Source organism: Pigmentiphaga litoralis (assembly GCF_048632615.1).
Lineage (GTDB): Bacteria > Pseudomonadota > Gammaproteobacteria > Burkholderiales > Burkholderiaceae_B > Pigmentiphaga > Pigmentiphaga litoralis_B.
In genome coordinates, this window is sequence record NZ_CP184479.1 from 1324648 (window position 1) to 1439990 (window position 115343).

A 115343-nucleotide genomic window follows, 5' to 3' on the forward strand; every position below is an offset into this window, starting at 1 on the left:
CATCGCCACACACCCCAGCGACATGGCCATTGCCATGCGCGCGCTGGACGCCGTGGTGGACACCGTCAAGCCCGACGGTTCGCAACGCCGCATCCCTATCGTTGACTTCCACAAGCTTCCGGGCAACACGCCGCACATCGAAAACGCGCTGGAAGCCGGCGAGTTCATTACGTCGGTCACCCTGCCCCAGCCCGTGGGCGGCGTGCAGGTCTATCGCAAGGTGCGCGACCGCGCTTCCTATGCGTTTGCACTGATTTCGGTGGGCGCCATCGTGCAGCGTGACGGCTCCGGCCGCGTTGCCGTGGGCGGCGTGGCCCCCAAGCCCTGGCGCGTGGACGCCGCCGATGCGCAGATGCCGCAAGGCGCGCAAGCCGTGGCCGCGCAACTGTTCGCCAATGCGCGCCCGACGCAAGACAACACTTTCAAACTGAAGCTGGTCGAACGCACGCTGCAATCCGTGCTGACGGAAGCGAGGGTCTGACCATGAAATTCGATACTCCCGCGACTATCAACCCCATCGACCAATTGAAGGTCGTGGGCAAACCCACCGACCGCATCGACGGCCCTTTCAAGACCACCGGCAGCGCCCCGTACGCCTACGAGTGGCACGACAGCATGCGCAACCAGGCCTATGGCTACGTGGTGGGCGCCGGCATCGCGAAAGGCCGCATCACGCGCATGGACCTGGCCGCTGCCAAGGCGGCGCCGGGCGTGCTGACGATCATTACCGCCGACAACGCGGGCAAGCTGGAAAAGGGCGACTACAACGTCGCCAAGCTGCTGGGCGGACCTGAAGTCGATCACTACCACCAGGCAATTGCCCTGGTGGTAGCCGAGACCTTCGAACAAGCCCGCGCCGCGGCCTACCTGATCCAGGTCGACTACGCCGCGTCAGCCGGCAAGTTCGACCTGGAAGCCGAAAAGGCGTCGGCGACCAAGCCCTCGCCCAAACAAAGCGAGAAGCCTGACACGGCGGTCGGCAACTTTGCGTCGGCCTTCGATGCGGCGCCCGTCAAGCTCGACGCCACGTATCACACGCCCGATCACTCGCACGCGATGATGGAACCGCATGCGTCGATCGCCGTCTGGCAAGGCAGCAAGCTGACCGTGTACACGTCCAACCAGATGATCGCGTGGGGCGCCGGCGACGTGGCCAAGACCCTGGGCCTGAAAAAGGAAGACGTGCGCCTGATCTCGCCCTACATTGGCGGCGGCTTTGGCGGCAAGCTGTTCGTGCGCGCCGATGCCATCCTGGCCGCACTGGGCGCGCGTGCCGTCAAGCGTCCGGTCAAGGTCGCCCTGACGCGCCCCTTGATGGGCAACAACACGACGCATCGCCCCGCCACCATCCAGCGCATCCGCATCGGCACGACGCCGGACGGCAAGATCACCGCCATCGGTCATGAGACCTGGTCGGGCAACCTGGAAGGCGGATCGCCCGAAGAAGCCGTGCAACAGACACGCCTGCTGTATGCCGGCGCCGACCGCATGACGCAGACGCGCCTGGCCTTGCTGGACCTGCCCGAAGGCAACGCCATGCGCGCCCCAGGCGAAGCGCCCGGCCTGATGGCCCTGGAAATCGCGATCGATGAAATGGCCGAAAAGGTCGGCATGGACCCGGTGGCCTTCCGTGTCCTGAACGATACGCAGGTCGATCCCGAAGACCCGAAGCGGCCGTTCTCGCAACGGCAGTTCAAGGAATGCATGCGCATCGGCGCCGAGCAGTTCGGCTGGAGCAAACGCAGCGCCAAACCCGCCACGCTGCGTGATGGCCGCTGGCTGGTCGGCATGGGCGTGGCGTCGGCCTTCCGCAACAACCTGACGATGACATCGGGCGCACGCGTTCGGCTGGACAAGCGCGGCATCGTCACCGTTGAAACCGACATGACCGACATCGGCACGGGCTCCTACACCATCATCGCGCAGACGGCGGCCGAAATGATGGGCTTGCCGCTCGACAAGGTCATGGTGCGGCTGGGGGACTCCAGCTTTCCGGTGTCCGCCGGCTCGGGCGGCCAGTGGGGCGCCAACAGCTCGACCGCAGGCGTGTACGCCGCGTGCGTCAAGCTGCGCGAAGCCGTGGCGCGCAAGCTGGGCCTGGACCCGGCCACGGCCGAGTTCACCGATGGCCAGGTCCGCGCCGGCGGCCGCAGCCAGTCGCTGGCCGCCGCGGCCCGCAGCGCGGACATCGTTGCCGAAGACAAGATCGAATTCGGCGACCTGAGCAAGAAGATGCAGCAGTCCACGTTCGGTGCGCACTACGTCGAAGTGGGTGTGGATATGGCCACCGCCGAAGTCCGCATCCGGCGCATGCTGGCCGTGTGCGCGGCGGGCCGCATCATCAACCCCAAGTCGGCGCGCAGCCAGGTGATCGGTGCGATGACGATGGGTGCCGGCGCGGCGCTGATGGAAGAGCTGGCCGTGGACACGCGCCGCGGCTTCTTCGTGAATCACGACCTGGCTGGCTATGAAGTGCCGGTGCACGCCGACATTCCGCATCAGGACGTGATTTTCCTGGACGAGACCGATCCCATGTCGTCCCCCATGAAGGCCAAGGGCGTGGGCGAGCTGGGCATCTGCGGTGTCGGCGCCGCGGTGGCCAACGCGATCTATAACGCGACGGGCATCCGGGTGCGCGAGTATCCGATCACGCTGGACAAGTTGCTGGATCGGATGCCGGCAATGGCGTGATGACGTTCGGGTGATGCTCGGGAGTCGCTGAGCATGCATGGGGCCGCGGTGGAAACACCGCGGCCTTTTTTGTTGCGGACCGGAACGCCGGTGTCAGGACGCCTGCAGGTGGCCTGTGTCGTCCTATGTCGTTTTCAATTGACCGGCAGCAACCAGCACGCCGGCTGCGTCGAAGCCGGACCTCCGCACTGCCGGTACTTGACCGCGTACCAGGCCTTGCCGGCCGTGCGGTAGCGATTGGAACTGTTGGTGTCGGCGCGCCATACCTCTTCTTCCAGCAGGTCGTTCCAGGCGCCCGCGGTGGCGGGCTGGCCTAGCTTGCCGAGCTGCACGGCCGTGCGGTTGGGTCCGATCGGTGCCGTACCGTCGAGGGCGATCATCCGCAAGGCCGTGTCCCTGACGGCGGCGACATAGCTGGTGGTGCTGTCGCCCGAGCGCGCGGCGGCAATGCCATTGGTGACCGTGATGCGGCTGCGTTCCAGGTTGCGCAGGTTGTAGGCTGCGAGGTCGACGCCATTGTTGCGCAGCCAGTTGCCCCAATAGAACTCCGCGAACTCGGACACATTGGCGTTGGTGTAGCCCAGGTCGCGCGTCAGGTAGACCAGCGAACGGTAGCGGTCGTCCTGGAAGCCCGACAAGGCGACACGCGAAGGCAGCGCGGCAGGTTCGATGACTTTGTCATTCGCATCCCGCAGCCAGGCGTAGCCGGCATCGGCCATGCGTTTCCAGAAGGCCGACGTGTCGGTCGTGTCGCTGAAGTTGGCGGCGACACGGACCCACACGGGCAGCTTGGGGCCGCCATCGGCCAGTTCGTTCAGGGTCGTGAATGTGTGATGACCGTCCGTCAGGTAGAGCGTGCCCTGTGGACCGATCACGACGGTTTTCAATGCCGTGGCGGCAGCCGAGCCCGCGACCGGTGCGGGGCCAGTACAGCGGTAGGTGGCAGGGTCGATCAACCGGACCGTCTGCGGCTTGTAGGCGGCCGGATCCGCGCCGGTCTGGCCGTTGTCCGCGCAGTAATCGTCCACGCGTTTGAATTCGCTGCGGTACAGGTAGCGGGAATAGTTGTCGGTGTCATCGTCGCCCAGGTAACCGGCGGCGGAAGGCGCATAGCGCGTGAAGTCGGGCTGCTTGCGGCCCAGGTGGTAGTAGATCTGGTCGTAGCCGACCACGGCCTGGGTGGGGTGCAGTTGTTCGATGCCGACCTTGAGGACATCTCCGGTCTTGGCGGCCAAGTAAGGCGATGGCGGGGTGCCGGGGGCTGCCGTGCTGTCGTCACCGCCGCCGCAGGCGGCCAGCGTGCTTGCCGTCACGGCGATGGCCAGCCAGGTGGAAGAGTGCCGCATGCCGGTCTGGATCGCTGAAACAAAAGGGGATGGTCGCATGAATCGTGTCCTGTCGGAATCCTGGCGCGCGGCGCAAGGCCGTCGCGCATTGAGGTCTGCTCAAGGACACGGAGTGTGACGGCTTCACAAGTCTGTCATATGACAGGACACGGCAACTTGCCAAACCGTAATGATCCAGGCGGCCGGGCGGGAGGTGTCTACTGGCGGACTTCAAGCGGCCATCACGTTGTCGTCAGCCCGCTTTGACCTCGCGCAGCAAGCCTTTGGTCATGAGCGAGTCGTAGCCCGGCACCACCCGCACATCGACGACACACACCTTGCCGGCCTGCACGTCGGCAATGGCTTGCGTCATGACCCGCGCCAGTTCGTCGGCATCGTGCACCGGGCCGTAGCCGACCGCGCCCTGTGCGCGCGCGATGCCCGCGATATCGATGTCGGGGTCGCCAATGTGCTGGGCGACAGCCTTGTTTTCGGTCGTGCGCGAGCGGGTGCGGGCAACCTTTTCCTGGTGCAGTTCGTCGTTGAAGTAGCCCAGGTTGTTGGCGACGACGAACAGCACCGGCACCTTGTACCGGGCGGCGGTCCAGATCGCGCTGACGCCCATCATGTAGTCGCCGTCACCGATCACGGCCAGCGGCAGCCGGCCAGTGCCTTGCAGGGCGAGGGCGCAACCGACCGACATGCCCGGACCCGAACCCAGGCCTGCGCCGCCGTCCTTGCCAAGGAAGTCCAGCGGATGCCGGAAGTGCCAGGCGTTGCCGGGCCAGCCCAGGGGGTGCGCAGCAGGGACACGTCGTGATCCAGCGTCGATGCCCGAAGCACCGAGGCCAGGATGTGCAGGCTGATCGGAACCCCGCCCGGGCTGGCGGGCGGGGCCACCGGCACCGGTGCGTAGGCGGCACGCGTCTTCGCTTTGAAGCACCCTTCCGCATCATCCAGCCGCAGCAAGGCATCGACCAGGGCATCGGGCTCGCACAGCACATGCGCTTCCACGGGGGCAAGGACTGGTGATCCATGCTCCAGCCCTTATGCGAGTATTGATCGGGCGAACAATGCACCACGCGCGCCGTAACGGCGCCTTTGGCCGAGGCCACCTTCAACGCACCGCCCAGGTCCAGCCAGTCCAGGCTAAGCACGACGTCGGCATCGCGCAGCAGGGCTATGCCGTCATCCCCCATGAAGAACGCGGGCGGCGCCACATGCAGCGGATGGTCGGTCGGAAAGACGGCCGGCAGTTTGAGGTCGGACATGACCTGGGCGCCAAGACGCTCGCACAGGTCGACGCGCTTTGCCCAGGCGGCTTCGTCGCGGGACGACCGTCCCGCCATCACCACGGGATGCCGTGCCGCAGCCAGCCATGCCGCGATCTGGCGCACGGTGGCCGGATCCGGGTACGGCATGACCGGCTGGCTGTAGCCGGAGATATCGGGCGGGCTCACGCCCTCGTCAAGCCGTGCTTCCTGCAAAGACACGTCGAAGCACACATACACCGGGCCGCGCGGCGCGGTGTTTGCGATCATGGTTGCGCGTGTCAACGATTCGGCCGCGGCCGGCAAGGATGCAGGCTGGTCGTCCCACTTGATGAAGTCGCGCACCAGCCCGCCCTGGTCGCGCGATGTGTGGATCCAGTCGATCCACGGGCGGCGCTGCGCCGCATCGACGGGTCCGGTCGCGCCGATCACCACTATGGGCACGCGGTCGCACCAGGCATTGAAGATTCCCATCGACGCATGCATCAGGCCCACATTGCTGTGGACCACTACCCCCATGGGCTTGCCGGTCACCTTGGCGTAGCCATGCGCAATCGACACCGCATGGTCTTCATGCAGGCAAAGCAGCATCTGCGGGTCATCGTTGCCCAGATAGTTGACGAGGCTGTCATGCAGGCCGCGCAGGCTGGCGCCGGGGTTGATGCTCAGGTACTTCAGATCCAGTTGGCGGATGATGTCGGCCAGGTAGTCACTGCCCCACTCCAGGCCTATCGACTCGTCGATGACGGGTTTTTCCACGTTCATGCTGTTCCTTCGATTCGATGGGACGCCGTCGCGGCGGCCGTCAGGGTGTGTTGCCGCCGACCACTTCCGCCGCCTGCAGGTAGGGCGACCAGTGCGTAATTTCGGCGCCGACGTAGCGGGTGAAGGTGGCGGCATCCCAGTCTTCAGTCACCATGTTCTGCTGGCGCAGTTCGCGCTGGATCTCGGGCGTGCGCATGGCCTGCCGAACCGCCGCATTGAGCCGGGCCGTCACGACGGGGTCCATGCCCGCCGGTCCGGACAACGAGAACCAGGTGGTACCCGTCAGCTTGGGATAGCCCTGCTCGGTAAAGGTTGGCACGTCGGGGAAATCATCCAGCCGCTTGTCGGCCGTCAATGCGATCGCTCGGATGCGGCCGGACTTGATACCCGCGGTGGCGCTGCTCAAGGTGATGAACGCCGCCTGGATCTGGTTGGCGATCAGATCGGTCACGGCCGCGTTGGCGCCCTTGTAGGCAACGTGCACCATCTTGAGTCGGCTCGCGTCCTTGAAGGCATCGCCGATCAACGAGCCATGCGTGCCCTGCCCCGGCGATCCCCAGCTCACACCGTTGGGCAGGCTGCGTGCATAGGTGATGAAGCCGGCCAGATCCTTGACCGGGCTGTCGGCGTTGACGATCAGCGCGGCGGGCGGACCGCCCAGAAACGCAATATGGGTGAAGTCCTTGATGGGGTCGAACGCATTGGGGTTCTGGAGCGGCGCGATCACATGCGAGCCGATGCCGGACACCACCAGCGTGTAGCCGTCCGGCTCGGCCCGCGCCACCGCCTGCGATCCGATAAAGCCGGCTGCGCCCGCCCGATTTTCGACCACCACGGTCTGATTCAAGGAACCGGTCAGGGACTGCGCCAAGGCGCGCCCAAGCGTATCGGCGCTGCCGCCGGGTGGGTAAGGCACGATCAGGCGGATCGGCTTGCGCGGCCATGCCGCGTCGGCCGCATGGGCGCTTGCCGTTGCAGCCATGGACAGCACGCCTGCCATCAACAGGCTGGCAACACAGGAGACGAATCGCATCATGGACACCTTATTCGGGGCTTGGGTCAGGACTCGTAACCCGGCAGGACCTGGGCGTCGATCACACACAGGGCGCCGGCTTCGACACGGGCAATGGCGTCCTGCATGGCCGCTTTCAGTTCCGCCGCGGTGCGTACAGTGGGGCCGGCATGCGCCCCCTGCGCGCGGGCAATTGCCGGAATGTCGATGGCCGGGTCCGTCATGGTCTGCGCGATGCCTTTGTTTTCGGTCGTGCGGCCACGCTGACGAGCGATGCGTTCCTGATGGATCTCATCGTTGAAATAGGTACTGTTGTTGGCGACAACGACCAACAGCGGCAGGCGGTAGCGCGCCGCGGTCCAGAACGCGCTGGCGCTGAACATGAAATCGCCGTCGCCGATCACGGCCAGCGGCAGCCGGCCGCTGCCCTGCAGCGCCAGCGCCGCACCGATCGCCATGCCCGGCCCGGAGCCGATACCCGCGCCGCCATCCTTGCCCAGGAAGTCAAGCGGGGCATCGTAGTCCCACACTTCGTTGGACCAGCCCAGTGGCACTTTGATGAGCGAGGTAAGCCTGTCTTTGGTGCTGTCGCGTAACACCTGGGCCAGCACGCGGATGCTCAATGCGGCGTCGCCGGCCGGTTCCGGATCCGCCTTGCGGACGCGTACGGGCGGGATGGACCGCGCGCGCCCGGCGAATCGGGGCGACGTATCGTCGGCCATCAACAGCGCATCGACCAGTGCTTCCGGCTCACACAGGAAGTGCAGGTCTGCCTTGAGCAAGGCCTGATGGTCCATGCTCCAGCCTCGATGCGAATACTGCTCGGGCGAACAATTCACGACGGCCGCTGTGACCGCCGCCCCGCGCTCGCCCACTACCTTGATCGTGCCCGCCGGATCGAGCCAATCCAATGCAAGGATGACATCGGCGTCCCGCAAGGCCTGCGCGCCGTCCTGGCCTACCGTGAACGGAATGTGCAAGGGGTGACGCGTGGGAAACGCGGCCGCCTGCTTCAAGTCGGTGATGACGGTCGCGCCGAGCCGTTCAGCCAATGCCACGCGTCTGTTCCATGCATCGGGGTCGCGGGACAGGCGCCCCGCCAGGATCACGGGGTGTCTGGCATTAGCCAGCAGGTCGATGAGTCGCTGCACGGCGCCGGGTTCGGGATAGGCCGCCACGGGCTGCGCGAACCGGGCCGGGTCTGGCAACGCCAGCGCGGGATCGCAGGCCTGCTCCTGCAGCGACACGTCGAAGCACAGATACACCGGACCTTGCGGCGAGGTAGTCGCGATCCGCCGGGCGCGCAAAGCGGATTCGCCGGCCGCCTGCAGGGACGCGGGCTGGTCGTCCCACTTGATGAAGTCCCGCACCAGCTTGCCCTGATCTCGCGCCGTGTGCAGCCAGTCGATCCACGGCCGGCGCTGGGCGGCATCGACCGGGCCGGTCGCACCCACGATCACCATCGGCACCCGGTCGCACCACGCGTTGTAGATCGCCATCGACGCATGCATCAAGCCAACATTGCTGTGTACGGCCACAGCCATGGGCGTGCCGGTGACCTTGGCATAGCCATGCGCGATGGCAATGGCGTGCTCTTCATGCAGGCACAGCAGCAATTGCGGATTGTCATTGCCCAGGTAGTTGACCAGGCTGTCGTGCAGACCCCGCAGGCTGGCGCCCGGATTGATGGCCAGGTACTTGAGGTCGAGCTGGCGGATCAGGTCGGCCAGATAGTCGCTGCCCCACTGCCTGTCGGCCGCCAGTGCGCCGACCGGTCGTTCAATGTTCATGCATGCTCCAGAAAGGGGGTGACGCCGCGGCGCGGGTCGCGTGGCGACACGTCATCCGGTCACGGCTTGGCATCCGCCTGGGCCGGCGACACATACGGCTTCCAGTGCTGGATCTCGGACCGCACGTAGGCGTTGAACGCCGGCACGTCCATGTCCCGCGTTTCCATGTTCTGCCGCCGCATCTCGGCCACGATCTCGGGCGACCGCAAGGCGCGACGCACTTCGACGTTCAGGCGGTCGACGATCGCAGGCGGCAGGTTGGCCGGCCCCGACAGCGAAAACCAGGTCGTGCCGGTCAGCGCCGGATAGCCCTGTTCGGTAAAGGTGGGCAGTTGCGGGAAGTCGTCCGCGCGCTTGTCGGACGTGATCGCCAGCGCGCGCAACTTTCCCGACTGGATGTAGGGCGTGGTCGTGCCGAAGGACATGAACGCCGCGGTAATGTGGCCCGCCAGCAAATCGGTCATGGCGGGGTTGCCGCCCTTGTAGTTGATGGTGACCATCTTGATGCCGGCCGTGGCCGCGAAGGCGTCGCCGATCATGTAGCCGTGCGTGCCCTGCCCTGGCGAGCCCCAGCTGATCTTGCCGGGATTGGCCTTGGCATAGTCGACGAAACCTTTGAGATCCTTGTAGGGCGAGTCCGGCGCCACCACCAGCACCGTGGGCGGCCCGCCCAGAAACGCAATGTGCGTGAAGTCCTTGATGGGGTCGAAGGTGTTCTCGTTCACCATCGGCGCGACCACGTGCGAGCCGATGCCCGACACCACCAGCGTGTAGCCGTCGGGGTCTGCCTTGGCAACCATCTGCGAGCCGATCACCCCGGCTACACCCGACCGGTTTTCCACCACGAAAGTCTGCTTGAACACCTCGGACAGGCGGCGTGACACGATGCGCCCCAGCGTGTCCGACCCGCCCCCGGGGCGTAGGGAACGATCACGCGAACCGGCTTCGTTGGCCAGGGCGGGGACGACGGACTGGACTGCGACGATGTCGATGGCGATGTCAATGGCGATGGCGACTGCGCCGTTGCCACGACGGCCATGCTACAGGCGGCTACGGCAGTTGCCAGCCTCGCGAGCAAAGCAAGGGCCCTAGGTTTCATCAAGTCGTCTCCTGAGCCTGACACCCGCCCTGAAAGGCAGTGCGCCGGCCGTCTGATCAACCGTTCCTTTATGCGGAACGGCGTTCCTTTTATGAGTTCAGCTTAGACGGCTAATCAAGTGACTGTCAATGCACGCAATCGAGCGCAACTACGGTATCGTCCAAGTCTCGCAGATGCTCACGATTGCTGAGCAGGATGCGATATTCGCAGTCATCGAGACGACAGGAGTCTTCGTGAATCGGTCCCGTATCATCGCGACGGCGCTGCTGCTGGCAGCCCTTGGGGCGCTGCTGCCGCTTGCCGTTGCCGCCTATGCGTCCTGGGTACGAGCGGTGTCGCAAGAGCAACGCCTGCTGGACGGCTATGCGGCCCGCGCGCTGCGCAATGTGACCAATACCCTCGATCAGGGCAGGCAGGCGATCGCCGACATGGCAAGCTGGCGCGGCACGCCCTGTTCCGTCGAGCACGTGGAGCACATGCGCCGCACCGCGATCAACTCGCGGTACATCGAACAGGTGGGCTACCTGGAAGACGGGAGGCTGCGCTGCACATCCTGGGGTCCTGTCCCGGCAGACAGCGCCGAAGCCAACCCGGCGGCCCCGCCAGACGCCGAACTGGCCGACGGTTTCCGCCTGACCCTGCGCACGTCACCCGGCTTCGCGGGCGGCGCCCCGGTCACGGTGCTGCAGCAAGGTCCCTACAACGCCTTCATCAACACCAGCCGGTTGTCGGATGTGATCGTCGATGACCGCGTGCAGCTGGGCGTCGCGTTCAACGGCAAGGTCGTCAGTACACTGCGCGCCGCCGATACCGGCTTCATCGCCCGCACCGCTTCATCCACCGCCCCCGCCGACGACAGCCGCTACCTGCACGCCGTCGCCCGGCAAGACGCGTGGGCCGCCGTCGTTCTCGAACCCTACGGCAATCTGCGCACCAGCCTGCTCAAGGAACTGCTGTGGCTACTGCCCATCGGCGTCATCATCAGCTGCGTGATCGTGGCGCTTGTCATCCGCCTGCTGCGCAAACGCCTGTCGCCGCTTGCCGAGCTGAGCATCGCCGTCCAGCAGCGCGAATTCGTCGTCTTTTATCAGCCGATCATCAACCTGAGGACAGGCGCGTGCATCGGCGCCGAAGCCCTGGTGCGCTGGCGCCGCCCCGATGGCACCATGGTCCGGCCCGACCTGTTCATCCCGCTGGCCGAAGAAAGCGGCTTGATCCTGCCGATCACCGACCAGGTCGTCCAGACCTGCGTGCGCGATCTGCGCGAGTTGCTGGTGGTCGACCGGTCGTTGCATGTCGCCATCAACTTGAGTGCGAACGACATTACGACCGGACGTTTTCTGGGCGTGGTGCGGAACGCGCTGGAAGGCACGGGCATCAGAAATGACCAGATCTGGCTCGAGGCCACCGAACGCGGCTTTATCGATGTCGATGCCGCCAGCGTGAACCTGGCCAAGGCGCGCGCTGGGCTTCGGCATCGCCATCGACGACTTTGGAACGGGCTATTCGAGCCTGCAGTATCTGGAGCGGCTGCCCACGGATGCGCTGAAGATCGACAGGTGTTTCATCGCAGCGATCGGCCGGACCGTTGCGACGAGTTCGGTCATTTCGCACATTATCGACATGGCAAAGACGGTGGGGCTGGCAGTGGTCGCGGAAGGCGTGGAGACCGAGGCGCAGGCCGCGTACCTGAGAGCGCATGGCGTCGAGTTCGCGCAGGGGTGGCTGTTCGCTAAGGCAATGCCGATCGAGGATTTTCTGGCGTTGGTCAGGACGCAGGCGTGGCGGGAGGCGAAGGGGCGACAAGACGCGGCCGCCCAGGCTGCCCGAAGGCCAGACCCGGCTCCCGGTTCGGCAGCGCACGGCCTGTCCACGCCGTAATTTCCGGGATCATCGCAGGGGCGCTACCTATCGCCCGCGCCCAGCGCGATCCCGTCAAAAAACAGCCCGATCAGACGCGTCACCTGTGTCGTAGACGCGCCCGCTTGCTTGGCCGGGTCCCTGTCCTGCTCGGTCGCCAGCGACGTCGCCATGGCCACTGCCACCAGGTCGTCGAAGGTGACGTGCTTGCGCACGACCCCTGCCTTCTGCGCCTGCTTCAACAGCCTCTTGCCTTCCTTGCTCGTCGCCTCGCAACCTGGCGTCCCGCTTTCCAGCATCGCACACAGCGATGCGGCCAGCCCGCGATAGACGCTGGTGTGCACCACCAATTCTTCCAGATACCTGCGCAGTGCCATCAACGGGTCGAGCGTCTCGGCGCGCGCGTGGCTTGCCGCGGCCAGCGACAGAAACCGGTCGCTATAGGCCGCCGCAAATAACGCATCGCGCGTCGGAAAGCGCCGATAGAGCGTGCCGATGCCCACGCCCGCCCGCTTGGCCACGTCTTCCATCGACGCCTCGGCGCCCCGTTCCAGAAAGACCGCTTCAGCGGCGGCGAGCAGGCGTTCTCGGTTTCGCTGCGCATCGGCGCGCAAGGGGGAACAGCGGTCAACGGATCATCCTGGCTCTTTGCTTGATAAGTGGAGGTTACCTCCATATACTAAGTGGAGCAAACCTCCACTTATACAGACAAGGAACGATATGACGAAGGGATTCGAGGGAAAGATCGTTGTGGTCACGGGCGGCAGCGAGGGCATCGGGCTGGCGACCGCACAGGCGTTTGCCGCGCAAGGGGCGACGGTATACGTCACAGGACGGCGGCAGGAGCGGCTGGACGAGGCGGTGGCGCTGATCGGATCCGGCGCGGTCGGAATTCAGGGGGACGTAGGCAACCCGGACGACGTGGACCGGCTTTACGCGCGCATCCGGCAGGATCACGGACGGCTGGACATCGTCTTTGCCAATGCAGGGATTTCCGAGTCGGCAGCGCTGGGGGAGATCGATGATGCCCATGTCGACCGCGTGCTGACCACCAACATCAAGGGCACGATCCACACGGTGCAAAAGGCCCTTCCCCTGATGACGGCCGGGGGCAGCGTGATCCTTGCAAGTTCGGTCGCAGGCAGCATGGGCTTTGGCGCGCTGTCCATCTACAGTGCAACGAAGGCGGCCATCCGGTCCTTTGCACGCACCTGGACGACCGACCTGAAGCCGCGCGGCATTCGTGTGAACGTGGTTTCGCCCGGCATGGTAACGACGCCTGCGATGCAGAGCTACCTGACCGCCAACGCAGGCGCCAAGGAAGCCATGACACAGATGATCCCGTTTGGCCACATGGGCGATCCGGAGGACGTTGCGAAGGCCGTGCTGTTCCTGGCATCGGACGCCGCCAGTTACGTGGCGGGGCACGAACTGTTCGTGGATGGCGGGATCATGGCGGTGTAGCAAGGGTGGGCGGCGGGGTGGATCGCATTGTGCTACTAATGGCCATTCGTCAGGTCATTTTCGCCAAGGTTCGATGCATCCCATTCAGGCTTCAGACGCCACCAAACTCATCGTCGGCACCCGCGCGGCCTGGCTGGCGGCCCGGCTGATTGTCGAGTTCAACGACCACTTGTGGATCATGTACGGCTACACCGACGCCTCCAAGCTGGGCGACAGCCGCAAGTTCGCGGCGATGACGCTCAAGGACCGCCGCCAGCATCAACGTGACGCCGCCAAGAAACTGATGCCCGGCTTGCAGGGCGCCCTCGACATCGCCGCTGGCCGCATCCAGGCATTCCTGCGCACGGCCGATGCCGAAGGCTTGCTGCACTTGGCCGACGACGTTGCGGAGCACCTTGCCGAGGGCATCAACCTGCTAGATCTTCCACGCATCCTTGATAGCGCCCTGTCGTCGCTGCGCATCGAAAAGACGCGCGAAGCCATGGGCAGGGCCATTCGCCAGGCAGTGCGGCTCGCCGATTACCCCGAATCCTTCCGCGCGCATTCGCGCAAACGCCGCCTGATCGCCGTCCTGGGCCCGACCAATTCGGGCAAGACCTACGACGCGTTCAAACGCCTGGCGAAGGCGGATACCGGCGTCTACCTTGGCCCGCTTCGGCTTCTGGCGCTGGAAGCGTTCAACCGCCTGAACGACGAGTTCAAGGTGCCGACGTCCCTGCTGACTGGCGAAGACCGGCGCGATGTGGCGCGTTCCCGGGTGACGGCGTCCACCATTGAAATGCTCAACCCCGATCGGCAGGTCGACGTTGCCATCATCGACGAAATCCAGATGCTGCTCGACCCCGATCGCGGCTGGGCCTGGACGCAAGCCGTCGTTGGCGCGAATGCCAGCGAGGTCTGGCTGCTGGGCGCGCTGTCCGCCGAAGCCGCCATCCGGGCACTGGCATCCCGGCTCGATCTGGAACTCGAGGTCCACTACAAGGAACGCAAACACCCCTTGACCGTCGCGCAGAACGCGCTGGCGGGCGACCCCGTCGCCGCGTTGAGACAAGCCCGCAAAGGCGATGCGTGGGTAGTGTTTTCCCGGCGCAATGCCCTGAGCCTGCGCGACGATTTCCTGGCGCGCGGGATGACCGTGGCCTGCGTCTACGGCATGTTGAGCCCCGAAGTGCGCGAGCGCGAGGCTCAGCGATTCGCGGACGGCGACGCGGACATTCTGGTGGCGACCGATGCCATCGGCATGGGCCTGAACCTGCCCATCCAGCGCGTCGTCTTCACGTCCGTCACCAAGTTCAATGGCGAAGCCATGCAGCAGCTGGACATCCCGATGCTGCAGCAGATCGGCGGGCGGGCCGGACGGTATGGCCACCAGCCCGCATCGAAGGGGAAGCGGACGCAAGACGGCATCGTTGTTGGCCTGACCCCTACCGAACATCGCGTTGTGGTCGCACTGATGCAGGCGCACCAGCCCCCCTGCCCGCCCGCGGCTTTCTGATCGCGCCCAGCCAGGCCTATCTGGAACAGCTATCCAGACTGGCCAATACGGAACGCCTGGAAGCGCTGCTTGCCGCCTACGAGCAGCATGCCGACCAGGGCGACGGTTTCTTTCGCGCCCACGTTCCCCAGGAAATGCTGGACCGCGCGTCCACGCTCGACGCGATGCCTAACCTGACCTTGCAGACCAAGCATCTGCTGGCGATGGTGCCTTTGAGTTCGAATAACGAGGTGCTGGACGGCACGTGGATGGATTGGGTGCGCAAGGTGAATCGTGGCGTGCCGGTCGGCCTGGATTTCCTGAGGGGCTATCCGCAGAACGCCGCGCTGGACAAGGCGGAGATGGCGGTGCAGCAGTTGTGGGCGTATCTATGGCTGTCGTATCGGCTGCCGGAAAGCTTTCCGATGGCCGAGGACGCGCGGGGGCTGGTGGAGCCGTGGGTGGAGGCCGTGGATCTGCATTTGCGCGGGCACAAGCGGCAAGGGGCGGCGCGTACGGCGGGGAACGCGGCGTGGTATCGGGCGGGGGCGGTCAGGCGGCGGTTTTGAGGCGTCGCTGCTCTACGAACCGGCATGAAAGGAACGCAATGAAGGAACGGCGATGAAGGAGCGGCCCATTCTTTTCAGCGGCCCCATGGTTCGCGCGCTGTTGGCGGGCATCAAGACCCAGACGCGGCGCGTGGTGAAGCCGCAGCCGACCCGTTTCACCGGCGGATCGGGTGAGCAAATGCCGGACGGATCGCCGGCTTCGGGCACGCCGATCGACGATAGCGCTGGCCCGCCGGGACGAGTGATCGCCTGCCCGTACGGCGTGCCGGGAGATCGCTTAAGAGTGCGAGAAACCTTCTTTGCCTACGGCCGCTGGGAGGCCCGCCATAGCGAGACACTGCAGCGCGCCGAATGGCGCTTTGTCGACATGACGATCGAGAGCGGCCGGACCTACCGCTATGCGGCGAGTGGCAATGATCTTGCGCTATCGACAAGGCACGATGCCGAACCGGGCTGGCATAAGCGATCGGCGCTCTTTATGCCACGCCTGGCGAGCCGGATCCTTCTTGACGTCGTCGATGTCCGCATTGAACGGCTGAATGACTGCAGCGAAAGGGATGCCGTGGCGGAAGGGATCGGCGTGGGCGCCGAGCGGGTGGGCCACAAGGCAGCCGCCGATGCCACTGAAGCGCCAGCCGTGGCCGCTTACCGCGGCATCTGGGAGTCGATCAACGGGGTCGGCAGCTGGGCGGCCAATCCCTGGGTCTGGGTCGTGGAGTTTCGCCAACGAGCGCCATGAACCCTGGTGGGAAGGTGGCACCCGCAAACCTGCGGCTCACTGAAAACCAAAAACAAAAAAGCCCGCGTTAGCGGGCTTCATTGAACGCCAGAAACTGGCGATGGTACTGGCGGAGAGGGTGGGATTCGAACCCACGGTACGTTTGCACGTACGCCTGATTTCGAGTCAGGTACATTCGACCACTCTGCCACCTCTCCGTGCATCTTTCGACGCTCACGATCGCCCGAGTGGTTGGGCAATCGCGACAGTCAAAAAGTATATCAGGAAATTCGTGGCAAGTGTTGGATGTGCCCCTCCGCGCGTGCCGACTACGTGATTTTTTGAAGATCGTGACGCCCAAGACCAGGAAGATCACGAACAGGATCAGCGCGGCGAAGAACAGGAACTTGGCGATGGCGGCGGAACCCGCTGCGATGCCCGTGAAACCGAAAATACCGGCAATGATCGAAATGACTAAAAAGATGATGGCCCACTTCAACATGGCATGCTCCTTCGGGTGATGACGGGGTGTGTAGATGCCAGCAAAGCTTACACGCCCCCCAAAACCGTGTGTAACTTCTACGTTACGCGCGGGGAGCGACCTGAAGGCGTTCCAGGCCGCCCATGTAAGGGCGCAAGGCCTCTGGAATCACGATAGAGCCGTCGGCCTGCTGGTAATTCTCGAGCACGGCCACCAAAGCGCGCCCTACGGCAAGCCCTGAGCCGTTCAGGGTATGCAGCAGCTCGGGCTTGCCCTTGCCGACGCGGAAGCGGGCTTGCAGGCGGCGGGCCTGGAAGGCTTCACAATTGGAGACGGACGAAATCTCGCGATACGTATTTTGGGCGGGAAGCCACACTTCCAGGTCGTAGGTCTTGCTGGAACCGAAGCCCATGTCGCCGGTGCACAGCAGCATGACGCGATAGGGCAAGCCGAGCAGCTGCAGCACCTTTTCGGCGTGGCCGGCCATGGCTTCCAGCGCGTCGTACGACGTGTCGGGGTGGACGATCTGAACCATTTCGACCTTGTCGAACTGGTGTTGACGGATCAGGCCTTTGGTGTCGCGGCCGCTGCTGCCGGCTTCGGAACGGAAGCATGGGGTATGGGCGGTCAGCTTGATCGGCAGGTCTTCGACCGGCACGATGTCGCCGCGCACGGTGTTGGTCAGGGTGATTTCCGACGTGGAGATCAGGTACAGGTCTTCACGCGGGATGGCGTTGCCGTGTTCGTCCAGCGATTCGCCGCCCTTAGTGACCCAGAACATGTCGTCCTTGAATTTGGGCAGCTGGCCGGTGCCGATCAGGGTGGCGGTGTTGACGATGTACGGGGTGTAGCACTCGGTGTAGCCGTGCTGCTCGGTTTGCAGGTCCAGCATGAACTGGGCGAGCGCGCGGTGCAGCTTGGCGATGGGGCCGCGCATCAGCGTGAAGCGCGAGCCGGACAGTTTGACGGCGGTTTCGAAGTCTAGGCCGAGCGGTTCGCCCAGGGCGACGTGATCCTTGGCGTCGAAGCCCAGGGGCGCGGGGTCGGCGCCGGTGGGGCTCCAGCGGCGCACTTCGACGTTGCCTTCTTCGGATTCGCCGGTCGGGACGCTGGCGTGCGGCACGTTGGGCACGGCCAGCAGCAGGTCTTGCAGGTCGCGCTGGATGATGGCGAGTTCGTCTTCCAGCGTCTTGAGGCGGGCCGGCAGCGCCTGCGATTCGGCCAACAGCGCCGACGCGTCTTCGCCTTTGGATTTGGCCATGCCGATCTGCTTGGCAAGCGCGTTGCGGCTGGCCTGCACGGTTTCGGTTTCGGTCTGGACGGCCTTGCGGCGCGACTCCAGCGCATTGAAGCTGTCGACGTCGAGCTGGTAGCCCCGATCGTTGAGACGGGCGGCGACCGCCTGGATGTCTTTGCGCAGCAGGGCGATATCAAGCATGGGAAATGGAGGTTCGCAGTAAAAAGTGGGCGGGTGGCCCGCCAGTGTCACGTGCTGCCGGCGGGCAATCCTGCGATTTTACCGTTCAATCCGCGCCGGGCGCCCTGCTTGGGCCGAATCCGTCCATTCGGGGAAGCCATCGTGGCGGCAGGAAGGGCCCGGATGACTGGGCCCGATGCCGTGAGCATAACGGAAGCGCCCCGCCCCAGCCGTCCCGTTCTTGCGGCCTGCTAGTGCGCGTGGTCAGCCGCAGCCATAGCCTCCAAGATAACCTCCTTGTTACCCGAGGCCGCCCTGCTGCCCTGGCCGGACGACGACGCCACGGCTGCCCGCAAAGGCGTCGACCCATAAACCACCTTGCCGCCCACCAGCGTCATGACTGACCGAATGGCGTGGATGCGATCGGCGGGCACCCGCAAGTACGGCGCATCCAGCACCGCCACGTCCGCCAGCATCCCGGGCTTCAGGCTTCCGCGGCGTTGTTCGTCGAACGAGATCCAGGCGGCATTGGCCGTATAGAGCTTCAAGGCCTCTTCCCGCGACAGTTGCAGATCGGCGCGGCGTTGCACCATGCCACCGACCGATCGGCCCGTGACGTGGTATTCGATGGCGCGCCAGACGTTGATCATGCCGATGCGGGTCGAATCCGTTCCCCCGCGACCATCATGCCCTTGTCCAGGGCGAACCGGGTGGGCGGCGATGCCTGCGCGACCGCCTCGCCATTAGTGTCCTTGATGGCCTGGGCTTCGAAGTACGGCCCCATCTGCACCGAATACGAGATGCCCAGCCGGCGCATGCGGTCCAGCGTGGCCGCGGTGCCGGTATTGAGGTGGGTGAGGGTCCAGCGCAGGTCGTGCAGCGGCGTTTTCTGGGCGACCTTTTCGAATTCATCCAGGATGCGGTTGGCCGCATCGTCGGTGTAGGCGTGGATTTCGAGCGGGTAGCGATTTTCGGCGGCCCAGGTGGCGACCTTGAACAGTTCGTCGCGCGCGGCTTGCGGGGGCGAGAAGCCGGGCGCCTGGCGCACGCCGTCGTTCATGCCCGCAACCAGGGATTCACCCAGGCCGACGAATCGAAGCATGTCGTCGCCCGACCGGGGCGGGATATAGGCGAGCGTGCTCTTGAACCATTCCAGGTCATTGTCGCGCTGGAAGGACGACGCGCGCCACCCGACCCGCACCGTCAGCGCCTTGTCTTGCCACAACGCATACAAAGGGTTGAAGGCGTTGCGGTCACCCGCGGCAGGATCGATCAGCCCCGTCACGCCCAGGTGATTCATCTCAGTGAAGAACGCGCGCAGGCTGTCGCGATAGTCGGTAGCCGGCCGGGCGCCGATGCGGGCGAACAGTGCCGAGAACGGGCCGATGCCGCCCAGCAGCTTGCCGGTCGCCTTGCCTTGGGCATCCCGTTCCACGGTCACGCCTGCGGGCACCTGGCCGTTATTGTCCAACTGGAGGACGTCGATGCCCTTGGCGTTCAGCAGCGCATAGTCATACAGGTACTGCACGTAGGCCGGATTGTCGGGCAGTTGCGCGGTCAGGTCGGCCACGGTGGGCGCGCGGTGTTCGGCGAACTGGTCGGGATGCCACGCGCCGGTCACGGCCACCCACTTGCCGGCGCCGCGCTTGCCGGCTTCCTGCTTCAGGGCGGCGAGTGCATCGGCCAGCGTGGTCTTGTCGTACCAATAGCTTTCGAAGGTGAAGCTCTGGCCGCCGCGGATCGCGTGGATGTGGCTGTCGATCAGCCCTGGCACCACGGTGCGGCCGCCCACGTCGATCACCTCGGTGCGCGGGCCTTTCAGTCTCATGATGTCGGCCCGGCTGCCGACGGCGGTGATGTCGGTGCCGCGAATGGCCAGAGCGGCGGCCGTGGGTTGCGACGGGTCCATGGTCAACACGTCGGCGTTGACCAGGATGCGGTCGGCGGGCGCCTGGGCGGTGGCGGTGGCCGTTGCCGTCCGTGTCGTGGAAGGCCCGGCGGAGGGGGCGGCGGACGGCGTTGCGGCGAATGCCTGCGTGCCGATCAGGCAACATAGCGCGGCAGCGCTGGCATGCGTGCGTAATAACGTAGGGCAAAGGTCCATGTGTCTCGATCTCATGGCAAGCATGGCGCCGGACGGATCGTGAAATGTCCGGATCTCGGCGGCATGCGGGTGGCAGGGCGTCATCCCTATCTTGTCAGCACGCCCCGAACGCCAGAAGATGCCAATATTTGCTCAGCGATCGCTGCCGGGAATCACCTTGAAACTGCATCACCTGCGGGACGTCATTGCCGTGGCCGACGCCGGCAGCCTGCGCGCGGCCTCGCGCAAGTCGGGCTTGTCGCAATCGACGATGACCAAGAGCATTCAATACCTGGAAAAGGAAATCGGCGCGCCCATCTTCGAGCGGCAGCAGCGCGGTACCGTCCTGACCCCATTGGGCGCGCTGTTCGTGCAGCGCGCCCGCGTCGCCACCGGCGAACTGAGCCGCGCCCGCGAAGAGATCCAGCAGCACCTGGGCGGCGGCGACGGCCGCGTCGTGGCCTGCCTGTCCACCGTGCCCCACATGGCCTTGCTACCCGAGGTGCTGCCCCGCTTCCTGGAACGCTATCCGCGCGTGCAGCTGTCGGTGGTGGAAGGCCTGGGCTTCAGCGCCGCAGAGAATGCCCTGCGAGACGGCGAGATCGACTTCTACATCGGCCTGGGGCCGGGCCATTCGCTGCCCGGCGAGTTCGTGCTGGAAAAGCTGTTCGATAACGAACGCTGCGTGGTCTGCCGCAAGGGCCATCCGCAGGCCGAGGCCACGTCCTTGAAAGACCTGATGGAAGCCCGCTGGTCCATGAGCAGCCCGGCCTTCGACGATGAGGAATTCGCCGCCCTGTTCCGGCGCCATGGCTTGCCGGTGCCGTCATCACGCACCTTTGGCGGCAGCATTCTGGGGCAGATCGTGTTCGTGCTGCATGCGGACATCCTGGCGATCGTGCCGCGTCAATGGTTGGCGTTTGCTCCATTGCAAGGGTCGATACAGGAAGTGCCGATCAAGGAAACGATAGGCGCGCCAGCTATCGTGATGGTGCGGCGCGCGTCGTTGCCGTTGACCCCGGCGGCGGAGTATTTTTGTGATCTGGTGCGGCGGGCAAGCCGGCATTTGCCGGAGCTACCCTGCTCCGCATCAATGCGGTGACTGCGCCTTCAGCGCGAGGGCGAACAGTTCGTTTCGAAAGTGGATGCCAAGGCGGCTGAACGCGCGGTTGCGGTAGGTCTTTACCGTAGGCAGGGTCAAGCCAAGATCACAGGCGATACCTTCGTGCGTAAGACCCTGCAGCAGCCGGACGCAGACGTCCAGTTCGCGTGCGGTCAGTCCGGCATGCACACGCAGCAGCCGCTCACGCAGTGCGGCAGGCGGGTACGGCAGCGGCCCGACAGGGCGGTCATCCTGCCCGATGCGGCTCGCCGGCACGGGCGCTGGCCTGCGTGCCGTTAGCGCAATGTGTTTGCGCGCGAGCGCAAGCAGGCCCGGCGCGATCGCTTTGAAAGCGGCGAGCTGTGCATCGCTGAAAGGCCGTTGGTGCCGATGCCGATACACATTGACGGCGAACAGCGTGGCGTCGTCTTCGAACTCCACGATCGACATGCGTTCGACGACCCCGTACGCGTCGTACACGCGCGCCTGATGTTCGCCGCCCACCTGTTGCGCAGTGATGTGGCACAACCGGGTGCGAGCACCCATTCGTGCGGCAGCGTCGCCTGCCGCTCCCCTGCTCCAGCTGCCGTCGTGCAGGTAGGGGCCTGACAGATAGGCCCACCAGCAATCCTGCGTGGTGTCGGGCACCCCCAGACTGGCCGACAGAAACAAGGTGGGCACGCAGCGTCGCCCGGTGCGATACACCGACCACGACGCTGCCGGGACGAGCGGAGACAGCTCGCGCAGCACTGCCGCTTCGAAGCCTTCCTCGCCAACCCACCCGATCAAATGGCCCAGCACCGTGCCGACGCTGACGTCAGCCGGTGGCGAATGTGACGGCGCTGAATGCGCCGGCAGTCTGCCGGCGTCTTGGTGATGCACGGGCATCGGCACCGCTGACTGCATGGCAGGTCCCTTGCGTGCGTAGAGTCCCGTCATCTTCCGAGATGACAACCGTGGCACGCAACGGGACTTACGCTAAGCCTCATCACATCGATCCTTCAGAGGCACGCGTCATGCACGATCCAGCCGGGTTTGCGGAGCCCCGATTCCAGTTCTTTGCCGACCTGCACGTCAGCGTGGGCGCGCCGCAGGACGTTGGCGCGACGGCGCGGGGACGTCGTCGTGTGGTTCCCATCACCGGGGGCACCGCGACGGGAAACGGCTGGCACGCGCGGGTGCTGCCGGGCGGCGCCGATGTCCAGCTTGTGGTGAACGCGCGCATGACGCAGCTCGATGCCCGCTACGTGCTCGAAATGGACGGCGGCGATCTCGTGTATGTGCACAACCGGGCGGTGCGTTCCGGTCCACCCGAACTGATGGCGCAACTGATGCGGGGCGAGCCAGTGGACCCGGCCCAGCTTTATTTCAGATGCTGCCCCAGCTTCGAGACAGCGTCGCATGCGCTCGCTTGGACCGTTGAACGCATGTTTGTTGGTCAAGGCGCACGGCATCCGGACAAGGTCGTCATGCGCTTCCACGAGTTGCTCTGACCCCATGCTTAGTCTGGCTGCCATGACTCATTGCGTTGCCCCCTGGCTTGACCGGCCGCCTTCACCCGCTGCCTTGACGCACGACAGCGAAGCGTGCGCGAGCACTTACCCGCGACAACCCACCTGGAGACCTCGACATGTACCCTTCACCCCTCGACCGCATGGACTCGCCGGGCTTTTTCGCAGGCGCGCGTTACGCGCTGCCAGCTTGGTACTGGCGAGCGCAACGCTGCTTGCGCCCTGCGCAAACGCGGTGGCCCAGGCGGGCTACCCCAGCCGGACAGTGCGCCTGATTGTCGGCTTTGCCGCGGGTACCGGGCCAGACATCGTGGCGCGTGTGTTGGCCCAGAAGCTGTCCGAGAACTGGTCAGGTACGGCGGTCATCGTGGACAACAAACCCGGCGCGGGCGGGCTGATTGCCGCAAGTGAAGCCGCCCGCGCCACGCCCGATGGCTACACGCTGATGTTGGGTGAGACGGGCCAGCTCAGCATCGCGCCCAGCAGCTACAACCGGCTGCCCTACGACCCCGCGAAAGACTTCGTGCCGGTCAGCCAGGTCGTCAGTTCGGATTTCGTACTGCTGGTGAATCCGCAAAAGACCCCTGCCCGCAACGTGCCGGATTTTGTCGAGTGGGCGCGGCGGCAGAATCGCCTGGTGATGGGTACCTTTGGCGCCGGCACGCCGGGACATTTCGGCGCCCATCTGTTTGCCGACGCGGCGAAGCTGGTTTCCGAACCGGTGCACTACCGGACCACCAGCGATGCGCTGGGCGGCGTCTTTGCGGGAGACGTGCACGCGGTATTCGCCAGTGTGGGTCTGGCTGCGCCCAATGTGAAGGCGGGCAAGCTGGCGGCGTTAGGGACGACCGGCGGCAGCCGCACGAGTCTGCCCGGCGTGCCGACGATGAAGGAACAAGGCTACCCAAGCCTGGAATTCACGTCGTGGTTCGGCATCGTTGCGCCCGCAAAGACGCCTGCCGACATTCTGGCGAAACTGAGTCAGGACGTGGTGAAAGCCGTGCAATCCCCTGACAGCAGGGCACGCCTGGAAGAGGCAGGGTTTCGCGTGACGGGCTCCAGCCGCGACACGTTTGCCCGGATCATTGCCGAGGACAAAGAGACCTGGGGCAAGGCCGTTGCGGCGACCGGCTTCAAGGCGGACTAATCCTCGCTGGCGTCTTCATCCAGCTGCCGCAAGTGCGCCAGCTTGTCCGCGATCTTCAGCTCCAATCCGCGCGGCACGGGCTGGTACCACCCTGGTTCCGGCATGCCTTCCGGCAGATAGGTCTCGCCCGCGGCGTAGGCTTCGGGCTCGTCATGCGCGTATCGGTACTCATGCCCGTACCCGAGTTCCTTCATCAACTTGGTCGGCGCGTTCCGCAAGTGGACGGGCACCTCGCGCGATTTGTCTTTCTTGATGAACGCGCGGGCCTGGTTGTAGGCCATGTAGCCGGCGTTGCTCTTGGGCGCGATGGACAGGTAGATCACGGCCTGGGCCAGCGCCAGTTCGCCCTCGGGCGAACCGAGCCGCTCGAAGGTCGACGCCGCATCATTGGCGATCTGCATGGCGCGCGGGTCGGCCAGGCCGATGTCTTCCCAGGCCATCCGCACAATGCGGCGGGACAGGTATTTGGCGTCGGCGCCGCCATCCAGCATCCGGGTCAGCCAATACAAGGCGGCATCGGGATGGGAGCCGCGCACCGACTTGTGCAGGGCCGAGATCTGGTCGTAGAAGTTGTCGCCGCCCTTGTCGAAGCGGCGGGCGTTCAGGGTCAGCGCGTTCTGCAGGAAGTCAGGGGTGACCAGATCCACCCCGGCGGCGCGGGCCGCCGTATCGGTCTGTTCGACCAGATTCAGCAGGCGCCGCGCGTCGCCATCGGCATAGCCGACCAGGGTGTCGATGGCGGCGTCTTCCAGCTTGAGGTGCGTCAGCACCGTGTCTTGCGCACGCCGAACGAGCTGGCGCAGTTCGTCGTCGGTCAGCACTTGCAGCACGTACACCTGCGCGCGCGACAGCAATGCCGAGTTGACTTCGAATGACGGATTTTCGGTGGTGGCGCCGATGAAGGTGACCAGGCCGGATTCGACAAAGGGCAGCAGGCCGTCTTGCTGGCTCTTGTTGAAGCGGTGGATTTCGTCGACGAACAGGATGGTTTTCTTGCCGAGCGCCAGGTTGTGCTCGGCGCGTTCCATGGACGCCCGGATTTCCTTGACGCCGGAAAACACAGCCGACAAGGCAATGAATTCATAACCGAAGGCAGTGGCGGTCAGCCGTGCCAGTGTCGTCTTGCCGACGCCAGGCGGCCCCCACAGGATCATGGAGTGCGGCTTGCCCGATTCGAAGGCCAGGCGTAGCGGCTTGCCGGGGCCGATCAGGTGCGACTGCCCGATCACCTCGTCCAGGGTGGCGGGCCGAAGCGCTTCGGCCAGGGGCGCGGTGGGCGCGGCGTCGAACAGATCAGCCATGGGATTCAACGGTCAAACGATCAACGCTTGGCCGGTTGTCCAGGCTGCTGGTTCATCTGGACCACGTCGACGCCCTTGGGAGCAACGAACCGGAAGCTGTCGGCGGACACGGCCGGATTGCGGACCATGTCGGCAAACGTGACCTGCGTGGTCTGGCCGAAGGCATCGAGCAGTTCGAGCTGGGCCGGCAGTCCATCCCGGAAGCCAATGTCGACGCGCGAGAAACCGGCGTCGGGCGACTTGGGCGTGGCGCGCAGCCATTCGACGCCCTCTTTCGCAGGCAGGGAGGCGACGTTGAACGACTGTTCCAGCGAACCCGAACCGAACAGGATGGACGCGGGCGACGAGCCGATTGCTTCACCCACGGCGCGCACCGTGACCTGCATCAGGTCAGGGTCGTACTGATACAACTGCTTGCCATCCGAGACGATCAACTGCTCGTAGGGCTTTACGACTTGCCACTTGAACTTGCCGGGACGCTGGAACGAAAAGGTGCCGGACTGGCTGGGCGTACCCTGCCCCGTCGTGGCCTTGGTGGTCTGCGTGAAGCTGCCGGTGGCGGACTGGGTGCCGCTGACGAAAGCGCGCAGCTGCTCGGCGGCGGTGGCCGCCCATGCGCCGGCAGGCAGCACCAAGACACTGACCAGCACAGGCAGCGCAGCCTTGCGCAGCGCCGGAAGCCGCGGAAAGGGGAACGTAGCGGTCATGACATCTCCATAAAAAACGGCGCCGTAGCACCGCGTCCAACATCCGAAGGAGTCGTGCGGCCCGCGAAGCGCACCGGGCGCCTGGCAGGCCGGACACGAAGCCGGGCTTATTCGCCCTGCGTGGCGGGCACGAGGATCTCGCGGTTGCCGTTGGACTGCATGGAAGACACGATACCCGACTGTTCCATCTGTTCCAGCAGGCGCGCGGCCCGGTTGTAACCGATACGCAAATGGCGCTGCACCAGCGAGATCGACGCGCGGCGGTGTTTGAGCACCACCTCGCAAGCCTGGTCATACATGGGGTCGGATTCCGCATCCGCCATCCCGGTCACGCTGCTGACGCCGTCGCCGGTGTCGCCTTCGCCCGAACCATCCAGAATGCCGTCTTCGTAGTTCGGTTCGCCCTGCAGCTTGAGCTGTTCGACCACCCGATGGACTTCTTCGTCGGTTACGAACGCACCGTGGACACGCGTGGGCAGGCCCGAGCCTGGCGGCATGTACAGCATGTCCCCCTGTCCCAGCAGGGCCTCAGCCCCCATCTGGTCCAGAATGGTCCGCGAATCGATCTTGGACGACACCTGGAACGAGATCCGGGTCGGAATGTTGGCCTTGATCAGGCCGGTGATCACGTCAACGCTGGGGCGCTGCGTGGCAAGGATCAGGTGGATGCCCGACGCCCGGGCTTTTTGCGCCAGGCGGGCAATCAGTTCTTCGATCTTCTTGCCGACCACCATCATCAGGTCAGCCAGCTCGTCGATGATCACGACGACCATGGGCAGCGGCTTGAGCGGCTCCGGTGCGTCCGGCGTAAGCGAGAAAGGATTCGGAATCGGCGTTTCCTTCTTGATCCCGTCGGCAATCTTGGCGTTGTAGCCCGCCATGTTCCGCACGCCCAGCTTGCTCATCAGGCGGTAGCGCTTGTCCATTTCGCCCACGCACCAGTTGAGCGCGTTGGCCGCCTGGCGCATGTCGGTCACGACCGGCGCCAGCAGATGGGGAATGCCTTCGTAGACGCTCATTTCCAGCATCTTCGGGTCGATCAGGATCATCCGGACCTGGGTCGGATCGGCTTTGTACAGCAGCGACAGGATCATGGCGTTGATCCCGACAGACTTGCCCGAACCGGTCGTGCCGGCCACCAGCAAGTGCGGCATCTTGGCCAGGTCGGCCACCACGGGCTTGCCCGCAATGTCCTTGCCCAGCGCCATCGTCAGATGCGATGCGTTGTCGTGAAAGGCCTGCGAGCCCAGGATTTCCGACAGCTTGACCGTCTGGCGGCGCATGTTCGGCAGTTCCAGGCCCATCAGGTTCTTGCCGGGGATCGTCTCGACGACCCGAACGCTGACCAGGCTGAGCGATCGCGCCAGATCCTTGGCCAGGTTCAAGATCTGGCTGCCCTTCACGCCCACGGCAGGTTCGATTTCGTAGCGGGTCACGACCGGGCCGGCCTGCGCCGCCACGACCGACACCTGCACGCCAAAGTCGGCCAGCTTCTTTTCGATCAGGCGCGACGTGAACTCCAGGGTTTCGCTGGACACCGTTTCCTGCACGGGCGGCGGCGGATCGAGCAGGCTCAAGGCCGGCAGGTCCCCGCTGGCGCTTTCGTTGCGCTGGTCGACGAACAGCGTCTGCTGCTTTTCCTTTTCCACGCGCGGCGATTTTGGCACCACGGTCACGGCGGGTTCGATCCGCACGGGCTGTTCGTGGACCAGCTTTTCCTGCTTGGCCACGACCACTTCGGTACGGGCCTGCAGGGCGACTTCACCCGCGCGGCGGTCTTCGCGCGCCTGGACGGCAACCTTGGTGCGGCGAATGCTGGATTCCAGCAGGAAGCCGACGCGTTCGGCCAGGGCCAGCCACGAAAAGCCGAAGAACAGGCTGGCGCCGATGGCGAAGCACACCAGCAGCAGCAGTGTGGCGCCGGTATAGCCGAACGCGTTCGCGGCGTAGCGGGCAATGCCCTCGCCTATCATGCCGCCGCTGCCGTGCGGCAAGGACGCGCCAAAGGACTTGAGGCGCAGCGCTTCGAGCCCGACCGAGCCGAGCAGCATCGCGCCAAAACCGAAACCCTGTTCCCATTTCACGCGGACCGGGGGATCGCTTTCGTTGGGGGTTTTCAGCAGATGGTTGGCCAGCCGCAGGTGAGCTGGCATAGACGCGTTGCAACAGCAACACGACCATCCACCAGGCGGACACACCCAACAGGAACAGGGACAGGTCAGCCAGCCAGGCGCCAAAACGCCCGCCGCTGTTGAAGACGCGGTCGGTGTTGACCGCGTGGGACCAGCCGGGGTCGGCCGTGTGGTAGGTAGCGAGGACCAGCGTCAGATAGACCGCGAGCGCGGCAAACAGGATCCAGCGCGCCTCACGGAACAATCGAGACAGGCGACCCGGCAGCGCGCCGGTACTGGTGCTGGGGGAGGAGACTTGCGGGAATTCCCGGCAGTTGCGGTACGAGCCATGGCGGTGATTATATGTGCGACGCCGCATGCCCAGCGGCGCGGGCGCTATCGTCGTGATAGATAAACTCAAGCACAGTGCAACAAACCGCTACTTATAATCGATCTTTCCACTGCAATGCCTTGAATGTTCGGTTCGTGGTCCAATTTGAACGGAACAGACAGGAAAACGACGTCAACTATGAACGAAACCAAACACGCTAAAGTCCTCATCCTCGGGTCGGGCCCCGCCGGTTACACCGCGGCCGTCTACGCGGCGCGCGCCAATCTGTCGCCGGTGCTGGTCACCGGGATGGAGCAAGGCGGCCAACTGATGACCACCACCGAAGTGGACAACTGGCCGGCCGACGTCAACGGCGTGCAGGGTCCGGAACTGATGCAGCGCTTTCTTGAGCACGCGGAACGGTTCAAGACCGAAATGGTGTTCGACCATATCCACACGGTAAAGCTGGACGCGCGCCCGTTCACCCTGGTGGGCGATTCGGGCACCTATACGACCGATGCCCTCATCATCGCCACGGGCGCATCGGCCAAGTATCTGGGCCTGCCGTCGGAAGAAGCCTTCAAGGGCCGTGGCGTATCGGGCTGCGCGACCTGCGACGGCTTTTTCTACAAGCAGCAGGACGTCGCGGTGATCGGCGGCGGCAACACCGCGGTCGAAGAAGCGCTGTACCTGGCCAACATCTGCCGGACCGTGACGCTGGTGCATCGCCGCGACAAGTTCCGCGCCGAACCTATCCTGATCGACCGCCTGAACGAAAAGGCGGCCGAAGGCAAAATCATCTTCAAGCTGCACAGCGAGCTGGATGAGGTGCTGGGTGACAACAGTGGCGTCACCGGCGCCCGTATTCGCAACAACCAGACGGGCACGACCGAAGACTTGGCGTTGACGGGAGTGTTCATCGCGATCGGCCACCACCCCAACACCAGCATTTTCGAAGGTCAGCTGGAAATGAAAGACGGCTACATCATTACCCGTAGCGGTCTGCATGGCCTGGCCACCATGACGTCGGTGCCGGGGGTGTTCGCCGCGGGCGACGTGCAGGACAACATCTACCGCCAGGCCATTACCAGCGCCGGGACGGGCTGCATGGCCGCCCTGGATGCGCAGCGCTGGCTGGACGGCGAAGCGGTCTAAATCGCATTTTCCGCCCTGAATCCGGAGTTCGACCATGGCCACGAAACCTGGCCGCAAAAGCCTGGCTGACCTCAAGTCCCTGAAACAGGAGCTTGAGGAACAGCGGCGCGTGGACGAAGCCCGCGCCCGGGAAGCCGCGCGCGCGGCCGAGGAAGCCCGCAAGGCCGCGGCCGAATTCCGCAGCCTGGTCGGCGCCGTCAAGCCGCTGAAGCTGGCGCCGCGGGTGGAAAAGCCTGTCGCGGCGCCCGCGCCCTTTCCGTTCAAGCGGTGGGAAGACGACCAGCAAGTGTTGAGGGAGTCGATTTCCGACGAGTACGGCGCCGACTGGCTGATCGAAACGGACGAAACGCTGTCATACCGCCGCCAGGGTCTGGGCCATGACGTGGTGCGCAAGCTGCGCCGCGGGCAGTGGACGATCCAGTCGCAGCTGGACCTGCATGGATATCGGGTGGACGAGGCGCGGGAAGCACTGGCGGAATTCTTGCGCGGCTGCGTGAAAATGGAATTTCGCTGCGTGCGCGTGATTCATGGCAAGGGATTGGGGTCCGTCAATCGCACCCCGGTCCTGAAAGAGAAAGTGCGGCGCTGGCTGGTGCAGAAAGAAGAGGTGCTGGCCTTTGTCGAAGCGCCGCCGAATGATGGCGGCGCTGGCGTCGTGCTGGTGTTGTTGAAGGGTGCGCGGGTGTAGGCCCCGCGCGGCTTTTTACGTCATCGTCATCAGGCTGGCGTTGCCTCCTGCCGCCGCGGTATTGGTACTGACGGCGCGCTCCATGATCAAGCATTCGAGTGGCACCGCGGGCGCATCGTCCGTGATCGCATAGACCGGCACGATGGCGCCGTCGCGCGCGGCCAGGCTGGCCATCAAGGTCAGCAGCGAAGCATCTGTTCCTTGATGAACTGCCGATACGATCGGCGTGCTGCCTTGGCCTGTGTCCCTTTGCAGCGTGATGTAAGCACGCACTGCCGGCGGCAGGCGCAGGTGCAGGCTGGCGGCGTTCGGGCTGGCGGCATCCCAGACGGCGCGGGATCCGACGGCCAGGACGGAAACCGTCATGGCCAGAAGCGCACTCGGGTCGCTTGCGACGCAGAGCACCGCATCGCGGGGCACGAGTCGATAGGTGTTGCGTTCGCCCGTCGGGCCGGCCAGGACGAACGTGGCATCCATGGGCAAATCGGGCGGCGTGGGCACCCTGAAACCTTGTTGGGCGCACCACTGCGCAAGGGCCGCGCCCCGGGCAATGCCGCCTGCCGCGGCCGAAGGCGTAGCCGGCGTGCTTTCAACCTCCTCCTTCACCAGCCCCTGCAGCGCCAGATCGATCGCATCATCCGGACGGTCCGCCAGCAGGCGAAGCAGGTACAGCGGGCCACCCGCCTTGGGGCCTGTGCCCGACAGCCCTTCCCCGCCGAACGGCTGCACCCCCACCACCGCGCCGACCATGTTCCGGTTGACATACAGATTGCCGACATGCGCCTGCCGCGCGACGCGGGCGATGGTCTCGTCGATACGCGTGTGCAGGCCCATGGTCAGCCCGTAGCCGGTGGCGGCAATGTCCTGCAGGACGGTATCCAGATCCTCGCGGCGATAGCGGATGACGTGCAGCACCGGGCCGAACACCTCTTGCCGCAGTTCGCGCAACGACGGCAGCTCGATCAGCGTAGGGGGATGTAGGTGCCCTGCTCCATCGTGGCCTGGCGCGCGGCGGCGTCGCCCCAGGCCGTCTGCATGACATCGAAGCCTTTGGCGCGCATGGCGTCGATGTGGCGTTGAATGGTGTCGCGCGCGCGGGCATCGATCACGGGGCCGACGTCGGTGTGCAGCCTGCCGGGGTCGCCCAGGCGCAGTTCTTTCATCGCGCCTTTCAGCATGTCGATCAGCCGGTCGGCCACGTCGTGCTGCACGTACAGCACCCGCAGTGCCGAGCACCGCTGCCCGGCGCTGTCGAAGGCGGACTGCACGATGTCCTGCACGGCCTGCTCGGCCAGCGCGGAGGAATCCACGATCATTGCGTTCTGTCCGCCGGTCTCCGCCACCAGGGAATGGGCCGGCCCGTTGTACCCAGGCGGTTGGCCAGGCTGCGTTGAAGCTGGCGGGCAACGGCGGTCGATCCAGTAAACATGACCGCTTGCACGCGGGGATCATTCACCAGCAAGGGGCCGAGCACCTGGCCTGATCCAGGCAACATCTGCAATGCGGCGCGCGGAATGCCTGCCTGCCACAGCAGGCGAACCGCTTCGGCTGCGATCAGTGACGTTTGCTCGGCCGGCTTGGCCAGTACGGTATTGCCGGCGGCCAGCGCCGCCGCGATCTGCCCGGTAAAGATCGCCAGGGGAAAATTCCAGGGACTGATGCAGACCACCGGTCCCAAGGGCCGGTGCGTCGCATTGTCGAACGTGGTGCTGACCTGCCAGGCGTAGTAGCGCAGGAAGTCGATGGCTTCGCGCACTTCGGCCACAGCGGCGGCGCAGGTCTTGCCGGCTTCTCGCACCAGGATGCCAACCAGGCGTTCCGTGTCCGACTGCAGCGCGTCCGCCGCGCGTTCCAGGGCAAAGGCGCGTTCGAAAGGCGGCACGTTGGCCCAGGTGGCGGCGCCGTCGACGGCAGCGGCCAAGGCGGCGTCGACGTCGGCTGGCGTTGCGTGTCGGACCTGGCCCACGCGGTCACGGTGATCGGCCGGGTTGATCACATCCACGGGGGCGCCGGGTGCGGCCTGCGATGCCAGCATCGGCTGCGCGCCGAGCGCATCGGAGGCATGCCGTCGCATCGTGCCATCCAGCTGCGCCAACAGGTCATCGCTGGCCAGGTCGATACCCCGCGAATTGTCGCGCGCATGGCCGTACAACTTCGCAGGCAGTGGAATGACCGGATGCGGCAATCCGGTGCAGCCCTCTTCTCGCGTCATCGCATCCACCTGCGCCACCGGGTCCTGCACCAACGCGTCGAGCGGAATCGACGGGTCGGCCACCTGATTCACGAACGACGAGTTCGCGCCGTTTTCGAGCAGGCGGCGCACCAGATAGGCCAGCAGGGTTTCGTGCGTGCCGACCGGCGCGTAGATGCGGCAGGGGCGGCCCAAGGTGTCCGGACCCGTGCCGACGACCTGGTCATACAGCGATTCGCCCATGCCGTGCAGGCACTGGAATTCGTACTGGCCGGGCTCCCAGCGTGCGGGATCCGCCAGCTCGTGGATTGCGGCCAGGGTGTGCGCGTTGTGCGTCGCGAACTGCGGATAGATCTGATCCGGCGCCGCCAGCAGCTTGCGCGCGCAGGCAATATACGACAGGTCGGTATAGGGCTTGCGGGTGTAGACGGGATAGTCATCCAGCCCGTCGATCTGCGCGCGTTTGATCTCGCTGTCCCAGTAGGCGCCTTTGACCAGCCGGACCATCAGCCGGCGGTTGCTGCGCCGGGCCAGGTCTATCAGGTAGTCCACCACGGCCGGGCAGCGCTTTTGATACGCCTGGATCACGAACCCGATGCCATCCCAGCCGCGCAAGGACGGCTCGGCGCACAACCGTTCCAGGAGGTCCAGCGACAGTTCCAGTCGGTCGGCTTCTTCGGCATCGATGTTCAGGCCGATGTCGTAGTGGCACGCCAGTTCGGCCAGTTGCAGCACGGACGGGTAGAGTTCGTTATGCACCCGGTCGATCTGCGCGCGGCTGTAGCGCGGATGCAGGGCCGACAGCTTGATCGAGATGCCGGGTCCGTCCTGGATGCCGCGCCCGGCCGATGCCGCGCCAATGGCATGGATCGCCTGAGCGTAGTCCGCGAAGTAGCGGGCGGCGTCGGCCGAGGTCAGCGCCGCCTCGCCCAGCATGTCATACGAATAGCGGTAGCCGGCCGCTTCGCGGTCACGGGCGTTGCGCAGCGCCTCGGCAATGGTTTCGCCGGTCACGAACTGCTCGCCCATCAGGCGCATGGCCACGTCCACGCCTTTGCGGATCAGCGGCTCGCCGCCTTTGCGCATGACGTTGCTCAACGTCGACCCCATTCCGGTTTCGCTGTGCGTGGCGACCAGCTTGCCGGTCAGCATCAGGCCCCAGGCCGCGGCGTTGACGAACACCGACGGGCTTTGGCCGATGTGGTCCTTCCAGTTGCCGCCGCGGATCTTGTCGCGGATCAGCGCGTCCCGCGTGGCAGTGTCGGGAATGCGCAGCAGCGCTTCGGCCAGGCACATGAGCGCCACACCTTCTTGCGAGGATAGCGAGAATTCCTGCAGCAGCCCTTGCACCAGCCCGGACTTGCCCGGTGCGGTGGGCTGGTTCCGCAGGCCTTGGGCAATCCGGCGCGCCAGTGCGGCAATGCGTTCCGCGCTGTCCGGGCCGACACGGGCGGCGTCGAGCAGCGGCGGCACGGCGTCGGGCTCATGCAGGCGCCACGCCCGTGTGATGGCCTGGCGCAGCGGAGACCGGGCGGGGAGCGGCGTCAAGGCGTCCCCGGTGACGGGATCCGCTACGGGGGTCTGCGCGCTGTCGGCCGCGCGGTCGAAGGTGACGGGGGGTTTGGCGGTGGCAAGGGGGTGCGCAGACATTGCAAAGCTTCCGATCAGGTTTAACGTGGACTTTCGACAATGATGCCGGCATTGATGCTGAGTAATTTGCTATATTTTTTGATCAAAATAGAGAAATCATCATGCCGCCCGACACTCCCGACCTGGACAAGACCGACCTGCAGATCCTGGCGCTGCTTCAGCAGGACGGCCGGATCGCCAATACCCGTCTGGCCGAGGCCGTGCATCTGTCCCCCACCGCCGTCCTGGCCCGCGTACAGCGGCTAACCAAGGACAATCTGATCCTGGGATACGAAGCGCGGCTCAACCCCCGCAAGTTGCGCGCCGGGCTGCTCGTGTTCGTGGAAGTGCTGCTGGATCGCACGACCCCGAATGTCTTCGACGAATTCAAGGCCGCGGTGCAGGTGCGCACGGAAATCATGGAATGCCACATGGTGGCCGGAGGATTCGATTATCTGCTCAAGACCCGCCACGCCGACATGGACGGCTACCGCGACTTTGCAGGCCGGGTCTTGTGGCAATTGCCGGGCGTGCGGGAAACGCGCAGCTATGCCGTCATGGAGGAGGTCAAGCACTCGGCCCATCTGGATCTGGCGCCGGCGCGGCTGCAACTTTGACGCCCTGCCAGCGCAGGGGGCGCCTCATGCCAGCGGCGGGCAAGGCACGACACCCGCTTTCACGCCGACGATTCGTTCGCCTCGAAAACCAACATCGCCGCCGCAAGGTCCTCCAGCGCCGTGCCGACGGCTTTGTACACCGTGATTTCATCGTTGCGCTCGCGGCCGGGATGCCTTCCGCGGCACAGGTCTTCGAGCGTGGCCCGCACGTGTTCCGCCGCGAACACGCCCGCCGCCATCGGTGACAGCACATCCCCCGCCTTGTCCAGCGCTTCGCGCGTGTCCACGAACACCGACGTATCGGCAAACGTCGCGTCATCGCTTTCGCGCATCTGTGGCGTGAACCCGCCGATCAGGTCCACATGCACCCCGGGCTGCAGCCAGGCCCGGCGCACCAGCGGCGCCTGCGACAAGGTGGCGCACGTCACGATGTCGGCGCGCCGCACGCCGGCTTCCAGATCCTCGATGGCGGTCGCGTTGAAGCCGTCCTCGCGCAAGCGCGCTGCCAGGACCTCTGCCTTGTCGGCCCGCACATTCCAGACCGTCACCTCGTCGATATGCCGGACCGCCGCATACGCGGGCGCCAGCGCCGCCGCGACCTTGCCCGCGCCCACGATCAGCAGCCGGCGCGCATCCGCCCGCGCCAGCGACCGCGCCGCCAGGGCCGATGCCGCCGCCGTCCGCCGCACCGTGATCGCGTCGCCATCCAGCATGGCCACCGGCACACCCGTGCGCGCGTCGAACAGGGTGTACGTGGAATGCAGACCCTGCAGACCGGCTTCGCCGTTGCCTGGAAAGATGGTGACGTGCTTGATGCCCAGATACCTGCCGGGCTGCCAGGCCGGCATGATCAACAGGCTGCCGGCATGGGGCGGCGCGTCGGACAGGACGTGGAGATGCCGGCGCGGAACGGTCACGTCCGCGCGGAACATGTCGTCCAGCGCGGCGATGAGCGCCGGAAACGGGAGCCGGCCGATCGTGGCCGCGCTATCCAGGATGTGCATGGGGGGTGTCCTTGCAGATAAGACGCCGTGGCACCGCCAATGCCACGGAAACGCCGGTTCAGGCCATGTGCGGGTAACGATAGTTGGTCGCAGGCACCCAAGTCTCCTTGATCGTGCGGGGTGACGTCCAGCGTTGCAGGTTGAGCACCGACCCCGCCTTGTCGTTGGTCCCGCTGCGGCGCGCGCCGCCGAAGGGCTGCTGCCCCACCACGGCGCCCGTCGGCTTGTCGTTGATGTAGAAGTTGCCGGCGCTGGCGCGCAGGTGCGCGCTGGCGTAGTCGATGGCCTGCCGGTCGGTGGCGAAGACGGCGCCGGTCAGCGCATAGGGGCTGGTGTCATCGACTTCGGCCACCATGTCTTCCCACGCGGCATCGGGATAGACGATCAGCGACAACACCGGCCCGAAGATTTCTTCGCGCATGGTCACGGCCTTGGGGTCCGACACTTCGATCACGGTGGGCGCAATGAAGTAGCCATCGCGGTCATCGCATTGCCCGCCGGCCAGCACCCGGTCACCCGCCGCCCGGGCGCCGGCGATGTATCCGGACACACGGTCGAAGGCCTTCCGGTCGATCACGGCGCCCATGAAGTTGCCGAAGTCTTCGATATCGCCCATCTTCAGCGTCGCCAGATCGTCCAGCAGCCGTTCCTTGATGCGCGGCCACAGCGAGGCCGGCAGATACGCACGCGATGCCGCGCTGCATTTCTGGCCCTGGTATTCGAAGGCGCCGCGCAGCAGGGCCACGGCCACCGATTCGGGATCCGCCGACGCATGCGCAAGCACGAAGTCCTTGCCGCCCGTCTCGCCCACCAGCCTCGGGTAGCTGCGGTATTGCGGCAGGCGGCGCGCGACCTGTTGCCACAAGGCATCGAAGACGTCGGTGGACCCGGTAAAGTGCAGCCCGGCAAAGTCACGCGAAGCCAATACCGTTTCCGACACGGCGGCTGCCGACCCCGGAACGAAATTGATGACGCCCGGCGGCAATCCGGCCGCTTCCAGCAGTTCCATGAACAGATAGTTGCTGAGCGAGGCGGTGAAGGCGGGCTTCCAGACCACGGTATTGCCCAGCAGGGCTGGCGCGCAAGGCAGGTTGCCCGCAATCGCCGTGAAGTTGAACGGCGTGACGGCGTAGACGAAGCCTTCAAGCGGCCGATAGTCCAGGGCATTGCGCATGCCGTCGGGCGAATGCGGCTGATGGGCCTGCAAGGTGCGCGCGAAGGCAACGTTCAGGCGCAGGAAGTCGATCAGTTCGCAGGCCGAATCGATCTCGGCCTGCACCACCGTCTTGCCCTGGCCCAGCATGGTGGCGGCATTGAGCCGCTGGCGCCATGGGCCGGCCAGCAGGTCGGCGGCGCGCAGGAACACCGCTGCGCGGCTTTCGAAATCCATGGCCGCCCACGCCCGCTGCGCGCGGGTCGCCGCCACGATGGCCTGCGCGATGTCGCCCACTTCGGCCTGGCTGACCGTCGCCAACTGACGGCGGTGCGCGTGCGGCGCATGCAAGGGCAAGGAACCGCCCCCGGCATGCCGGCGGCCGTTGATGACCAGGGGAATATCCATCACCTCGCCGGCGTGGGCATCCAGCGCGGCGCGGATGGCGTCGCGTTCGGGAGATCCGGCTGCATAGGACAGTACCGGCTCGTTTCGCAGAATCGTCGGGTTCATAGGTAGCTACCGAAGCAGGAAGGTCACCGGCCGGGAATCACCGGCGGCACGTAGGTGAAGGTAGGCATCAGCAAGGCCGCGGCCAGGATCACGATCGGGGTGTGGATAAAGAACTGCAGCGAGGTGTAGCCCACCAGGTCCTTGGACCGGAGCTTGAGGATGCCCAGCAGCGGCAGCATCCAGAACGGATTGATGAAGTTGGGCAGCGTCTCGGAAATGTTGTAGACCATGACGGTCCAACCCAGATGCGCCTCGATCTGGTTCGCGGCGGTCATGATGTAGGGCGCTTCGATGATCCACTTGCCGCCCGCCGATGGAATGAAGAAACCCAGCACGGCGGAATACACGCTGACCAGCACCGAGAACATGCCGGAGTCATGCCCCACGCTGACGAACCAGTGCGCGATCTGATCGGACAGGGTCGCGCCTTGGGCATTCGGCACCTTGGTCAGCATGTACCCGATACCGCCATAAAACGGGAACTGCAGAAGCACCCCGCCCACGCTCGGCATGGCCCGCACGAAGCTGTCCAGGAAACTGCGCGGCCGCCAGTGCAGCAGCAGTCCCAGCATCAGGAATACGAAGTTATAGGTGTTCAGCTGCGACATCGTGATCAGCGGATTGCCGCTGCGAAACGCGTTGTACAGCCAGCCTGCGCCTAGCAACACGACCACGATCGTCAGGATCGGGCTGTACTCGAAGTAGTCGCCCTTGCGTTGCCGTGTCAGGACTGGCGGCTGGTCATCGTCCAGATCGACCCCCAGGTCGGCGGCGGTCCGGGTGGCGTCGCGGCCTGGCGCGGTCCAGTAGCAGATCAGCGCCGACAGCACCGTGACCAGCACGATGACCACCAGGTTCTGCCAGGTCAGGATGGTCTGATCGAAACCGATCACGCCGGTGATCGGCAGCAGCGACGACGGGATGCTGGATACCGTGGCCTGAAGCTGCGCAGCCGATGAACTCATGCCCAGCGTGAAACCGCAGCCCATGCCCAGGTAGGCGGCGGCCCCGGCCGCGCGGTAGTCGAGCGACATGTCGGTACGGCGCGCCATTTCACGCACCAGCAGGCCGCAGAAGATCAGGCTCAGGCCCCAGTTGATCAAGGACAGCAGAATGCTGAGCACGCCGATGAAGACAATGGCGCCCCGCGCCGTCGACGGTACCCGGGCAATCCGGCGCAGCAGCGTGGACACCGGCCGCGACATGGCCAGCACATAGCCGGTAATGGCCACCATGACCATTTGCATGGTGAAGGGAATGATGCTCCAGAAGCCGTCGCCAAACGCCTTGCTGACAGCCATCGGATTGCCGCTATGGAAGGCGGCGCCCAGGGCGACGGCCAGGCAGGCCACGACCACGAAGACGTAGGCATCGGGGAACCATTTTTCGGCCCAGGACACGATGGCTTGCGATACGCGCGCCATCAGGCGGGTGTCGGGCGTCGGCGATTCCGGCCGGATCTGCGAATGAGTCATACCATTTCCCGTGTTGAATGCTGAAGGGTGAGAGGGGAGCGCAAAGCAGGAAGGACGTGAAACCGGTGCGTGGCCGGGCGCTACGGCGACCGCCGCAAGGTGACCGGCGTCAGCGGCACCGCGATGCAGGTCAGGCAGCGATCCGGGGGGCCGTCGTAGGGCGCCAGGTGGGCGACCTTCCCGTCGACGACCGCCATGACGCAGCTTTCGCATTGCCCCACGCGGCACCCGCTGGGCAAGGCTACGCCGGCACGGTCGGCCGCATCCAGCAAGGTGCCGGCGGCTGGGTGCCAGTCAAACGTTGGCAGGGACGGCGTGTCGGGGGTCTCGATCCGGACCGGCTGCGGCGCCAAGGTGCGGGGAATCGTCACTTCGGAAGAAAAAGTCTCTTCGAAAATGTCGAAATCGGGCATGCCCTGGGCGCGCAAGGCGTCGCGCACTTCCTTCAGGAAGCCGGGTGCGCCGCACAGGTAGGCCAGCGGACGGCACGCCGCGAACCTGGAAGACAGGGTGTTCAGGTTGGCCACCACGGATCCACGGGCGAACACCAGTTCGACGTTGCCAAGCCGGGCGGCAAGCGCCGTCAGGGCGGGCGCGAAAGGATGCGGCGCGCCGGGCCGCGCGCCATGCACCAGCAGCACGGGCGGCGTGGGCAGGCCTTCGGCCTGGCGTTGTGCGAGCGCTTCCAGATAGCCCAGGAACGGCGTGATGCCGATGCCGCCCGCCACCAGCACGATGGGACGGGTCGTGTCGGCTGGCAGGGTGAACACGCCCGCGGGCGATGACAGGAGCAGCGTGACGCCCACGTCCGCCGCGTGCAGCCGCGACGACACCTGTCCGGGGGCCTCGCCAGGCGTCAGCGCCAACCTGACGCCGATGGCCAGGCGGTCCGGGGATCGGTTCGGCCCGACCAGCGAATAGGCGCGGCGGCAATCCATGTCCGGCATCGTCACGATGACGTGCTGACCCGGCAGGTAGTCGGGCAGAGGCTTGCCATCGACCGGCACGAACTCCAGGCGCTGCACGTCGTCGGTGACCTGCGTGCGCCCGGCCAGCCGGAAGGCACGCATGCCGGTCCAGTAGCCGCGATTCGATCCGGCGTCCGCCTCGATGCGGCACAGGGTGGCGCGCAGGGGCACGCTGCCGCTGACCGGGTCGCGTGCGTCATCATCCAGCACGGCGTTGATGTTGGCGCTCGAAGCGCCCCAGGCCGGGCCGCCGGTCAGCCCGAGGGCATCGCACCCCTGCCACCAGCCGAATTCGGCCACGGCCACCTGATCATGCAATGCCCGATCGATCAGTGCCTTCAGCCTTGCCGTTCCGTTGCGTGTCACCACCCGCACCCATGCGCCGTCTTCGATGCCCAACTGCATGGCCAGTCCCGCGCCAATCTGCACGCGCGGCATGGGCGCCTTGCGGCGCAAGGACGCGATGTGCCGATGCGATGAATGCACGTACCAGCCGCTTTTGGCGGTGGTCAGCACGACCGGAAAATCCGGGTCGCTGCCTGGATGCTGGTCAGGCTCGAAGAAGGTCGGCAAGGCGGGTTGCCCGATATGGCGCAGCGCTTCGGAATGGAGTTCGACCCGGCGCGATGGCGTGGCAAAGCCGGTCACGGTGCCGTCAGGCTGCCTGCGTGCATATTTGCGGGTGGCGAACGGCTGCGGAAACCGCCGTCCCTCAGGCTGCGCGCGCAGGTCCTCGATGTCGATGCCCAGCGGCGCCAACTGATGATTCCAGCCGGCCTCGATGTCACCACCAAAAAAGGCGTCGTCCATGCCCATGCGCGTGGCCAGGGCCATCACGATGTCGTAGTCGGCGCGGGCGTCGCCGGGCGGCTCGACCATCTTCGGCCGCAACTGCACATGCTCGACGGCGTGCTGCGAAATTTCGAACCCCAGCTTCAGGGCCTCGCGTTCCCAGGGCAGATTGGCTGGCAGGACGATGTCGGCAAGGTCCGCGGTCGGGTTCATGAACACGTCCACGTGCACATGGAAATCCAGCGCACGCAGCATCTGCGCATTGCGTTCCGTGTCGGCCTGGGTCACCAGCAGATTGCTGCCAAAGCTGACCAACGTTCTGACGGGATAGGGGTCCGCCTCCAGAACGGCCTTGGCCAGATCACGGGCGGTAATCCATCCCAGCCGGGGCGGACCCAAGGGCAGGTCCCGCAGGCCAAGCGCCTTGGCGCGCTGCGGCGCCGGCAGCAACGCGTCATACTCGTTGACCAGGCGGTAAGGCGGCGGCTGCGTCCACAGGTTGCCGCCTTCGCGATCACAGGCCCCGGTCAACGCGTACAGCGTGCCGATGGCGCGTTCGGTCTGCGTGGCATTGGTGTGCTGACCGACGCCCGTCCAGGAGTGATAGGCCAGACGGGGCGCGTTCATGAACAGCGCGTTGAATTCGGTAATGCGGTCCTTGGCGATCCAGGTCACTGCCGCAACACGTTCTTCGGTGTAGTCGGCAACGTGCCGACGCAACGCGGACAGTACCGTCCGGTATCGTCGGCGCTCGCCGTGAGCCGTCCGGTACGTGCCTTCGGCAAACAAAGGGGTATCGCGCGGCAAGGGCCGGGCGGGATCAATGGCCGACAGTTCGCCCGACGGGGTCGAGACGACGAAGGCATCGGCGGTGGGTGCCGACCGGGATAGGGAGGCGGGTGCCTCGGGAGCTGTGGCCGATGCCGTTGACGCGCAATGTCCTGCTGCAAGAGCCGAGTCATGCAGATCACTGACCCGCAGCAGCGCCCCCGTCTCGGCATCGACGAGCAAGGGCGCATTGCTCCATTCGCGCACGAAGTCGGCATCGTAGCTGCCGGTTTCGAGCAGATGCCGGATCGCGCCCAGCGCCAGCGCGGCATCGGCACCCGGACGCACTGGCATCCAGAGATCGGCCTGCTGGCCCGAACCGTCCTGCTTGGGATCGATCACGACGACCTTGGCGCCCCGCTGTTTAGCCGCGGCAATCCGTGCGGCCTGCGCCAGCCAGGTCCGGGCCGGATTGAACCCCCACAGCACGATCACGTCGGCATGGTCCAGGTCCGGCACGCCGATGCCCCGCCCGAAGGTCAGCGCATGTGCGTAATCCTTGTGCCAGCCGCAGACTTCGACCGCGTAAAGCAGGTTCGGGCTGCCGAAGCAGCGGATGAAGCGTTCCACCCAGTCAATGCTGTCCACCATTGGCGTGCCACTTGGCGTCGTGACGGCGAACGCCACCGATTCCGCGCCGTGCTGCTTCCGGGCCGCCAACAGGCGATGGGCGATCTCGTCCAGCGCGGCGTCCCAGGTCATGGGTTCCCACTGGGGATCGGCGGCGCCGCGCGGTGTCGTCCTGCGTAGTGGTTGTGTCAGTCGCAGCGGGCTGCCGAGCAGTTCCGGCGCCGCCCGCCCTTTCGCGCACAACGCGCCACCCGTGGGGTGCTCGGGCGCCGGCGCGACCCTGGCAAGCCGTCCGTCAACGATCTCGTTGAGGGATCCGCAGCGGGATCGGCAGAGCGTGCAGTAGCCGGAAAAGAGGGTCGTGGTCATGTAGCGCGTGACACATTACTAAGTCAAGGCGCACATAGTAGCGCGTTACTGGCGTGTTACAACAGGGGTTTACGCGGGTGTTCTGCGGGGAAGTCGAACTGATTGCGGTGCCAGGGGCCTCGTCAGCCAGCGGCCGTTCGATCAGTAGCGCGCTACTCAAGTAGCCGTGGCAGCCGCGTTCACAGAGGCCGTTGCGACCGTCACAGCCGATGCGAGCGGGAAGACTGTCGCATCCATGAACGCCGTTGCCCCAGCTGCTGCCGTGTCGTCAGGACGCGCCCGCCAGCGCCGACCGGAACAGCGGCTTCCAGGCCAGGATGTGCCGGCTGATGAGATCGCCGATCTGCTGCACGTCCTGCCGGATGGCCAGATCGATCATCTGATAATGCTCCTGCACCGACGCCTTCTGGCGCTGCAGGCCTTCCTCCGAATCGATGCCATACAGGCGCATGTCGTCACGCAGCTGCATCACCAGCCGTGTCATCAGGGGGTTGCCTGCCTGGGAAACCAGGGCTTCATGAAATGCCTGATCGCTGGCGATGTAGCCGGCGACGTCCCCCTGCTCCACCGCCACGGCCACCGCATCGGCCAGCAGGCGGACGGGATGCGGATCCTTCAATCCCACGCGCGCCAGCGTTTCCAACGCAAACCGTTCCACCAGTTCGCGCATGGTGAACAGGTCGTCCAGCGCCTGCAGCGACAGTTGCTCGACACGGAATCCACGATTGCGCATCGGAGACACCAGACCGGTCCGGCTCAACTCCAGCAAGGCTTCTCGAACCGGTGTGGTGGACACACCCAATTCGGTGGCCAGCCCCGGCACGGTATAGACCGATCCGGGCGCCTTGCGTCCGGTGATGATTTCCGAGCGTACCTGCCGGACGACCTGCTCACGCAGGTTGAAGGACTTTGGCGCCTGACTCGACTGCATAGATCTCCCTTGTTCCGCTCGCACTTGCACGTCCCGGCAAGGGGGACGGCGTGCGTGTCGCGTCCATGCTCGAGGACGGCGGCTTTTGTGCGTCAAAAGCCCGGCCGTCGGATGGACAGGCGGAATTATCACCGGGATCGCGATCGGGCGGAGCCGCCCGGCTGGGACAGAGGTGCCGGCTTGGCCGCGCCGGCCCTCGACTCACGTCACATCAAGGAAAACAGGTCATGTCGATCAGACGGCGGCTTCGCCCGTTTCACCCGTGCGGATGCGGATGACCTGCTCGACCGGGCTGACGAAGATCTTGCCGTCGCCGATCTTGCCGGTGCGCGCAATGCGGATGATTGCGTCGACGGCCTGGTCGACCAGTTCGTCGGCAATGACGAGCTCGACGCGGATCTTGGGCAGAAAGTCGACGACGTATTCGGCGCCGCGATACAGCTCGGTGTGGCCTTTCTGACGACCGAAGCCTTTGACTTCGGTTACCGTCAGGCCATTGACGCCGACCTGGGCAAGCGCTTCACGGACTTCGTCGAGTTTGAACGGCTTGATGATGGCGGTGACTTGTTTCATGGCAGAACCCCTGGGTTACTCAAACACTTCGTTGAATCGGTTGGTAATCGGATAGCGCCAGTCGCGCCCGAAGGCCCGGTGCGTGACACGGATGCCGACCGGCGACTGGCGGCGCTTGTATTCGTTGATCCGGATAAGGCGCGTGACCCGCTGGACGTCGGCGGTGGCGTAGCCAGCCTGCACGATCTCGGCGCCCGACCGGTTCTCTTCCATGTACATCTGCATGATCGCGTCCAGCACGTCGTACGGCGGCAGGCTGTCCTGGTCAGTCTGGTCCGGGCGCAGTTCGGCCGACGGCGGGCGGGTGATGATGCGTTCGGGAATCACGTCCGACACCGTATTACGCCAGCGGCACAGCCGGTACACCAGCGTTTTCGCGATGTCCTTGATGACGGCGAAACCGCCCGCCATGTCACCGTACAACGTGCAGTAGCCCGTGGCGAGTTCAGACTTGTTGCCTGTCGTGAGCACGATGGATCCGAACTTGTTGGACAGCGCCATCAGCAGCGTGCCGCGCACCCGTGCCTGAATGTTTTCTTCCGTGGCGTCGACCGCCCGACCTTCGAATTCGCCGGCCAAGGTCTTTTCGAAGGCGTCGACCATGGGCGAAATGGGGTGCTCGTCGTAGCGCACGCCCAGGCGCTCGGCCATGTCGCGGGCGTCGGTCCAGGAAATGTCGGCCGTGTACCGCGAGGGCATCATGACCGCGCGGACCTTGTCGGCGCCCAGCGCGTCGACCGCCACGGCCAGCACCAGCGCCGAATCGATACCGCCCGACAGGCCGATCAGCGCACCCGGAAAGCCATTCTTGCCCAGGTAATCCCGCACGCCCAGCACCAGCGCGCCGTAGACCAGCGCTTCTTCGCTCAACGGCTCGGGATAAGGCTGGCGCACCGGCTCGGCGCCGTTGAACTCGACGATTTCCAGGACTTCTTCGAATGCCACCATCTGCGCCGCCACGGCGCCCTGGGTGTCGAGCACGAACGACGCGCCATCGAACACCAGTTCGTCCTGCCCGCCCACCAGATTGGCATAGACCAGCGACAAGCCGGTTTCGGAGACGTGTTCCCGCATCGTTTCGACGCGGGTCATGTGCTTGGTCAGATGAAAGGGCGACGCATTGGGCACCAGCAGCACTTCGGCGCCCAGGTCGGCGGCCGCTTCGGGCGCGCGCGAAAACCACGTGTCTTCGCAGATGTTGATGCCGAAACGGATGCCTTTGACGTCGAACGCGAAGGGCTGGACGCCGGGCGTGAAGTAGCGCCGCTCGTCGAACACCTTGTAGTTGGGCAGTTCGTGCTTGCGGTAGGCCCCCATGCAGTGGCCGTCGATCAGCACGCTGGCCGAGTTGTAGATCTTGCCGTCTTCCAGTTCGGGGTGGCCGACGATCACGTGCAGGCCGGTCAGGGTGGCCAGTTGCTGACGCAGCTGGCCAAGGAAGTCGTGCGAGCGCTTCAGGAAGTCCGGCCGCAGCAACAGGTCTTCGGGCGGGTAGCCGCACAAGGACAATTCGGGGGTGAGCAGAATGTCCGCGCCGCGGGCGTGCGCGCGCTCGGCCATCGCGACGATGCGCGCGACATTGCCGGCGAAATCGCCGACGGTGCAGTTGATTTGTGCAATCGCGACTTTAACTGTCATCGCCCTGAGATCCGACCGTGGTTGACGCCGCCGATTATCGCACGCGCCCTAGGCGGCCGATGCCTTGAACGGGGTGTGGGATTCGAGTTCGTCCAGATACCGTCCCATGCCCTGGGTCTCGCGCTCAAGGAAGTCGGCGATCGCCTCGGCAAACCGCTCGTCGGCGATCCAATGCGCGGACCACGTCGGTGTGGGCAACAGGCCGCGCGACATCTTGTGTTCGCCCTGCGCGCCGCCCTCAAAAGTCTGCACACCGTGCTGGATGCAGAATTCGATGGCCTGCAGATAACAGGTCTCGAAATGCAGGCCCGACACGAATTCGGTGCTGCCCCAATAGCGGCCATACAGGACGCCGTCGCCCAGGATGTTCAGCGCCGACGCCACCGGCATGCCATCGCGCTCGGCCAGGATCAGCAGCACGGCATCGGGCATCCGCGCCAGCAGGGTCTGGAAGAACTCGGGATTCAGGTAAGGCGACGACCAGTGGTTTTCGTAGGTGCTGGCATAGCAGCGGTAGAAAAAGTCCAGGTCGGCCTGGGAAATCGCGTTGCCGCGCACGTGGCGGAAGGTCACGCCGGCGTCCGCCACGCGCCGGCGATCCTGGCGGATCTTCTTGCGCTTGTCGTGATTCATCCCGGCCAGAAAGGTGTCGAAACTGTCGTAGCCGGCGTTATGCCAGTGGAACTGGACGCCCTCGCGCAACAGGTAGCCGGCGGCGCGCAAGGCAACCACGTCGTCGGCGTTGGGAAACAGCACGTGAAGCGACGAGATGCCGTATTTTTGAGCCAGGGTGACTGCGCCGTGCGCCAGGATTTCACGGCTGGCGGCGTCGCGAGCCATGAGGCGCGGGCCACGTACCGGTGTGAACGGCACGGCCGACAGCAGCTTGGGGTAATAGTCGATGCCGTGGCGCTCGAAGGCTTCGGCCCAGGCGTGGTCGAACACGTACTCGCCCCGTGAATGGCCCTTCAGATACAGCGGCATGGCGCCCGCCAGCCCGTCGCCGTCCCCATGGCCATCGCGCAGCAGCAGATACTGCGGCTGCCAGCCCGTCTTGCGCACCGCGCACCGGGTGGTGTGCAAGGCATGCAGGAAAGCGTGGCTGACGAAGGGATTGCCCTGCGTCAGGGCGTCCCATGCCTCGGGATCCACCCCTTCCAGGGTATCCACGACCTCGATCTTGATATCCGCCAAGGGTCCTCCGGGGGATGGTGTACCGGGCTTGAGTGACGTGCGGGGCGCCGGGCAACCCTATTGTAGATCCAGGGACAGCCCGGCGACGATGGGCCGGATCTCGCGCCAGCGGCGCCGCGACACCGGAATCCGTTCGGCCGTGCCGTGCAGCACGAGTTCCCAGTAGGCATCGGCGGCCGGATCGCGCTCGCCCGCGGCCACCCGCCGCGCGCCGGCGATGGCATGCCTTGCGACCAGGGCCGCGCGGTGCGCCTGGACAAACTGGTCCGGGTGGTCGTCAAGAAGACGGGTCAGCGGCTGCTCGGTCAGATACTCGGCATCCCGCGTACGAATCCGCACGTATTTGAGTTCGGCGCGCAAGTAAAGAATGTCGGGAATAGCGACGGCATCGCAGCCGCTCTGCGGAACGATGGGGAGAAAGCGGCATCGACTGGCGGCATATCGACCCGCGGCAGTACGCAAGGCCTCTTCCAGCTGGTCGGCGCGCACCGGCCTGCGCAGCGTGGCGGCCACGTCCAGCATCGCGGCGTCGTTCAGCGCATCCTCGCCCGGGCCGATCAAAATGATCTGGGGCGCCGAGGGCCGCTTGCGGAATTCTTCGGCAAAGGCCAGGCCGCTGCCATCGGGCAGCACCACGTCGAGCACCACGATCTGCGGCGCGGTCTGCGCCGCCGACGTATCCAGCACGTTGCGGGCGCTGCCGCCGTCGTCGGCTTCGGCTACGATCTGCACCGGAAAACGCCGATGCAGCGCGCGCAACTGCGTGCGCAGCCGCCGCCGGGCCGCCGGATCGCGATCCACGATCAGCAGCCTGGGTGCGCCCGTGCCCGTCCGCGCTGAAGACGATGCTCGCCATGTCGACTCAGGTAGTGTCATAACCCGCTTTATAATTTGCCCCATGTCCCAAACCACCGACCCCCGCCCCCAAGACCAGTTCGCCAAAAAGGCCGAAGCCTGGTCCGCCCGTTTCTCCGAACCCGTGTCGGACCTCGTCAAAAGGTACACCGCGTCGGTGGACTTCGACAAACGCCTTGCGCATGTCGACATCCAGGGCTCGCTGGCCCACGCCGAGATGCTGCACGCCGTCAAGCTGATCAGCCAGGAAGACCTGGACGCCATCCGCGGCGGCATGGCCTCCATCCTGACGGAAATCGACGCCGGCCGTTTTGAATGGCTGCTCGATCTGGAAGACGTCCACCTGAACATCGAACGCCGCCTGACCGAACTGGTCGGCGACGCGGGCAAGCGCCTGCATACCGGCCGGTCGCGTAACGACCAGGTCGCCACCGACATCCGTCTCTGGCTGCGCGAAGAGATCGACACCATCGTCGACCTGCTGCACCAATTGCGCTTCGCGCTGGCCACGATCGCGCTGGAACACGCCGACACCATCCTGCCGGGCTTCACGCACCTGCAGGTTGCGCAGCCCGTGACCTTCGGCCACCACTTGCTGGCCTACGCCGAAATGTTTGGCCGCGACGCCGAACGCCTGATCGACTGCCGTAAGCGCGTGAACCGCCTGCCGCTGGGCGCTGCCGCGCTTGCCGGAACGTCCTACCCGATCGATCGCGAACGCGTGGCCCGCACCCTGGGCTTCGACGGTGTGGCCCGCAACTCGCTCGACGCCGTGTCCGACCGCGATTTCGCGATCGAATTCTGCGCGGCCGGCGCGCTGATCATGACCCACGTCTCGCGCCTGTCCGAAGAACTGGTGCTGTGGATGAGCCCGCGCGTCGGCTTCATCGACCTGGCGGACCGCTTCTGCACCGGCAGTTCCATCATGCCGCAGAAGAAGAATCCCGATGTGCCCGAGCTCGCGCGCGGCAAGACCGGCCGGGTCAACGGCAATCTGGTCGCGCTGCTGACCCTGATGAAAGGCCAGCCGCTGGCCTACAACAAGGACAACCAGGAAGACAAGGAAGGCCTGTTCGACACGGCTGACACCGTGCGCGATACGCTGCGCATCTTCGTGGACATGGCCGCTGGCATCAAGGTCCAGAAAGACGCGATGCGCGCTGCCGCGCTGCAGGGCTTTTCGACCGCGACCGATCTGGCCGACTACCTGGTCAAGAAGGGCCTGCCCTTCCGGGATGCCCATGAAGCCGTCGCCCTGGCCGTGCGTGCGTGCGTGGACCGCAAGTGCGACCTGGCCGACCTGACGGTCGATGAACTGCGGGTGTTCCACCCGTCGATCGACGAGGACATCCACGCGGTGCTGACGCTGGAAGGCTCGGTTGCGTCGCGCTCGCACGTTGGCGGCACCGCGCCGGCCCGTGTGCGGGAAGAAGCGCAGCGCGTGCTGGACGAAACGCGCAAGTAATACCGGCGCGAGGTGGGCGTAGCGCGCTGGGTGGACGGTGGGATGTGGCCTCAAGCGCGTAGTTCTCGTGTGGTCGCACCTTGAGCGCGTCGTTTGGCGCGCTTGAGGTTCGTTGCGAGAGTGAGAGCTCTTGCGGCGACGATGGTTGCTGCTGCGGTGGCGATGGATGTCGCCGTGTGGATGGTTGCTGCATGAGGTTATATCCGGGCGCCCACATCCAGACCACAGCGTTGCGCGCATCCCGCCGCCGTTTCCACGACCTCGATTGCTCCGCGCCGCCAGACGATCCTCCCGGGCGGCACGCGTGGCACCACTGCCAGAACCACTCCCCCTCTTCCCACGAATACGACGTCGATCGCCTGGCGCATGCCGAAGGTGTGCACGGCTGCGCACGGGGTGATCCGCAGCGCTTCGTCGGCAGCCAGCGGCGGTTGCCCGAGAAGGCCGACCAAGCGCGTGCGAAAGGTGCGGGCGTGCCGCCATCGCGTGTTCTGCGCAGGCTGCGCCGTCGCATGTGGCGTCGGTGCGCAAGCATGCGCGTCTGACGGGAAAGCCGCTGGCGGGTGACGCCTGGGCGAGTCGCTCGCAGGCTGTTCTTCGGCCTGTGGGCCTTTCGACGATGTGGCTTCCGATGATGTGCGTTCCGACGATGTGCCTTCCGACGATGTGGCTTCCGACGAGGTGGCTTCCGACGAAGCGCCTTCCGCAGGATTGCCCTTCCTCATTGCGACAGCTCCAGCAACCTGATGCCAATTGGAAACGCGATGACCACGAAGGTGCACGGAAAAATGAATGCGATCAGCGGGAACAGCATCTTGACCGGCGCTTCCATCGCGAGTCGTTCGGCGCGCAGGAAGCGGTCGCTGCGTTGCTGATCCGCTTGCGCGCGCAGGATCTGCGCCAGGTTCATGCCGAGCGTGTCGGCCTGGATCAGGGTCCCGACCAGCGCGGTGACGGCTGACGTGTTGACGCGCGTCGCCAGATCCCGCAGGGCCTGGGCGCGCGGCACGCCCGTCCGGATATCGCCCAGCACCCGCTGCAACTCGTCTCGCAGCGGACCCGGCGGACCTTTGCGCACGGCCTGCTGCAAGGCGCCGGACAGGTTGAGTCCGGCTTCTACGCACAGAGTCGTCATGTCCAGCATGAAGGGCAAGGCGCGCAGCAGCGCGCGCTGCCTCAGGGCAATGCACTCCCGCAACCACAGCCGTGGCCAGATCCATCCCAGACCGCTGCCTGCCGCAATCACCAACGCGCCCGTCACGCCGGGCGTACCCGCCGTCAGGATGTGCAGCAGCGTGATCACTCCAGCGACGGCCATCGCAATGAGCCACTGCGCGGCCAGGATGTGTTTCGCGGCTAACGCCTGATCCAGGCCGGCGGCAATGAGCCGCTTGTCGAGCGTCCGGCGATACCGCCACGACAACGTGGGCGCGCTGTAGTGCGCGGCCGCGGCGATCAACCACCACATCGCGCGGAACGCCGGCGGCGGCTGGTCGCGGCCCTGCGCGCCTGCGGGCGGGGTGTCGGCAACGAATCGGTAGGCGAGCCAGACGAGCAGCGCAACGCTGACGCCCGCGGCCAATGCAGCGGCCAATGCTGCGGCATTGAACACGTCGGGGCCGACGAAAGCCGCGAGGGTGGGAGGTGTCTCGGTGTTCATGGGTCGGTCCTGGTGGCTTGATGTTGGTGTCTTGATGTTGGTGTCTCGGTGCTGATGTCTTGATTGTTGGTATCGTTGTCGGTGTCGGTGTCGGTGGCGGTGTCTCGGTCTTGCTGTCTCGGTGCTGGTGTCTCGGCGACCGTGCGTCGGCGTTCGTATCTCTGCCTTCGCGCATTGCTGTTCACGCATCGATGATGTGCCAGCATGTTCCCTCCACGGAACCCTCCAGCGGCTTTCATATCCGGGAGCCTGGGCTTACACGTCGATGGCCACGATGCGGCGGATCAACCAGAGGCCGGCCAGCTCCAGCATCACGATGACCGCCAGGACCGCGCCGCCCGTTGCAGTGGTCCACAGTTGCCGCATGGCGTCAGGCTCGAGCTGATACAGCACGGCAATCAACAGCGGCGGCAGCCCGCCGACCACCCGTGCCTGTAGCCGGCCTTGCGCGGTCATGACCTTGATGCGCCCTTCGATCTGCAGGCGCGCGCGCAAGGTGCCAGCGATCCGAGCCAAGGTCTCGGCCAGGTTGCCCCCTGTATCGGCCGCGATACGCATGGCCGCGACGACCAGGTGGGTGGCTTCCGTCGGCACACGGGCGTCCAGATGCGCCAGGGCGTCATCGAGCGACACGCCAAAGCGCTGTTCCCGCAGCATCAGGCCGAACTCTTGCGCAAGCGGCGACCGGCCCTCGGCGACCACCTGCGTCAGTCCCGACTGCAGACTCGCGCCGGCCCCCAAGGCCCCCGCCAACGCCAGCAGCGCGTCAGGCAGTTGGCCGTCAAAGCGCTGCAAGCGGCGGCGTTTGAGCCAGCGCACCGCGCGGCTCGGCACCCACAGCCAGGCAACACCTGCCACCAGCCCCGCTGTCACGCTCTGGACGAGCAGGCCGCTGACCGCCGCCGCCGCGCAGGCCAGCAGCAAGTTGACGCCCCACAAGCGCTCGGTGTCGAAAAAGAGGAAGAGGTCGCTCATGTCGACGCGGGCGGTTTCGGTGAACATCGCGCGATATCGTTTGAGCGCGTCTGCAACGGCGAGCTGGACACCCCACGCAGCGATCGCGGTACACACCATCACCAGCAGCGCAATCAACGCGACATTCATGCGGAGGCTTCGCGTGACGCAACGGCTTTCGAAGGCGACGCGTTCACCGACACGTGTGACGACACTGCGCCGGACGAGCGCTCTGGCTCCTGCCCCGCCGCTTGCCCGTCCCTGCCCTCTCCGACCGGTGTCCGGCCGCAGAACAGCGAGGAATCCAGCGTGATGCCGGCACTGCGCCACGCGTCGTAGAACATGGGCATCAGTTCGCAGCCGACGAATTCGCCTGTCTCGGTGCCATCGCTGCGCACGGCTTTGCGCTCGAAACGGAACAGTTCCTGCAACTGGATCTTGCCGCTTTCCATGCCACTGACCTCGACAATAGCGGTGATCCGCCGCCGGCCCGCTGGACTGCGGCTCTGCTGCACGATGATGTCGACGGCGGACGCGATCTGCTCGCGTATTGCGCCTAGCGGCAGATCCATGCCCGCCATCAGCACCAGGGTTTCCAACCGCGACAAGGCGTCGCGCGGAGTATTCGCATGCAGTGTCGTCAACGATCCCTCATGTCCGGTGTTCATGGCTTGCAGCATGTCCAGCGCTTCCGAACCTCGGCACTCGCCAATCACGATGCGGTCGGGCCGCATGCGCAGGGCATTGCGCACCAGGTCCCGGATGGCCACGGCGCCCCGGCCTTCCAGGTTGGCGGGTCGGGCCTCGAGCGACACCAGATGTTCGTGATCGAGACGCAGTTCGGCAGCATCCTCGATGGTGATCACGCGTTCACCGGCCGGAATGAAGTTCGACAGGATGTTCAATAGCGTGGTCTTGCCAGACCCGGTTCCACCAGACACCACGACATTCTTGCGGTAGGTCACGCACGACTGCAGGAACGCCGCCATCGAACGGTCCAACGATTCACCAGCCACCAGATCCTGCAGGGTCAGCCGACGCTCTGGAAACTTGCGGATCGTCAACGACGGTCCTTTGAGCGCCAGCGGCGGAATGATGGCGTTGACGCGTGACCCGTCGCGCAGCCGCGCATCGACCATGGGCGAGCTTTCGTCGATGCGCCGCCCGATCGGCGCGACGATACGCTCGATCACGCCCAGCACTGACTGGTCGCTGCTGAAACCGCTGGCGTGGCGGCGCAACTGGCCGCTTTGCTCCACCCAGATTTCGTCATGACGATTGACCATGATTTCCGAGACGGTTGCATCGGCCAGGAGGCTTTCGAGCGGGCCCAGGCCCAGCGCTTCGTCCACGACCTGTCGGCGCAACTGATCGCGGTCGAGCGTGCGGGGGATATCGGACTCTGCGATGAGCGTGCTCAATACGTTGTCGGCTTCAGTACGAAGCATGGCGTCGCTCATGCCGGCCATGTCGCGGCGGCGCAGATCCAATGCCTCGAGCAACCCGCTGTGCAGGCGACGGCGCCATTCGCTCTCCGACGGATGGGGACGCACCGCCGGTTCAGCACGGGCAGGCGCCGCCGGCGCATAGGCATTCCGGGGCGGCTCGGCCGCGATAGCGCCCGCAATCGGCACGACACCCAAGACCTTCAGCATTGCCGCTCCAATGAACACTTCATCGGTATCGACCAAGGGTCCGAACTGGACGATACGCTTGCCATTGACCGTGGTGCCGCCGAACGAGCCAAGGTCTTCAACGAAGACGCCATCAGGATGATGCACCAACCGGGCATGAACCCGTGCAACCCGCCAATTGCGCAGCCGCACGGCGCATGCATCGCTGCGCCCCACCAGCGCGGGCGCGGCCACCTCAAGGCGGCGCGGCTGGTTGTCTTCGTCCAGGATCTCGATCTGCAACATTATTGGGGCTCCGTAAAAAAGACGTCCGGATGGACAGGAATGAGCAAGCGCCGCGCGGGCATGGCCGCGTCGACCAGAGCATCCGCGCGGCGGACACGCTCGCGCAGGTCTGGGTTGGCTGCCGTGACCACACGGGGCGTGACGAAGATGACCAGCTCGGTGTCGGCGCGCTGCGTGCGCGTGGACCGGAACAAGGCGCCGAGCAGCGGCAGGCGCGAGAGTCCCGGCACGCTGCTGACCTCTTCGGCCTGTTCCAATGACAGGAAGCCACTGAGGACGAGCGTTTCATTGGGGCGCACATTGAATTCGGTAGACGTGCGGCGCACCTTGAGCGCCGGACCGCCCGTGCCCGTGACGGACGGGTCGACCGTGCTGACCTCGACGTCGATGACGGACCGCACGGTGCCGGTACGATCCACGCGTGGCGTGATCTGCAGTGTCACGCCATACGGTTTGAAAGCCGTGTTGGTGGCGCCATTACGGTCGGTGGTCGAGTATGGGACTTCGCCACCCGCCAGAAACCGCGCGGTGGATCCGCTGCGTGCAGACAGCTGCGGCTCGGCCAGAATCAGGGCATCGCCTTTCCTGGCCATGGCATTGAGCCGCGACGACAACAGCGCGTTGGCGCCCAGATACCCTGCGGGCGCGCTGGTCGGGAACGGCAGCGCGATCGCATTGCCTCCCGGCCGGATCGATTCACCCGCCGAGGCCGCATCGGCCGCCGCGCGAAAGCGGCTGCCCACGGCGGCATCCCATGCCACCCCGGCGGTCAGTCCGCCCGTGGTTGCGGCGTCCCAGCGCACGCCGAGTTCTTCCATGGTGGACCGTGGCAACTCGACCACTTTCACGTCCATCATGATCATGCGTTCCCAGCCCACCTGCTCGGTAAAGTCGACGATCTGCGGATAGCGTTTGGCCAACACGGCGATCTTGGCCTGGTCCGCATCGGACAGGTCGTCCCCTTCGATGATGACCTTGTCGCCCACCACCATGCTGCGAGCATTCGGAATCCGCGCGAGAAACGCGGCAAGTTCCTGCTGCACCCGCCGTGCCTGTGTGGCGACGACCGAGATGCGCAGCCGCCGGGCAACGCCGTCGGCATTCCACACGACAAGCGACGATTCACCGGGCGCGTTGCCGAACAGGATCACTTCCTTGTCGTCGCCGGTCGCGGCATGGATGACGCGGCCATTGCCGACGGCGATGCGGGCCACGCCAGGTGTCGGCAGGACCAAGGTTTCGCCGACGAAGAGTTCCATGTCTTCGGAATCGACCTGCAAGGCCTGCGCAGGCGGCATGGGCGTTGATGCCAGCGTGTCTGCGGTCGGAATGGCTGGAAGCAGCGCCAGCATGGCGGCTTGCAGCAGACGCATGCATGGTGCAAGAAGCGTGATCACGGCGTCACCCCGCGGCTGCCGGAAGGGCGCAGCACCTGGCTGATCGTCTGCTGATCACGCGGGGCCACCTCGGGCGCCACGCCAGGCATCGATGTGTCCGGCGCCGGTGCACGCAAGACAGCTTCGGGTCCCAAGCCGGGCATGCTGTTGAGCGGGCCGGTTGCCGGTGCAGCCTCGCTGCCACTTGCGGCAGCCCACGGCATGACAGGTAAAAACGCCGCACCCGTTGGCGGCCCGATAGGCGCGTCCGCGCCTGGACCGCCTTCTATCGCGCCAGGCATCGCGTCCGCCCAGGCTTCGCCCAACCTGGGGATGGTGCGCGGCGTGCGGTCCCCGTAGATGATCGGCACTTGGCCGCGTTTCGGTGGGGCACGGTCGGGCGAGGGCTCTTGCAACCCGAGCAACTTTCCGAGGTCCCCCAGGTAGGCAGACGACGCTGGCTTGTTTTCCGTGGCACCGCGCAACATGGCCGTGACCGTACCGTTCTGGCGCGCCGCAATGAGTTTGACGGCCTCTTCGGGAGACGCATCCAGCGTAACCGTCGAGAAAGACCGCCCGGTGTCGTAGGCCGGCGCCGGGGCGGCGCCGGCGGCATCGGCTTCGACCTGCCGCCCCGTCGCCAGCACTTTCATGCCTTGCAGCAAGGGCACCGTGACCGGCTTGCCGCGATGGTCGAACGACACATACAGATCGATCAGATCACCGGGCTGCAACAAGCCGGATACGGACGACATGTCATCGACGGGCAAGGTGACCGCACGACGTCCGGCGACCAGCTTGTCCGCCAGGCTGCGTGCCCGCGCGGCCTCAAGATGCGCCCGCAAAATCGGCTCGCCCCGCCGGACCGGGTGGGACAAGGATGCCGACAGGACAGCCTCCGCATGCTCGGGCGTGAGGGCGCTGTCCGACGTCCACTCGCCCGGCATGTCTCGCACCGCAATACTTGCATGCGTCAGACGCATCCCGGCGGGCAGATCTTCCGCGGCGACCAGCACCGCGACCTGTGGCTTGCGCGCCCCGGCTTCGACCTGATCGATCCGCGCCTGCACATACCGCTGGCTCAGCCACGCCGCGATCGCTCCTGCCGTCAACGCGACGGCGAGCATGCCCCACTTCTTCTCGATACGAAAACGCGCCATGCCAGGGCTCACAAAGGTAAGGACAAGGTGGTGGTGAACCGGTGATGGAAGCCTCGTAGGGCGTCCAGCAGCAAGGCAAGCAGACCGCCCTGCTCGCCAAACAGGCCCGCGCCCCAGATGCCGCCCAGCAGCACACTGACGATCACCAGATATTCGACGGCGGACTGGCCGTGGCTGCGTGATGCATGAAGGCCGGGCCGGTCGCCAGGCCGTAATGTCAAAGGTCTTTGCATGGTGGCTCCAGTGCGGTCAAAGCTTGAGGCGGCGCGAAGACTGCCCCGGCCAGGGACGCACGCGGCAAAGGCGCAATGAGATGCAGCACTGCCCCGCTCCCACCCTCCCTGGGAACAACGATCAATTCCAGACGCATGCCCGCGCGTTGCCAATGCCGCAGGGGCGAGGAAGTCGAACCGGGCTGACGCACCCAGCCCTCGCGGTCCAACGCGATGTCGAAGTCGCCCAGGGTCGATGCGGCGGTTGCGGTGGAGGTCAGCACCTGATGGATATGGCAACGGTCACCGTGCACGGCGCGTGTGTCCAGCACGCGCATGCCGCCGCGCGGCATCCATGCTGGCAATGCGGGCGACGCAGGCGCAACGGGGTGACGCCGTCCGCGTCCAGAAGCATCAGGCTGCCCACCATCGTGCCTTGCGTGCGATAGGCGCCGGCCCCGTTTGCATCCTGAAGATGCACCGACCACCACATGCGGTTGTGCATGCCGGACATCAGCAGGCCGTCAGGCACGGTCATGACTGTGGGCGTTGCGCGCGCCTGTGCGGACAGTCTTGCCGCGACGACGGGCAACGCACTGGCAGACCGGAAAGTGCGTGTGACCAGCAGGCGGCCATCGCGCCAGAAGCGGGTGGGTGCGGACACGTCGTCCCCGACCGGGAAGGAGAATGGCAAGGTGCCTGTAACGCGCGCCGCCGAAATGGACCCAGAAGCCTCTGCAACGATACGAATCGACGGTGCTGCAGATGGGGTACTGAACGGCGCTGCGAAGGCGATGTTGAACGGCGCTGCAGAGGCCATGTTGGACGGCGCCTCGGAGGCGATGTCGGACGGCGTTGCGGAGGCGAGGTCGGACCGCGCCGCGGAGGCGAGGTCGGACCGCGCCGCGGAGGCGATGGCGGACGGCGCTCCAGCGGTGCGCTCGTCGTTGGCCCTTGCAGCGCCCGCAATAACGCCGCAGCAGCATGCTCCGACAACAACACATGCCCACGTGCGAGAGCGACCGTGAGTTCTCGAAGTCGGCGAACGCGTCCACGATCCTCGACCCATCACGCGGACGCCCTGCCTGGCCAAACCGGCTGTCATCGGACCCATAATGCGCCCTCCTGCTTTCCAAGCCGATCCGCGGGCACCAGCGTCTCCCACGGCGTCAACCAATCGAAGCGCGGCAGCGGCCGCCCCCACGCACGATCGATGCCAGCCAGTTGTTGCGTGACGTCACGGCCCACCCGCGTCGACTGCCCCGCCGATGCCGCCCAGGTCATTGGCGCGCCTTGAAGGCGTTCGGTCACCTTTTGGTCGCTTGCGGCGTGTCCGCCATCGGTCAGGATGGCGGTGTGCCGGTTCAGGCGCACGGACATTGATTCCCATGCAGTCAACCCCAACGCGTCCCCATCCTTCCCGCGCGACCGGCGCAACACAGGCAGCACACCCACCGTCGCCACGGCAATGCCATGGTCACGCCGCAGCACCTCCTGCCTTAGCGTCGCAGCCTGCATGTCCTGCTGCCCGACCTGCATGCCGTCATGAGCAGAACGCTCGTCTACTTTGACTCGGATCGATGACGCATCGCCCAGCATGGCGTCGCCCTGCCGGGTCTGCCAACGATGTCGTGGGCCCATGAAGAAGCGGTCGCGCACATCCCGCGTCAGGTCATTGCCAGCCGGGGCCGCATCGCGCGTCAACTGCATTGCCGCGTAGCGACCCGCCATCGATGCACGCAGCGCCAGGTCCTGCACCCTGTCGGTCGCTGCAGCGACATGCCACAGGACGCCCAGGACCACTACGCCGACGACGGCTTCGGCCATCGCTTGTCCGGCCTGGGGCGCCACGGCGCGGGCGTCGACCCGGTGCTTCGACTCATTACTCATGCAGGCCATTACCGTCCCCCTTGCAGACCGCGCGCACGCGCACGTTCGTCGTCACGGATGGGCGTGAGCCGCGCATGCCAATAGGGCTGGAAAAGACTTGCCATTTCATGACGGCCGTCTGCCCGTGGTGCAGGCCGCTCATAGAACGTTTCGGCCGCGGCAATGGCTGCCACGACGCCGCCTGCCGCAGGAGACGCCATGCGCATGGCGCCCGCTCCGGACAGCGTCGAACCGCCCTCACCTGCACCAGCGCTTCGTGCTGACGGTACGGTCGACGTCCCTGTTGAAGCAACCGGCCGATACACCCGCACCGCGAACCGCAGGGTCGGCGCATCGCCCGACTGTCCCGCGCCAGCGATCTCAGGGAAGGAAGGCAGCCCCCGCCCCGGCCAGGACGCTTGGCCCGATACCGCCAACGAACTGGCGTACGGATTCGTCATCACGTTCAGCAGGTCCCAGGTGCGAATGCGCTGTACCCATCGCCAGAAGGCTTCCTCGCTGAAGGTTTCGGGCGGCTGGTCCACGTACTCGATGTCATCATCCGCAGGCGACCCGCCGGCCTTGACCATGCCGTAGCCCATGGGGTACTCGCGGTAGTAGCAGCCGATCCATTTGTTCGAGCGCAATGCGTGGTAGGAATGCGTGTCGATGGCGCGCCATGTTTCCAGGCCACGCAATACGGTCGACCCGCGCCGCCGGAGTTCATGGCGGGCCAAGGGGCATCGTTTGTCAAAACCGAGCAGACTGCGATCGACGTCATTGCGCGGCGCAAGGAACCCATAGGGTTCGACGCTGGCCTCGACCAGCGCCTTGAGACGCTCGCGCGCCTGCCCGCCATAGCGCAGCACATAGCCCGGCAAGGTGTCGGACAACAAGGCAGGGTCCAGCACCGCGGGCGTTCCGTGATCATTCGCCGCCACGACGGCGCGCATGGCCTCCTGCCGTGTCTGCGCAAGCGACTGTTGCACGGCCACCTGCGCGCGCACCAGCACGTCGTGCACCACCCGGTCGTGTTCCGCATATGCCAGTGCAAGACCACCGCTGCCCCATCGCGCCTGCGCACCGATGCGCCCGCCCAGCCCTCGAGCACTCAGGTAGGCAGCGGCCTGCCGTGGACCGAAGAACCCGGCGATCAGACTGGCAGGCGGATTGCTGCGAGTCACACGCCGGCCCTGCGCATCGCCGAACTGCGCCCACGCGGCAAGCGTGACGAGATGCGCCATGGCCACCTGGTGCGCAACCAGCGCCCGGTTCGTGTAGCCAAGGAAGTTGAGCGCCCTGGCCTGCACCAGCGCGCCGCTGTAGGCCGCGGCGTCGACCGCATGCGTGAGCCGTGTCTTGTCCTGAATAGCCTGACCGCTGTTGAACAACTGGATCAGGCCCGCCGCGCCAGCCGCCAGCAGAAACAAGGCGAGCACGAGTGCCTGGCCATGCATCGCAGGAAGGGCCTGCATCGCAGGGAGGCCTTGCACCCCAGGAAGGCCTTGCATCCTAGGAAGGCCTTGCATCGCAGGAAGGGCTCGCACTGGCACTTGCGCTCTCAGGCACGCTGGCACTGGCACTGGCGCCGACACTGGCAATGGCGCTGGCACCGGCACCGACACTGGCGCCGACACTGGCACTGGCGCTGACGTCATGGGCGGCAGCACCAGCGTGGGCGCCCGCATTGGCTCCGTCGACAGCATCAAGCGTTGCTGGCAATCGCAGCCGGGCCATGGTCGCCGGTGCGACGGCAGGTGCCGGTTGAACCGGGGCGGCCGGACCCACAACGCGTTTCGGGCAAACGACGCGGTCACGATCGTGGCCTACTTCGAGCTGGAACCGGCCAGCGAAGCATTGCCGGTAAATGACTTGAGCGACCGTGCAGCCGCCTGAGCCTTCGCCGTTGCCGCCGCGGTCTGCGCTGCCTTCGATTCGGTCGAGCCGTCCTCGCCCGCAATCTCGCGCACCATGGCCGCGGTCTGCGAACGCACGACCTGCCCAAACAGTTGATACACGGCGATCGCCGCGACGGAAATGAGCGCGACGATAATGATGTACTCCGTCATGCCCTGGCCGCGCATGGCCCGCGGTTGTGCCGCAATGTATCTGGTCGACATGGTGCTTCCTCCGGTTCGGGCCCCGCTGGCGAGATGCCGCGGATGGCCTGGAGGAATGCAGTGTGCGCAGCGGCGGCGACGCTCACAATTGGCGCTACCCGCGACGGACGGAATGGTCCGTTGGACAGGAATGTCCTGGGGCGCAAGGCCTGTTCACACGCGGTCGTTTACACTTCCGGCACTGTCCACCCACTCGATGAACGAGCCGCCGTGAAGCTGTTTTCCAACAAAGATCTGACGTGGGGCGCCCTGGGTGTGGCGCTCCTTCTGATGTTCATCGCCTCGAACGCGTTTCGGGGTTCGCTGCCCGAAGGGGATTTTTCGGCGCGCGTGCCCATGCTGTTGCAGTTCCTGGGCGCGTTCCTGGCGTCCGCGATGTTCGCGGCGCTGGTGGTCGTGGTGATCTGGCTGTTCCGCCGGTTCAACAATCGGACGTATGAAACGCCGCGCCGCGACTATGCGCTGGCGGTGGCGTTCATGCTGCTGGTCACGTTCAAGCGCGTCGATGCCGCGCCCCTGCCAGTGCACGTGCCGACGGCTGCGCCGGCGGAAGTCGTGGCGATCGCGCCTGCGCGCGAGGCCTTACAGGCCGATCGCGTCACGGCCGCGATTCAAGTAGCCGGTGAGTGAAAACAGATCGACGTTGCCGCCGGACACAATGACGCCGACGCGCTTGCCTTGCGCGGCCAGCTTGCCGGACAGCAACGCCGTGGCGCCCAGGGCGCCCGTCGGTTCGATCACCATCTTCATGCGTTCCATCAGGAACAGGGTCCAGTGGATCAGTTCGTCGTCGGGCACCGCCATGACGTCGTCGACCTCCGACAGGATCAGCGGGAAAGTGATGGCGCCCGCACTCTCGGTACGAGCGCCATCGGCGATGGTGTCGGGATTCTTGCAGGTCTGCAGGGTCTTGAGCTTGAAGCCCCGCGTGACGTCATCCCCCGCAGCCGGCTCGACGCCGATCACCTTGATGCCAGGCGACATGGCCTTGGCGGCGATGGCCGATCCGGATAGCAGCCCGCCGCCGCCACATGGCACGAGCAGGTAGTCCAGCGGGCCGACGTCCTGCAGCAGTTCAAGCGCGGCCGTGCCCTGACCGGCAATGATGTGCGGATGGTCGAAGGGCGGGATGGTGACGAGGCCGTCCTTGCTGGCCACTTCCGCCGCCACGGCTTCGCGGCTGTCGGTGGCGCGGTTGTAGGTAACGACGCGCGCGCCATAGCCCTGCGTGGCTTGCAGCTTGACCTGCGGCGCGTCGGTCGGCATGACGATGGTCGCCGGAATGCCCAGCAGCTTGCCGGCAAGCGCAACGGCCTGGGCGTGGTTGCCCGATGAAAAGGCCACGACACCGCGCCGCTTGGCGTCATCGTCGAGCCGCGACAGCGCATTGAAGGCGCCGCGGAACTTGAACGCACCCATCCGCTGATAGTTCTCGCATTTGAAGAACACCGACGCACCTGTCAGGGCATTCACCGTGCCGGAGGTCAGGACCGGAGTCCGGTGGGCGTGGCCACTCAGGACCTGCGCGGCGGATTCGATATCGGAGAACGTGACGGACATACTGCGTGGCCTCGACAAGAGATGGAAGGTAAGCCGGCGCGCGGGTGGGCACCTGGCCAGAAGTGTCCAGGCCCGGGCTAGACACGCCGGGACACACACGACAGTATACGAAGCAGCCGACACATATCCGAAGCACCTGCCACGTATCGCCGTAGGCCGTCGCTGCGCAAGGCGTCCGTCCGGTGCGCCACCAAGTCCACACCTCCGGCGCCGCGCCCAACCCTTCCGCATTCCGACGGCTGCCTCACACGGCATGGCACTTGCATATGCCGATGTCTCCACTTGCTCGTAAAGGATCCGCATGACCGCCGTCACCGTCCAGGACATCATCTTCACGACGTCCCATGAACCTGCCCTGTCGGGGCGCCTGTACCGCCCCGCCGCGAGCGGGCCGGTGCCCCTGCTCGTCGACATTCACGGTGGCGCCTGGAACAAGGGTGACCGGCTCAACAACCAGGTCATGCACCACTATCTGGCCGAGCACGGCATTGCCACCTTTGCCCTGGATTTCCGGCTGGCGCCCACGACGCAATATCCTGGCGCGGTCCGTGACGTGAACCAGGGCATCCGCTGGGTCAAGGCACATGCCGCCGAACTAGGTACGCGCGCCGATTGGGTAGGCGGGCTGGGCACCTCCAGTGGCGGCCATCTACTGATGCTCAACACCCTGGTGCCGGACCATGCGGACCACGCCATGCCGGACGCAGGGGCCGACGCCAGGGTCAACTATGCGGTGGTGTGCTGGGGCATCCTGGATCCGCTTGCCCGCTACCGGATGGCGCAGGAAAAGAATCTGACGCAATTGATCTGGGCACATCATGACTTCTGGCCGGACGAAGACGCCATGACTCGCGCCAACCCGCAGCTGATTCTGGAACGCGGCGAGCATGCGCACTTGCCCCCGGCAATGATCATTCAAGGGACCGGTGACCAGAATGTCGAGCATGCACGGGCCGATTTGTTTGCCGATGCGTATCGCAAGGCAGGGGGCGAGATTGCCGTGCACAAGTTCGATGATGTGCACATGTTCGTGACGTCCACCCCGGATACCGATAATTCGCGCCTGGCCTTGCAACGTATCCGTAATTTCGTGCTGGCGCAGACCACAGGCGCCCATTAATTCTCACATCTTCAAACGATGTGTTGCCGCTTCTGGCTGAGCACGCCTGTAACATTTGCCGTCAGTACCCGACGCAAAGACTCACAACAGGAGCGCCACCCATGAAGACATCTACTGTTAGCAAGCTCGTTCTGGTTGCCGCCATAACTGCGTTCACCGCAGGTTGCGCGAACCAGCAGCAAAACAATGCCGCCATTGGCGCGGGCGGCGGCGCTGCTGCCGGCGCGGGACTTGGCGCGCTGTTCGGCGGCGGCAAGGGCGCGGCTATTGGCGCAGGCGTTGGCGCCGTGGCCGGCGGTCTGGTTGGCTACAACTGGAGCAAGGTCAAGCAGGACGTGGAGCAATCCGGCGCCAAGGACCTGGGCATCGACGTGGCCGAGCAGCCCGACGGCACGCTGAAGGTGAACATCCCCAGCGGCGTGTCGTTCGACACCAGCAGCTTCGCCTTGAAGCCTGCCTTGCTGCCTGTGCTGGACAGCGTGGCCCGCACGATGCAGCAAAGCCCGGAGCTGCGCGCTCGCGCGATCGGCCACACCGACAACACCGGACAGATGGCCTATAACCAGACGCTGTCGCAGAACCGCGCAACGGCGGTGACCAGCTATCTGGCCGGCAAGGGCGTGGCCAATGCGCGCCTGAGCTCGGAAGGCCGTGCGTCGAACGATCCGGTGGCGGACAACGCCACGGCAGAAGGCCGCGCTGCGAACCGCCGCATCGAAATCTTCCTGTACGCCACGAAGAACTAGAGCGCCAGCACCGCCAAAGCGCCAGCACCGCCGTTCGCCCCCGTGGACGGCAACCGTGCTCGGTTGGCCGAGACGCCAGTCATTCACCCACGAATGGCTGGCGTTTTTTGTTGGCGCGTTTGGCGAGTCAGCGCCAATGCCCGCGCGATGCCAGCGCCAACGACGATGCCAGTACCCCTGCCAGCAGGCGTGCCCATGCCGATCGCCGCACCTGCCTCCATGCCGCGATATGCAACCGCACGCCGCCATGTGCAATGCAGCAAAATCTATGTACATTTCCTTAGCTGGCAAACCCTCAGGCACGAAAAAATCCCATAGGGACTACCTTGAACGGGCTTCCCCTAGTTCCTGATACCTACGCTGCGGCGCACAATCAACTGACGGTTTTAGTTTTGAAATCGAGGCGGTGCAACCCCGGAGGCAGCCATGCAAGACACTACGACCGATTTTTCCCATGTGAAGCCGGGCGATACGCCCTACCGCGGCGAAGGCCTGCGGGACTTCTTTCAATATCGCGATCTGGGGATCGCGGCAGCAACGCGTGGGAAGGTCATCGCGCACCTGGTGAGGGCGCATTCCGCACCGGAGAAAGGCACGGGGTGGCACCGGCATGAGGCGGATTTCCAGATCGTGATCATGCTGAAGGGATGGGCGAAATTTATGTACGAGGACAAGGAAACGCTGGTTGAAGCCGGTGATTGCGTGCATCAGCGTCCGGGCATCGTGCATTACCTGTTCGATTATTCGCCCGACATGGAATACCTGGAAATCGTCGGGCCGGCTGACTTCAAGAGCATTGCCGCCCCGGCGCCGTGTGCGGTCCCGTCGCCTACGCCCTGGGATACGCCGGCAAGAAGCCAGCAGGCCGAACGCGCGGCGTGATACGACAGGCCGCACGCCGGAGAAGTCATGCTCGGCCCGACCATGGCGCGGACCGCTGCGCACGTGGGTAATCACCGTCAACCACGGTAGCGGTGACCGCCGCCTGAGATGGCGACGGCTATCGCCCAGCCGTGGCGACGGCCATCGCCCAGCCGTAACGACGGCTATCGCCCAGCCGTGGCAACAACCCCGCCTACTCCGGCGAAATCCCGGCCTGGCTCGTGATGCCGCGATATACCGACACGCTGCTGTTCAACAGCGACAGGAATTCCGAAGGCGACGCGCTCTTGGCTACGTTGAACCCGGCCGCATCCAGCCGCGACCGCATGTCGGCGGATTCCAGCGACTTGCCGATGGCGGCACGGATCGTTTCCACGACCGGCGCCGGCATGCCCGCCGGGCCGAGCACGCCCACCCAGGTATCCGGCATGGCGTAGCCGGTCACGCCGGCTTCGGCCATGGTGGGTGTCGACGGCGCGGCGGCGGCGCGCTGGTTCTCCAGCACGGCCAGCAGTTTGAGCTTGCCCGACTTGACGAAAGGCATGACGTTGGACAGCACCAGAATGCCGACCGGCACCTGTCCGCCGACCACGTCGGTCAGCGCCAGTGACCCGCCCTTGTAAGGGACGTGGACCATATCGATCCGGGTGACGGCCTTCAACAGTTCGCCGCCCAGATGTTGCGATGTGCCGACGCCCGCGGTGCCATACGACAGCTTGCCGGGGTGGCTGCGGGCGTACTCGATCAAGCCCTTGACGTCATCGACCGGCAACGCGGCATTGACGACCAGCGCCTGGGGCGCGGTGCCCACGACCGCGATGGGGGTGAAGTCCTTGATGGGATCGTAGGTAATCGCCTTGGCAAAGAAGGGCAGCGTGTTATGCGGCGGGCCGAGCTGCACCAGCAAGGTGTAGCCATCGGGCTGCGATCGGGCGACCATTTCGGAACCGATCATGCTGTTGGCGCCGATGCGGTTGTCGACGATCACCGGTTGCCCGGTGGCGGCCGACAATTGCTGGCCCAGAGACCGGCCAACCGTATCGGCTGCGCCCCCGACCGCGAAGGGCACGATCAGCCGGATCGGCTTGTTCGGAAAGTCCTGGGCCATCACGGCGGCGGGCAACAGGACGAGCGCGGCCAGCGCCTTGCGTAGCAAAAGCATGGGTGTCTCCTCGGTGGATTCCACATCCGCCGCCTTGGCGCCCGGTCGGGCCGCGTGGCGATCTGGTGGCCGCGGCGCCGGCGGCGCCGCGATAAAGCCGTGTCGGAACAGCTGGCGCGCGGTCAGGCCGGCGTTAGCGGAAAGCGCTCCGCGTAGGTGATCTCGTCCACCTGGTTCTCGTTGATCCAGTCGGCCAGTTCGTCATGGCGCGGCATCCATACGCCCTCATGCGACGTGATGTAGCCCAGCACTTCATCGAGCATGGCGCTGATCAGCGGGCGCCCGCCGAAGTGGCCGTGCACCGTGATGTTCATGAACGCGTCCGGCTCCTTGTTGTGCAGGTAGTCGAACGTGTCCTTGTAGCACTGGAAGAAATCGCGGGGCGCCGCGCGCAGCACGCGGTTGTCGGCAAAGTCGCTATGGGGAATCGCCACCATGCCGCCCCCGCCGTTCGGCAGACGGCACGGCAGGTCCAGATAGTTGTAGTCGCCATGCCAAAGCATGCCGGCTTCGGCCAGCAGGTCGGTGGTGCGCTCGGTGGTCGCGATGGTGGAACTGAGCCAGCCGCGTGGCTTGATGCCCGACACGTCTTCCAGGATGCCCAGGCTGCGGGCGATCAGGGCGCGTTCTTCGGTTTCGTTCAGGCCCGGCAGCACTTCGTCCTGCGCATAATTGTGGCCCGCCAGCTCGAAGCCGTTGGCCACGATGCGCTGGATCACGCCAGGGAATAGTTCGGCCACCCGCGCGTTGACGCAGAACGTGGCGGGCAGGTTGCGCTGGCGCGCAATGCGCATAAGGCGATCCGCGCCGGCGCGGGCGCCATATTCGGACCACGTGATGCCGGCCAGGTCGGTCGTGCCCGGGCGCGGCGGGCTCGTCATGGGGGAATACGGCGGGGCCTTGCCTTCCGACCAGCTTTCCACCAGGAAAGTCAGTACGACCACGGTGCGGACGCCTTCGGGCCAGATCGTTTTCAAGCGGGTCATGCGGATTCCTTGTCGACAGCCTCGACACTGAGGCGTTGCAGCGGACTATCGCCCACGCCTCTGCTTAATTCAATTTGAATGAATCGAACTAAAATTCAGGAAAACTCAATGCCTGTCCAAGCCGTACCCCGTTCGCCACCAGGTCGCCTGCGCCATGTCCTCGTCCGCCCTCAAGATCGCCGTCCTGCGCCAGTTCCTGATCGCCGCCCACCGCGGCAGTTTCCGCGCGGCGGCGTTGGAAACGCACCGGTCGCAGGCCGCCATCACCCTGGCCATGCAGCAGCTGGAAGACGAGGTGGGCGGCGCGTTGTTCGAACGGGGACATCAGGCCCGCCTGACGCCACTGGGTGTGTCCGTCCTGCCCCTGCTGACGGAACTGGTGGCCGTTCACGACCGGGTACAGGGCGAAGTACGGCAGCTGGCCAGCGGCGAACACGGCACCCTTGCGCTGGCCGTGATGCCGTCCCTGGCCGAAGAATGGCTGCCCCGGGTACTGCGCGAGTTTGCGGCCACGCATCCGGGGGTGCGCTACCGGGTGGCCGACGTGTCGTCGCCGCAGGTGGGGCCGCTGGTCGCCAGTGGTGAAGCCGAAATCGGCGTGACCGGTCTAATTGGCGAGGATGCCAAGCTGGATCGTGTGGCAGTGGCGCGTGACAGCTTTGGTGTGGTCTGCCGGCCGGACCACTGGATCGCCCGTCGCGGCAAGGCGCTGCCCTGGAAAGCGCTGGGCGACGAAACCCTGATCGCCAACACGACCTTCCACGCGCTTCAGGGGCATGGCCTGGAACGCTGGCTGGACAACCCCTACATGGTGATCGCCAACCGCACGTCGCTGATCGCCACGGTACGGGGCGGACTGGGGATCACGGTCTTGCCGACGCTGGCGCGCCCGGCACCGGAACACGGTCTGGCGTTCGTGCCGCTGACCACGCCGCGCGTGCCCCGTGTGATCGGCATCGTGACCCGCGCCGGCCGTACCTTGTCGCCCGCGGCGGCAGCCATGCACACGGCCATGCGCGCTTCACTGGCTGCCTTCGCGCTGGCGCAAGGAGCGCAACTGGCATGACGGGCAGCATCCGATGCGCGGCATCGATTGCCTGGCGCTACCGGCCTGTTCCGTCGACCCCGCCCCGGCGGTCTTCCACCAAATGGACGTGTCATCCGGACGGCACCTATGGCGCACGCGCAACGTTCGCGCGGCAATCCGGCGCGACCATCGGCGCCGCGCCACCATCGCGACGCTGGCCCACTACAATGGGACCCCTACGAACGTCATTGCCTGTGTCCATGACCTTTTTGCGGAAAAGCCTGGTTGCTTTTCTCATCCTTGCCGGTTTCGCCCTGGGTGGCTGCAACGTCGCGCGCGCCGAAAAGATGCGTTTTACGTTCGGGTCGGACACCCCGCGCTGCAATGACGCCGCGTGCGCCACATGGATCAACGCCCGGGGCGTGATCACCAACGAAACGCCCGCCGACTTCATCGCCTTCATCGACCGCAATGCCCTGCGAGCCAAGACCGTGCGTTTCGATTCGCCAGGCGGCGACCTGGTGGCGGGCATGCGGCTGGGCGAAGTCATCCGCGTCAAAAAGTTCGATACCGAAGCCATTACCTGTGCGTCGGCCTGCGCCTATGCGTTCCTGGGCGGCGTGCAGCGGCGCTTCACCAGCAAGCAGACGCGGTTCGGTGTGCACCGGTTCTACCGCAGCAAGCCACGCAATCCCACCTTGCGCCACTATTCGGGTGAAGACCTGGACACGCCGCAGCGCCTGATGGCCGGCCTGATGTTGTATGCCATGAAGATGGGCGTGGACCTTCGCCTGCTGGCCATGGCCACCGAGGCGGGCCCCGGCGAAATGCGCTGGATCGATGCCGAAGAAGCGCGCACGCTGAACGTGACCTACACGCCCTACACTTGGGACCGTTGGGAAATCAAACCGCTGGGCAAGGGCATCATCGCGATCTCGCAGAATCAGGACAAGAACGCGTCCATGCAGATCGCCTGCACCAAAAGCGAAGGCGCCTATTTTCTGATTCGAGACGAGCGGGAAAACGCCGGGTGGTTCCGCCAATGCCAGGCCACGCGGGGCAATGGCCATCCGATCCTGGGCGCACTGGTGGGAGACCAGGATGTGGTCACACGGACCAGCCAGGATAAAGCCACGATCGCGTTCTTCATCGACCCCCGCAAGGTGACCTTCAGCAATGCCACGGTGTTTGCCGATCCGAATACCTATGGACCATCGTGCATCGCGCCGTTCGACAAGTATGTGGGCGCCACCGCAGGCCTGAAAGAAGCGGCGCAACTCGCGCTGCGCAACTGCGTGGAATGACGGGCCGGCGCTTACGCCCGGAATAGTTCGTGCACCTGCGCGCGCAGCCGCATGTTGCCGGCGTCCTTGTGAAAGCGCCGCGGCCAGAACTGATGCACTTCAATCGTGGGCGCCTTGATCGGCACGTCCACGATCCGTATCCGCGCATGCCTGACGCACACGTCCGCCAGGTCCCGCGGCACGGTCGCGATCAGGTCCGACCCTTCAATGATGGGCAACAGGCTGGTGAAGTGGGACGTTTCCAGCTGCACCCGGCGCGTCAGCCCGCGCTGCTGCAGGAATTCTTCGAACAGGTGTTCCCGCCCCGGCCGCACGGCCGCGTGCGGCGCGGCCAGATATTGCTTGAGCGTCATCGTTGCCCCGATGGTGGGGTGATCGTCGCGGATGATGCACACGAAGGGATTGCGGAACAGGCGCTGCTGGAACAGGCCGGCCTTGTGCAGGTCCGGAAAGTAGCCGATCGCCAGTTCGGCTTCGCCCGATTCCAGTGCGTCGGCCGCCGCGTGGCGCGGCATGGCCAGGGTCCGGATGTTCAGCCCGGCCCCGGATTCCGTAAAACGGGTCAACAGTTTGGGCAGGAAGTTGATCTCTCCGATATCGGGCGTGATGATCGTGAAGGTCCGCTCGCTGGTGGCCGGATCGAAGGTGTGGGCCTGCAGGATTTCGCTGCGCACCGTATCCATCACGCGATGGACCGCGGGGGCCAGCGCGGCGGCGCGCGGCGTGGGCCGCATCTGCGAGCCGGTTCGCACGAATAGCGCGTCATCGAACAGGCTGCGCAGCCGGGCCACCGCCGCGCTCATGGCGGGCTGGCTCAATCCCAGCGCCTCGGCGGCGCGGGTCACGCTGCGGTGTTCGATCATGGCGTCGAACACGCGCAACAGGTTCAGGTCGATCGTCCGGATATCCATCCCGCCACTTCTCCGCAATCATTATCCACGGGGTGGATTTTAACTATCCAGCAGATCGTCTGGATGGATGGACTGCGCGCTCGTAGACTGCTTCCCAGCATAACGAGGAGACACGCGATGACCCGGCTTACCCTGGATCAGGCCAATCAGATCATTACCGCGGCGCTGCAACAGTCTGCCGCCAGCGGCTACAAGCCCATGGCCGTGGTCGTGCTAGATGATGCCGGTCATTTGAAGGCCGCGCAGCGCCAGGACGGCGCCAGCATGTTCCGCATCGACGTAGCCACCGGCAAAGCCTGGGCCGCCGTGGGCATGGATGCGTCGAGCCGCACCCTGGCCCAGCGCGCCAAGGACAACCCCAACTTTTTCGTGACACTGGCATCCACCGCCCAAGGCCGCTTCTTGCCGCAGACCGGCGCCGTGCTGATCCGCGATGCTGACGGCAGCATTCTGGGTGCGGTGGGCGCCAGCGGCGGATCGGGCGACGAGGACGAAGCGATCTGCATCGCGGGCGTGCAGGCGGCAGGGCTGGTCCATGGCTGAGCCCGCCGGTTCGTCCATCCATGCACCCACCGGCACCAAGCGCTGCGGCTGCGGCATCGACATCCACGCGCACATCGTGCCCGGCCACTTCCCGTCTTACCTTGGCAACAAGGTGCCCGCCGCCTGGCCCAGCATGGCCGACGCGCCGCCGCAGCGGGGCCTGTGCCATCGCCACGTCATGATCGCGGGCAAGACCTACCGCACCGTGTCGGAGCAATGCTGGAGCGTGCCGCGCCGCCTGTCCGACCTGGCCGGCATGGGCCTGCGGCATCAGGCCATCTCGCCCATGCCCGAACTGCTGTCCTACTGGATGGACGCGGCCGACGCACAGCCGCTGCTGCGTTTCCTGAACGAACAGATTGCTGAAATGTGCGCGGCGTCGGAAGGCGTGCTGCTGGGCCTGGGCGCCGTGCCCCTGCAGGACGTGGACCTGGCGGTCGAGGAACTGCGCTACGTGATCGAGACGCTGGGCTTTGCCGGGGTCGAGATCGGCAGCAACATCAATGGCGTACCGATTGGCGACCCGCGTTTCCTGCCTTTCTTTGAAGCGTGCGTGGCGCTGGATGCCGCCGTGCTGGTGCACGCGATCAAGCCCGCCGGCATGGACCGCCTGATTGGCCCGCCGCCCTTGCAGCAGGTGCTGGCCTACCCGACCGATGTGGGGCTGGCCGCCGCATCGGTGATGACGGGCGGGCTGCTGCAGCGCCTGCCCGCCTTGCGGCTGGCCTTCAGCCATGGCGGCGGCACGCTGGCCACGCTGCTGCCGCGGTTGCAGCAGGGCTGGCAGGTATTTCCCGCCCTGCGGGACAGCATTCCGGAATCGCCACTGGCCCAGGCGCGCAGGCTGTTCTACGACACGCTGGTGTTCGATGAAGACATGCTTGCGCACCTTGTGGCGCGCTTTGGCAGCAGCCAGCTGATGCTGGGCACCGACTACCCCTTCAATTTCCACGACCGCACGCCGCTGGACCGCCTGGCCCGCGCCGGCCTGGATACCACCACGGCCGAACAGATGACGGCCGGCAATGCCAGGCGCTTTCTGGCGCGCGCGTTCGCGGCGTCGTCTTGAAAGTACCGAATGCCCTGAATATCCGGGTGTGCCTGGCGCACCGACTGCCCTGAATGCCCCGAACCTACCGATAACGACAACGGAGACCCTGATGGCTTCCCCCACAATTCAGTCGCTGCGCAGTGTTGCCCTGAACGTGCCCGACCTGCAGCGCGCCGAAACCTTCTACACCCAGGTCTGGCATCTGACCGTTGCCGACCGCACCGATGACGCGATCTATCTGCGCGGCACCGGTCCCGACCACCACATCCTGGCCTTGCACCAGGGCGGCGACAAGGCCGAGATCCGCCAGGTGACCCTGCGCGCGCACAGCGACGCCGCGCTGCAGGCGATTCAGGACGCCGCGGTCCGGGCGGGCGGCACGATCGCCGCGCCGTTGCATGCCATCACCGAACCGGGCGGCGGTAGCGGGCTGACCGTGCGCGATCCGGACGGACGCCTGATCCAGGTGGTTGCCAACGACGCGCGCCATGCCGACACGTCCGAGGCCAAAGACCGCCCGATCCGGCTGGCCCACGCCGTCTTCAACAGCCACGACGTGGCGGCTTCCCAGGCGTTCTTCGAACAAGCGTTTGGCTTTCGGCTGTCTGACCGCACGAAAATCATGGCCTTCATGAATTGCAATCGCGACCACCACAGCATCGCGCTGGGGGATGCGGACAACGACGCGCTCAATCACATCGCCTTCGTGATGCCCGACCTGGAATCGGTCATGCGGGGCGGCGGCCGCATGAAAGACGCGGGGCATGTGATCGAGTGGGGCCCTGGCCGCCACGGTCCGGGCAACAACGCCTTCAGTTATTTCGTCGGCCCGTTTGGCGAGGTGATCGAGTACACCGCCGAGGTCCAGCAGATCGATGACGACTACAAGGTCGGCGGCCCCGGCGACTGGAGCTGGCCCGCCGGACGGATCGACCATTGGGGCATTTCAGCGCCGCCCAGCGCCAATCTGAAGGCCGCCCAGCGCTCCCTGTTCTTCGTGACATCGCCCGCGCCGACGTCGGCCTGACGGCTCGCCGGCACACCGCCTTTTCATTGCCTTGCCCGACCCCGCGCGCCATTCCACGCGCGCGGGCACGCCACCCGCTTAGCTTTTTTCTTCGGATTTGCCATGCAATTGACTACCTTCCTGCAATCGGGCGCGCCGCGACTTGGCCTGGTGGACGGCAACGCCGTCATCGACCTGAATGCCGCCCTGCCCGCGGTGCCGGCCGATCTGCGACAGGCCCTGCTCGCCGGCGCCGACCTGTCTGCCGCCTGCACGCAGGCCTTGGCGTCGGATGCGCCGCGCCTGCCCCTGGCCAGCCTGACCTTGGCGCCTGTCGTCCCGGAACCGGGCAAGATCGTCTGCCTGGGGCTGAACTACTTCGACCACGCCAAGGAAGGCGGCCGCGACAAGCCCGATTACCCCTGGTTCTTTTTGCGCGGCGCCAGCTCGCTGATCGCCCATGGCGCCGACGGCATCCTGCCCAAGGTGTCGGAACGCTTCGACTACGAAGCCGAGCTGGCCCTGGTGATCGGCCGCCGCGTGCCGCGCCATGTGCCGCACGATGCGGCGCCCGACTACGTATTCGGGTATGCCTGCTTCAACGACATGTCGGTACGGGACTACCAGAAGCGCACACCGCAATGGACCATAGGCAAGAACTTTGACGGCACGGGCGGCTTTGGCCCGGTGCTGGTAACCGCCGATGCCCTGCCGCGCGCCGCCGTCGGCCTGAAAATCGAAGGCCGCCTGAATGGCGAGGTGATGCAGCAGGCCAATACCCGGGACATGATCTGGGGCGTGGCCGAAACGATCTCCTTGCTGAGCGAGGTCATGACGCTGGAACCCGGCGACGTGATCATCATGGGCACCCCAGCGGGCGTGGGCCAGGCGCGCAAGCCGCCGGTCTGGATGCGCGCGGGCGACACCTTCGAAGTGGAAATCGAAGGCATCGGCACCCTGTCCAATCCGATCCGCGCCGAGGCCTGACATGACCCCAGGCATGGATCAACACAGGGATCATGGCACCCATCAAGGCATGGGCCAAAGCACGGACCGAGGCTTGAACCCAGGCGCGGACCCATCCTTGAATTCCGGTGTCGACACAGGCTCAAAGCCCCGGACGGCTGACACATCGGCCGCGTTCTACGACGTGGCCATCGTGGGCTTTGGCCCCTCGGGCGCGGTGGCCGCCGGGCTGCTGGGCGGCCAGGGACTGACCGTGCATGTGTGCGATCGTCAGCACACGGTGTACGACAAGCCGCGCGCCATTGCGATCGATCATGAAATCCTGCGGGTGTTCCAGCAGCTGGGCATCGTTGACAAGATCGCGGCGCATGTCGAACCCTTCACGCCCTCCGAATACTTCGGCGTGGACGGTCAGCTGATCAAACGCCTGACCATGATCGAGCCGCCCTACCCCCTGGGCTACACGCCATCCAACGTGTTCTCGCAGCCCCCGGTGGAACAGGCGCTGCGCGAGCACGTGCGCGGCCTGCCGAACGTGACCGTGGCCTTGGGCGCCAGCGTGACCGCCGTGACGCAGGACGAAGCGTCGGTGTGCCTGTCGGTCTCGCACGACGATGGCCGGACCGAGACGGTGCGCGCCCGCTACGTGGTGGCGTGCGATGGCGCGTCCAGCTTCGTGCGCGAGCAGGTCGGCATCAGGCTGGAAGACCTGCAGTTCGACGAGCCCTGGCTGGTGGTGGACGTGCTGGCCAATGAACGCGGCTTGGCCAAGCTGCCGGTGACGAGTGTGCAGTATTGCGAGGCCGAACGGCCCTGCACCATGGTCATCGGGCCGGGCAACCATCGCCGCTGGGAAATCTCGTTGAAAGAAGGTGAAGACCCGGTCGAGGTCACGCGGCCCGAAGCCACCTGGAAGCTGCTGTCGCGCTGGATCACGCCCGACGACGGCGAATTGTGGCGTCAGGCCAGCTACCGCTTTCATGCGCTGGTGGCCGACCGCTGGCGCGTGGGCCGGGTGTTCGTGGCCGGCGACGCCGCGCACCAGCAGCCGCCCTTCCTGGGCCAGGGCATGTGCCAGGGCATGCGCGACGTGGCCAATCTGAGCTGGAAGCTGGGCGCGGTGCTGCGCGGCGACGTGCACGGCGGCGCGGCCGACCGGCTGCTGGACAGCTACGGCGACGAGCGCAAAGCCCACGTGCGCGAACTGACGTCGCGCATCAAGGCGATCGGCGCGGTGATCTGCGAACGGGACATCGGCAAGGCCCGGGCGCGCGACGCGCATCTGCTGGCCGAGAGCGGCGGCGTCGTGCGCGACACCCCCGCCAGGACGTGATTCCACCTCTGGACACTGGCCTGCTCGCCCCGGCCACGAACCCGGCGCGCGGCACATTGTTCCCGCAACCCTGGTTGCGGCAGGACGGATCGGACGTGCGGCTGGACACGGTGGCGGGCAATGGCTGGCTGCTGGTGCTCGGCGCCGGGTATGACGGCCCGGTTCCATCCACGCAGGGCATTCCCGGACTGCAGGTGCTGCGGCTGGATGACACGCTTCCCGAACGGGAAGGCGTCGCGGCCGCCTGGTTCGAACGGCATGGCAGCACGGCAGCGCTGGTGCGGCCGGACCGCTATGTGTACGGCACGGCGGCCTCGAGCCAGTCGCTGGCCGACCTGGTCCGCAGGCTCGCGGACACCCTGGCCTGACGCCGCCAGGAACGGCAATCACACTACCCATACATACCGACAACAAGAGTTGGAGACCCGCATGAACCGTAGAGATCTCATCAAAGTCCTGGCGCTGAGCGCGCTGTCCCCCTTGCCGGTCGCGACCGCGTTCGCGCAGGCCTGGCCGGACAAGCCTATCAAGATGGTGCTGTCGCAGCCCCCGGCTCCGGACCGGACAACATTGCCCGCCTGCTGTCGGAGCGTCTGTACGCCAAGTGGAACCAGGCGGTCGTGATCGAGAACAAGCCGGGCGGCCAGAACACCGTGGGCGCCCAGGCGGCCGCCCGGGCCCCGGCCGACGGCTACACCTTCTACTTTGCGACGACGGCCGCGCTGGTCACCAACCGCTTCCTGTTCAAGACGCTGCCGTACGACCCGGAAAAGGACTTCGTGCCGGTGTCGTTCATTGCCCGCAGCCCTTTCGGCGTACTGGTCCGGGCCGATTCCCCGATCCGCACCATTGACGAACTGATCGCCAGATCCAAGGCCGCGCCCGGCACTTTCTCATTGGGCAATGAAGGTCCGCGCACCTTTGGCGGCATGATCGCGCGGCTGTTCAATTCGCGGTCGAACGCCCAGGCCAACCTGGTGCCCTACGTGTCGGTGGGGGTCTCGACGCAGAACCTGATGGGCGGGCATGTGGATGCCATCGTGGCGGACGTCGCGTCCACCGCGCAGTTGACCAAGCAAGGGCGGCTGCGCCTGCTTGCCACCACCGCCGACAAGCGCCTGGCCGATTTTCCGCAAGTGCCGACCCTGGCGGAAAGCCTGCCGGGCTTCGATATGGTGGGCTGGTTCGCCATCGTGGCGCCTGCCGGGACGCCGCCCGCCGTGATCGAACGCGTCAATCGCGACATTGACGCCTTGCTGGCGGACCCGGACGTTGCCGCCAGGATCGCCACGGTGGGCCCCATTGCCGCGCCCGGTTACAGCCCGGCCCAGACCGGCGCGTTCCTGAAGGCCGAAACGGCTCGCTGGGCCACCATTACCAAAGAGATCGACATTCTTCCGGAATAGGCCTTCCCGCGTTTGCGCCGATCACCCGCGATCCGCTGCGGCCTTCAGGCTGCCACTGACCCGCAACGCTCCGCGTTCGCGGGTCTTTTTCGCCCCGTACAGCCTGGTTACAGGCTTGCGTCCGGCATGCAACACCCTGGGGTTATAGTTCAGGGATTCATCCTTAAGGCGTAGCTAAGGTCAACCAAAAGGGGTAACTTCTATTGACCTGTGCCTGGCTGCAAGTGCGCGCCTGCACCTCATTTCTTGCCCCGTTGCTTTCATGAATTCCCCTTCTGCCGAATCCTCGCTGTTGTCGCTGAGCCAGTTGGCGGCAATGGTGGCCGCGCGGCGCACCCTGATCATCGCCGTCGTGGTGGCGATGGTGGGCGTGACCGCCGCCATCACCGCGTCCCTTCCGCGCCAGTGGACCGCATCGTCCGACATCTACGTGGACTACCGGGAAAACGATCCGATCAACGGTCGCAACTTTTCGGCGATGCTGGACGACAGCTACATGCAGACCCAGATCGACATGATCAAGAGCCAGGTGGTCGCCCAGCAGGTCATTGACACCCTCAACCTGACGCAATCCGCGCAATACAAGGAAGCCGTGCAAAAGCTGGGCGAAGCCCGGGCGCACGACAATCTGATCGACAACCTGAACAAGAACACCGACGTCATCAACAAGCGCGGCAGCCGCGTCCTCGAAGTGGCCTACACCGCGGGCACGCCGGAAATGGCGCGCGACTATTCCGCTGCCGTGGTCAATGCCTTCATCGGCCTGACGCAGCAGATCGCCAGCCGGGCGGCCCGCTCGCGCACCGAGCAGTACAGCGCGCAACTGGAACAGCTGCGCAAGGAAGCCGACGCGATCCAGGAAAACATTACGCGCTATCAGCGTGAAACCGGCCTGCTCAAGGCGACGGATAACGACGATATCGACACGCGCCGCCTGAACCAGCTGTCGCTGCAGCTGGCCGAGGTCCGCGCGCAGCAACAGGCGGCGCAAGCCCGCAGCGATGCCACGCGGCAACTGGTCCAGCGCGGCATCCGGCCCGACGAAATCCCGGAAGTCGGCCAGTTCGGTCCGATCCAGGAACTGCGCGGCAAGCTCAATGATGTGGATCGCCGCCTGGCCGAAGCACAGGCCACGCTGGGCGACCGGCACCCCACCGTGATCGGCCTGATGTCCGAACGCCAGGAACTGCGCGCGCGGCTGGACCGGTCATCGCGTGCCGCCATGGACAGCCAGGGCGGCGACACGGCGCGCCTCAGCATGCAGGAAGCGGCGCTGAACCGGGACATCGACGCGCAGCGCGACCGCGTGCTGAAACAGATGCAGGGCCGCGACCGGCTCTTGTCCTACGAACGCCAGCTGGCCAGCGTGCAGCAGATCTATAACGCGGCACTGCAGAAATACGATGGCCTGCTGATGGCCAGCAACATCACCCTGCCCAACCTGGCGGTGCTGCGCGCGGCCGAGCTGCCCAGCGCGCCATCGGGTCCGAAGGTGCGGCGCAACCTGGTTTCCGGCTTGCTGGTGGGCGTGGCCGCGGGGCTCTTCCTGGCCTTGATCCTGGAACTGTTCAATCGCCGTGTCCGCACGCGCGACGACCTGCTGAAGGGACTGCCGCTGCCCTTGATCGGCACGATAGGCCGTCGGGGGCATTGGCATGAGCGCCCGTCCGGACAAGGTGGCGGGCGCGCATGCCGATGCCAGGTCGACGCCAGTGGCCGCCGCGCCGGCCCTCGGCAGTGCCGCCGGCGCGGCCTCTGGCTTGTCTTCCGCCCCCCTTCTGCCACCCCTTCCGGCGCTCCGTCCGGCGCTCCGTCCGGCGGCGACCGCATCGGCGATCGGTTCGTGCAGTCCGGCCTGCTGACGACTGACCAGGCGGCGCGTGTCGTCCAGTTGCAGGCTTCCGAAGGACTGCGCTTTGGCGAAGCCGCCGTCAAGCTCGGCTTCATTACCGACAAGCAGGTCCAGGCCGTCCTGTCCAAGCAATTCCACTATCCCGTGGCGGCGGAACGCAGCGGCATTTCCGCCGACCTGGCGATCGCCCACGCGCCGTTCAGTCCCGAAGCCGAAGCCATCCGCCAGATCCGCGCCGAACTGTCGATCCGGCTGGCCGGGTCGGGGCCCATTTCGCTGGCGGTGGTCAGTCCGAATGAAGGCGAAGGCAAGAGCTACCTGGCGGCCAGCCTGGCCATTGCGTTTGCACAGGCCGGCATGCGCACGCTGTTGATCAACGCCGACATGCGGGACGGGGGGCGCGACAAGCTGTTCACCCGCACGGGCGACGTCGGCCTGTCGACGCTGCTGGCCGGGCGCGCCACGCCTACCGCCGGCGTGCCCGTCGACAACTTTCCCCTGCTGAACGTGCTGGACTCCGGCCCGCCGCCGCCCAATCCGATCGAAATGCTGCACGACGGCGCGCTGACGCGGCTGCTGGCCGCATTGCCTGGCTTCGACGTCGTCATCGTCGACACGCCATCGGCCGGCAAGTCGTCGGATGCGCAAGTGATCGCGCAGCAGATCGGGTTTTGCCTGCTGCTGGGCCGCAAGGACCACACCCGTCTGGCCGACCTGGTCGCGACGCAAGACAAGATGCGCACCGCGGGCGCGCAGATCGTCGGGACCATCTACAACGAATTCAAGGCCGGCCGCTCGCGCCGCGGCTGGTTCGGGCGAAGGCGCGGGTAGCGGGCGCGACCTGCCGCCCGCAAGCCCGACGCCACGCACCTGCCCCCGACGCCTGCCCTGCCCACATGAAGCCGCCCATGGACACCGCGCCCTCCGCCTCTTCCGCGCGATTCAACCGGCGCCTGTCGATGGCGCTGGTGTCGCTGAGCCTGATTTTTTCGCTGGTGGCGTTTACCCTGGGCGTGGGCGAGACGGGGCCGGAAGCCACGCATGAACTTGCCGAAGGGTCGTCGCTGCGGCAGATCCAGTTCGGCTCCATCTTCCTGGCCGCCATCTGGCTGGCCTGGCAGCATCGACAGTGGACCTGGCTGCACCTGCGGCATGCCAACCCCTTCCTGATCGCGGTCGTCGTGTATTGCTTCGCGAGCATGCTGTGGTCGGTGGCGCCGCTGGTGTCGATCAAACGGTCGGTGCTGCTGGTGGGGCTGCTGCTGATCGGCCTGGCCACCGCGCCTCCGGTCGGCGACACCCGCCTGTGCGCGCGCGCCATGATGTTCACGATTACCGGCATTGCGATCCTGTCGGCCATCGTGGCGCTGGCGCTGCCCCGGGTCGGCGTCGACTACCAGCTGGGCGGCGCGTGGCGCGGCATTCTCTGGCAAAAGAATGTGCTCGGATCGATCACGAGCTTTGGCGTGATCCTGTGGTTGCGGGAATGCCTGACGCGCGACATGCCCCTGCGCCGCTGCGTGGCCGGACTGCTCATCTGCCTGTTCGTGCTGATCATGTCCAAGAGCGCCACGTCGCTGCTCGTCACCATCCTGGGCTGCGGCATTTATCTGGTGTTGCGGCGCCAGTATCTGGCCGGGTCCCACACGCAGCTGGCGATCAGCCTGGTGGCGGTCGTCCTGCTGATGCTGGCGCTGCATTTCGTCTACGTGATCTATGGCCGTCTGCCGACCCTGAGCGACCTGATGGGGCCCATCACCGGCGCACTGAACAAGAGTTCGGACTTTACCGGGCGCGGCGAGATCTGGAAGCTGGTGTTGATCAGTGTCGAGCGCCACCCGATCTGGGGCATAGGCTATGGCGGCTTCTGGCTGGGCGAAGGCAGCGCATCGCAATACATCAAGGACCTGCTGGCCTGGATGCCCGCCACCGGTCACCAGGGCTACATCGACATCCTGAACGAACTGGGTGCCGTCGGGCTGGGGCTGACCATTGCCGCGCTGCTCTGGCATTTCTATCAGCTTGCCCGGCTGGCGCGCTTCGACCGCGAAGAAGCGACCGTGCATTTCGCCTTGATCGTGCTGGTCATCGTCAGCAACTTTTCCGAAAGCCAGCTGCTCGCCGACGTGGCCTTTCAGAACATCTACTTCTTTTATTCCTCGCTGAACGTGTCGGCGATTCTCGATCTGCATCGCAAGGGGCCCTGCCCGCTGCGGCGCGCGGAGGGTTGGTTCATGCATAGACTTGCTGCCCTGTTGCTGGCGCTGGCCCCCTTGGCGCCTGCCGTGGCATTGGCCCAATCCGTGCCGCCGCCGTCCGCCTTTACGACCGGCGACAACGGGGCCGAATACTTCCCGTTCGTGGTCGATGAAGACCTGTTGGGAGGCGCGCCCGACCGGTCGGCCATGAACACGCCCATCACCCCGGCGTCGCGCATTGTCGTCAACAACGGGCATTTCTATGCCGTTGGACGCGATGGCCGTCCGGGAACGAACGACGACGTGCGCACGCGGCTGTATGGCGTGAACCTGAGTTTCGGCAGCAACTTTCCGGCACAGGACGACGCGCCGCGCCTGGCCAAACGCCTGCGTAAGCTGGGATTCAATGCGGTGCGTCTGCACCACATGGACAGCTTTCCGACCGACGACACCACCGCGCCGGGCAGCATCCTGACCACCGGCCCGTTCCCGACCTTCAACACCGAGGCCATGGCGCGGCTCAAGCGCTTCATTGGCGCCCTTGCTGCCGAAGGCATCTACGTCAACCTGAACCTGCACGTCGGCTACCGTTTCCGGCCCGATGTCGATCAGTTGCCGGTCCCGCAGGGCCCGCCCGGCGTCGCCCCCATCGGCAATCCGCTGCATGTGTACATGCCCCGGATGATCGCGCTGCAGGAAAGCTATGCGCGCGGCCTGATCCGCGGCCTGGACCTGCGCGGCAACCCCGCCCTGGCGATGGTGGAGATCAACAACGAATCGTCCCTGCTGGCGGCCTGGCAGTGGCGGCAGTGGGAATGGGTCGTGCCGGGCGGTTATGCCGAGACGCTTGCCGCGCTGTGGCAGGCCTGGCTGACCAACCACTATGGATCGACGGCCAAGGCCTGCGCGGTCTGGCAGGTGTGCGCGAACCCCGCGGCCCCCGTGCCCCTGCTGACGCCCGCCGATGCCGACATCCCGCAAGATGCGCTCGGCCGCCTGCGCGTGCGGATGGGCGAAAAGTGGCGCAAGGTTTCGTCTCAGTGGCTGGGCAACGATGCCAGCGCCACGCCACCCAGTGGCCGCATGCTGCGCCTGCAGGACTTCCTGCAATTCCTGGCGGACACCGACAGCCGCTATCTGAATCGCATGCGCGCGGTGGTCAAGGCCGAGACCGACGCGCGGGTGCCGGTCACCGGCACGCAGATGGCCTATGGCGGGGCGCTCAATTTCGATTCGCACGCGGCGATGGACTATATCGACGAACACATCTACGTCGGCCATCCCGAATTCCCTTCACGGGGCTATACCCCGCGGGACTGGCGCATGCGCAACGTGGCGCCGTCGGGTGGCGTGGAACTGCGCCGCCTGCTGGCGATGTCCTACCGGCGCGATCGCACCAAACCTTTCGTGGTAAGCGAGTACAGCCAGCCCTTCCCCCAGCCGCGCGGCGCCGAGACCCTTCCCGTGCTGGCCACGATCGCCGCGCTGCAGGACTGGGACGGCCTGTTCTACTTCGATTACACGTACACGCGCGACGGCCTGAAGGCGCCCGCCAACTTTTCCTTGAGCGGCGACTGGGGCAAGTACGCGCTGACCGGCCCCAGCGCGCAGGTTTTCCGGCTACCCGTCGTGGCGCCCTTGCCCGACCGCATCGCACTGCCGTTGCCCATCTCGGCGCGCCGCGCCATTGCGGCCTCTACCGCGTTCGATGCGCTGGATGCCGATATTGCCACCCGGCTAGGGGTGATGCCCGAACTGGCATTTCGCACCCAGGTCGCCATCGACACGACGCCCAATGCGTCGACCCGCTACGTGCCCCCCGCGGCGGCCGCATCGGCCACGCCCGACGACAGCGTCGGGTTCGATGCGGCGGAGCATCTGTTTACGGTCCGGCACGACGGCGTATGGGGCGTGTTCGGCGACGCGGGCGGCAAACGCGTTGAAGGCCATGGCCTGTTGGCTGAATTTCCAGGCAAGGCCGGCCAGCACACCAGCTTCTGGATCACCCCGCTGGACGGCGCCCCGTTGCCGCGCGCACGCAGTTGGCTCGTCACCCTGGGCACATGGACCACAGGCACCCAGCCCGGCTCGATGCCCGCGCGGCCCAAGGAAGTGGTTGCCTACAAGGGCGACAGCAGCTGGCTGACGCTGGAACCGGACCCCACCACGCCGGATCAGCCTTCCGGCGCGACCGAAACCGCCGCACCGGCGTGGCAGGCCCGCAGTCCGCTGCGGCTGACCTGGATGGCGAAGGACGGCATGCCGACCGTGTACCCGCTGGACGGCGCCGGCCGCCGGCTGGCCCCGCTGGCCCCGCCCTCGGTGCGGCGGCTGGGTGATCAGGTCACGGTGGATCTGCATGCGACGGCGCCAACGGCCAGCGTCTGGTACGAGATCGTGATGCCAGCGGCGGCTGGACGGGCTTCGGCCGCGGCGGCGGCCATGCCTGCGTCTGACGCGCGAGCGCCCAGCCGATGACCGCCACGCCCTTCCCTGACGACCGCACTGCTGCGGCCCGCAACAGCGCACGGGACACCTCCTTGTCGCGCGCTCATCCGGCACGCGCCGCAGCCGGGGTAAGCACCACCGACGACGACACGGTGTCAGTCTGCATCTGCACCTATCGCCGCCGCGACAAGCTTGCGCTGCTGCTCGACGACCTGCTGCGCCAGCGCCGCCTGCCCGACCAGATCGTTGTCGTCGACAACGACCGCGACGGCAGCGCGCGGGACGTGGTCGAGGCGTTTCGTGCGCGCGTGAAAAGCGACGCGGGCATCGACGGCGGTGAAGGTGCTGACGGCACCGGCAACAGCGCAAGCGGTACCAGCAGTGCTAGCGGCCACGGCGCTGGCGGCATCGATGTCGTCTACGCCGTGCAGCCCGAGAAAAACATCGCCCTGACCCGCAACGCCACGGTCGCCCATTCCACGTCGTACTGGCTCGCCATGGCCGATGACGACGAACGTGCGCCCGAAGACTGGATCGCCAACCTGCTGCGCACCGCGCGGTCTTCGCAGGCCGATGGCGTGCTGGGACCTGCCGTGCCCCTGGTTCCCGACACCGCCCCGGACTGGATCCGCCGTGGCCGCTTTTACGACTGGGCGCGCTTCCCGACCGGCACGCCCGTTCCCACCAATGCATTCCGCGCGGGCAATCTGATCGTGCGCCGCGACGCGATCCTGGCCATGCAGCCCATGTTCGACCCGGCATTCGGGCTGACAGGGGGCGAAGACGGTGATCTGTTGATGCGCATGCAGGGCGCCGGCTATCGCTTCGTCTGGTGCGACGACGCCGTCGTCACGGAAATCGTTGAGCCAGTCCGCCTGACGCTGGGCTGGATCCTGAAGCGCGCGCGGCGCGGCGGGCAGGATTTTGCGCGGCATGTGCTGGGCGGCAAGCTGGGTCCGGCCACGCCGGCTCGGCTGGCCGTGTTCTTTGCGCGAGCCGTCCTGCAGATGCTGCTGGGTGGCGCGCTGGCCGTGCTGACCCTGCCGCTTGGCCGCCATCGCGCCGTGCACTGGCTGGCCCGCGCGTGTGCCAATTACGGCAAGCTGACCGCGCTTTGGGGCGGCCGCGATTTGGAATATGCGTGACGCCATGATCCCTTTCTTGCACCTCTTCTTTTTCGTGCTCGCCCTGCCGGTCGTGCTGGCCTGTCTGTATCTGGGACTGATGACACTGCTGTCGGCGCGGGTGCCGGTGCCGCCCCGGTCTTCCCGCACCCTGCGCTTCGACATCCTGGTGCCTGCCCACAATGAAACGGCGGTGATCGAACGCACCGTGCGCAGCCTGCGCCGCATCGACTGGCCCGCCGACCGGTTCCGCGTTGTCGTGATCGCCGACAACTGCGAGGACGACACAGCCGCGCTGGCCCATGCCGCCGGCGCCCACGTGCTGGTGCGCCGCGACCTGGAACGGCGCGGCAAGGGTTACGCATTGGCCCACGGCATTGCGCAGAGCGCCGCCACCGGCCGCGCCGATGCCGTCGCCGTGGTCGACGCCGACACGGAAGTCTCGCCTAATCTGCTCGAAGCCTACGCGTCCCGTATCGAGCAAGGCGCCGAAGCCATCCAGGCCAATTACGGCGTGCTCAACCCCGACGACTCGTGGCGCACCCGCATGCTCACGATCGCCTATGGCGCATTCCACGCCGTGCGGTCGCGCGCCCGCGAACGCTTGCGGGTGTCCTGCGGCCTGCGCGGCAACGGCATGTGCCTGACCCATGCGCTGCTCGCCCGCCATCCCTTCGCCGTGTTCTCGATGACGGAAGATCTGGAATACGGCATCCAGCTGGGCGAAGCCGGCATCCGGGTGTTCTATGCCGACGAAGCTGCGGCTGATGCCGAACTGGTGTCGTCGGAACAGGCCTCGCGCTCGCAGCGGCAACGCTGGGAAGGCGGTCGTTTCACGGTCGTACGCAACTACGCCGGCCATCTGCTCAAGCTGGGCGTGACCCGGCCCGACCGCGTCACCTTTGAACTGGGCTGCGATCTGTTGCTGCTGCCCTTGGGATATGTGGGCCTGCAGATCGGCCTGCTGCTGGTGCTGTCAGGCATCGCGGCGTGGTTCGTGCCAGCCATGGACGGCTGGTTTTTGCTGTCGCTGGCGCTGCTGCTGGTCCTGATCCTGCACGTGCTGCGCGGCTGGCAACTGACGCCGCTCGGCCCCCGCGCGCTGCTGGACCTGGCCCGCGTCCCCTTCTTTGTCGTCTGGAAGCTGATCGTGCTGGTGCGCAACAAGAGCAACACGGCCTGGGTCAAGACGATGCGCGGCACGGACTTGCCGGACGGGGACATGACAAATGCCGCCACCCACGACAAGCCGCGGAAGGACCGTTCCTGAATGGCGCGCGGCGATACCCACCCGCAGGCTGGGCAGCCGGCTGAAGGCTTCGCCGGCGGTCCGGCTGACCGGCCCGCTGCCGGTTCTTCCAATGCCGCAGCCCGCCTGCGGTCCAGCCGCCTGGGCCGCAAGCTGGACCACAAGCTCGTCAAGTTGTTCGGCAGTTCCATCATCGATCAGGCCATGCTGTCAGCGGCCAACTTCGTAGTCGGTCTGATCCTGATCCGCTACACCCCCGAAGCGCAGTATGGCTACTACGTGCTGGCCTTCAACGCCATGATGCTGGCGACCACGCTGCAAGGCACCTTCGTGGGCACGCCATTGGTGATCCACCTTCCCCAGCTGACGAACGACGAACGCCGCTCGTGGATCGGCAGCCTGCTGCGCGACCAGATCCGCTGGGGCGCGATCGGCAGCGTCGTCACGATCGCGTTTGCCGCGGTCGCCTGGAGCATGGGCTGGCTGGACCCCGATGCCGGCCCCGTACTGCTGGCCGGCCTGGCGCTGATTGCCTGCGCGCTGTACCGCGAATACTTCCGCGCCGTCCTGATGATGTATCAACGCACGGTGCCGGTGCTTGGCGCCGACGCGGTGTATGTGGTCTGCCTGATCGCCGGCGGTGCGTTGGCGACGCGATTTCCGGCGGCCGCCGTCACGGCCCTGCTGACGGCAGCGGTGTCCGCGCTGATCGGCGCGGCCTTGCTGCGCCGCGTGCTGCGGCCAGAATTCGACCCGCACGCGGCGCCCGGCCGCCTGGCGGGCATTGCCAGAATGGGGGCGATGGCGGCCGCGGGCGGCGTGATCTATTGGCTGTTTACCCAGGGCTACAGCTTCCTGGCGGCCGCCACCTTGAACGTGACCGACGTGGCGGCGTTGGCCGCTTCGCGTCTGCTGCTGATGCCGATCAACCTGCTGTCGTCGGGCGTGCAGCGGCAACTGGTGCCCATCGCGTCGAACTGGGTGCACAACCATGGCGTGGCCAGCACCCTGCGCAAGCTGATCCTGTTTTCGGCGGGCATCGGCGGGCTGACGCTGGTGTACGGCATCGTGGTCTGGGTCCTGCGCGACTGGATTTTCCTGGACCTGATGCGCAAGCGCTTCGACGACCGCGACACGCTGCTCCTGATGTGGATTGCCATCTTCCTGGTGATGGTGGTGCGTGATCCGCTCAATCAGTTGCTGGTGCTGCGTCAACGCTTTCGCATCCTGATGGCCGTGTCGCTGGTGTGCGCGGTGATCTCGCTCAGCATCAGCTATGTCGGCATGGTGCAGTGGGGAACCCGGGGCGCGTTGGTCGGCATTCTGGCCGGCGAAGTGTTGAATCTTGTGGCGGTGTTGTGGCTGGCGCGGGTCGAGTCCCGCACGGATACCCATGAAAAAGCGCCGGCAGGGGCGGCGGGTGCGGGCGCCGATGCAGCCACTGCCACTGTCGCCGCCGTCGCCGCTACCGCGGAAACCGGCGCCGTGCCGGGTATGCCGCCGCCCGTGGACCCACCCTCCTCGTTCGACGCGGGCCGGCAATGATCCCCTTCCCGATTTCTTCCCGCGCCCTTTCCGGCGCGCACCGTCTAGGCTGATCTTTATGGAAATGCTGTCCATCCAATACCTGCGCGGCATCGCGGCCATGATGGTCGTTGGCGTGCATCTGTATCCGCAGCTTGAACGCATGGGCTACGACCACTATTGGCCACATTGGCTGGCCAGCGGCGTCGACATTTTCTTTGCGCTGAGCGGCTTCCTGATGTGGATCACCACGCGCGGCAAGAACGTGACCGTGCTGGAGTTCTACCGCCGCCGCGTCGTGCGGATCGTGCCGCTGTATTGGGTGCTGACGTCGGTGGCCGTGGCCATCATGCTGATTGCCCCGCACCTGATGCAGAGCACGCAGTTCAACCTGATGCATGTGATCGCGTCCTACCTGTTCATTTCAACGCCGAACCCGGCGGGGCATATGGAACCGGTGCTGACGGTGGGTTGGACGCTGAATTACGAGATGCTGTATTACGTGATTTTCGGCCTGACGCTGGTGTTGACGACGGCATGGCGGTTCGGGGCGACGGCGCTGGTGTTCGGGGCGCTGATCGCGGCCGGCTGGCTGTTCCCGAGCAGCAATCCGATGTGGGTGTCTTATACGTCGAACATTACGCTGGAGTTCCTGCTCGGGATGGGCATCGGCTGGTGGTACGCCCGGGATCCGCGCAGCGGGTCCGCGGCGCTGGGGTGGGTGTTGGTGCTGGGTGGGCTGGCGGCGATCGTGTTGCTGTCGTTTATCGCGCCGACGTTGACCCGGCCGGTGCAGCAGGGGATTCCGGCGGCGGCGATTGTGGTGGGGGCGATCATGCTGGAGCGGTATGAGTCGCTGCCGCGCTTGCCGCTGCTCCACCGGCTGGGGGACGCGTCGTATTCGATTTATCTGTCTCACACGATTGTGTTGTCGGCGTTGAGTCAGGGGTGGCGGAAGGTGGGGCTGGATGCGCTGCCGTTCGGGAAGACGGCGTTTTGCGTGGTGGGGGTTGTTGCCGTCAGTGTGGTGGGACTGGCGATGTTCCGGTGGTTGGAGCAGCCGTTGATTGAGGTGTTCAGGAAGAAGCGGGTTCCTGTCCAAGCGCATGCGGGGGAGCGGGTGCCTTCGCATTGAGTTCTCTTGCGCTTGGGTTCTTGAGTACGGTTCTTGCGCGGCCGCCGCGGGTAGGGGGTGGGGGTCAGAGCTGGCGCAATTCCCCCCACCCTCTACCCGCACCGTCCTGGGTCTGGACTGAATTCGTTGCCTTTTTGGGTCTCTTGGTGCCGGCCGAGTTTGTTTGCGGCGTGTGTGGCATGGCAATGCACTACGGGAAAACTGGGATGGCGTGGGGAGTCGCATTGCGAGGCTTTGCTAAGCCCGGGCCCGGCGTAGGCCGGGACCCAGCGAGCTCGGCCTTGCAATGCGACTCCCCGCGACGTCCGGGCTGACAGCCAGCAAATCTTCCGAAGCAAACCACCCAACCAGATCACCCGAGCAGCAGCCCCCTAAGCAAGCGAAGACATACCCAGATTCAGGGACGGCGTGGGGAGTCGCATTGCGAGGCTTTGCTAAGCCCAGGCCCGGCGTAGGCCGGGACCCAGCGAGCTCGGCCTTGCAATGCGACTCGCCACGACGTCCGGGCTGACAGCCAGCAAATCTTCCGAACCAAACCGAACCGAACCAAACCGAACCTGACCGAACTCAACTCACCCCGATCCGGTCCTTGAACAACCTCCACAACCGCTTATGCCGCCTCCCGCGAGCCCGCGGCTCCGACCAATCGATCATGCTGTCATTCATGTCGTAATCCCCCCGCTGCGCTTCCGGCACGTCACCGCGTTCCACCGTCGCGATCAGCTCTGGCAGCCGGCGGTAGAACTCCTCGCTCCGGTACGGGGGTGCAGGGACCACATGCCGGGGGCGTCGCCCAGGAAATCGATGCGCCACAGGTGGTTGGCTTTCAGGACCTCGCCCAGGATCACTTCGGCTTCGCGGGCGTCGGGCGGGTTGCCGAGCAGGCGGGATTTGCAGCGGCTCAGGAAATTGGGCGCCAGCAGGGGAGCACGCCCAGCGTGTCGCGCAGGCGCTGCAGGTCGATCATGAAAATGCGCGTGCTCACTTCCTTGAACCGGTAGGCGGGGCCGCCGGCGACGTCGACCGGGGCATGTTCGCCGCTGTGGCCGCGCACGGCGCCGTCGCTGCGCGCAGGGCCCGGAAACGGGCCGACGAACAGGGTGTCGGGGCGCGCGGCGAACAAGGCAAGGGCTTCGCTCACCCAGGTCGAACTGCCGCCGCCGAACAGCATATCGCCGTCGAAGTGGACGACATACCGCGCGTCGGCGTGCAGCAGGCCAAAGAAGTAGGCGTAGAACGGGCCGCCGTCCCAGGCCTTGACCGGAATGTCATCCCGGCCGAAAAACGCCTGCGCCACCTGCTTGCGGGCCGCGGGGCTGTAGTCGACCAGCACCGTGCGCAGTTGCGGGTAGCGCGCTTCGAAGCGGGTCAGCAAGGCGCGCAGGTCCGTCATGTACTGGTCGAAGTTGCTGCCGCGGTAGCGGCCCGAGCGGCTGCGGTGCGTGTCCACGGTCACGACGATGTGATCGACCATCGGTCCCCACACGCGGATCTGGTGGTCCAGCAGGTGTTCAACGTGCCGGTAGTCCATTGGGTACATGTTGATCTGCACCGCGATACGGTTGGGATAGTCCATGCCTTGCACTCCTGGGTTCATGACGTGGCTCGCAGGCCGGCTTCCAGCGGCGTCCAGCGCAGGCCCAGCAGGGTCTCGGCCGCGTCGGGCACGAGCGCGATGTCCTGCTGCCACAAGGCCAGCATCGACGGACTGAGCACCGCCGGGGTGTGACGCAGGCCCAGCTTGCCGCCTATTTTTTCCAGCACCTTGAGCGGGATGGCCGCGCGGCGTTCGATGGCGAGCCGGCGCGGCGTGATGCGCTTGACCGGCACGGCGCCCAGCGCGCGGCCGTACCGCACGAAATACTCGTTCCAGCGCGGCGCATCGCGCATGGCCAGGTTGTAGGCGCGGCCGCCCGCTTCCGGCTTGCGCAACGCGGCTACCACGGCGTCCACGACGTCGTCGATGTAGATGAGATTGCTGCAGCCATCTCCTGCCGGTCCCAGGTCGCCGATGCGGCGGGCGCGCAGCAGGTCGGCTATCCGGATCGACCACTGCGTGCTGCCCGGTCCGTAGATGCAGCCGGGCCGCAGCATGACGGCGCCGGGCAGGTCGGCCAGCAGTTTCTCGGCCTCGACCTTCGCGCTCGAATAGGGTCCGACGTCACCCAGCAGCGGATGGGATTCGTCGACCTTGCCAAGCGCCGAGCCGTACACGGCCATGGAACTGAAGTGGACGACGCGCGGTACCTGGCGCGCAGAGACAGGCACGCCGTGCGCCGCCGAGGCACCCGATGCAGCCGGCGCAACGGAGCCCTGCGGCGCATTTGGCACATTCGGCGCTTCGACCACGCCAAGCACCGCCTCGCGCAGCGCCCGCGCGCTCGCCACCATGACCTCGGCCGAGGCCGCCACGCAGTTCACCACGGCATCGGCCTCGCGCACCGCGGCACGCAACGCCGAGGCATCGGCGGCGTCGAAGGTGACGTTGCGCGCCCCGGCCACGGACACCGGGCGGCGGGTGGCGGCGATTGGCGTCGCCCAGTCCGTCGCGGCCAGCCGCGCCACGATCTTGCGGCCGACAAAGCCGTTGGCGCCAAGAATCAATACGTTCAATGTCATAAGCGATCCGGGCGGGCACGCGTCAGGCGGCGCGCAGTGCGTGGGTCAGGTGATCGGCCATGCGCAGCGCGAACGCCACGATGGTCAAGGTCGGATTGGCCTGGCTGGATGTCGGGAAGACGGCCGAGCCGGCCACGTACAGATTGTCGAGTTCGTGCACACGGCCGTCGGCATTCACGACGCTCGTGGCCGGGTCGGCGCCCATGCGGGCCGTGCCGATGTGGTGGCCGCCGTACGCGCCGTACCGCGTCATCTCGGCCTCGACGTCGGCCGGCGCGTAGTCCAGCGTGCCGACGCCCGATGCACGGATATCCTCGGCCAGCAGCGCCAGGGCGCACTGCACCGTCTCGACATCGAGCGGGGTATACCGCCAGTCCACCGACAGCGTCCGCATGCCCAACACGTCGCGCGTGTCGGTCAGCGTCACGCGGCTGTCGCGGTGCGGAATCTGTTCGGCGTGGAAGTCGATGCTGTACCGGTGCGCCTTGGGGTGCACGATGATGGACGGAAACTTGCGTGACGCCAGCGTGCGGTCGCGGCCCCAGTGCCACAGGAAGCCGATCACGCCAGGCAGGTCGAACAGCACGTTGCGCAGATGGGCGAGCCAGGTGCCCAGGCCCGTCTTCTCATCGCCATACAGGCGCTTGGCGTATTCGTAGGGCACCATGAACTTGGCCAGGCACAGCAGGGACAGGATGCCGGTGCGGTGACGCGGATCCGTCATGCGCGGATGGTGCAGGCGCGCCACGAAGTTGCCGACCCGCCGCGTGCGCTGCACGTCGGGCAACAGCGCCAGCCGGCGGCGGCAGTAGACCCCTTCGTCGCTCACGTCGTAGCCGTGCCAGGCATGACGTCCCGGCGCCAGCTGCAGGCTGCCGATGGTGCCTGCCACGTGGCACATGTAATAGCGGCCCACGTTGTCGTACGTGTTGCCGATGCCCTGCCCGCTGGCGCCTGGACTGTTCAACAGCAGACGCACGGTTTCGAGTCCGCCCACGGCCAGCACATAGCGGCGCGCCTGCACGGGCACGGTCACGCCGCTCAGGGTGCGCACGGTCAGGCCGGTGACCGATGTGCCGGCGGCATTGACCTCGATGGCCGTCACGTTGGCGTGCAGCACCATGCGTAAGGTGGGTGCGATCGCAAGACGGCGGCGATAGCGCCAGCCGAAGTTGGTCGGACAGCTGAACCGTTCCAGGGTGTCGGTCGAAAAGTTCTGGCTCTGGAACCCTTCCATCATGGGCTTGAGCGGCCGCGCAAACGTCTCGCCCGCACGATAGCGGAAGTCGCCCGCTTCACACAGCGCATTGGCTTGCGGATAGTAGGCAGCAAGCTCGTCATAAGGCACGGGCCAGGCTTCGCTGCCGATGTAGTCGCGGGCGTCGAAGTCGATCGGATCGAAGGGCATGCATCGGCCGCCCCACACGGTGGTGGATCCGCCCAGCCGCCGCATGCGGTAGCGGTGGATTGGGCTGTGCATGGTTTCGTCGGCAACCTCGCCGCTGTACAGGGCCTGCGTGGCTTCGTCTTCGTCGTCTCCGCCGCTTTCCAGCAACAGCACAGTCAGCCCGCTGTCGGCCAGCGCCAGCGCCATCGAAATGCCCGCGGCGCCCGCGCCCACGATGCAGATGTCCGCGCTCAGGGGGTGCCCGACAACAGGTCTCTTGCGTCGATGATCATCGGTAGCCTCGGCGTGTTGGCAGTGGCGCGCAGGCCCGCCGTCCTGTGCTCGGGCACACCGTTGCCGGCGTCAGCCTTGCTGGCCGTGGCGGGCGCTCACGCATCGTCAGTCGTAGCACAGCGTTGTCTCCACATATCTTGGCGGCGCGCAGTCCGGGCTGCGCAGCAGCCGTTCGGGCTGGCCCGCGCCGCCGTTTTCCGTCATCAGGGTCAGGCCGACGCGCACCACGGTGCTGGTCGAACTCGGATAGTTGCGGCCCTCAACCTTGTCCTGCCAGCCGTCCACCGTCAGCTTCATGTTGCGCGTTACCGCCCATTCCACCCGCGGGCCGAAACGCAGCGCCTCGCTGCTGCCATCGTTGATGGCCGCCAGCCGTGTGTTCTTCTGGTTTTCGCGGACCACGTTGAAGGACAGCCACAGCTTGTCGGTGTACTGCCAGCGGATCGACGCGCGCGCGCCGGTCAGCGTCGAATACAGAATGCCGGGGTCTTCTTCGTTCGCGTAGGGCCGATGCCAGACGGCCACGTCGAAGCGCGTCTTGGGCGAGTACTGCCATGCCGCTTTGGCGTCCACCGTGATCAGGCTGGTGTTGCGGTCGGTCAGGGTCTCGTAGCTGCGCTGCCGGTAGCCGATGCGGCTCGACAGCATGGTCTTGGCGCTATAGACCCATTGCGCGTCGACAAAGGCTTCGCGATCCGCGTAGCGGTTGTCGACCTGGGCGATCAAGCCCGGCGTGCGATCGATGTAGTCGACCCGCGACTGCATCAGTCCGGCCTGCACGTAGCTTGCGCCCCAACCGCTGTACCGCGCCGCGACCTGCACGCGGTTCTCGTCGCGGTTGTACAGCGTGGCGTTGAGCGGATATTCATAACGCAGCGAATTGCGGGACACGCTCAGTTGCGGCAGCGTGAGCGACTCTGTCACGCGCAGCCCGACATCGGCAAACACGTTGCGGCTGTCCACCAGGTCGCGATCGGGGGCGCTCAATGACAGGAAACGATTCAGGCGTTGTTCCTGGCCAAGCCCGACCGATCCCTGGAACAGCCTGCCCGCGCGCCACTGGAATGCGGTGTCCAGGCGACTGGGGTGATGCGTGAGTTGAGGATGCCGGTCGTACACCGCGCTGCCGAAGCTGCCCGACGCCACGAACCGCGTCCGGTCCGACAGCAGCGGCACGATCACCGCCCCGCTGATCTCATTGAGCCGGACGGTGTCGGGCCCGTAGAACCCGCGCTCGGCGTCGGACACCCGAAACGGGTTGCTCAGACGCTGCAGGGAACTGTCGGCTTTGAGCACGTAATCGATGAACTCGGGAAAGTCGGCGGCGGCCGCCGGCGGAAGCACGCCAAGCGCGCATGCGCAGGCCGGCCCCGCCAGCCACCGGGCGCGACGCATCGTCATGCGAGAGCCGCCGCGCACCGGGGCAATCGATCAGAAAATACGCTCGTCCACATGGATCACGTCCCCCGGCTGCACGGGATCGGTCAGCCTGACGCGCATCTTGCGGGTTTCGCCCGTCGTGGCGTCCTTGCGGCTGATGTCGATGCGGCGATCGGACGCACGGGCGTTCAGCCCGCCCGCCAGCGCCAGCGCACGCATGACATCCAGTCCGGCTTCCATCGGGTAAGCCCCGGACTTGCCAACTTCGCCATAGACAAAGAAGCGCGCCACCTGCGGTACGTAAACGATGTCGCCGGCCTGCAAGGGCATGTCCTGGATCTGCAGCGACGGCAGCTGCCGGTTGCCGATGGCGATCCGCAGACGCTGCTGCGCTGCGTCGGGCGTGGCGCCCCGCCGCAGCACCACGGCATGATCTTCGGCCAGTTCCTTGGGTCCGCCCGCCACGGCCAGCAGTTCCAGCAGCGTCATCTGCCCTTCAATCGGATAGCGGCCCGGCCGGGTGATCTCACCCAGCAGCGACACCATGCGGCTGCGCACGCGAACCACTTCGACCGCGATCTGCGGGTCGCGCAGATAGCCCTGCGTTTTCATCTGCTCGGCAATGCGCTGGCCTACCTGGGTAGGCGACAAGGCCGCCACGGCAACCGGGCCGATGAAGGGCACGACGATCCGGCCATCGACGTCCACCGTGACCTGCACGGACAGCTCCGGCCGGCCGTACACGGTCATATACAGCGTATCGCCCGGACCGACCGTGGCGACAGCGCCGCCTTCGACTTCGGACATGGACATGGTGGAGGGAACCAGGCGGCCGGGATGCAGGGTGGTCTGCGCCGAAGCCGGAACCGCGCCGCACAGTGCGCCCGCCAAGGCGAGCATGGCGCCCGCGCGACGGCAGGCGAATGCCAGCCATCCGGCGGCATGGCGCCGAGAGGCCATGCCGCGCACGTTCGTGCCAGGGCCCGGCGTATCGACATCCCGGCGCAACGTCATCCTGCTTGCCAACTCATGTTCTCCTGTATCGCCGTCTTTCAGGCGGTGCCTGTAGATTGTTGGCAACCCGGCCGGCAATGGAAAGTCCGACAGGGCTCAGTTGCACCGATACAACGCAAGGCGTTGGAAAAGCTGCATAACGCGCGGTTAAGTCCCAAAAAGGGGTGTAACCGCAGGATGCATACTGCGATTGTACCGTAAGCTATTTGGATGAATTGACAGCTTGGCGGCGCGAAATCTGTCTTGCCCGCAACGATTGTCGCAGCCGAATTTCATCCCTTAGCCTGGGCCCACCGCACCCGTGAAACCCGCTCCTTCCCAGCCTGCCGGCAGCATCCGCCTGTTCGATCTGAATGTTCGTCCAGTTACCCTCAAGCAGGCGGTCGACCTGCTTGCCGCGTGGATCACCGAACGGCATAGCCGTGGGGGCGTGGTGGTCACTCCCAACGTCGATCACATCGTCCGGATGGAAAAAGCGGCGCCTGAATTCCGCGAAAGTTATGCGTCGGCCGAATTCATTTTTGCCGACGGCATGCCCGTGGTCTGGGCCAGCCGCCTGCTGGGCCGGCCGCTGCCAGAACGCGTCACCGGGGCCGATCTGTTCGTTGCGCTTTGCCAAGAAGCCATAAGTCGCAACTGGCGGGTATCGGTCATTGGCGGTATTCCCGGAACCGAAAAAACGTTGGAAGACCGCTTCCGCGACTCCTACCCGGGTATCGACGTGCAGGTGCACTGCCCTTCCATGACCTTCGATCCATTGGGGCCCGAAGGCCAGGCCGCAGCCGACCTGCAGCGCGCGCGCGCCCGCACCTGCTGTTCGTCTGCCTGGGCATGCCCAAGCAGGAAGTGTGGTCCCTGCATTACGGTCCGACGCTGCCCGGCAGCCTGATCCTGTGCGTGGGCGCCGCCATGGAATTCGGCATCGGCCTGCAGCGCCGCGCGCCGCGCTTCGTGCAGAAGGCCGGCATGGAATGGGCCTGGCGCCTGCTCTCCAATCCCAAACGCTTCTGGCGCCGTTATCTGGTCGACGATCCGCGATTCGCCCGCATGTGCTGGCGTGAATGGCGGCAAAACGCACGGCCATGAGGCGGGCCCCCACGCCATGACCCACCGAGAAAAACACACGCAGCATCAGCGGCTGTTCTTCTACATGGTAGGCGTCGGCGCAGCCGTCGTCGCCCTGTTCGGCTACTTCGCGGCGGCTGTCTTCGAACGCTATCCGCTTGCCGACCTGGACCTCATGAAAGCCGCGATCATCGCGGTGTCCACCTGTGTCCTGTTCTACCAGTTCGACCAACTGCTCAGCACGCGTGAAATGAGCTACATGCTCGGCCGCGCCAGCGTGCGTTGGGTGCAGGTCGTGATGGTGGTGCTGCTGGCCTATGTGCTGCTGCCCGAACCCGACCGCGATCACATGCGCGAAGTGATGCAGCTGTGGGCCATCGGTACCTGGCCGCTGCTGCTGGGCGCCCTCGCCCTGATGCGCCTGAGCGCCGTGCGCCTGTACAGCGGCGCCGACGCGCGCCGCGCGATCTTCATCCAGCCCGGCCGTCAATCGCGCACCCTGGCCCTGCGGCTGGCGCGCTCGCCCATGCTCGGCATCCGGATCGACGGCTATTTCGGCCGGCCCTACAAAGGCGAAGAAAGCACGGTCAAACGGCTGGGCGGACTCGATGAACTCGACAACTATCTGCGCACCACGCCGTGCCAGGTAGTATTCCTTGGCACCGGCCTGATCACCGACCCGCAGGCCACTCCCATCCTGGACCGCCTGGGCGACACCACCGCCGCCATCTACTTCGTCCCCGAATCGCCGCGCGAAAGTCCCTTCCAGATCAACGTGGCCGACATCGCGGGCGTGCCGCTGCTGGCCCTGCATGAAACCGAAATCCTGGGCATGTCGCGCGTGCTCAAACGCGCGTTCGACGTCACGGTCGCGCTGGGCATGCTGGTGATCTTCGGGCTGCCGATGATCCTGATCGCGATCGGCATCAAGCGCACGTCGCCCGGCCCGGTGTTCTTCCGCCAGATCCGCTACGGCCAGGATGGCAAGCCGATCCGCATCTACAAGTTCCGGTCCATGCACGTGCACCTGCCCGAAGCCAAAGTACAGCAGGCCACGCGGGGCGACCCCCGCATCACGCCGTTGGGGCGCTTCATCCGCAAGACCTCACTGGACGAACTGCCGCAGATCCTGAACGTGCTGGACGGCAGCATGAGCCTGGTGGGCCCGCGGCCCCATGCGGCGGAACACAACGAGCTGTACCGCCAGCAGATCAAAGGCTACATGCTGCGGCATACCGTCAAGCCTGGCATTACCGGCTGGGCGCAGGTCAACGGACTGCGCGGCGAGACGGACACCCTGGACAAGATGATGCAGCGGGTCGAACACGACCGGTACTACATCCAGAACTGGTCGCTGTGGCTGGACATCAAGATCATTGCGCGCACCGCGTTGCTGGTGGTGCGCGACCGCAGCGCGTTCTAGGGATCTATTCCAACGTAATGCCCGCCGCCTTGATCACGGGACCCCACTTGGCGTCTTCGTCTTTCAGGAAGCGTGAGAACTCGGCCGGCCCCATCGCGGCGGGCGTCAGGCCCTGCTCGATCAGCTTGGCTTTCAGGTCCGGCGACGCCATCACGGTTTGAATGGTGGTGACCAGTTTGCTGACGACGGCAGGTGGCATGCCCGCCGGTCCGGAAATCCCGAACCACGCTTCACCCACCGTACCCGGAATCACCTCATCCATCGTTGGCACGTCGGGCAGATCGGGCAGCCGCTTTGCTCCGCTGACGGCCAGGATCCGCACCTTGCCCGATTTGGCCTGCGCCGCCGCCACGCCCGGATTGTTGAAGATGGCATCCAGTTGCCCGCCCAGCAGATCGTTGATCGCCGCGCCCGTGCCCTTGTACGGCACATGCGTCATCTTCAGGTTCGCCTTCTGCTTCAGCAGTTCGCCCGTCAGGAAGCCTGCGGACCCCACGCCAGCCGACCCGTAGTTGTAGGTGCCGTTGGCGTTCCGCGCCAGGGTGACGAATTCCTTGAAGGTCTTGGCTGGATGGTCGCTGCGCACGACCAGGCCATTCGCGAACGTGCCGATCATGACCATGTGCGTGAAGTCGTCGATCGGCCGGTAGGACACCTTCTGGCCGAGCAGAGGACCTGTGGTGATGGCCGCGCCGTTCGTCAGCACCAGGAAGTAGCCCTTGGGGTCGGCTTTGGCGCCTGCGTCGGTTCCAAGAATGGAGCCTGCGCCGCCCTTGTTTTCGATGAAGACGGTCTGACCCAGCGCGTCGCTCAGGCTGCTGGCGACCAGGCGCGCCACCACGTCGCTGGTGCCACCCGGCGCGAACGGCACAATCAGTTTGACGGGGTGATCCGGATAGGCGCCCTGCGCCCGGGCGGATGCGGCGGGAAGCGCGGCGGCGGCCAGCCCAGCCGCGGTGATCGCGATCGCGCGCGCCGTCGCCTGCCTGACCGCGCCCGACAGCGCACAGTGCGCCGCGCCCGCCATGCCCACGCCCTCCCCTGTGCCGCCCGTGCGTCGGCCTGACCCCTGTCCATCCTTCAAACGTAAGCGCATGACTTTGTCCGGATAATGTTCAGCCAAGCTTCATATTCCGGCACCGGCGGGTTCATCGTCAAGCACCAATGTCATATCAACCGGACAATAGGAGCGGCGTCCAGGCCGGGCAATCCGCGCACGGGCGCCTTGCCCGCGAGCGTCGCCGCCGGCGCTTGACATTGTCCGGACGATTCACCTAAGGTGAAGCCGCCAACGCGGTCCGTCCGGACCGCGCGCGCGCGTTTGACGGAGCCCACGCATGGTTATCGCCGTATCGAACGAGACTGCCCGCACGCAGTCCGCCGCGCTTGTTCAGGCCGGCGTCATTCCGGCCTATCGCATCGAGTACATCGGCGCCAAGCCGGACCGCGGCGGCGCCGGGCGGCCGCAGGCCTTCACGGTGGAAATGAGTCCGAACAAGAAGGTCGGCGCGCATTACCACACGGTGTCGCAATACCAGGTGATCCTGCGGGGTGGCGGCCATATCGGCAGCCATCCGGTATCGACCTATTCGGTTCACTACACCGACCCGTACACCACGTACGGCCCGCTGGTCGCCGGGCCTGACGCCCTCCATTACATGACGCTGCGCGCGGCGGGCGATCCCGGCCCGCAATACCTGGCCAAGCCGGGCGTCAAGGAAGCGATCCGTCCGTCGCGGCGGCGGTTCCTGCTGAGCACCGACATCCGGTCGTCCACGCCTGACGAAGCCGCGGCACTCACGTCGCCGCACATCGACGTGCTGCTGGAACCGAATGACGACGGCGTGGCGTCCACGCTGTATCGCCTTGGACCGAACATGACCGTGCGCGGCCCCGACCCGTCCCTGGGCGGAGGGCATTACTTCATGGTGATCGGCGGCGCGCTGGAATACGATGGGGAACGGCTGGACATCGACTCGACCCTGTTCGTCGAAGCCGACGATCCGGCCCTGACCTTGCATGCGGGCGGCGCCGGTGCGGACGTCCTCTTTCTTCAGTTTCCCAAATCATGACGATCCGGCGCATGCACTGTACAAAGTGCAATTACGTGTTCGATGAAACCATGGGGGATCCGGAAGACGGAATCGTCGCCGGCACGCAATGGGAAGACATTCCGGACGCCTGGGCCTGCCCGAACTGCTCGGCCGGCAAAGAGGATTTCCGCGAAGAGACGTGAATGCCCCTTCGAGGTGGCTGGCCCCGGACGATCAGCCGCCCTCGAACAACCGGCTCGCCTCCACGGGGGAGCCGAACAGCCACCCCTGCCCCAGTGCGTCGCGATCGATGTCGGCCACGATCCGAGCCTGCGCATCGGTTTCGATGCCTTCGACTACCAGCCCCAGCGACAGGGTGCGGGCCATCGCCACCATTTGCGGCATCAGGCTTTGCGCCGCACCGTCTTCCAGCGCGAGCGTAAAGCTGCGATCGATCTTGATCATGTCCACCTGCAATTGCGCAAGGTAGGACAGGCTCGAATAATCGGTGCCAAAGTCGTCGATGTATACGGCGTGCCCGGCCTTGCGCAGGGTCTGGATGCCACGGCCGATGGCCTCGCGGTCCGCGGTCGACCGCTCGGTCAGTTCAAAGCCGATCGCGCCCGGCGATACCCCGGCGGCATGCAATTCCTGGCGCACGAAGGCGGCAAAGGTAGGGTCCAGCACGTCCCTGGCCGACAGGTTGACCGTCACGCGGAACCCCGGGCGCTGGCGCAATCCGTCGGCCAGTTCGGCCAGCACCCGCCGCAACACGAAGCGGGTCACTTCTGAGATGAAGCCGTCTTCTTCGGCCACGGCAATAAACACATCGGGGCTGATTGCGTGGCCTTGGCTGTCGCGCCACCGGATCAGGGACTCGGCGCCGACCCGCTGGCGGTCCGCCAGCCGCACGATGGGCTGATACACGACGGTCAGTGCATTGTTGCGCAAGGCGGCGCGCAGACGGCGGGACAAGGACCGCGATCGTGCGATCGCCGACACCAGCCCGACGCCGCCCCCCAGGCCGGCAAACAGACCGAACAGGCCGAAGGCCATCACCAGCGGGGATCGCCGGGCGCTGGGGCGGTCGCGCAGCGCCGCCACGATGCAGCCCGTATGCGCGGTCGAACAGCGCACTTCGAAGCGCCGGCCGTCCAGCACGACGGGCTCGCCCGTCAGCAGGGTGCGCGAGGCCAGTCCGGCGGGCGGCATGTTCGAGATGAACACGTCGCGGTGCGTGTCGTATTCGGCGACCACCGTGTAGTCCAGGCGAGGATCGACCTTGTCCACGAACGCATCGCGATTGAGCACGACCGAGGCGTCCCCTTCTTCGATCACCATGCCGTGGACACCGGGCATCCCGATCAACGGCGTGTCGACCCGCACGCGCCGGCCACGGTGGGTTTCGTAATCCGGCCGGCCCCGGGCAGTCGGCACCGCCAGCCTGCCCAGGGTCGAGCTGCACAGCATGTCCCGATCGTGCAGGCGCACGGCGCTCTTGACGTTCCGGGATTCGATGACGATGCGGCGCAGCCAGGCCAGGTCGGCATCGCTGCAGGGTTCGGCGGGGGATTGCCGGATGCGTGCCAGCGCCTGGACGATGTCGTCACCCACGGCGTCCGAACGCTCGATGTACAGCTGAGCCAGCCGGCCCGTGTCTTCCTCGATCTGCCCGTGCAGCGTGGCCACCCCGGCCCACAGGCCGACACCCAGCCCGATCGCCATGCAGGCAAGCACGCCTGACGTTGCGAAAGTGACGGGTTGTGCTGTCATCGAAGGAAAAATGCTCGACCGTGTGGGCGGTCAGGATACACCGAGGTGGCGCGCAACCCACAGAGTGAGAATTGATGAATACGCCCGTTCGCGGTTTTGGGTATAAAGCCGTCTGGGTGCGTGGGCTTACTACCAAGGCTTACTCCACCAGATCGACATCCGTCGCGCGTCACCCTAACCCCCTCTGTTGCATCGGCCAGCTCCCGGATTCCGGCCATGGCCTGGAGAAGTCATGCTTCCGGTCAACTATCACCCTGCCCTGGTCGTCCTGTCCATCTGCGTGGCCATCCTGGCGTCGTACACCGCGCTGGGCATGGCCAACCGCGTGCGCGCAACCGCCGGCATCGCCCGCCGGATCTGGCTGACGGGCGGCGCGCTTGCCATGGGCCTGGGCATCTGGTCCATGCACTTCATCGGCATGCTGGCATTCAGCCTGCCCATTTCGCTAGGCTACGACGTCGGCCTGACCACGCTGTCGGTCGTGATCGCGATCGTGTCGTCGGCGTTCGCGCTGAATGTCGCCAGCCAGCCGCAGCTGTCCGCGGGCAAGCTATGCGGCGCCGCGGTGCTCATGGGCGCGGGCATCGCCGCAATGCATTACGTGGGCATGGGCGCGATGCGCATGGACCCCGGCATTTCGTACGACACGTCCGTGGTCATCCTGTCGATCGCGATTGCGATTGTCGCGTCGGGTGCCGCGCTGTGGATCGCGCGCCGCACCGACACGTCTTCCTTGCGGGAACGCCTGCTGCGCCTGGGCGCCGGCGTCATCATGGGCCTCGCCATCGTGGGCATGCACTACACGGGCATGGCGGCGGCCAGTTTCCCGGTGGGCACGGTGTGCCTGGCCGCCGGCAGCGGCATGTCGGCGTCGTGGCTCGCGCTCCTGGTCACCACCGTCACGCTGGGCGTGCTGGCCATTGCCCTGGTCGCCGCCCTGCTCGACGCCCGCATGCAGCAACGCACGGCGGCCCTGTCTTTTTCGCTGGAGGCGGCCAACGAAGAACTGATCCGCCTTGCCCTGCACGACACGCTGACCGGGCTGCCCAATCGCATCCTGCTGCAGGAACACGTCAAACGGTCAGTCGAACAGGGCCAGCGCGGTCGCGGCACGTTCGCGGTCATGTTCGTGGACCTGGACGGATTCAAGGCCATCAATGACGCCTACGGCCACCACACGGGCGACGCGCTGCTGGTCTCGATCGCGCAGCGCCTGCGCCACGAGCTGCGGGCCGAAGACAGCATTGCCCGGCTGGGCGGCGACGAGTTCGTCGTGCTGGCGTCGGCGGCCGACCCGCAAGACGCCGCCCAGCTGGCGCAGCGTCTGATCGATGTCGTCTCCGCGCCGGTCGCGCTGTCGGAACATCTGCTGCTGGTCACGGCCAGCATCGGCATTGCCATGTTCCCGGGCGACGGCGATTCGGGCGCAAGCCTGATGACCAATGCCGACGCCGCCATGTACCACGCCAAGAGCCTGGGTCGCGCGGGCTACTGCTTTTTCGAACCGTCGATGAACGCCAATGCGCGCGAACAATTGCGCCTGCTGCAGGACCTGCGATCGGCCGTCGCCAACAACGAATTCGAGCTGTATTACCAGCCCAAGTTCGAGGCGCCGGCGGGCCCGGTCGTCGGAGCCGAAGCGCTGCTGCGCTGGCATCATCCGGAACGGGGTCTGGTGCCGCCCGACCGGTTCATCCCGCTGGCGGAAAAGACGGGCCTGATACTGACCATCGACGCGTGGGTCATCAACGAAGCATGCCGGCAATTGCGGGCGTGGTGCGATTCGGGTCACACGGCGTGGAATATGGCGGTCAACCTGTCGGCGCTGCAGTTCCAGCATGCCGGCCTGGTCGACCTGGTGCGCGATGCCCTGGCGCGGCACGGGGTGGCGGCCGAGCGCCTGACGCTGGAGATCACCGAGTCGATCGCGATGCGCGACGCCGAAGCCAGCATGGACGTGCTGAACCGGCTGGTCGCCCTGGGCGTGTCGATCTCGATCGACGACTTCGGCACCGGCTATTCCAGTCTCATGTACCTGAAGCGCCTTCCTGCCACCGAACTCAAGATCGACCAGGGCTTCGTCAGCCAGCTCGAACATGACGGTGACGACGCGGCCATCATCTCGGCCATTGTCGCGCTGGCCCACAAGCTGGGCCTGAACATCGTGGCGGAGGGGGTAGAGACGCCCGAACAACAGGACTTCCTGACCCGGCTGGGCTGCAATTCCCTGCAGGGTTTCCTGCTCGGCCACCCGCTGCCCGCGGCGCAGTTCGTCACGGCCAACGCGCACATACACGGCGCGGCCGCCTGATCTCGGGCGGCCGCGCCTGCGCGGGGGCAAACGCACCCCGTGTCTTCTGCTTAGCGAGTCACGGTCGCGCCTTGACCCGACGTGGCCAGACGGCTGTGCTGGCCAGCCTGGCGGCCTTGCGGCACGGTGTGTGCGGGCTCGGGATAGGTCGCGTCGTCGAACACCACGCCTTCGGCGCGGGCTTGCGCCAGCTCGGCACGAACCGCGTCGCGGGTCACCGCGGGGCTGCTGGCGCTGGCGGGCCGGGCGAACGGGCCGGGGTATTGCGCATCGGCAACGATCAGGCCCGCGTTGCGGGCGCGGATCAGTTCGGCCTGTACCTGGGCGTGGGTCGTGTTGCTTTCCAGCGAGAACGGACCGGGATAGTTGGCGTCGGTAACGACGTTGGTGTCGGCAAAGGCATTGGCGCCTGTGACGGACAGGGCGACAAGCAGTGCGGCGGTCGTTGTCTTCATGATCATTCCTTCGTTTTTGACCGGCGGAGCGGGGCTCGTTGGCGGCGCGGGCCGGCGTCCTGACATGGACGGTGGCTGAAGAAGCTCATGGGGTCATGAGCAAGTGATGCCACTGTATTAGCATTGACCGGCGGGATAAACACCCACCAATCGACATCACTATTCATGAAAGACTAACAATCGCCTTGAGTCAGAGATCAATGCCGCGGTAGACCCAGTCGATCTCGAAGGTGCTGCCCTTTGGACGCTTCGTCACGATACTGTTGCGGACATCCCGCGCACCGCCGCCCGCATGGCAGAAGCCGCAGAAAAATCGCGACGACAACTGGATGCGGCCCGTGCGCAGGTAGCGCTCGTTTTCGTAGGCAACAAGCGCCGCGTCCAGGTCAGGCATGGTGGTGACCTTCCTGGCCAGCACAACCGCATCTTCCATTGCCATGCACGCCCCCTGCGCCAGATATTGCAGGGTCGGATGCGCCGCGTCACCCAGCAGGGTAGCGCGGCCCTGCGACCAGCCAGGCGTGGGATCACGATCCTGCAGGACCCAGTGCCTGTCCTTGCGCACAAAGCCCAGCATCTTCTGCACCGATGGAATGCAGTGACTGAAGATGGCTTCCATTTCTTCAGGCCCGATCGTTTCGGCGCGCCCGGTGCGCATGGCCTCGTTCTCGACCACCGCCACGTTGTTCATGACCTTGCCGCCGCGCAGGCGATATTGGACGAGATGCAGATCGGGGCCGACCCACATCACCACATCGTCAGCATGCGTCGCATCTTCGATCTCTTCGATGGGCACCACGCCGCGATAGGCGACCTGCCCCGCCACCCGCGGCGCGCCATCGTCCAGGATGGCGGCGCGCACCCGCGACTTCAGGCCGTCCGCGCCGATCAACGCGGCGCCACGGTACTGGCTGCCATCTTCACAGACCACATCGACGCCGGTCGCGTCCTGCGTGAAGCTGGCTACCCCGCGCGAGGTCTCGATGCTGACACCCGGCAACGCACGTGCCGCGTCCAGCAGCATCTGGTGCAGATCGCTGCGGTGGATCACGGTGTAGGGATAGCCGTAGCGTTCCTGGAATGCGTCGCCCAATTCGATGCGGGTCAGTTCCTTCCCGTCGATGGCGTCGATCATGACCAGGTTGTTCGGATAGAAGGCGACTTCCTTCAGTTTGTCCGCAATGCCCAGTTCGACCAGGATGCGGTAGGCATTCGGCCCAAGCTGCAGGCCGTAGCCGATTTCGCCCAGCTCGGCTGCGCGTTCCAGGACCCGCACCGCGCGGCCTGCGCGCGCCAGCGCCAGCGCGGTGGCAATTCCGCCTATGCCGCCGCCGGCAATCAGGATCTCGTGCGATGCCGGTGTAGAGCTGCTTCCCATCATTGTCTCGCTATCGTTATGGTTGTCGACTTCCGCCAGTCCCGTGCACTGTAGGCGCGGCGGCAGCATCGAACAATCCAATAGATTCGATAACCTCAATTCGACAATTGAATACTGCAAGGGGCGCCTGGACGGTCGGGCAAGGCGTCGCAGCGGCACGGCGCATCGGGTGCGCTGCGGGTTATCCCTGGGTCAGGCGCTGCCCGCTCAACCGCGCCGGATCGTGGGCGCGGCCAGACCTTCCATCATCACGTTGATGCACGCCGGCCTGCCGCTGGCGACGGCGGCCTGCACGGCCGATTCCATGGCGGCCGGGTGCGTCACGTTCACGCCAAAACCGCCGAAGGCGGCGGCAACCTGGTCATAGCGCGTCGGCAGCAGTTCGCAGCCCACGGTGCGGTCGGGGCCGTAGTCGCGCACCTGGATCTGGTATTCGGCGTTCCAGCGCGCATCGTTGCCAACGACAACGACCATCGGCAGGCCGTGGCGCACCGCGGTGTCGAATTCGGCCCCATGAAAGCCGAAGGTGCCGTCGCCCAGGACCGCGACGACCGGTGCGTCCGGCACGGCCAGCCGCGCCGCCACCGCAAAGGGCAATGCCGATCCGATCGACCCGGCGATGCCATTGATGACTCGCTGCGGCGCGGACAGGCAGGCCTGCGCCCACTGGCCGATCTCGCCGCCGTCGACCACCAGCACGGCGTCGGGGTGGCTGTCGAGCAGCGCCTGCAAAGGCCGGAAGGCGGCGGCCGGGTGCACACGATCGGGCGCCGCCGCCGTGGCCGTGGCCCAGGCAGCTGGCCGGTAGGCGATCGCGGCGTGAACGGCATGCTGCCAGTCGGCGCGGTTCTGCACAGACGGGTCGCCCAGGACAGCATGCTCGGCGGCGGTGGCGAACGGCCTGGTATCGGTCTGACCGGACAACCCACCTGCCGCTGCCATCAACCCTTGCGCGCCCGACACCGCATCGGCCACGCAGGCCGCCACCAGGCGCTCGCCGAACGCAGCGCGGCTGCGGGCAATCTCGTTGTCATCCGCATCGATCTGCAGGATGGCTGCGTTTGCGGCTAGCGCAGGCGCTTGACCAAACTTCAAGGTGAAATCCAGGCGCTTGCCCAACAGCAGTACGCAGTCGGCCTGAGCCAGCATGTCGGCAAACGCGCCCAGGCACGGATCGTTGGTCCCGCGAGGACTTTCCATCCCGACCACGGGCACGCCCGTTGCCGCGGCCAGCGCCGCCGACAGCACGCGACCCGGTCGCGTCAGCAAGGCCGGGCCCGTCACGATCAGCGGCCGGCTGGCCGACCGCATGCGCGACAGCATGTCGGCAAGGACAGTGGCCGACGGCACGACAGGCGATGCCAGCCAGGCTTCCCGGGGCACCATGCGCGGTGATGCCACCGCCGCGTCCAGCAAATCCGTCGGCAGGCTGACATGCACCGGGCCAGGCCGGCCCGACAGCGCCGTCGCAAACGCGCGCGCCATGTCCTCGCCCAGTCCGTCCGTGGTCCGGGCCGTCCACGACGCCTTGGTCAATGGCGCGGCCAGATCCGCCTGAGCCATTTCCTGGAAGGCTCCTTTGCCCAGCTGATTCAACGGTGCATGGCCGGACAGCAACACGACCGGTGATTCCGCCTGGGCCGCCGTGTACAGCGCGCCGACCGCGTTGGCGTGCCCCGGCCCGCCGGTCACCAGCGCCACGCCCACGTTTCCGGTCAGCCGCGCCCACGCATCGGCCATATGCACCGCCGCTGCTTCGTGCCGCGTGTGGATGAGCCGGATCCCCGCATCCTTGCAGGCGTCGAAGATGGGCATGATGTGGTTGCCGGACAGCGTGAAGATCGTGTCGACACCGGCGTCCGCCAGGGACCGGACCAGCAGGTCCGCACCGCGGGATGTAATCGTGGGCATGATGGCTCCAGAGGGAATGCACGCCATCATGGACGACTCGCCCCGCCCTGCAAAGCGTCGCCTTATCTATCCAGGTCTTCGCTGCGCTTCAGTTGCAGGATGACAGGGGCCCAGCGCTTCTTGCGGCGGTTCTGGGTCTGGCGGTAGTAGTGGCAGGCCACCACGACCGGGGCGATTGCGGCGAGTACGGTAAAGGTTTGCAGATCCATCTCAGTCTCCTTGCCAATCGTGGTCCGATCGTGACGGATAGCTGTCACGCCGGCAATACGACGTGAAATGGACAGGAGGGGGATGGACGGATGGTTCGTACTGTGGCTGGCGTTGTCACGACAACGTCAGCCACTGCACGAGCGATGCCATCAAAGCTTGCCTTCAGCGGCGGATCACCATTCCGTGCCGTAGTGGCGATACACCGATTTTGCGTAGTCTTCGTTGTACTCTGGCGCCGCCGTCGACGTGTCGTAGCGTGGCGCGTTTTCAAGTTGCGCCTGATCCAGAGGCACGACATACCCGTCCAGGTCGGTGCTGTACTCCAACACGTTCCAGGGCAGTGGGTAGCGATCGGTGCCGATGCCAAGGAAGCCACCGAATTCCAGCACGGCATAGCGAACCTGGCCGGTGCGCTTTTCGATCATCACATGGTCGATCGAACCGAGCTTTTCGCCTAGCTTGTTGTAGACGGTGGTGCCCTCGACGCGGTCCGACGAGATCAGGGTATTGGGTGAATTGAGTTCTGCCATGATGGTTCTCCTTGCGTGTGCAATGGGAGCGTGTCTGCAGCAACACGCCGCGTAATGCCTGGTCAGGCACTCCGCCATTGCTCAGCACGGAACATGCCCGGCTAGAAACCGCTTTCCCGGATGATGGCGCTGCCCAGGGTGCGCAGCCAGTCGGCCGCGATGGCATACGGCTGACCATGAATGACCACATCGACCAGCGCCGTCCGCGCGTGGGGCAGCGGGTCGGCCAGGCGCAGCCGGACGCGGTAGAGGGCATGCTGCACTTCGCGCTTGCCGTTGGTGCCGACCCTGATCGGGCCGCCGTGGGTCGCGGCCAGCATGTCATCGGGCAGGACAAGCGTGCGTGTCGTATCGATACCGATGACGGTGGCGCGCAAGGGCTCGAACGCGCTGCCCACATACACGCTGGCCCTATCGTCCAACGCCAGATGGCGCAGCGCATCCTGGCTGACGAAGGCATCGGCGACCCACGCGCCGGCGTCGACCAGCATGCCCAGGGCCTGGGTGGGGTTCACCCAGGCGCCGGACTGCACTAGCGGATCCAGATCGGTCAGCGTCCCGGCAAAGGGGGCCACCAGTTCCAGCCGCCGCATTTCTTCCGTCGCGCTGACGCGCTCGGCCATTTCCTGCCGTAGACGGCTGCTGAGCAGGCCGCGTTGCGCGGCGTCCGCTTCGGTGGCATCGGCACGGCGCAGCTGCGCCCACAGCGTGGCGGTGGCGGCGTCGGACCGTTCACCCCGCGCGGTGGTGTCCGGCGATTCCAGGGTCAGCAGGACATCGCCTGCCGCTACCGGACCGGCCGCGCGCACCTGCGACACGCGGGCAGGGAATGGCGCATACACCGCCAGCGTCTTTTCGGCATGGATCCATCCGGGGGCGCGGACGCCATGCGGCAAAGGAATCGCCAGGAACAGCATGACCGTCACGAGCACGCTCAGGGCGATCAGTTTGCGGCTGACGCGGATCTCAGTGCGGCGGCGCGCCCAGACCTTCATTTCGGACCAGATTGGCATAACGATGAACCAGCAGATCTCGACAAGAAACAGAAAGATGCCGAGTGCCTTGAAAAAGTAGAGGTAGACGGCAACGGCAATGCCCAGGAACACCACGGCGCGCACGACCCACACCGTCAGGGCAAAGGCGGTCAGGCCCACCTGCAATCGCCGGGACAGCAGTTCGGGAGCGGGTTCATTCCAGCCCAGCAGGCGGCGGCGAACGAAGGCGCGGCCAAACGCCGAACTGCGGGCATGCAGGTTGGGCAGGTCCAGCAGATCCGACAGCACAAAGTAGCCGTCGAACCGCATGAAGGGGCTTGCGTTGACTCCGAGCGTCAGGATCCACGACGTGGTCGCCAGGAAAAACAGCGCGGAACGGATGACGCCGTCTTCGGTAATGCTCCAGCCCAGCGTGGCCAGCAGCGCCAGCCCCATCTCGGCCATCATGCCCGCCGAGACGATGGCCAGCCGCTGCCGGGGGTTGGTCAGCTTCCACGATTCCGACGTATCGGTGTAGAGCATGGGAAACATGACGACCAGGGACACGCCCATGTGCGCGACCCGGACGCCGTAGCGCGTGGCGGTGAACGCGTGCCCGAGTTCGTGCAGCACTTTGGCAAAAGACAAGGCCGCCATGTAGGCCAGCACCCCGGCGGGTGTGAAGCTGTCCTGCACGCTGGCCAGGAAGCTGTCCCACTGCTGCGACGCCAGGATCAGGCCAAGCAGGCCCAGACCCAGCAAGGTGAACAGGAAGGCGCGGGTGTAGATGAAGGACACATAGGGCAGCGCACCGGCCAACAGGCGGTCGGGGCGCACCAGCGGAATGCGGATGTACAGGTAGTGATGCAGGAGCCACTTCAGGCCGAACTGCCGGCGGGTGGCCGAGACGGCCGCCAGATGGTCGGCCGCGCGGGCCGTATCGGTGCGGACCAGATAGTTCTGGCGCAAGAAGGCGAGCAAGGCGTCGAGCGCATCCTTGCCCGGCCGCAGCAGGCTTTCGGCATGGACGGCGGCAAGCACCGCGTCGCCATCGGGCTGCCAGTGCGACAGCATTTCGAATTCGAGCCAGCCGATGCGATAGAAGCGATTCGCAACCGGGTCCTGGATCATCCAGGCCGGCGAGCCGTCGCGATTGTCGCTGGCGGGCAGCAGGGAAAGATCCTGGCGCAGCTCCGGTAAAGGCTCGGGCGCGCTGGCCGGCGCGCCAGGCAGGCCAGACGGACCGCCCGCAAAGCGCCCCGACGCACCCGGCACCGTTATGCCGTCCATCATGCTATAGCCCGGTCCACTGGCGCAGCGCGGCCAGCGGCCGGCGCAGCAGGTAATAGACGACCGGCACTCGGCGGCCGTAGATCTTGGCCGTGCCCTTCAAGCCGATACGCGCCACGTCCTTGCCGGCGTCGCCGATCGCCCCGCGCAAGCGGTACGACGCAACGTTATCGGGCGACAGCACGGCCTGGTAGCTCGTTTCGGTCAGGGTGGCATCGACCGGCGACAGCGGCGCCACGTGCAGGAACAGCCGGATCGGCGCGCCTTCATCGAGCGAGATGGCGTCGGCGGCGGGCAGGTAGACCAGCACGCCGGTGTCCTGCGGGTCGGCGATCTGCATGACCCGCTCGCCCGTGACCACCGGCCTGCCCTGCCAGTCGTTGGTGTCGCCGAAGACGGCAATCCGTCGCGCGGCGCCACCACATCGATGCGTTTGAGCTGTTCTTCGACGGCATGCAGCTCGGCGCGCCGTTCAGCGATCTTGCCTTGCAATGCGGTGACCTCGCTGCGCGCCTTGGCGTCGTCGAACGCCCGCTGCTGCGCGGACAGCAGTTCCGCGGCAGCGACTTCCAGCGCGCGAGCCGTGACTTCGCGGCGGTTGCGCAGCGTGGTGTCGTCCAGCGAGAACAGCAAGGTTCCGGCTTTGACGCGCTGGTTCGGCTGGACGTCGAACGACTTGATGACTCCATCCAGCGGCGCGGCCACCGCGATGGCTTTCAGAGCGACCAGTTCGCCAGGCGCCAACGCGCTCTGCCGGACCGGCACGCACATCAGCGCGATCAACAGTGCGGCGGCCAGCCAGACCTTGGGTCCGCGAGGCAGCCGGAATCCGACAGGCGATTTGCGCACCCGTGTCAGCGCCCAGGCGCAGTAGGACCAGCAGGCCTGCAGCCGGTCGAAAATGGCCAGTTCCGTCTCGTTGGGGGCGTTCTCGAACACGAACAGGCAGACGCCCAGGCGTTCGCCGTCCTTGACGAGCGGCACCACCACCAGATGCGCCGGCCACCACTCTTCCCAGCCGTCGATCAACGCAGGAGTCAGCGCGGGCAAGGCCGGCACGGCGTCCGATGCCGTGGCGTCTGCCCTCGCATCCAGGTTCACCACCTGCACCGCGTCGGGCAGGTCCTTGGCAATCGCGCGCACGATACGCCGCGTCCAGACCGTGAACGGGCTGTCTTCCGACAGCGCGGCCAGGCCCGAGACAGCCACCAGGTCAGGGCCCGTCGCGCCCAGGCGCCAGAACGACGACTGCCGGTAGGGCAGCACTTGCCACGTCTCGTTGACGATGGTGAAGCACAAGGCATCGAAGGTGCGGGCCTTGCGGCAGCTGTCTTCAGCCTGCCACAACGCGGAAACAGCGGTCATTTAAGTCCTGCGAATCGCGCCGTGCCGCTCATGCCCGCAAGCAGGCCGGGATGCACGGCGGTGAACTGGCCTTCGATCTCGATGGTCTGTGCCGACACGTCCACGCGCGCACCCAGCGCCGACACCTTGGCGGCATAGGTGACCCCGGTTTCGTCGACCGCAACCTCGAATGGCGTGCCGACCTTGAGCGTCTTGAGCCAGCGCGACGGGGCATTCAGGCGAATCTTGAGCGGACCATTGCTGATGATCTCGGCCAAGGGCGTACCGATGTTGACGCCTTGATACTGGCGCACGAAGATCTTGGCGACACGGCCCGCGAATGGCGCGACCACCGCGCATTGCGCGTTCTGCACCTGCGCCAGTTCCACCTGCCCGACCGTGCGGTCCACGGCAGCGGCGGCAAGATTGACCTCCACATCACCCGCGGCTTGCAGCCCTTGCAGACGTACCTTGGCTTCATAGGTTTCGCGCGCAGCCTTCAGTTCGGCCGCGGCGATCTTGGCGCGGGCATCGTTCTCGCTGCAATCGAAGGTGGCCAGCGTGCGGCCTTGTGGAAACGTGCTGCCCAGCGTCAGGTTCAGGGTCTTGATGCGTCCGTTCATGGGCGCGGCCAGAGTCGTTTCCTTGTCGGGCGAGATCATCACGCGCACGACGTTGGGGTCCATGGCTTCCGGCGCAGCCGTCGCGGCGGGCGTCTGCGCCACCGCCGTCAGGGTCGACAGACTCAACGCGGCTGCCAGAGCGGATCGTTGAAACCGCATCACTTCGCGTCTCCCGCCACACGCAGCGGCTCGGCGCTGACGGCCAGTTGCGCTTGCGGCGCGATCGACATGGCGTCGGCCGGGGCGACCGCCACAGGCGCGGCCTGCAGCACTGCCGCGAGCTTGGGCGCATTCGCGGCCACGGCGGCATCGACCACGCCGGACAGCGCCCGCTGCGTCACCTCGCCAATCACGGCGGCGTACGTCAACACGCGAGGCGCCGAGCCTTGCGCGTCCGTCAGACGCATCGACACCGTTGCGGTCCGGGTGCCCACCGGGCCACCCTGCACCGTCACCGTCAGCCGCAGCGTTTGCGGCGCGCCGGCGTTGCGCGCCAGCACGTCATGGCGAATTAATGCGTCCTTTCCCACTTGCGCCAAGGCCGCGCGGTCCATGCCTGCCGGCGCGTCATCGACCGCCACGGGCACGGGCTGCATCGCGCCGCCCACGGGCTGCGACGACTGGAAGGTGGTCTGCTCCCACTCGGCCGTCGTGCGCGCAATCGACTGCGCCAGCGTGACCACGTCAAGCCCGGCGATCTGCTCGGGCAACACATCCAGACCGATCGAGTTGTACAGGCGGCCCCATGCCGACTGCGCGTTCGAGTAGCTTGCAAACTGCTGATACGTGGTCAGCAGGTCACGCGCTTCGGCGCGGATCACTTCGAGTTCGGAGTCCACGCGGGTCGTCGCGGCGGCCTTGGCGTAGTTGAGCAGGCGGGCATCGACACGCGCCGACTCGCGCGCCAGGCGCAGGTCGTTGGCCGCCAGCGCGTAACGCTGCACACCGATGCGGACCTGCGTCAGGATCGCCATGCCGAGCGCCATGCGGCGATAGTCGTCGGTCTTGTTCTGGGCCTCATGCGCGCGCTGCAGGGCAGGCAGCGAGGCCAGCCGGAACAGGTTCCACGACACGCTGATGCCCGAGTCGATCCACGAATTGTTGTACAGAAAACGGTTCGAGTCGTACTGCGCATTCAGGAAATCGAACTGGATGCCAGGCATGGCCAGGATCATCGCCGCCTTGATGTCGTTGGCCGTCACGCGCTTGCGATACCACTCTTCCATCAACTCCGGCCGATGCTGCAGCGCCATCTCTTCCAGTGCGCTGACGTTCGTCGGCACGGGGGGCAGCGTCGGTTCGGCCATGTCGGCCAGCGTATAGGTCGTTCCTGGCGGCAGCGTCATCAACGCGGCCAGTTCCGCCCGCGACAGCTCCAGTTCCTGCCGGCGGACCGACAGCAGGCTGACGGCGTCGAGCAGCGCGCGCTGGTAGGCAAGCGCGGTCGGTTGCGGCAGCAGGCCTTGCTGCTCCGCCTGGCGCGAACGCGTCAATGCGGCTTCGACGCGGGTCATCAGGTCATCGACACGGGCGATCAGCTTCTGCGCGCCCAGGGCGCGCCAGTAGGCGTTGCGCGTGTCCTGGAGCACGTTCTGGATGACCTTGCGCTCGCGCTCCTTGGCCATCAGGTACTGGTCCGCCTTCTGCTTGGTGCGGTAGTACGAAACACCAAAGTCCAGCATGTTCCACGACAGCTCGACATTGGCCTGCGTGTGCGTGCGTTCCTGCGAGGTGGAAGGCGACAGCGTCTCTTCGCGGCTCACGATGCCGATCGACCGGCCGCCCGAATCGTTGCTGCGCGACGCGTACCCCGCCCCGACCAGCAGGCGCGGCATCATGTCCCAGCGCGAGACGTCCTGCAGGCCTTGCGCCAGCGCCGTTTCCATCAGCTTCAGGCGGTAGTCGAGGTTGTACTTCAGCGCGCGCGCGGCGGCTTCCTCGAACGTGATCGGCTTGAGGATGGGCTCCTGGTCGGCGTACATGCTGGCGCGGTCGGCGGCGACGCGGTCCTTGACCTGCGACTCGGTAAAAGGCGTCGGGTTCATCGACGAGCAGCCAGCCAGCGCGACGGATACCGCCGCAAGGACGCTGAGTTTCAGTGCGTTCATGGTCATCATTCTTGGTGAGTCGAAGGCATGGGGGCCGGTGTGCGCAGCGCCAGTTGCGGGGCGGACACCGGGTCGGCGGCGCGCAGGGGGCTGACGCTCCGGCTTGCGCGCTTGAGTTGATCGGCAAAGCCCGCAGCGCCACTGCGCTTGGCTTCGGGAACCGGCGCCGGGCGATCGGCGGCGGGGTGGCGCAGCCTCGCGGCTGCCCTGCGCGGACGGGACGAGGTCCAGCGCGAAAAGGCTGTTGGTCGGCAGCAGGTTGTCGGCCGACAACGAGACGCGTCCATCACGTCCCAAGGTACGAACGCGCAACCCGGCCTGTTCGCGTTCCGCTTCATTCACGGCATGCCGCACGAAGATGGATGCATCCTGGCCGAGCCCCTGCCCACGCGACACGATGTCGGTGCTGCCGGTATCGATCGCGTTGACGTCGATGCCCGACGCCGACATGTCGCTTCCCGAACGCAGCGCCTGTTCGCGTTCCACGGTCACTTCGACGTACACGATCGGGTGGATGGGCAGCGGCAGATTGATGACGCGGTTATCGCCCCAGTATTCCTGCCAGACGCCAGGCGGTTCGGTCATGAAGCGCGTCGCCATGACGCCCGACCGGACAGCGTTGCTGCCGATCTGGATCGGTGCTGGCGATTCCGGCAGGGGCAGGACCGTGGGCGCCGTGGGAGACGTTGGCGAGGTCGGTTCGGACGGGGTCACTGGGATCACCGGTGCGGTCCCGGTCACCGTGATGGTCAGCGTCGCTACCGCCGTGCCGCCGTGGCCATCGCTGACGGCATAGCTGAACACGTCAGCCGCCTGCGCACCGGCGGCAAGCTGAGCGGCGGCAGGCTGGTTGGCCACGTAGGTATAGCTGCCATCCGGACGCAGGGTCAGCGTCCCGAAGGCGCCGACCAAGGGCTGGCCGACCAGGTTGCCGACGGCTGCGGCGTTGGCCGCCGTGCCGGTGGAGACGCCCACGACCTGCAGCGTGTCGCCATCGACATCGCTGTCACGGCCCGTGGCGTTGGCGCCCTGGATCACGCCCTGCCCTGCCGGGACCACCACGGTCTCGCCGTTGCGCACCGCGCCCGTGTCGGCTTGGGCGATTGGCGCATCGTTCGTGCCGGTCACGGTGATCGTCAGCGTGCTGAAGGCCGTGCCGCCGTTGCCGTCGCTGATCGCGTAGCTGAAGGTGTCGGTGGCCGTCTGCCCAGCGGCCAATGCATCGGCCGCGGCGCGATCCGCCACGTAGCGATAACTGCCGTCGGCGTTGAGGGTCAGGGTGCCCAAGGTGCCGACCAATGCCGTCCCGATATTGGCCGTACCGACGCCGCCGACGGAAGCCGACGTGCCCGTGCTGACCCCGATGACCTGCAAGGGGTCGCCATCGATGTCGGTGTCTGTACCAACCGCGCCCAGAATCACGCCGTTGCCTGCGCCGACCACCAGCGTGGCGTTCTCGCCCACGCTACCCGTGTCCGGTGTCGCCACCGGCGCGGGGTTGGTGACCGTGAAGTCGAAGCGCTGCGACGTGCTGGCGCCCTGGCTGTCAGTCGCGGTGACGACGACGCGATGGACGCCGCC

The 115343-nt window shown here is 66.0% G+C and carries 91 protein-coding genes, 1 tRNA gene and 6 pseudogenes (2 of these 98 only partly in view); 41 read left to right on the forward strand and 57 right to left on the reverse strand.

Annotated elements, in window-relative coordinates; translation table 11 throughout:
• Together ACNANG_RS05875 and paoC are read left to right on the forward strand one after the other, a co-directional pair.
• On the forward strand, nt 1-481 hold the 3' portion of the coding sequence (locus ACNANG_RS05875; RefSeq protein ID WP_420226391.1) for an FAD binding domain-containing protein. It extends 470 nt beyond the left edge of the window; 481 of the gene's 951 nt are visible here — the last part of the coding sequence; its start codon lies off the left edge, out of view; its stop codon occupies nt 479-481.
• Between the two features lie 2 nt (nt 482-483).
• Nucleotides 484-2691, forward strand: a complete 2208-nt coding sequence (gene paoC, locus ACNANG_RS05880; RefSeq protein ID WP_420226392.1) for an aldehyde oxidoreductase molybdenum-binding subunit PaoC — start codon at nt 484-486, stop codon at nt 2689-2691.
• 134 nt (nt 2692-2825) lie between these two features.
• Here the strand turns inward: paoC and ACNANG_RS05885 are convergent, their stop codons facing one another.
• The 6 genes from ACNANG_RS05885 to ACNANG_RS05910 all read right to left on the reverse strand — a co-directional run bounded on the left by ACNANG_RS05885 (nt 2826) and on the right by ACNANG_RS05910 (nt 9738).
• On the reverse strand, nt 2826-4076 hold the full coding sequence (locus ACNANG_RS05885) for a ParB/Srx family N-terminal domain-containing protein (protein ID WP_420226393.1): 1251 nt from the start codon (nt 4074-4076) through the stop codon (nt 2826-2828).
• Nucleotides 4077-4269: 193 nt separating this feature from the next.
• Entirely contained in the window at nt 4270-4770 is a 501-nt protein-coding gene (locus ACNANG_RS05890; RefSeq protein WP_420227462.1) for a thiamine pyrophosphate-dependent enzyme, read from the reverse strand.
• Nucleotides 4655-6052, reverse strand: a complete 1398-nt coding sequence (locus ACNANG_RS05895) for a thiamine pyrophosphate-binding protein (RefSeq protein WP_420226394.1) — start codon at nt 6050-6052, stop codon at nt 4655-4657. The genes ACNANG_RS05890 and ACNANG_RS05895 overlap by 116 nt, the downstream gene beginning before the upstream one ends.
• Nucleotides 6053-6092: 40 nt before the next feature.
• Complete coding sequence (locus ACNANG_RS05900) at nt 6093-7088, reverse strand: tripartite tricarboxylate transporter substrate binding protein (protein ID WP_420226395.1); 996 nt, start codon at nt 7086-7088, stop codon at nt 6093-6095.
• Nucleotides 7089-7111: 23 nt separating this feature from the next.
• A complete protein-coding gene (locus ACNANG_RS05905) occupies nt 7112-8854 on the reverse strand; it encodes a thiamine pyrophosphate-binding protein (RefSeq protein ID WP_420226396.1) in 1743 nt (580 codons plus the stop codon).
• Nucleotides 8855-8913: 59 nt separating this feature from the next.
• Nucleotides 8914-9738 (reverse strand): tripartite tricarboxylate transporter substrate binding protein, encoded by an 825-nt coding sequence (locus ACNANG_RS05910; protein ID WP_420226397.1) that lies wholly within the window; start codon nt 9736-9738, stop codon nt 8914-8916.
• 388 nt (nt 9739-10126) lie between these two features.
• On the opposite strand from ACNANG_RS05910, the pseudogene ACNANG_RS05915 reads away from it, so the two are divergent.
• Nucleotides 10127-11326: pseudogene (locus ACNANG_RS05915) on the forward strand (CSS-motif domain-containing protein); the annotation flags it as partial.
• Between the two features lie 139 nt (nt 11327-11465).
• On the forward strand, nt 11466-11834 hold the full coding sequence (locus tag ACNANG_RS05920) for an EAL domain-containing protein (protein WP_420227463.1): 369 nt from the start codon (nt 11466-11468) through the stop codon (nt 11832-11834).
• Nucleotides 11835-11857: 23 nt separating this feature from the next.
• On the opposite strand, the gene ACNANG_RS05925 is transcribed toward ACNANG_RS05920, so the two are convergent.
• Nucleotides 11858-12427, reverse strand: coding sequence for a TetR/AcrR family transcriptional regulator (locus tag ACNANG_RS05925; protein WP_420226398.1), 570 nt, complete (start codon nt 12425-12427; stop codon nt 11858-11860).
• Nucleotides 12428-12533: 106 nt separating this feature from the next.
• On the opposite strand from ACNANG_RS05925, the gene ACNANG_RS05930 reads away from it, so the two are divergent.
• The 4 genes from ACNANG_RS05930 to ACNANG_RS05945 all read left to right on the forward strand — a co-directional run bounded on the left by ACNANG_RS05930 (nt 12534) and on the right by ACNANG_RS05945 (nt 16059).
• The gene (locus ACNANG_RS05930) at nt 12534-13277 is read left to right on the forward strand and encodes an SDR family NAD(P)-dependent oxidoreductase (protein WP_420226399.1); all 744 of its coding nucleotides are present in this window, start codon (nt 12534-12536) and stop codon (nt 13275-13277) included.
• 73 nt (nt 13278-13350) lie between these two features.
• Entirely contained in the window at nt 13351-14772 is a 1422-nt protein-coding gene (locus tag ACNANG_RS05935; protein WP_420226400.1) for a helicase-related protein, read from the forward strand.
• Between the two features lie 134 nt (nt 14773-14906).
• Nucleotides 14907-15320 (forward strand): SUV3 C-terminal domain-containing protein, encoded by a 414-nt coding sequence (locus ACNANG_RS05940; RefSeq protein ID WP_420226401.1) that lies wholly within the window; start codon nt 14907-14909, stop codon nt 15318-15320.
• A 52-nt stretch (nt 15321-15372) separates the two neighbouring features.
• Entirely contained in the window at nt 15373-16059 is a 687-nt protein-coding gene (locus ACNANG_RS05945; protein ID WP_420226402.1) for a hypothetical protein, read from the forward strand.
• A 107-nt stretch (nt 16060-16166) separates the two neighbouring features.
• Here ACNANG_RS05945 and ACNANG_RS05950 read toward each other — a convergent pair.
• From ACNANG_RS05950 to ACNANG_RS05965, 4 genes and pseudogenes are all read right to left on the reverse strand, one after another.
• Nucleotides 16167-16256: transfer RNA gene (locus ACNANG_RS05950), tRNA-Ser, on the reverse strand.
• 122 nt (nt 16257-16378) lie between these two features.
• A pseudogene (locus ACNANG_RS05955) lies at nt 16379-16540 on the reverse strand (DUF1328 domain-containing protein); the annotation flags it as partial.
• Nucleotides 16541-16622: 82 nt separating this feature from the next.
• Complete coding sequence (gene serS / locus ACNANG_RS05960) at nt 16623-17957, reverse strand: serine--tRNA ligase (RefSeq protein WP_420226403.1); 1335 nt, start codon at nt 17955-17957, stop codon at nt 16623-16625.
• Nucleotides 17958-18187: 230 nt separating this feature from the next.
• Nucleotides 18188-20124 (reverse strand): annotated as a pseudogene (locus ACNANG_RS05965) (amidohydrolase).
• 73 nt (nt 20125-20197) lie between these two features.
• On the opposite strand from ACNANG_RS05965, the gene ACNANG_RS05970 reads away from it, so the two are divergent.
• On the forward strand, nt 20198-21121 hold the full coding sequence (locus ACNANG_RS05970) for a LysR substrate-binding domain-containing protein (RefSeq protein WP_420226404.1): 924 nt from the start codon (nt 20198-20200) through the stop codon (nt 21119-21121).
• Here ACNANG_RS05970 and ACNANG_RS05975 read toward each other — a convergent pair.
• Nucleotides 21110-22003, reverse strand: a complete 894-nt coding sequence (locus ACNANG_RS05975) for a helix-turn-helix transcriptional regulator (RefSeq protein WP_420226405.1) — start codon at nt 22001-22003, stop codon at nt 21110-21112. The genes ACNANG_RS05970 and ACNANG_RS05975 overlap by 12 nt on opposite strands.
• A 134-nt stretch (nt 22004-22137) precedes the next feature.
• Here ACNANG_RS05975 and ACNANG_RS05980 point away from each other — a divergent pair, with 134 nt between their 5' ends.
• Together ACNANG_RS05980 and ACNANG_RS05985 are read left to right on the forward strand one after the other, a co-directional pair.
• Nucleotides 22138-22614, forward strand: a complete 477-nt coding sequence (locus ACNANG_RS05980) for a DUF3237 domain-containing protein (RefSeq protein ID WP_420226406.1) — start codon at nt 22138-22140, stop codon at nt 22612-22614.
• A 208-nt stretch (nt 22615-22822) separates the two neighbouring features.
• A complete protein-coding gene (locus tag ACNANG_RS05985; protein ID WP_420226407.1) occupies nt 22823-23779 on the forward strand; it encodes a Bug family tripartite tricarboxylate transporter substrate binding protein in 957 nt (318 codons plus the stop codon).
• Here ACNANG_RS05985 and ACNANG_RS05990 read toward each other — a convergent pair.
• The 3 genes and pseudogenes from ACNANG_RS05990 to ACNANG_RS06000 form a co-directional block, all read right to left on the reverse strand.
• Nucleotides 23776-25080, reverse strand: a complete 1305-nt coding sequence (locus tag ACNANG_RS05990) for a replication-associated recombination protein A (protein ID WP_420226408.1) — start codon at nt 25078-25080, stop codon at nt 23776-23778. The two genes, ACNANG_RS05985 and ACNANG_RS05990, sit on opposite strands and share 4 nt — an antisense overlap.
• 20 nt (nt 25081-25100) lie before the next feature.
• A complete protein-coding gene (lolA, locus tag ACNANG_RS05995; RefSeq protein ID WP_420226409.1) occupies nt 25101-25787 on the reverse strand; it encodes an outer membrane lipoprotein chaperone LolA in 687 nt (228 codons plus the stop codon).
• Nucleotides 25788-25894: 107 nt separating this feature from the next.
• Nucleotides 25895-28163: pseudogene (locus ACNANG_RS06000) on the reverse strand (DNA translocase FtsK).
• Nucleotides 28164-28427: 264 nt separating this feature from the next.
• On the opposite strand from ACNANG_RS06000, the gene trxB reads away from it, so the two are divergent.
• Together trxB and ACNANG_RS06010 are read left to right on the forward strand one after the other, a co-directional pair.
• Nucleotides 28428-29384 (forward strand): thioredoxin-disulfide reductase, encoded by a 957-nt coding sequence (gene trxB / locus ACNANG_RS06005; protein ID WP_420226410.1) that lies wholly within the window; start codon nt 28428-28430, stop codon nt 29382-29384.
• Nucleotides 29385-29418: 34 nt separating this feature from the next.
• Nucleotides 29419-30072, forward strand: coding sequence for a Smr/MutS family protein (locus ACNANG_RS06010; RefSeq protein ID WP_420226411.1), 654 nt, complete (start codon nt 29419-29421; stop codon nt 30070-30072).
• Nucleotides 30073-30087: 15 nt separating this feature from the next.
• Here ACNANG_RS06010 and putA read toward each other — a convergent pair.
• Nucleotides 30088-33913, reverse strand: a pseudogene (putA, locus tag ACNANG_RS06015) (trifunctional transcriptional regulator/proline dehydrogenase/L-glutamate gamma-semialdehyde dehydrogenase).
• A gap of 101 nt (nt 33914-34014) precedes the next feature.
• On the opposite strand from putA, the gene ACNANG_RS06020 reads away from it, so the two are divergent.
• Nucleotides 34015-34509, forward strand: coding sequence for an Lrp/AsnC ligand binding domain-containing protein (locus ACNANG_RS06020; protein ID WP_420226412.1), 495 nt, complete (start codon nt 34015-34017; stop codon nt 34507-34509).
• Between the two features lie 59 nt (nt 34510-34568).
• On the opposite strand, the gene ACNANG_RS06025 is transcribed toward ACNANG_RS06020, so the two are convergent.
• From ACNANG_RS06025 to ACNANG_RS06065, 9 genes are all read right to left on the reverse strand, one after another.
• Nucleotides 34569-35513 (reverse strand): ornithine cyclodeaminase family protein, encoded by a 945-nt coding sequence (locus ACNANG_RS06025; protein WP_420226413.1) that lies wholly within the window; start codon nt 35511-35513, stop codon nt 34569-34571.
• Nucleotides 35514-35571: 58 nt separating this feature from the next.
• Nucleotides 35572-37179, reverse strand: a complete 1608-nt coding sequence (gene pruA / locus ACNANG_RS06030; protein WP_420226414.1) for an L-glutamate gamma-semialdehyde dehydrogenase — start codon at nt 37177-37179, stop codon at nt 35572-35574.
• Nucleotides 37180-37202: 23 nt separating this feature from the next.
• Nucleotides 37203-38654, reverse strand: coding sequence for a short-chain fatty acid transporter (locus tag ACNANG_RS06035; RefSeq protein WP_420226415.1), 1452 nt, complete (start codon nt 38652-38654; stop codon nt 37203-37205).
• 80 nt (nt 38655-38734) lie between these two features.
• On the reverse strand, nt 38735-42181 hold the full coding sequence (locus tag ACNANG_RS06040) for a molybdopterin-dependent oxidoreductase (protein WP_420226416.1): 3447 nt from the start codon (nt 42179-42181) through the stop codon (nt 38735-38737).
• 268 nt (nt 42182-42449) lie between these two features.
• The gene (locus ACNANG_RS06045; protein WP_420226417.1) at nt 42450-43112 is read right to left on the reverse strand and encodes a GntR family transcriptional regulator; all 663 of its coding nucleotides are present in this window, start codon (nt 43110-43112) and stop codon (nt 42450-42452) included.
• Between the two features lie 234 nt (nt 43113-43346).
• Nucleotides 43347-43685 (reverse strand): P-II family nitrogen regulator, encoded by a 339-nt coding sequence (locus tag ACNANG_RS06050; RefSeq protein ID WP_179589587.1) that lies wholly within the window; start codon nt 43683-43685, stop codon nt 43347-43349.
• A 15-nt stretch (nt 43686-43700) separates the two neighbouring features.
• Nucleotides 43701-45323: an NAD+ synthase gene (locus tag ACNANG_RS06055; RefSeq protein WP_420226418.1), complete on the reverse strand. Its 1623-nt coding sequence runs from the start codon at nt 45321-45323 to the stop codon at nt 43701-43703.
• 48 nt (nt 45324-45371) lie between these two features.
• Nucleotides 45372-46517, reverse strand: coding sequence for a GNAT family N-acetyltransferase (locus ACNANG_RS06060; RefSeq protein ID WP_420226419.1), 1146 nt, complete (start codon nt 46515-46517; stop codon nt 45372-45374).
• A gap of 57 nt (nt 46518-46574) precedes the next feature.
• Nucleotides 46575-47318 (reverse strand): LytR/AlgR family response regulator transcription factor, encoded by a 744-nt coding sequence (locus ACNANG_RS06065; protein ID WP_420226420.1) that lies wholly within the window; start codon nt 47316-47318, stop codon nt 46575-46577.
• Nucleotides 47319-47415: 97 nt separating this feature from the next.
• On the opposite strand from ACNANG_RS06065, the gene argH reads away from it, so the two are divergent.
• Nucleotides 47416-48837, forward strand: a complete 1422-nt coding sequence (gene argH / locus ACNANG_RS06070) for an argininosuccinate lyase (RefSeq protein WP_420226421.1) — start codon at nt 47416-47418, stop codon at nt 48835-48837.
• 197 nt (nt 48838-49034) lie between these two features.
• Here the strand turns inward: argH and ACNANG_RS06075 are convergent, their stop codons facing one another.
• From ACNANG_RS06075 to ACNANG_RS06125, 11 genes are all read right to left on the reverse strand, one after another.
• Nucleotides 49035-49289 (reverse strand): DUF192 domain-containing protein, encoded by a 255-nt coding sequence (locus ACNANG_RS06075; RefSeq protein WP_420226422.1) that lies wholly within the window; start codon nt 49287-49289, stop codon nt 49035-49037.
• 269 nt (nt 49290-49558) lie between these two features.
• Entirely contained in the window at nt 49559-50497 is a 939-nt protein-coding gene (locus tag ACNANG_RS06080; RefSeq protein ID WP_420226423.1) for a type II secretion system F family protein, read from the reverse strand.
• 255 nt (nt 50498-50752) lie between these two features.
• Complete coding sequence (locus ACNANG_RS06085; RefSeq protein WP_420226424.1) at nt 50753-51601, reverse strand: type II secretion system F family protein; 849 nt, start codon at nt 51599-51601, stop codon at nt 50753-50755.
• Entirely contained in the window at nt 51598-53370 is a 1773-nt protein-coding gene (locus tag ACNANG_RS06090) for an ATPase, T2SS/T4P/T4SS family (protein WP_420226425.1), read from the reverse strand. Before ACNANG_RS06090 ends, ACNANG_RS06085 begins: the two co-directional genes overlap by 4 nt.
• Complete coding sequence (locus ACNANG_RS06095; protein WP_420226426.1) at nt 53370-54743, reverse strand: type II and III secretion system protein family protein; 1374 nt, start codon at nt 54741-54743, stop codon at nt 53370-53372. The genes ACNANG_RS06090 and ACNANG_RS06095 overlap by 1 nt, the downstream gene beginning before the upstream one ends.
• 20 nt (nt 54744-54763) lie before the next feature.
• Entirely contained in the window at nt 54764-55906 is a 1143-nt protein-coding gene (gene cpaB, locus ACNANG_RS06100) for a Flp pilus assembly protein CpaB (RefSeq protein ID WP_420226427.1), read from the reverse strand.
• Between the two features lie 8 nt (nt 55907-55914).
• Nucleotides 55915-56139 (reverse strand): hypothetical protein, encoded by a 225-nt coding sequence (locus ACNANG_RS06105; RefSeq protein WP_420226428.1) that lies wholly within the window; start codon nt 56137-56139, stop codon nt 55915-55917.
• 256 nt (nt 56140-56395) lie between these two features.
• Nucleotides 56396-56782, reverse strand: a complete 387-nt coding sequence (locus tag ACNANG_RS06110) for a hypothetical protein (RefSeq protein WP_420226429.1) — start codon at nt 56780-56782, stop codon at nt 56396-56398.
• 437 nt (nt 56783-57219) lie between these two features.
• Nucleotides 57220-58008, reverse strand: coding sequence for a hypothetical protein (locus ACNANG_RS06115; protein ID WP_420226430.1), 789 nt, complete (start codon nt 58006-58008; stop codon nt 57220-57222).
• Nucleotides 58009-58016: 8 nt separating this feature from the next.
• Nucleotides 58017-59462, reverse strand: coding sequence for a hypothetical protein (locus ACNANG_RS06120; RefSeq protein WP_420226431.1), 1446 nt, complete (start codon nt 59460-59462; stop codon nt 58017-58019).
• Nucleotides 59463-59813: 351 nt separating this feature from the next.
• On the reverse strand, nt 59814-60071 hold the full coding sequence (locus ACNANG_RS06125; RefSeq protein ID WP_420226432.1) for a Flp family type IVb pilin: 258 nt from the start codon (nt 60069-60071) through the stop codon (nt 59814-59816).
• A 246-nt stretch (nt 60072-60317) separates the two neighbouring features.
• On the opposite strand from ACNANG_RS06125, the gene ACNANG_RS06130 reads away from it, so the two are divergent.
• On the forward strand, nt 60318-60737 hold the full coding sequence (locus ACNANG_RS06130) for a hypothetical protein (protein ID WP_420226433.1): 420 nt from the start codon (nt 60318-60320) through the stop codon (nt 60735-60737).
• Here ACNANG_RS06130 and ACNANG_RS06135 read toward each other — a convergent pair.
• A complete protein-coding gene (locus ACNANG_RS06135) occupies nt 60690-61667 on the reverse strand; it encodes a threo-3-hydroxy-L-aspartate ammonia-lyase (RefSeq protein WP_420226434.1) in 978 nt (325 codons plus the stop codon). The genes ACNANG_RS06130 and ACNANG_RS06135 overlap by 48 nt on opposite strands.
• 301 nt (nt 61668-61968) lie before the next feature.
• On the opposite strand from ACNANG_RS06135, the gene ACNANG_RS06140 reads away from it, so the two are divergent.
• The 3 genes from ACNANG_RS06140 to ACNANG_RS06150 all read left to right on the forward strand — a co-directional run bounded on the left by ACNANG_RS06140 (nt 61969) and on the right by ACNANG_RS06150 (nt 64415).
• Nucleotides 61969-62787, forward strand: coding sequence for an alpha/beta hydrolase (locus ACNANG_RS06140; protein WP_420226435.1), 819 nt, complete (start codon nt 61969-61971; stop codon nt 62785-62787).
• Between the two features lie 101 nt (nt 62788-62888).
• Entirely contained in the window at nt 62889-63533 is a 645-nt protein-coding gene (locus tag ACNANG_RS06145) for an OmpA family protein (RefSeq protein WP_420226436.1), read from the forward strand.
• 426 nt (nt 63534-63959) lie between these two features.
• Nucleotides 63960-64415 carry a cupin domain-containing protein gene (locus ACNANG_RS06150; protein ID WP_420226437.1) on the forward strand — a complete coding sequence of 152 codons (456 nt, stop codon included), beginning with the start codon at nt 63960-63962 and terminating at the stop codon, nt 64413-64415.
• Nucleotides 64416-64608: 193 nt separating this feature from the next.
• On the opposite strand, the gene ACNANG_RS06155 is transcribed toward ACNANG_RS06150, so the two are convergent.
• Together ACNANG_RS06155 and ACNANG_RS06160 are read right to left on the reverse strand one after the other, a co-directional pair.
• Entirely contained in the window at nt 64609-65577 is a 969-nt protein-coding gene (locus ACNANG_RS06155) for a Bug family tripartite tricarboxylate transporter substrate binding protein (protein ID WP_420226438.1), read from the reverse strand.
• 122 nt (nt 65578-65699) lie between these two features.
• Complete coding sequence (locus ACNANG_RS06160) at nt 65700-66563, reverse strand: polysaccharide deacetylase family protein (protein WP_420226439.1); 864 nt, start codon at nt 66561-66563, stop codon at nt 65700-65702.
• A 154-nt stretch (nt 66564-66717) separates the two neighbouring features.
• Between ACNANG_RS06160 and ACNANG_RS06165 the strand changes: the two genes are divergently transcribed.
• Complete coding sequence (locus tag ACNANG_RS06165) at nt 66718-67629, forward strand: LysR family transcriptional regulator (protein WP_420226440.1); 912 nt, start codon at nt 66718-66720, stop codon at nt 67627-67629.
• Between the two features lie 221 nt (nt 67630-67850).
• On the forward strand, nt 67851-68894 hold the full coding sequence (locus ACNANG_RS06170; RefSeq protein ID WP_420226441.1) for a hypothetical protein: 1044 nt from the start codon (nt 67851-67853) through the stop codon (nt 68892-68894).
• Between the two features lie 11 nt (nt 68895-68905).
• Here ACNANG_RS06170 and ACNANG_RS06175 read toward each other — a convergent pair whose 3' ends face one another.
• A complete protein-coding gene (locus tag ACNANG_RS06175; RefSeq protein ID WP_420226442.1) occupies nt 68906-69805 on the reverse strand; it encodes a LysR family transcriptional regulator in 900 nt (299 codons plus the stop codon).
• A gap of 117 nt (nt 69806-69922) precedes the next feature.
• Between ACNANG_RS06175 and ACNANG_RS06180 the strand changes: the two genes are divergently transcribed.
• The 14 genes from ACNANG_RS06180 (at nt 69923) to ACNANG_RS06245 (ending at nt 87640) form a co-directional block, all read left to right on the forward strand.
• Entirely contained in the window at nt 69923-70348 is a 426-nt protein-coding gene (locus ACNANG_RS06180; RefSeq protein ID WP_420226443.1) for a GlcG/HbpS family heme-binding protein, read from the forward strand.
• Nucleotides 70341-71417, forward strand: coding sequence for an amidohydrolase family protein (locus ACNANG_RS06185; protein ID WP_420226444.1), 1077 nt, complete (start codon nt 70341-70343; stop codon nt 71415-71417). Before ACNANG_RS06180 ends, ACNANG_RS06185 begins: the two co-directional genes overlap by 8 nt.
• A gap of 91 nt (nt 71418-71508) precedes the next feature.
• Nucleotides 71509-72426 carry a VOC family protein gene (locus ACNANG_RS06190; protein WP_420226445.1) on the forward strand — a complete coding sequence of 306 codons (918 nt, stop codon included), beginning with the start codon at nt 71509-71511 and terminating at the stop codon, nt 72424-72426.
• 102 nt (nt 72427-72528) lie between these two features.
• Nucleotides 72529-73392: a fumarylacetoacetate hydrolase family protein gene (locus ACNANG_RS06195; RefSeq protein WP_420226446.1), complete on the forward strand. Its 864-nt coding sequence runs from the start codon at nt 72529-72531 to the stop codon at nt 73390-73392.
• Between the two features lie 97 nt (nt 73393-73489).
• Complete coding sequence (locus ACNANG_RS06200; RefSeq protein ID WP_420226447.1) at nt 73490-74704, forward strand: bifunctional 3-(3-hydroxy-phenyl)propionate/3-hydroxycinnamic acid hydroxylase; 1215 nt, start codon at nt 73490-73492, stop codon at nt 74702-74704.
• The gene (locus ACNANG_RS06205; protein ID WP_420226448.1) at nt 74701-75072 is read left to right on the forward strand and encodes a hypothetical protein; all 372 of its coding nucleotides are present in this window, start codon (nt 74701-74703) and stop codon (nt 75070-75072) included. The genes ACNANG_RS06200 and ACNANG_RS06205 overlap by 4 nt, the downstream gene beginning before the upstream one ends.
• Nucleotides 75073-75133: 61 nt before the next feature.
• Nucleotides 75134-75328: a hypothetical protein gene (locus ACNANG_RS06210; protein ID WP_420226449.1), complete on the forward strand. Its 195-nt coding sequence runs from the start codon at nt 75134-75136 to the stop codon at nt 75326-75328.
• Nucleotides 75325-76110, forward strand: coding sequence for a Bug family tripartite tricarboxylate transporter substrate binding protein (locus ACNANG_RS06215; protein ID WP_420226450.1), 786 nt, complete (start codon nt 75325-75327; stop codon nt 76108-76110). The genes ACNANG_RS06210 and ACNANG_RS06215 overlap by 4 nt, the downstream gene beginning before the upstream one ends.
• A gap of 262 nt (nt 76111-76372) precedes the next feature.
• A complete protein-coding gene (locus tag ACNANG_RS06220; protein WP_420226451.1) occupies nt 76373-78793 on the forward strand; it encodes a polysaccharide biosynthesis tyrosine autokinase in 2421 nt (806 codons plus the stop codon).
• Nucleotides 78794-78870: 77 nt separating this feature from the next.
• Nucleotides 78871-82638: an O-antigen ligase family protein gene (locus tag ACNANG_RS06225; RefSeq protein ID WP_420226452.1), complete on the forward strand. Its 3768-nt coding sequence runs from the start codon at nt 78871-78873 to the stop codon at nt 82636-82638.
• A 62-nt stretch (nt 82639-82700) separates the two neighbouring features.
• Nucleotides 82701-83753 carry a glycosyltransferase family 2 protein gene (locus ACNANG_RS06230; RefSeq protein ID WP_420226453.1) on the forward strand — a complete coding sequence of 351 codons (1053 nt, stop codon included), beginning with the start codon at nt 82701-82703 and terminating at the stop codon, nt 83751-83753.
• A gap of 4 nt (nt 83754-83757) precedes the next feature.
• On the forward strand, nt 83758-85002 hold the full coding sequence (locus tag ACNANG_RS06235; RefSeq protein WP_420226454.1) for a glycosyltransferase family 2 protein: 1245 nt from the start codon (nt 83758-83760) through the stop codon (nt 85000-85002).
• The gene (locus tag ACNANG_RS06240; RefSeq protein ID WP_420226455.1) at nt 85003-86526 is read left to right on the forward strand and encodes a lipopolysaccharide biosynthesis protein; all 1524 of its coding nucleotides are present in this window, start codon (nt 85003-85005) and stop codon (nt 86524-86526) included.
• Nucleotides 86527-86584: 58 nt separating this feature from the next.
• Nucleotides 86585-87640 (forward strand): acyltransferase family protein, encoded by a 1056-nt coding sequence (locus tag ACNANG_RS06245; protein WP_420226456.1) that lies wholly within the window; start codon nt 86585-86587, stop codon nt 87638-87640.
• 901 nt (nt 87641-88541) lie between these two features.
• Here ACNANG_RS06245 and ACNANG_RS06250 read toward each other — a convergent pair.
• The 5 genes from ACNANG_RS06250 to ACNANG_RS06270 form a co-directional block, all read right to left on the reverse strand.
• Nucleotides 88542-89216 (reverse strand): glycosyltransferase family A protein, encoded by a 675-nt coding sequence (locus ACNANG_RS06250; protein WP_420226457.1) that lies wholly within the window; start codon nt 89214-89216, stop codon nt 88542-88544.
• Between the two features lie 17 nt (nt 89217-89233).
• Nucleotides 89234-90259 carry an NAD-dependent epimerase/dehydratase family protein gene (locus ACNANG_RS06255; protein ID WP_420226458.1) on the reverse strand — a complete coding sequence of 342 codons (1026 nt, stop codon included), beginning with the start codon at nt 90257-90259 and terminating at the stop codon, nt 89234-89236.
• 22 nt (nt 90260-90281) lie between these two features.
• Nucleotides 90282-91880, reverse strand: a complete 1599-nt coding sequence (locus ACNANG_RS06260) for a GMC oxidoreductase (protein ID WP_420226459.1) — start codon at nt 91878-91880, stop codon at nt 90282-90284.
• Nucleotides 91881-92045: 165 nt separating this feature from the next.
• Complete coding sequence (locus ACNANG_RS06265) at nt 92046-93341, reverse strand: hypothetical protein (protein WP_420226460.1); 1296 nt, start codon at nt 93339-93341, stop codon at nt 92046-92048.
• Nucleotides 93342-93371: 30 nt separating this feature from the next.
• Nucleotides 93372-94334: an SLBB domain-containing protein gene (locus ACNANG_RS06270; protein ID WP_420226461.1), complete on the reverse strand. Its 963-nt coding sequence runs from the start codon at nt 94332-94334 to the stop codon at nt 93372-93374.
• Nucleotides 94335-94635: 301 nt separating this feature from the next.
• Between ACNANG_RS06270 and ACNANG_RS06275 the strand changes: the two genes are divergently transcribed.
• The 3 genes from ACNANG_RS06275 to ACNANG_RS06285 are packed head-to-tail and all read left to right on the forward strand — an operon-like array spanning nt 94636 to nt 96822.
• Nucleotides 94636-95223, forward strand: coding sequence for a WecB/TagA/CpsF family glycosyltransferase (locus tag ACNANG_RS06275; protein WP_420226462.1), 588 nt, complete (start codon nt 94636-94638; stop codon nt 95221-95223).
• On the forward strand, nt 95166-95420 hold the full coding sequence (locus ACNANG_RS06280) for a WecB/TagA/CpsF family glycosyltransferase (protein WP_420226463.1): 255 nt from the start codon (nt 95166-95168) through the stop codon (nt 95418-95420). Before ACNANG_RS06275 ends, ACNANG_RS06280 begins: the two co-directional genes overlap by 58 nt.
• 16 nt (nt 95421-95436) lie before the next feature.
• Complete coding sequence (locus ACNANG_RS06285; RefSeq protein WP_420226464.1) at nt 95437-96822, forward strand: undecaprenyl-phosphate glucose phosphotransferase; 1386 nt, start codon at nt 95437-95439, stop codon at nt 96820-96822.
• A 4-nt stretch (nt 96823-96826) separates the two neighbouring features.
• On the opposite strand, the gene ACNANG_RS06290 is transcribed toward ACNANG_RS06285, so the two are convergent.
• Nucleotides 96827-97918: a Bug family tripartite tricarboxylate transporter substrate binding protein gene (locus tag ACNANG_RS06290; RefSeq protein WP_420226465.1), complete on the reverse strand. Its 1092-nt coding sequence runs from the start codon at nt 97916-97918 to the stop codon at nt 96827-96829.
• Between the two features lie 241 nt (nt 97919-98159).
• Between ACNANG_RS06290 and ACNANG_RS06295 the strand changes: the two genes are divergently transcribed.
• A complete protein-coding gene (locus ACNANG_RS06295; RefSeq protein ID WP_420226466.1) occupies nt 98160-98894 on the forward strand; it encodes a hypothetical protein in 735 nt (244 codons plus the stop codon).
• A gap of 11 nt (nt 98895-98905) precedes the next feature.
• Nucleotides 98906-99058, forward strand: a complete 153-nt coding sequence (locus ACNANG_RS06300; protein WP_420226467.1) for a rubredoxin — start codon at nt 98906-98908, stop codon at nt 99056-99058.
• A 31-nt stretch (nt 99059-99089) separates the two neighbouring features.
• Here ACNANG_RS06300 and ACNANG_RS06305 read toward each other — a convergent pair whose 3' ends face one another.
• Complete coding sequence (locus tag ACNANG_RS06305) at nt 99090-100628, reverse strand: EAL domain-containing protein (protein WP_420226468.1); 1539 nt, start codon at nt 100626-100628, stop codon at nt 99090-99092.
• A 232-nt stretch (nt 100629-100860) separates the two neighbouring features.
• On the opposite strand from ACNANG_RS06305, the gene ACNANG_RS06310 reads away from it, so the two are divergent.
• A complete protein-coding gene (locus tag ACNANG_RS06310) occupies nt 100861-102939 on the forward strand; it encodes a putative bifunctional diguanylate cyclase/phosphodiesterase (protein WP_420226469.1) in 2079 nt (692 codons plus the stop codon).
• Between the two features lie 50 nt (nt 102940-102989).
• Here the strand turns inward: ACNANG_RS06310 and ACNANG_RS06315 are convergent, their stop codons facing one another.
• The 10 genes and pseudogenes from ACNANG_RS06315 to ACNANG_RS06360 form a co-directional block, all read right to left on the reverse strand.
• Nucleotides 102990-103394: a DUF4148 domain-containing protein gene (locus ACNANG_RS06315; RefSeq protein WP_420226470.1), complete on the reverse strand. Its 405-nt coding sequence runs from the start codon at nt 103392-103394 to the stop codon at nt 102990-102992.
• Between the two features lie 190 nt (nt 103395-103584).
• A complete protein-coding gene (locus ACNANG_RS06320; protein ID WP_420226471.1) occupies nt 103585-104841 on the reverse strand; it encodes an FAD-dependent monooxygenase in 1257 nt (418 codons plus the stop codon).
• Nucleotides 104842-104979: 138 nt separating this feature from the next.
• Nucleotides 104980-106683 (reverse strand): thiamine pyrophosphate-binding protein, encoded by a 1704-nt coding sequence (locus ACNANG_RS06325; RefSeq protein WP_420226472.1) that lies wholly within the window; start codon nt 106681-106683, stop codon nt 104980-104982.
• 62 nt (nt 106684-106745) lie between these two features.
• Nucleotides 106746-106892: a hypothetical protein gene (locus tag ACNANG_RS06330; protein WP_179589454.1), complete on the reverse strand. Its 147-nt coding sequence runs from the start codon at nt 106890-106892 to the stop codon at nt 106746-106748.
• Between the two features lie 174 nt (nt 106893-107066).
• Nucleotides 107067-107423: a PRC-barrel domain-containing protein gene (locus ACNANG_RS06335; RefSeq protein ID WP_420226473.1), complete on the reverse strand. Its 357-nt coding sequence runs from the start codon at nt 107421-107423 to the stop codon at nt 107067-107069.
• Nucleotides 107424-107524: 101 nt separating this feature from the next.
• A complete protein-coding gene (locus tag ACNANG_RS06340) occupies nt 107525-109690 on the reverse strand; it encodes an HlyD family efflux transporter periplasmic adaptor subunit (RefSeq protein ID WP_420226474.1) in 2166 nt (721 codons plus the stop codon).
• Between the two features lies 1 nt (nt 109691).
• Nucleotides 109692-110027 (reverse strand): hypothetical protein, encoded by a 336-nt coding sequence (locus tag ACNANG_RS06345; protein ID WP_420226475.1) that lies wholly within the window; start codon nt 110025-110027, stop codon nt 109692-109694.
• Nucleotides 110028-110218: 191 nt separating this feature from the next.
• Nucleotides 110219-111052 (reverse strand): annotated as a pseudogene (locus ACNANG_RS06350) (biotin/lipoyl-binding protein); the annotation flags it as partial.
• Nucleotides 111049-111813 carry an efflux RND transporter periplasmic adaptor subunit gene (locus ACNANG_RS06355; protein WP_420227464.1) on the reverse strand — a complete coding sequence of 255 codons (765 nt, stop codon included), beginning with the start codon at nt 111811-111813 and terminating at the stop codon, nt 111049-111051. The gene ACNANG_RS06355 and the pseudogene ACNANG_RS06350, both read right to left, overlap by 4 nt.
• Nucleotides 111813-115343: the 3' end of a VCBS domain-containing protein gene (locus ACNANG_RS06360; RefSeq protein ID WP_420226476.1), read on the reverse strand. The gene runs 9723 nt beyond the window's last position; 3531 of the gene's 13254 nt are visible here — the last part of the coding sequence; the start codon falls outside the window, past its right edge; its stop codon occupies nt 111813-111815. The genes ACNANG_RS06355 and ACNANG_RS06360 overlap by 1 nt, the downstream gene beginning before the upstream one ends.

Bases quoted from the DNA above. Each gene is read 5' to 3' on its own strand.
- paoC (WP_420226392.1), top strand. From the start codon at position 484: ATGAAATTCGATACTCCCGCGACTATCAACCCCATCGACCAATTGAAG.
- ACNANG_RS06300 (WP_420226467.1), top strand. From the start codon at position 98,906: ATGCACTGTACAAAGTGCAATTACGTGTTCGATGAAACCATGGGGGAT.
- ACNANG_RS06055 (WP_420226418.1), bottom strand. From the start codon at position 45,323: ATGACAGTTAAAGTCGCGATTGCACAAATCAACTGCACCGTCGGCGAT.
- ACNANG_RS06305 (WP_420226468.1), bottom strand. From the start codon at position 100,628: ATGACAGCACAACCCGTCACTTTCGCAACGTCAGGCGTGCTTGCCTGC.
- ACNANG_RS05980 (WP_420226406.1), top strand. From the start codon at position 22,138: ATGCACGATCCAGCCGGGTTTGCGGAGCCCCGATTCCAGTTCTTTGCC.
- ACNANG_RS06050 (WP_179589587.1), bottom strand. From the start codon at position 43,685: ATGAAACAAGTCACCGCCATCATCAAGCCGTTCAAACTCGACGAAGTC.
- ACNANG_RS06345 (WP_420226475.1), bottom strand. From the start codon at position 110,027: ATGCAGATCGCCGACCCGCAGGACACCGGCGTGCTGGTCTACCTGCCC.
- ACNANG_RS06280 (WP_420226463.1), top strand. From the start codon at position 95,166: ATGCCCAAGCAGGAAGTGTGGTCCCTGCATTACGGTCCGACGCTGCCC.
- ACNANG_RS06020 (WP_420226412.1), top strand. From the start codon at position 34,015: ATGCCGCCCGACACTCCCGACCTGGACAAGACCGACCTGCAGATCCTG.
- ACNANG_RS06175 (WP_420226442.1), bottom strand. From the start codon at position 69,805: ATGGATATCCGGACGATCGACCTGAACCTGTTGCGCGTGTTCGACGCC.
- ACNANG_RS06210 (WP_420226449.1), top strand. From the start codon at position 75,134: ATGAACCGTAGAGATCTCATCAAAGTCCTGGCGCTGAGCGCGCTGTCC.
- ACNANG_RS06160 (WP_420226439.1), bottom strand. From the start codon at position 66,563: ATGACCCGCTTGAAAACGATCTGGCCCGAAGGCGTCCGCACCGTGGTC.
- ACNANG_RS06105 (WP_420226428.1), bottom strand. From the start codon at position 56,139: ATGCAAAGACCTTTGACATTACGGCCTGGCGACCGGCCCGGCCTTCAT.
- ACNANG_RS06135 (WP_420226434.1), bottom strand. From the start codon at position 61,667: ATGTCCGTCACGTTCTCCGATATCGAATCCGCCGCGCAGGTCCTGAGT.
- ACNANG_RS05900 (WP_420226395.1), bottom strand. From the start codon at position 7,088: ATGATGCGATTCGTCTCCTGTGTTGCCAGCCTGTTGATGGCAGGCGTG.
- ACNANG_RS06195 (WP_420226446.1), top strand. From the start codon at position 72,529: ATGCAATTGACTACCTTCCTGCAATCGGGCGCGCCGCGACTTGGCCTG.
- ACNANG_RS06320 (WP_420226471.1), bottom strand. From the start codon at position 104,841: ATGCTGCCGCCGCGCCTACAGTGCACGGGACTGGCGGAAGTCGACAAC.
- ACNANG_RS05945 (WP_420226402.1), top strand. From the start codon at position 15,373: ATGAAGGAGCGGCCCATTCTTTTCAGCGGCCCCATGGTTCGCGCGCTG.
- ACNANG_RS06250 (WP_420226457.1), bottom strand. From the start codon at position 89,216: ATGGACTATCCCAACCGTATCGCGGTGCAGATCAACATGTACCCAATG.
- ACNANG_RS06295 (WP_420226466.1), top strand. From the start codon at position 98,160: ATGGTTATCGCCGTATCGAACGAGACTGCCCGCACGCAGTCCGCCGCG.
- ACNANG_RS06185 (WP_420226444.1), top strand. From the start codon at position 70,341: ATGGCTGAGCCCGCCGGTTCGTCCATCCATGCACCCACCGGCACCAAG.
- ACNANG_RS06335 (WP_420226473.1), bottom strand. From the start codon at position 107,423: ATGGCAGAACTCAATTCACCCAATACCCTGATCTCGTCGGACCGCGTC.
- ACNANG_RS06255 (WP_420226458.1), bottom strand. From the start codon at position 90,259: ATGACATTGAACGTATTGATTCTTGGCGCCAACGGCTTTGTCGGCCGC.
- ACNANG_RS06225 (WP_420226452.1), top strand. From the start codon at position 78,871: ATGGACACCGCGCCCTCCGCCTCTTCCGCGCGATTCAACCGGCGCCTG.
- ACNANG_RS06235 (WP_420226454.1), top strand. From the start codon at position 83,758: ATGATCCCTTTCTTGCACCTCTTCTTTTTCGTGCTCGCCCTGCCGGTC.
- argH (WP_420226421.1), top strand. From the start codon at position 47,416: ATGTCCCAAACCACCGACCCCCGCCCCCAAGACCAGTTCGCCAAAAAG.
- ACNANG_RS05990 (WP_420226408.1), bottom strand. From the start codon at position 25,080: ATGGCTGATCTGTTCGACGCCGCGCCCACCGCGCCCCTGGCCGAAGCG.
- ACNANG_RS05905 (WP_420226396.1), bottom strand. From the start codon at position 8,854: ATGAACATTGAACGACCGGTCGGCGCACTGGCGGCCGACAGGCAGTGG.
- ACNANG_RS06025 (WP_420226413.1), bottom strand. From the start codon at position 35,513: ATGCACATCCTGGATAGCGCGGCCACGATCGGCCGGCTCCCGTTTCCG.
- ACNANG_RS06140 (WP_420226435.1), top strand. From the start codon at position 61,969: ATGACCGCCGTCACCGTCCAGGACATCATCTTCACGACGTCCCATGAA.
- ACNANG_RS06145 (WP_420226436.1), top strand. From the start codon at position 62,889: ATGAAGACATCTACTGTTAGCAAGCTCGTTCTGGTTGCCGCCATAACT.
- ACNANG_RS05885 (WP_420226393.1), bottom strand. From the start codon at position 4,076: ATGCGACCATCCCCTTTTGTTTCAGCGATCCAGACCGGCATGCGGCAC.
- ACNANG_RS06190 (WP_420226445.1), top strand. From the start codon at position 71,509: ATGGCTTCCCCCACAATTCAGTCGCTGCGCAGTGTTGCCCTGAACGTG.
- ACNANG_RS06085 (WP_420226424.1), bottom strand. From the start codon at position 51,601: ATGAATGTCGCGTTGATTGCGCTGCTGGTGATGGTGTGTACCGCGATC.
- ACNANG_RS06095 (WP_420226426.1), bottom strand. From the start codon at position 54,743: ATGCGTCTGCTGCAAGCCGCCATGCTGGCGCTGCTTCCAGCCATTCCG.
- ACNANG_RS05930 (WP_420226399.1), top strand. From the start codon at position 12,534: ATGACGAAGGGATTCGAGGGAAAGATCGTTGTGGTCACGGGCGGCAGC.
- serS (WP_420226403.1), bottom strand. From the start codon at position 17,957: ATGCTTGATATCGCCCTGCTGCGCAAAGACATCCAGGCGGTCGCCGCC.
- ACNANG_RS06150 (WP_420226437.1), top strand. From the start codon at position 63,960: ATGCAAGACACTACGACCGATTTTTCCCATGTGAAGCCGGGCGATACG.
- lolA (WP_420226409.1), bottom strand. From the start codon at position 25,787: ATGACCGCTACGTTCCCCTTTCCGCGGCTTCCGGCGCTGCGCAAGGCT.
- ACNANG_RS06330 (WP_179589454.1), bottom strand. From the start codon at position 106,892: ATGGATCTGCAAACCTTTACCGTACTCGCCGCAATCGCCCCGGTCGTG.
- ACNANG_RS06245 (WP_420226456.1), top strand. From the start codon at position 86,585: ATGGAAATGCTGTCCATCCAATACCTGCGCGGCATCGCGGCCATGATG.
- cpaB (WP_420226427.1), bottom strand. From the start codon at position 55,906: ATGGCGCGTTTTCGTATCGAGAAGAAGTGGGGCATGCTCGCCGTCGCG.
- ACNANG_RS06125 (WP_420226432.1), bottom strand. From the start codon at position 60,071: ATGCGCGGCCAGGGCATGACGGAGTACATCATTATCGTCGCGCTCATT.
- ACNANG_RS06165 (WP_420226440.1), top strand. From the start codon at position 66,718: ATGTCCTCGTCCGCCCTCAAGATCGCCGTCCTGCGCCAGTTCCTGATC.
- ACNANG_RS06010 (WP_420226411.1), top strand. From the start codon at position 29,419: ATGGCCACGAAACCTGGCCGCAAAAGCCTGGCTGACCTCAAGTCCCTG.
- ACNANG_RS06290 (WP_420226465.1), bottom strand. From the start codon at position 97,918: ATGCGCTTACGTTTGAAGGATGGACAGGGGTCAGGCCGACGCACGGGC.
- ACNANG_RS06170 (WP_420226441.1), top strand. From the start codon at position 67,851: ATGACCTTTTTGCGGAAAAGCCTGGTTGCTTTTCTCATCCTTGCCGGT.
- ACNANG_RS06325 (WP_420226472.1), bottom strand. From the start codon at position 106,683: ATGCCCACGATTACATCCCGCGGTGCGGACCTGCTGGTCCGGTCCCTG.
- ACNANG_RS06220 (WP_420226451.1), top strand. From the start codon at position 76,373: ATGAATTCCCCTTCTGCCGAATCCTCGCTGTTGTCGCTGAGCCAGTTG.
- ACNANG_RS06285 (WP_420226464.1), top strand. From the start codon at position 95,437: ATGACCCACCGAGAAAAACACACGCAGCATCAGCGGCTGTTCTTCTAC.
- ACNANG_RS06270 (WP_420226461.1), bottom strand. From the start codon at position 94,334: ATGACGTTGCGCCGGGATGTCGATACGCCGGGCCCTGGCACGAACGTG.
- ACNANG_RS06310 (WP_420226469.1), top strand. From the start codon at position 100,861: ATGCTTCCGGTCAACTATCACCCTGCCCTGGTCGTCCTGTCCATCTGC.
- ACNANG_RS06155 (WP_420226438.1), bottom strand. From the start codon at position 65,577: ATGCTTTTGCTACGCAAGGCGCTGGCCGCGCTCGTCCTGTTGCCCGCC.
- ACNANG_RS06265 (WP_420226460.1), bottom strand. From the start codon at position 93,341: ATGACGATGCGTCGCGCCCGGTGGCTGGCGGGGCCGGCCTGCGCATGC.
- ACNANG_RS06180 (WP_420226443.1), top strand. From the start codon at position 69,923: ATGACCCGGCTTACCCTGGATCAGGCCAATCAGATCATTACCGCGGCG.
- ACNANG_RS06045 (WP_420226417.1), bottom strand. From the start codon at position 43,112: ATGCAGTCGAGTCAGGCGCCAAAGTCCTTCAACCTGCGTGAGCAGGTC.
- ACNANG_RS06240 (WP_420226455.1), top strand. From the start codon at position 85,003: ATGGCGCGCGGCGATACCCACCCGCAGGCTGGGCAGCCGGCTGAAGGC.
- ACNANG_RS05935 (WP_420226400.1), top strand. From the start codon at position 13,351: ATGCATCCCATTCAGGCTTCAGACGCCACCAAACTCATCGTCGGCACC.
- ACNANG_RS06035 (WP_420226415.1), bottom strand. From the start codon at position 38,654: ATGACTCATTCGCAGATCCGGCCGGAATCGCCGACGCCCGACACCCGC.
- ACNANG_RS06115 (WP_420226430.1), bottom strand. From the start codon at position 58,008: ATGAGTAATGAGTCGAAGCACCGGGTCGACGCCCGCGCCGTGGCGCCC.
- ACNANG_RS06355 (WP_420227464.1), bottom strand. From the start codon at position 111,813: ATGCGGTTTCAACGATCCGCTCTGGCAGCCGCGTTGAGTCTGTCGACC.
- pruA (WP_420226414.1), bottom strand. From the start codon at position 37,179: ATGAACCCGACGATTCTGCGAAACGAGCCGGTACTGTCCTATGCAGCC.
- ACNANG_RS06080 (WP_420226423.1), bottom strand. From the start codon at position 50,497: ATGAACACCGAGACACCTCCCACCCTCGCGGCTTTCGTCGGCCCCGAC.
- ACNANG_RS05940 (WP_420226401.1), top strand. From the start codon at position 14,907: ATGCTGGACCGCGCGTCCACGCTCGACGCGATGCCTAACCTGACCTTG.
- ACNANG_RS06120 (WP_420226431.1), bottom strand. From the start codon at position 59,462: ATGCAGGCCCTTCCTGCGATGCATGGCCAGGCACTCGTGCTCGCCTTG.
- ACNANG_RS05895 (WP_420226394.1), bottom strand. From the start codon at position 6,052: ATGAACGTGGAAAAACCCGTCATCGACGAGTCGATAGGCCTGGAGTGG.
- ACNANG_RS06340 (WP_420226474.1), bottom strand. From the start codon at position 109,690: ATGATGGACGGCATAACGGTGCCGGGTGCGTCGGGGCGCTTTGCGGGC.
- ACNANG_RS06315 (WP_420226470.1), bottom strand. From the start codon at position 103,394: ATGAAGACAACGACCGCCGCACTGCTTGTCGCCCTGTCCGTCACAGGC.
- trxB (WP_420226410.1), top strand. From the start codon at position 28,428: ATGAACGAAACCAAACACGCTAAAGTCCTCATCCTCGGGTCGGGCCCC.
- ACNANG_RS06040 (WP_420226416.1), bottom strand. From the start codon at position 42,181: ATGACCACGACCCTCTTTTCCGGCTACTGCACGCTCTGCCGATCCCGC.
- ACNANG_RS06090 (WP_420226425.1), bottom strand. From the start codon at position 53,370: ATGTTGCAGATCGAGATCCTGGACGAAGACAACCAGCCGCGCCGCCTT.